Annotated in this window: 105 protein-coding genes and 1 pseudogene (2 of these 106 cut by a window edge); 39 read left to right on the top strand and 67 right to left on the bottom strand. The window is 48.0% G+C overall.

Annotated features, from left to right (window positions below):
* The 17 genes from MJZ25_00740 to MJZ25_00660 form a co-directional block, all read right to left on the bottom strand.
* A protein-coding gene (locus MJZ25_00740) for a carbohydrate-binding protein (protein ID MCQ2122694.1) crosses the window boundary here: on the bottom strand, positions 1–1,052 show its 5' portion. It extends 2,839 nt beyond the left edge of the window; 1,052 of the gene's 3,891 nt are visible here — the first part of the coding sequence; the start codon lies at positions 1,050–1,052; its stop codon lies beyond the left edge, outside the window.
* Positions 1,053–1,412: 360 nt separating this feature from the next.
* Entirely contained in the window at positions 1,413–4,022 is a 2,610-nt protein-coding gene (locus MJZ25_00735) for a carbohydrate-binding protein (protein ID MCQ2122693.1), read from the bottom strand.
* Between the two features lie 183 nt (positions 4,023–4,205).
* Entirely contained in the window at positions 4,206–6,335 is a 2,130-nt protein-coding gene (locus MJZ25_00730; GenBank protein ID MCQ2122692.1) for a family 43 glycosylhydrolase, read from the bottom strand.
* A gap of 243 nt (positions 6,336–6,578) precedes the next feature.
* Complete coding sequence (locus MJZ25_00725; protein ID MCQ2122691.1) at positions 6,579–8,909, bottom strand: family 43 glycosylhydrolase; 2,331 nt, start codon at positions 8,907–8,909, stop codon at positions 6,579–6,581.
* 429 nt (positions 8,910–9,338) lie between these two features.
* Entirely contained in the window at positions 9,339–11,309 is a 1,971-nt protein-coding gene (locus MJZ25_00720) for a carbohydrate-binding protein (protein ID MCQ2122690.1), read from the bottom strand.
* 272 nt (positions 11,310–11,581) lie between these two features.
* The gene (locus tag MJZ25_00715) at positions 11,582–13,192 is read right to left on the bottom strand and encodes a carbohydrate-binding protein (protein ID MCQ2122689.1); all 1,611 of its coding nucleotides are present in this window, start codon (positions 13,190–13,192) and stop codon (positions 11,582–11,584) included.
* Between the two features lie 153 nt (positions 13,193–13,345).
* Positions 13,346–14,974 (bottom strand): carbohydrate-binding protein, encoded by a 1,629-nt coding sequence (locus tag MJZ25_00710; protein ID MCQ2122688.1) that lies wholly within the window; start codon positions 14,972–14,974, stop codon positions 13,346–13,348.
* Between the two features lie 152 nt (positions 14,975–15,126).
* Positions 15,127–17,253: a carbohydrate-binding protein gene (locus MJZ25_00705; GenBank protein ID MCQ2122687.1), complete on the bottom strand. Its 2,127-nt coding sequence runs from the start codon at positions 17,251–17,253 to the stop codon at positions 15,127–15,129.
* Between the two features lie 297 nt (positions 17,254–17,550).
* Complete coding sequence (locus MJZ25_00700) at positions 17,551–19,809, bottom strand: carbohydrate-binding protein (GenBank protein ID MCQ2122686.1); 2,259 nt, start codon at positions 19,807–19,809, stop codon at positions 17,551–17,553.
* Between the two features lie 209 nt (positions 19,810–20,018).
* The gene (locus MJZ25_00695; GenBank protein ID MCQ2122685.1) at positions 20,019–21,281 is read right to left on the bottom strand and encodes a hypothetical protein; all 1,263 of its coding nucleotides are present in this window, start codon (positions 21,279–21,281) and stop codon (positions 20,019–20,021) included.
* Positions 21,278–22,141, bottom strand: coding sequence for a DUF4423 domain-containing protein (locus MJZ25_00690; protein MCQ2122684.1), 864 nt, complete (start codon positions 22,139–22,141; stop codon positions 21,278–21,280). The genes MJZ25_00695 and MJZ25_00690 overlap by 4 nt, the downstream gene beginning before the upstream one ends.
* A gap of 307 nt (positions 22,142–22,448) precedes the next feature.
* Positions 22,449–23,387, bottom strand: coding sequence for a LysR family transcriptional regulator (locus tag MJZ25_00685; protein MCQ2122683.1), 939 nt, complete (start codon positions 23,385–23,387; stop codon positions 22,449–22,451).
* A 144-nt stretch (positions 23,388–23,531) separates the two neighbouring features.
* The gene (mnmA, locus tag MJZ25_00680; GenBank protein ID MCQ2122682.1) at positions 23,532–24,656 is read right to left on the bottom strand and encodes a tRNA 2-thiouridine(34) synthase MnmA; all 1,125 of its coding nucleotides are present in this window, start codon (positions 24,654–24,656) and stop codon (positions 23,532–23,534) included.
* A gap of 37 nt (positions 24,657–24,693) precedes the next feature.
* Positions 24,694–25,116, bottom strand: coding sequence for a pyridoxal-phosphate dependent enzyme (locus MJZ25_00675; protein MCQ2122681.1), 423 nt, complete (start codon positions 25,114–25,116; stop codon positions 24,694–24,696).
* A 167-nt stretch (positions 25,117–25,283) separates the two neighbouring features.
* Positions 25,284–26,216: a cysteine synthase A gene (gene cysK, locus MJZ25_00670; GenBank protein ID MCQ2122680.1), complete on the bottom strand. Its 933-nt coding sequence runs from the start codon at positions 26,214–26,216 to the stop codon at positions 25,284–25,286.
* Between the two features lie 169 nt (positions 26,217–26,385).
* Entirely contained in the window at positions 26,386–27,666 is a 1,281-nt protein-coding gene (locus tag MJZ25_00665; GenBank protein ID MCQ2122679.1) for an O-acetylhomoserine aminocarboxypropyltransferase/cysteine synthase, read from the bottom strand.
* A 285-nt stretch (positions 27,667–27,951) separates the two neighbouring features.
* On the bottom strand, positions 27,952–28,509 hold the full coding sequence (locus MJZ25_00660; protein ID MCQ2122678.1) for a glutathione peroxidase: 558 nt from the start codon (positions 28,507–28,509) through the stop codon (positions 27,952–27,954).
* 172 nt (positions 28,510–28,681) lie between these two features.
* On the opposite strand from MJZ25_00660, the gene MJZ25_00655 reads away from it, so the two are divergent.
* Positions 28,682–29,242 carry a flavin reductase family protein gene (locus tag MJZ25_00655; GenBank protein MCQ2122677.1) on the top strand — a complete coding sequence of 187 codons (561 nt, stop codon included), beginning with the start codon at positions 28,682–28,684 and terminating at the stop codon, positions 29,240–29,242.
* A 30-nt stretch (positions 29,243–29,272) separates the two neighbouring features.
* Complete coding sequence (locus tag MJZ25_00650) at positions 29,273–30,151, top strand: LysR family transcriptional regulator (protein MCQ2122676.1); 879 nt, start codon at positions 29,273–29,275, stop codon at positions 30,149–30,151.
* Here MJZ25_00650 and MJZ25_00645 read toward each other — a convergent pair.
* The 3 genes from MJZ25_00645 to MJZ25_00635 form a co-directional block, all read right to left on the bottom strand.
* Positions 30,132–30,671 carry a hypothetical protein gene (locus tag MJZ25_00645; GenBank protein MCQ2122675.1) on the bottom strand — a complete coding sequence of 180 codons (540 nt, stop codon included), beginning with the start codon at positions 30,669–30,671 and terminating at the stop codon, positions 30,132–30,134. The genes MJZ25_00650 and MJZ25_00645 overlap by 20 nt on opposite strands.
* The gene (locus MJZ25_00640) at positions 30,668–31,216 is read right to left on the bottom strand and encodes a GNAT family N-acetyltransferase (GenBank protein ID MCQ2122674.1); all 549 of its coding nucleotides are present in this window, start codon (positions 31,214–31,216) and stop codon (positions 30,668–30,670) included. Before MJZ25_00640 ends, MJZ25_00645 begins: the two co-directional genes overlap by 4 nt.
* A 313-nt stretch (positions 31,217–31,529) precedes the next feature.
* Complete coding sequence (locus MJZ25_00635) at positions 31,530–32,693, bottom strand: RtcB family protein (GenBank protein ID MCQ2122673.1); 1,164 nt, start codon at positions 32,691–32,693, stop codon at positions 31,530–31,532.
* Positions 32,694–32,850: 157 nt separating this feature from the next.
* Here MJZ25_00635 and MJZ25_00630 point away from each other — a divergent pair, with 157 nt between their 5' ends.
* The gene (locus MJZ25_00630) at positions 32,851–33,480 is read left to right on the top strand and encodes a hypothetical protein (GenBank protein ID MCQ2122672.1); all 630 of its coding nucleotides are present in this window, start codon (positions 32,851–32,853) and stop codon (positions 33,478–33,480) included.
* Between the two features lie 245 nt (positions 33,481–33,725).
* On the opposite strand, the gene MJZ25_00625 is transcribed toward MJZ25_00630, so the two are convergent.
* The 3 genes from MJZ25_00625 to MJZ25_00615 form a co-directional block, all read right to left on the bottom strand.
* On the bottom strand, positions 33,726–34,544 hold the full coding sequence (locus MJZ25_00625; GenBank protein ID MCQ2122671.1) for a hypothetical protein: 819 nt from the start codon (positions 34,542–34,544) through the stop codon (positions 33,726–33,728).
* A gap of 73 nt (positions 34,545–34,617) precedes the next feature.
* Positions 34,618–34,878: a hypothetical protein gene (locus MJZ25_00620; protein MCQ2122670.1), complete on the bottom strand. Its 261-nt coding sequence runs from the start codon at positions 34,876–34,878 to the stop codon at positions 34,618–34,620.
* A 93-nt stretch (positions 34,879–34,971) separates the two neighbouring features.
* Positions 34,972–35,511, bottom strand: a complete 540-nt coding sequence (locus MJZ25_00615) for a hypothetical protein (protein MCQ2122669.1) — start codon at positions 35,509–35,511, stop codon at positions 34,972–34,974.
* A 204-nt stretch (positions 35,512–35,715) separates the two neighbouring features.
* Here MJZ25_00615 and MJZ25_00610 point away from each other — a divergent pair, with 204 nt between their 5' ends.
* Positions 35,716–36,696 carry an HNH endonuclease gene (locus MJZ25_00610; protein MCQ2122668.1) on the top strand — a complete coding sequence of 327 codons (981 nt, stop codon included), beginning with the start codon at positions 35,716–35,718 and terminating at the stop codon, positions 36,694–36,696.
* A 91-nt stretch (positions 36,697–36,787) separates the two neighbouring features.
* Here the strand turns inward: MJZ25_00610 and MJZ25_00605 are convergent, their stop codons facing one another.
* Positions 36,788–38,251 (bottom strand): phospholipase D family protein, encoded by a 1,464-nt coding sequence (locus tag MJZ25_00605; GenBank protein ID MCQ2122667.1) that lies wholly within the window; start codon positions 38,249–38,251, stop codon positions 36,788–36,790.
* A gap of 109 nt (positions 38,252–38,360) precedes the next feature.
* Positions 38,361–40,160 (bottom strand): N-6 DNA methylase, encoded by a 1,800-nt coding sequence (locus MJZ25_00600; GenBank protein MCQ2122666.1) that lies wholly within the window; start codon positions 40,158–40,160, stop codon positions 38,361–38,363.
* 156 nt (positions 40,161–40,316) lie between these two features.
* Between MJZ25_00600 and MJZ25_00595 the strand changes: the two genes are divergently transcribed.
* Both MJZ25_00595 and MJZ25_00590 read left to right on the top strand, forming a co-directional pair.
* On the top strand, positions 40,317–42,551 hold the full coding sequence (locus MJZ25_00595) for an ATP-binding protein (GenBank protein MCQ2122665.1): 2,235 nt from the start codon (positions 40,317–40,319) through the stop codon (positions 42,549–42,551).
* A 28-nt stretch (positions 42,552–42,579) separates the two neighbouring features.
* The gene (locus tag MJZ25_00590) at positions 42,580–43,101 is read left to right on the top strand and encodes a GIY-YIG nuclease family protein (protein ID MCQ2122664.1); all 522 of its coding nucleotides are present in this window, start codon (positions 42,580–42,582) and stop codon (positions 43,099–43,101) included.
* A gap of 334 nt (positions 43,102–43,435) precedes the next feature.
* Here the strand turns inward: MJZ25_00590 and MJZ25_00585 are convergent, their stop codons facing one another.
* Complete coding sequence (locus MJZ25_00585; GenBank protein MCQ2122663.1) at positions 43,436–44,377, bottom strand: aldo/keto reductase; 942 nt, start codon at positions 44,375–44,377, stop codon at positions 43,436–43,438.
* A gap of 108 nt (positions 44,378–44,485) precedes the next feature.
* On the bottom strand, positions 44,486–45,673 hold the full coding sequence (locus tag MJZ25_00580) for an alpha/beta hydrolase (GenBank protein MCQ2122662.1): 1,188 nt from the start codon (positions 45,671–45,673) through the stop codon (positions 44,486–44,488).
* Positions 45,674–45,831: 158 nt separating this feature from the next.
* Here MJZ25_00580 and MJZ25_00575 point away from each other — a divergent pair, with 158 nt between their 5' ends.
* From MJZ25_00575 to MJZ25_00565, 3 genes and pseudogenes are all read left to right on the top strand, one after another.
* Positions 45,832–46,356: a hypothetical protein gene (locus MJZ25_00575; GenBank protein ID MCQ2122661.1), complete on the top strand. Its 525-nt coding sequence runs from the start codon at positions 45,832–45,834 to the stop codon at positions 46,354–46,356.
* A gap of 31 nt (positions 46,357–46,387) precedes the next feature.
* Positions 46,388–46,924 (top strand): flavodoxin family protein, encoded by a 537-nt coding sequence (locus MJZ25_00570; GenBank protein ID MCQ2122660.1) that lies wholly within the window; start codon positions 46,388–46,390, stop codon positions 46,922–46,924.
* A gap of 386 nt (positions 46,925–47,310) precedes the next feature.
* Positions 47,311–47,487: pseudogene (locus MJZ25_00565) on the top strand (maltose O-acetyltransferase).
* A gap of 12 nt (positions 47,488–47,499) precedes the next feature.
* On the opposite strand, the gene MJZ25_00560 reads toward MJZ25_00565, so the two are convergent.
* The 5 genes from MJZ25_00560 to mgtA all read right to left on the bottom strand — a co-directional run bounded on the left by MJZ25_00560 (position 47,500) and on the right by mgtA (position 53,025).
* Complete coding sequence (locus MJZ25_00560) at positions 47,500–48,315, bottom strand: amidohydrolase (GenBank protein ID MCQ2122659.1); 816 nt, start codon at positions 48,313–48,315, stop codon at positions 47,500–47,502.
* 180 nt (positions 48,316–48,495) lie between these two features.
* Positions 48,496–49,497: a permease gene (locus tag MJZ25_00555; protein MCQ2122658.1), complete on the bottom strand. Its 1,002-nt coding sequence runs from the start codon at positions 49,495–49,497 to the stop codon at positions 48,496–48,498.
* 12 nt (positions 49,498–49,509) lie between these two features.
* Entirely contained in the window at positions 49,510–49,743 is a 234-nt protein-coding gene (locus MJZ25_00550) for a thioredoxin family protein (protein MCQ2122657.1), read from the bottom strand.
* 99 nt (positions 49,744–49,842) lie between these two features.
* The gene (locus tag MJZ25_00545; protein MCQ2122656.1) at positions 49,843–50,169 is read right to left on the bottom strand and encodes a metalloregulator ArsR/SmtB family transcription factor; all 327 of its coding nucleotides are present in this window, start codon (positions 50,167–50,169) and stop codon (positions 49,843–49,845) included.
* Positions 50,170–50,331: 162 nt separating this feature from the next.
* Positions 50,332–53,025: a magnesium-translocating P-type ATPase gene (gene mgtA / locus MJZ25_00540; GenBank protein ID MCQ2122655.1), complete on the bottom strand. Its 2,694-nt coding sequence runs from the start codon at positions 53,023–53,025 to the stop codon at positions 50,332–50,334.
* Between the two features lie 280 nt (positions 53,026–53,305).
* Between mgtA and MJZ25_00535 the strand changes: the two genes are divergently transcribed.
* The 7 genes from MJZ25_00535 (at position 53,306) to MJZ25_00505 (ending at position 58,556) form a co-directional block, all read left to right on the top strand.
* A complete protein-coding gene (locus tag MJZ25_00535; GenBank protein ID MCQ2122654.1) occupies positions 53,306–54,388 on the top strand; it encodes a DNA cytosine methyltransferase in 1,083 nt (360 codons plus the stop codon).
* Between the two features lie 2 nt (positions 54,389–54,390).
* Positions 54,391–55,497 carry a restriction endonuclease, SacI family gene (locus MJZ25_00530; protein ID MCQ2122653.1) on the top strand — a complete coding sequence of 369 codons (1,107 nt, stop codon included), beginning with the start codon at positions 54,391–54,393 and terminating at the stop codon, positions 55,495–55,497.
* Between the two features lie 135 nt (positions 55,498–55,632).
* A complete protein-coding gene (locus MJZ25_00525) occupies positions 55,633–56,328 on the top strand; it encodes a response regulator transcription factor (protein ID MCQ2122652.1) in 696 nt (231 codons plus the stop codon).
* Positions 56,318–57,541, top strand: coding sequence for a HAMP domain-containing histidine kinase (locus tag MJZ25_00520; protein MCQ2122651.1), 1,224 nt, complete (start codon positions 56,318–56,320; stop codon positions 57,539–57,541). Before MJZ25_00525 ends, MJZ25_00520 begins: the two co-directional genes overlap by 11 nt.
* A 117-nt stretch (positions 57,542–57,658) precedes the next feature.
* The gene (locus tag MJZ25_00515; protein MCQ2122650.1) at positions 57,659–57,874 is read left to right on the top strand and encodes a DUF3791 domain-containing protein; all 216 of its coding nucleotides are present in this window, start codon (positions 57,659–57,661) and stop codon (positions 57,872–57,874) included.
* Positions 57,871–58,347: a DUF3990 domain-containing protein gene (locus MJZ25_00510; GenBank protein MCQ2122649.1), complete on the top strand. Its 477-nt coding sequence runs from the start codon at positions 57,871–57,873 to the stop codon at positions 58,345–58,347. Before MJZ25_00515 ends, MJZ25_00510 begins: the two co-directional genes overlap by 4 nt.
* A gap of 2 nt (positions 58,348–58,349) precedes the next feature.
* On the top strand, positions 58,350–58,556 hold the full coding sequence (locus tag MJZ25_00505; GenBank protein ID MCQ2122648.1) for a hypothetical protein: 207 nt from the start codon (positions 58,350–58,352) through the stop codon (positions 58,554–58,556).
* Positions 58,557–58,587: 31 nt separating this feature from the next.
* On the opposite strand, the gene MJZ25_00500 is transcribed toward MJZ25_00505, so the two are convergent.
* Positions 58,588–59,475, bottom strand: a complete 888-nt coding sequence (locus MJZ25_00500) for a helix-turn-helix domain-containing protein (protein ID MCQ2122647.1) — start codon at positions 59,473–59,475, stop codon at positions 58,588–58,590.
* Positions 59,476–59,614: 139 nt separating this feature from the next.
* Here MJZ25_00500 and MJZ25_00495 point away from each other — a divergent pair, with 139 nt between their 5' ends.
* From MJZ25_00495 to MJZ25_00475, 5 genes are all read left to right on the top strand, one after another.
* Positions 59,615–60,685, top strand: a complete 1,071-nt coding sequence (locus MJZ25_00495) for a carboxymuconolactone decarboxylase family protein (GenBank protein ID MCQ2122646.1) — start codon at positions 59,615–59,617, stop codon at positions 60,683–60,685.
* 10 nt (positions 60,686–60,695) lie between these two features.
* Complete coding sequence (locus MJZ25_00490; GenBank protein ID MCQ2122645.1) at positions 60,696–61,415, top strand: hypothetical protein; 720 nt, start codon at positions 60,696–60,698, stop codon at positions 61,413–61,415.
* A 95-nt stretch (positions 61,416–61,510) separates the two neighbouring features.
* Positions 61,511–61,879, top strand: a complete 369-nt coding sequence (locus MJZ25_00485; GenBank protein ID MCQ2122644.1) for an antibiotic biosynthesis monooxygenase — start codon at positions 61,511–61,513, stop codon at positions 61,877–61,879.
* A gap of 129 nt (positions 61,880–62,008) precedes the next feature.
* Positions 62,009–63,397, top strand: coding sequence for an alpha-amylase family glycosyl hydrolase (locus tag MJZ25_00480; GenBank protein MCQ2122643.1), 1,389 nt, complete (start codon positions 62,009–62,011; stop codon positions 63,395–63,397).
* Positions 63,398–63,413: 16 nt separating this feature from the next.
* Entirely contained in the window at positions 63,414–63,980 is a 567-nt protein-coding gene (locus MJZ25_00475) for a TetR/AcrR family transcriptional regulator (protein MCQ2122642.1), read from the top strand.
* 17 nt (positions 63,981–63,997) lie between these two features.
* Here the strand turns inward: MJZ25_00475 and MJZ25_00470 are convergent, their stop codons facing one another.
* Together MJZ25_00470 and MJZ25_00465 are read right to left on the bottom strand one after the other, a co-directional pair.
* Positions 63,998–64,216, bottom strand: a complete 219-nt coding sequence (locus MJZ25_00470; GenBank protein MCQ2122641.1) for a helix-turn-helix domain-containing protein — start codon at positions 64,214–64,216, stop codon at positions 63,998–64,000.
* A gap of 128 nt (positions 64,217–64,344) precedes the next feature.
* Complete coding sequence (locus MJZ25_00465; GenBank protein MCQ2122640.1) at positions 64,345–65,820, bottom strand: PLP-dependent aminotransferase family protein; 1,476 nt, start codon at positions 65,818–65,820, stop codon at positions 64,345–64,347.
* Positions 65,821–65,937: 117 nt separating this feature from the next.
* Between MJZ25_00465 and pdxS the strand changes: the two genes are divergently transcribed.
* From pdxS to MJZ25_00450, 3 genes are read left to right on the top strand one after another with little or no spacing between them, the layout of a single operon-like run.
* A complete protein-coding gene (pdxS, locus tag MJZ25_00460; GenBank protein MCQ2122639.1) occupies positions 65,938–66,825 on the top strand; it encodes a pyridoxal 5'-phosphate synthase lyase subunit PdxS in 888 nt (295 codons plus the stop codon).
* Between the two features lie 24 nt (positions 66,826–66,849).
* Entirely contained in the window at positions 66,850–67,500 is a 651-nt protein-coding gene (gene pdxT / locus MJZ25_00455) for a pyridoxal 5'-phosphate synthase glutaminase subunit PdxT (protein MCQ2122638.1), read from the top strand.
* Positions 67,493–68,404, top strand: a complete 912-nt coding sequence (locus MJZ25_00450) for a tRNA 2-thiocytidine biosynthesis protein TtcA (GenBank protein ID MCQ2122637.1) — start codon at positions 67,493–67,495, stop codon at positions 68,402–68,404. Before pdxT ends, MJZ25_00450 begins: the two co-directional genes overlap by 8 nt.
* Here the strand turns inward: MJZ25_00450 and MJZ25_00445 are convergent.
* The 6 genes from MJZ25_00445 to MJZ25_00420 form a co-directional block, all read right to left on the bottom strand.
* Positions 68,401–68,661, bottom strand: a complete 261-nt coding sequence (locus MJZ25_00445) for a hypothetical protein (GenBank protein ID MCQ2122636.1) — start codon at positions 68,659–68,661, stop codon at positions 68,401–68,403. The two genes, MJZ25_00450 and MJZ25_00445, sit on opposite strands and share 4 nt — an antisense overlap.
* 10 nt (positions 68,662–68,671) lie before the next feature.
* Positions 68,672–68,869 (bottom strand): hypothetical protein, encoded by a 198-nt coding sequence (locus MJZ25_00440; GenBank protein ID MCQ2122635.1) that lies wholly within the window; start codon positions 68,867–68,869, stop codon positions 68,672–68,674.
* Between the two features lie 80 nt (positions 68,870–68,949).
* A complete protein-coding gene (gene cysK, locus MJZ25_00435) occupies positions 68,950–69,882 on the bottom strand; it encodes a cysteine synthase A (GenBank protein ID MCQ2122634.1) in 933 nt (310 codons plus the stop codon).
* A 169-nt stretch (positions 69,883–70,051) separates the two neighbouring features.
* Positions 70,052–71,332, bottom strand: a complete 1,281-nt coding sequence (locus tag MJZ25_00430; protein ID MCQ2122633.1) for an O-acetylhomoserine aminocarboxypropyltransferase/cysteine synthase — start codon at positions 71,330–71,332, stop codon at positions 70,052–70,054.
* Positions 71,333–71,829: 497 nt separating this feature from the next.
* A complete protein-coding gene (locus MJZ25_00425) occupies positions 71,830–72,288 on the bottom strand; it encodes an Rrf2 family transcriptional regulator (GenBank protein ID MCQ2122632.1) in 459 nt (152 codons plus the stop codon).
* Positions 72,289–72,382: 94 nt separating this feature from the next.
* A complete protein-coding gene (locus tag MJZ25_00420; GenBank protein MCQ2122631.1) occupies positions 72,383–73,627 on the bottom strand; it encodes an FKBP-type peptidyl-prolyl cis-trans isomerase in 1,245 nt (414 codons plus the stop codon).
* Positions 73,628–73,699: 72 nt separating this feature from the next.
* Between MJZ25_00420 and MJZ25_00415 the strand changes: the two genes are divergently transcribed.
* Together MJZ25_00415 and MJZ25_00410 are read left to right on the top strand one after the other, a co-directional pair.
* A complete protein-coding gene (locus MJZ25_00415) occupies positions 73,700–74,263 on the top strand; it encodes a hypothetical protein (protein ID MCQ2122630.1) in 564 nt (187 codons plus the stop codon).
* Positions 74,256–76,445: a PorV/PorQ family protein gene (locus tag MJZ25_00410; GenBank protein ID MCQ2122629.1), complete on the top strand. Its 2,190-nt coding sequence runs from the start codon at positions 74,256–74,258 to the stop codon at positions 76,443–76,445. Before MJZ25_00415 ends, MJZ25_00410 begins: the two co-directional genes overlap by 8 nt.
* 129 nt (positions 76,446–76,574) lie before the next feature.
* Here MJZ25_00410 and rsmG read toward each other — a convergent pair whose 3' ends face one another.
* Positions 76,575–77,375: a 16S rRNA (guanine(527)-N(7))-methyltransferase RsmG gene (rsmG, locus tag MJZ25_00405; protein MCQ2122628.1), complete on the bottom strand. Its 801-nt coding sequence runs from the start codon at positions 77,373–77,375 to the stop codon at positions 76,575–76,577.
* A gap of 84 nt (positions 77,376–77,459) precedes the next feature.
* On the opposite strand from rsmG, the gene MJZ25_00400 reads away from it, so the two are divergent.
* The 3 genes from MJZ25_00400 to MJZ25_00390 all read left to right on the top strand — a co-directional run bounded on the left by MJZ25_00400 (position 77,460) and on the right by MJZ25_00390 (position 80,162).
* Positions 77,460–78,872, top strand: a complete 1,413-nt coding sequence (locus MJZ25_00400; protein ID MCQ2122627.1) for a hypothetical protein — start codon at positions 77,460–77,462, stop codon at positions 78,870–78,872.
* A gap of 188 nt (positions 78,873–79,060) precedes the next feature.
* Positions 79,061–79,465, top strand: coding sequence for a hypothetical protein (locus tag MJZ25_00395; GenBank protein MCQ2122626.1), 405 nt, complete (start codon positions 79,061–79,063; stop codon positions 79,463–79,465).
* On the top strand, positions 79,458–80,162 hold the full coding sequence (locus tag MJZ25_00390; protein ID MCQ2122625.1) for an epoxyqueuosine reductase QueH: 705 nt from the start codon (positions 79,458–79,460) through the stop codon (positions 80,160–80,162). The genes MJZ25_00395 and MJZ25_00390 overlap by 8 nt, the downstream gene beginning before the upstream one ends.
* Here MJZ25_00390 and MJZ25_00385 read toward each other — a convergent pair.
* From MJZ25_00385 to MJZ25_00355, 7 genes are all read right to left on the bottom strand, one after another.
* Positions 80,159–80,494 carry a hypothetical protein gene (locus MJZ25_00385; GenBank protein ID MCQ2122624.1) on the bottom strand — a complete coding sequence of 112 codons (336 nt, stop codon included), beginning with the start codon at positions 80,492–80,494 and terminating at the stop codon, positions 80,159–80,161. The genes MJZ25_00390 and MJZ25_00385 overlap by 4 nt on opposite strands.
* Before the next feature lie 220 nt (positions 80,495–80,714).
* Positions 80,715–81,581 (bottom strand): TIGR02147 family protein, encoded by an 867-nt coding sequence (locus MJZ25_00380; protein ID MCQ2122623.1) that lies wholly within the window; start codon positions 81,579–81,581, stop codon positions 80,715–80,717.
* Positions 81,582–81,590: 9 nt separating this feature from the next.
* On the bottom strand, positions 81,591–82,337 hold the full coding sequence (locus MJZ25_00375) for a PorT family protein (protein ID MCQ2122622.1): 747 nt from the start codon (positions 82,335–82,337) through the stop codon (positions 81,591–81,593).
* 17 nt (positions 82,338–82,354) lie between these two features.
* Positions 82,355–83,107, bottom strand: coding sequence for a hypothetical protein (locus MJZ25_00370; protein ID MCQ2122621.1), 753 nt, complete (start codon positions 83,105–83,107; stop codon positions 82,355–82,357).
* Positions 83,108–83,364: 257 nt separating this feature from the next.
* Positions 83,365–84,003 carry a nitroreductase family protein gene (locus MJZ25_00365; protein ID MCQ2122620.1) on the bottom strand — a complete coding sequence of 213 codons (639 nt, stop codon included), beginning with the start codon at positions 84,001–84,003 and terminating at the stop codon, positions 83,365–83,367.
* A 25-nt stretch (positions 84,004–84,028) separates the two neighbouring features.
* On the bottom strand, positions 84,029–84,355 hold the full coding sequence (locus MJZ25_00360) for a branched-chain amino acid transporter permease (GenBank protein ID MCQ2122619.1): 327 nt from the start codon (positions 84,353–84,355) through the stop codon (positions 84,029–84,031).
* On the bottom strand, positions 84,352–85,062 hold the full coding sequence (locus MJZ25_00355) for an AzlC family ABC transporter permease (protein MCQ2122618.1): 711 nt from the start codon (positions 85,060–85,062) through the stop codon (positions 84,352–84,354). Before MJZ25_00355 ends, MJZ25_00360 begins: the two co-directional genes overlap by 4 nt.
* Before the next feature lie 98 nt (positions 85,063–85,160).
* Here MJZ25_00355 and MJZ25_00350 point away from each other — a divergent pair, with 98 nt between their 5' ends.
* The 4 genes from MJZ25_00350 to MJZ25_00335 all read left to right on the top strand — a co-directional run bounded on the left by MJZ25_00350 (position 85,161) and on the right by MJZ25_00335 (position 90,165).
* Positions 85,161–86,507 (top strand): MATE family efflux transporter, encoded by a 1,347-nt coding sequence (locus tag MJZ25_00350; protein ID MCQ2122617.1) that lies wholly within the window; start codon positions 85,161–85,163, stop codon positions 86,505–86,507.
* A 79-nt stretch (positions 86,508–86,586) separates the two neighbouring features.
* Complete coding sequence (locus MJZ25_00345) at positions 86,587–86,970, top strand: lysozyme inhibitor LprI family protein (protein ID MCQ2122616.1); 384 nt, start codon at positions 86,587–86,589, stop codon at positions 86,968–86,970.
* Positions 86,971–86,988: 18 nt separating this feature from the next.
* A complete protein-coding gene (locus MJZ25_00340; GenBank protein MCQ2122615.1) occupies positions 86,989–89,280 on the top strand; it encodes a YgiQ family radical SAM protein in 2,292 nt (763 codons plus the stop codon).
* Between the two features lie 12 nt (positions 89,281–89,292).
* Positions 89,293–90,165 carry a TIGR02147 family protein gene (locus MJZ25_00335; GenBank protein MCQ2122614.1) on the top strand — a complete coding sequence of 291 codons (873 nt, stop codon included), beginning with the start codon at positions 89,293–89,295 and terminating at the stop codon, positions 90,163–90,165.
* Positions 90,166–90,294: 129 nt separating this feature from the next.
* Here MJZ25_00335 and MJZ25_00330 read toward each other — a convergent pair whose 3' ends face one another.
* The 3 genes from MJZ25_00330 to MJZ25_00320 all read right to left on the bottom strand — a co-directional run bounded on the left by MJZ25_00330 (position 90,295) and on the right by MJZ25_00320 (position 92,892).
* Entirely contained in the window at positions 90,295–91,137 is an 843-nt protein-coding gene (locus tag MJZ25_00330) for a 50S ribosomal protein L11 methyltransferase (GenBank protein MCQ2122613.1), read from the bottom strand.
* A 112-nt stretch (positions 91,138–91,249) separates the two neighbouring features.
* Positions 91,250–92,113 (bottom strand): hypothetical protein, encoded by an 864-nt coding sequence (locus MJZ25_00325; GenBank protein ID MCQ2122612.1) that lies wholly within the window; start codon positions 92,111–92,113, stop codon positions 91,250–91,252.
* 500 nt (positions 92,114–92,613) lie between these two features.
* Positions 92,614–92,892: a hypothetical protein gene (locus MJZ25_00320; protein MCQ2122611.1), complete on the bottom strand. Its 279-nt coding sequence runs from the start codon at positions 92,890–92,892 to the stop codon at positions 92,614–92,616.
* Between the two features lie 401 nt (positions 92,893–93,293).
* Between MJZ25_00320 and MJZ25_00315 the strand changes: the two genes are divergently transcribed.
* Entirely contained in the window at positions 93,294–94,307 is a 1,014-nt protein-coding gene (locus MJZ25_00315; protein MCQ2122610.1) for a DUF4172 domain-containing protein, read from the top strand.
* Here the strand turns inward: MJZ25_00315 and MJZ25_00310 are convergent.
* Entirely contained in the window at positions 94,296–94,733 is a 438-nt protein-coding gene (locus MJZ25_00310; GenBank protein MCQ2122609.1) for a DUF1232 domain-containing protein, read from the bottom strand. The two genes, MJZ25_00315 and MJZ25_00310, sit on opposite strands and share 12 nt — an antisense overlap.
* 117 nt (positions 94,734–94,850) lie before the next feature.
* On the opposite strand from MJZ25_00310, the gene MJZ25_00305 reads away from it, so the two are divergent.
* A complete protein-coding gene (locus tag MJZ25_00305; protein MCQ2122608.1) occupies positions 94,851–95,741 on the top strand; it encodes a DUF58 domain-containing protein in 891 nt (296 codons plus the stop codon).
* 73 nt (positions 95,742–95,814) lie between these two features.
* Here MJZ25_00305 and MJZ25_00300 read toward each other — a convergent pair whose 3' ends face one another.
* A complete protein-coding gene (locus MJZ25_00300; GenBank protein ID MCQ2122607.1) occupies positions 95,815–96,657 on the bottom strand; it encodes a hypothetical protein in 843 nt (280 codons plus the stop codon).
* Between the two features lie 81 nt (positions 96,658–96,738).
* Positions 96,739–98,799 (bottom strand): TetM/TetW/TetO/TetS family tetracycline resistance ribosomal protection protein, encoded by a 2,061-nt coding sequence (locus MJZ25_00295; GenBank protein ID MCQ2122606.1) that lies wholly within the window; start codon positions 98,797–98,799, stop codon positions 96,739–96,741.
* A gap of 74 nt (positions 98,800–98,873) precedes the next feature.
* Here MJZ25_00295 and MJZ25_00290 point away from each other — a divergent pair, with 74 nt between their 5' ends.
* Complete coding sequence (locus MJZ25_00290) at positions 98,874–100,592, top strand: GGDEF domain-containing protein (protein ID MCQ2122605.1); 1,719 nt, start codon at positions 98,874–98,876, stop codon at positions 100,590–100,592.
* 98 nt (positions 100,593–100,690) lie between these two features.
* On the opposite strand, the gene MJZ25_00285 is transcribed toward MJZ25_00290, so the two are convergent.
* Together MJZ25_00285 and MJZ25_00280 are read right to left on the bottom strand one after the other, a co-directional pair.
* Positions 100,691–101,128, bottom strand: coding sequence for a hypothetical protein (locus MJZ25_00285; protein MCQ2122604.1), 438 nt, complete (start codon positions 101,126–101,128; stop codon positions 100,691–100,693).
* Positions 101,121–102,515: a DNA methylase gene (locus MJZ25_00280; protein MCQ2122603.1), complete on the bottom strand. Its 1,395-nt coding sequence runs from the start codon at positions 102,513–102,515 to the stop codon at positions 101,121–101,123. Before MJZ25_00280 ends, MJZ25_00285 begins: the two co-directional genes overlap by 8 nt.
* Positions 102,516–102,638: 123 nt before the next feature.
* Between MJZ25_00280 and MJZ25_00275 the strand changes: the two genes are divergently transcribed.
* The gene (locus MJZ25_00275; GenBank protein MCQ2122602.1) at positions 102,639–103,169 is read left to right on the top strand and encodes an outer membrane beta-barrel protein; all 531 of its coding nucleotides are present in this window, start codon (positions 102,639–102,641) and stop codon (positions 103,167–103,169) included.
* Positions 103,170–103,197: 28 nt separating this feature from the next.
* Here MJZ25_00275 and MJZ25_00270 read toward each other — a convergent pair whose 3' ends face one another.
* From MJZ25_00270 to MJZ25_00255, 4 genes are all read right to left on the bottom strand, one after another.
* Positions 103,198–104,196 (bottom strand): RlpA-like double-psi beta-barrel domain-containing protein, encoded by a 999-nt coding sequence (locus MJZ25_00270; GenBank protein ID MCQ2122601.1) that lies wholly within the window; start codon positions 104,194–104,196, stop codon positions 103,198–103,200.
* Between the two features lie 17 nt (positions 104,197–104,213).
* A complete protein-coding gene (locus MJZ25_00265; GenBank protein MCQ2122600.1) occupies positions 104,214–104,927 on the bottom strand; it encodes a hypothetical protein in 714 nt (237 codons plus the stop codon).
* Complete coding sequence (locus MJZ25_00260) at positions 104,927–105,670, bottom strand: tetratricopeptide repeat protein (GenBank protein ID MCQ2122599.1); 744 nt, start codon at positions 105,668–105,670, stop codon at positions 104,927–104,929. Before MJZ25_00260 ends, MJZ25_00265 begins: the two co-directional genes overlap by 1 nt.
* A gap of 102 nt (positions 105,671–105,772) precedes the next feature.
* Positions 105,773–106,972, bottom strand: coding sequence for a M18 family aminopeptidase (locus MJZ25_00255; protein MCQ2122598.1), 1,200 nt, complete (start codon positions 106,970–106,972; stop codon positions 105,773–105,775).
* Positions 106,973–107,094: 122 nt separating this feature from the next.
* Between MJZ25_00255 and MJZ25_00250 the strand changes: the two genes are divergently transcribed.
* The gene (locus MJZ25_00250) at positions 107,095–108,123 is read left to right on the top strand and encodes an MlaD family protein (GenBank protein MCQ2122597.1); all 1,029 of its coding nucleotides are present in this window, start codon (positions 107,095–107,097) and stop codon (positions 108,121–108,123) included.
* Positions 108,123–108,914, top strand: coding sequence for a hypothetical protein (locus MJZ25_00245; GenBank protein MCQ2122596.1), 792 nt, complete (start codon positions 108,123–108,125; stop codon positions 108,912–108,914). Before MJZ25_00250 ends, MJZ25_00245 begins: the two co-directional genes overlap by 1 nt.
* Before the next feature lie 77 nt (positions 108,915–108,991).
* On the opposite strand, the gene MJZ25_00240 is transcribed toward MJZ25_00245, so the two are convergent.
* From MJZ25_00240 to MJZ25_00215, 6 genes are all read right to left on the bottom strand, one after another.
* Positions 108,992–109,882: a hypothetical protein gene (locus tag MJZ25_00240; GenBank protein ID MCQ2122595.1), complete on the bottom strand. Its 891-nt coding sequence runs from the start codon at positions 109,880–109,882 to the stop codon at positions 108,992–108,994.
* 36 nt (positions 109,883–109,918) lie between these two features.
* Positions 109,919–110,812, bottom strand: coding sequence for an orotidine-5'-phosphate decarboxylase (gene pyrF / locus MJZ25_00235; GenBank protein MCQ2122594.1), 894 nt, complete (start codon positions 110,810–110,812; stop codon positions 109,919–109,921).
* Between the two features lie 18 nt (positions 110,813–110,830).
* Positions 110,831–112,096 (bottom strand): RNA methyltransferase, encoded by a 1,266-nt coding sequence (locus MJZ25_00230; GenBank protein ID MCQ2122593.1) that lies wholly within the window; start codon positions 112,094–112,096, stop codon positions 110,831–110,833.
* A gap of 11 nt (positions 112,097–112,107) precedes the next feature.
* Positions 112,108–113,979, bottom strand: a complete 1,872-nt coding sequence (dxs, locus tag MJZ25_00225; protein ID MCQ2122592.1) for a 1-deoxy-D-xylulose-5-phosphate synthase — start codon at positions 113,977–113,979, stop codon at positions 112,108–112,110.
* Positions 113,979–114,866 (bottom strand): polyprenyl synthetase family protein, encoded by an 888-nt coding sequence (locus MJZ25_00220; protein ID MCQ2122591.1) that lies wholly within the window; start codon positions 114,864–114,866, stop codon positions 113,979–113,981. The genes dxs and MJZ25_00220 overlap by 1 nt, the downstream gene beginning before the upstream one ends.
* A 90-nt stretch (positions 114,867–114,956) precedes the next feature.
* Positions 114,957–115,343, bottom strand: the 3' end of a protein-coding gene (locus MJZ25_00215) for a hypothetical protein (GenBank protein MCQ2122590.1). 1,317 nt of this gene lie beyond the right edge of the window; only the last 387 of its 1,704 coding nucleotides appear in the window; the start codon falls outside the window, past its right edge; its stop codon occupies positions 114,957–114,959.

The raw sequence follows: 115,343 nt of genomic DNA, 5'->3' as shown, positions 1-115,343 counted from the left end.
ATACGGTTACTTTCAACCTGTACAGTCTTGCCCGAGGCATCCTTCAAAGTAAGCACGAAGGTATAGAGGTTCGGAGTTTCGGAAGCCCACAGCTTAACGCCAGGAATCGTCTTGTTAAAGGTAACCTTAGTTTCTGCGCCTGCAGCAATAGAGGAAATGGAAGCCTTGTCTGTAACAACAGCTGCACCCGTGGCATCGTATACGCCCATTTCAAGAGTGTAGGAACCGGAGGCAGAGCCATTGGTGTTCTTCACCCAGATGCTAGGATTCAAAGTACCGTCGGTGTAGTTGCTTGCCAAGGAAGCATTGACCTGGAAGTCCTGAATGTGAGTCTTGGGAGTGGCGTAGATGTACACATCACGCTGGATACCAGACAGTCGGATAAAGTCCTGGTCTTCCATCCATGAACCATCGCACCAGCGGAACACCTGCACAGAGATGTTGTTTTCACCGCTACGAAGCTTATCGGTAATATCGAATTCGTGGTCGGTAAAGGAGTTTTCGCTATAGCCCACAAACTTGCCGTTTACCCAAACATAGTAAGCGGATTCCACGCCTTCGAAGTGCAAGCGAATGCGCTTGCCATCCCAATTCTTGGGCACGGTAAAGTTACGGCGGTAATGGCCCACCGGGTTAAACTTTGTGGGCGCTGCAGGAGGGTTAATCCAGTCATTCTTGTTCCACGGATAAATCACGTTACTGTAAATGGGATGGTCGTAGCCATAAATCTGCCAGTTACCAGGAACCGGAATATCGTCCCACTTGGAAACGTCATAATTGTCGGCAAAGAAGTCGTTGTTACGCTGAGCCGGGGCATCCACATGGAAGAACTTCCAGGTGCCAGACAGACTCTGGTACCATTCAGAGGCACGACGATCCATCTTCAAGGCTTCTTCAAGCGTATTGTACGGCATGCTGGTCACATGAGGTGTGAGCACGTTAATACCAAAAGTCTTAGGATTTCCGTTCCACTCGTTAAAATTCTGAGCCAAGGCTCCAGTGGAAAGAGAAAGCGCCGCCGCAGCAGCAAATGCCAATTTATTCGTTTTCATAAAACCATCCTTCCGTTTTACACCCACTCTAAACTTATCTTTTTAAAGAAAAAAAAACACTATTTACACACACGTTCTATGGACAGATTGTCAATGCCACAACACTTTTTTCCAAGGGATAATTGACGGCTGATGGTCGAAAAATTTTCGACACAAAAAAGACACCCCGGGCGGGATTGCCCAGGGTGCCTTCGGGTGTGATGTAGGAAACTTTTATTCCTTAACGTTTACACGACAAAGTTACCAAAAGTTTAAACCAAAAGTTTTGTCTTTTCAACTATTCTCATGGATAACTTGTCAATGGCAAGGAATATAGGGCGAAAATTCCTCATTTTTGGCAGGAAATCCGCCCTTTAAAAACTATTTCATCACGTTGACGCGGAACATTTGATTACCGCGAGCAGCCTTCACAACGTACATACCGCTCTGCTTTACGAACTGACGGGTCTTGGCCATCACCTCATGAGAGTCGGCGTAAACGCTTCCGAGAAGAGCGCCGTTCATGTTGTATACACGATACTGCTGAGCGCCTTCGAAGAAGTTCACGTGATAAGCAGGCTTAATTGCAAGATCATCCTCAGTCAAGGCGAACTGAATCCAGTCAAGGTTGCCATAGGTACCGGTGATCTTCACGCGGAGAATGTGTTCACCCTTTTCGATCATGGCAGTCTTGCCATCAATTTCGGTATAGGTTACCCAGTCTTCACCCTGAGGAATCTTGACGGTATCGGTCACTGCGGACCCGTCAACGAACAGCATAAAGCTTGCCACATCAAGACCACTTGCGACACGGGCACGGAACATATATTCAGCAGAAGATTCTGCCTTAATAGAGTATTCCATCCATTCGCCCGGATTGGTGTAACCAATGGCGTAGCCCTTGCAATCAACAGTGTTCAAAGTATCGGCACATTCGAGGCCAACAACGTCAACACCGTCTTCACGGTATACCTTGCCCTGATTTTCAAGATCGTTATCAGAGTAAGCAACGCCACTGCCACCGTTATCATAATCTTCCAGCTCAATCTTGCCCGGCAAAGTCATTACAGACTTGAAGGGTTCCTGAGTCATGGCGCCAGTAAAATCAGCCATAGGAATTTCCTTGATTTCGCGAATGTACTGGAAAGACTTTTCGATGCCTGCATTATTCACAACGTCGGCGCTGTAGTAGTCGTTGGTCTGCTGAAGAGTATTTTGTCCAGCCTGGTTCTGGCCCACACCTGCGGGAGAATTCTTGAACACGTTTTCCTTCACAGTAAAGCCGCTGGAGCCTTCGTCCAAATAGATGGGCACATTCCAGTAGTCCGCCCACTTGGAAGTTCCATTGTCGTGAATGTAGTTGTGCTGGATTTCGCTGCCGGTGCCCTGGTTGGACAAGGTGTAGATCGGACCGGAGTCGCATAGCAAGCGGGCAATGTGATGGATGTTGTTCCAGTTGATGTGATTGTTGGTCATGGCAGTTTCCTTCTTGGTCCAGCCAAAGCCAACAGAAATTCCAGAGTAGTAGGTGTAGGAAACTTCGTTATGTTCAATGACAACGTAACGGGGGTAGCCAGCGCCAATACCTACGGCACCCTGATGTTCGTTGGTCACGTTTGTCACCAGATTGTTCTTGATGGTATCGCGGGTGCTGATCTCGTCCTTGTCAGAGGGGTTGTAACCTTCATGAATTTCGCTGAGGGAGTCGGGAGCAAACTTGCCCAGCATAATGCCAGCGGCACCCACTTCAAAGAAGGCGTTGCCCTGAATCAAGTCGTCGTTTGTTCCGCTAACAAAATCAAGGCCAGTAGCTGCAATCTGGGAGAAGACGCAACCCTGCACCAAAAAGTGATGGGCATTTTCTACACGGAAGGCGGCATCGGGGCGCCACAGCAAATACTTGTTACTGTTCAGCTTTTCCCAGTTTCCGCGACCCGGATCCGGCAAGACATCCACATTGAAGTTGGCTGCCTGCAAATCCAGGAAGCCTTCTTCGCTGGGGCGGGTGTAGTTGGAGTGGGCAAAGGTCAAGCCTTCGAAAGCCATGTAGCCCACCTTGGTCTTGGTATCCTTACCCAAGACACTGAACAAAGTATTGATGCGGGGAGCAACCACATTGGCGGAAGCCATGCTTTCACCAGAACGGGGCTTGTAATACAAAGTGTGGGTCTTTTCGTCCAGGTACCATTCCCCTTCCGCATCGATCAAGTCGTAGGAGTTTTCAAGATAGAAAGCCTGCTGCTTGGGCGGATTGCTCATGAAGGCGGTACCCAGCATGGGGTATGCGCGATGGAACAACTTGGTACGTTCCGGATCCTTGGGAATAAGCTTTGCGGTACCGCCGTTCACTTGGGCCTTTTCAAGGCGCAAAATGTTTTCGGACCAGGCGATCATCAAGTGGATTTCAACATCTTCGATATTCTTGATATTCTTGATGTAGTCGGCATTCACGTCAAAGGCGCGGCCGGTAGAGTCCACCTTGGTAAGGCGCACAAAGTCATGGTCAAAACCGCCAAGGCCCTTGTCGCTTGCAGCAATCACATTGGGGAAACAAGCGCGGACTGCCTTACGATTATTCACGTAAAGCTGACGGAAACGGCCATCGACACCTTCCGCCTTCCAGATGTTATTCTTTTCATCGTGCAAGGTCCAGCCGGTAATAGGCATACCGCCAGTAATCAAGGGGCGTTCATCACCAAAAGCCTTATAACGCACATAGTGGCCATTCTTACCGCCATCGGCTTCGGTAAACTTAATTGTATTTGCGAGAGCGTAGGTTCCTTCGCGGAGGTAGACCGTAATGTCATCGGTCATGGTGCCGTTAATAGCACGAACAGCCTTCTGGGCCTTTTCAATGGTCTTGAAAGGTGCAGCCTTGGTACCTTCGGCAGCGTCGTTACCCGACGGTGAAACGAAAAATTCAGTAGCAGCAAGGGAAGTTGAGGCGCAGCCCAACAATGCCATCAAACCAAAAATGAACTTCTTATTCATAGATCATCCTTTTTTTCTACACCCAATACAAAAATATTTCCAGAACAAATCAAAAAACACCCTCGCCAGTGCATTCCTATGGACGGATTGTCAACGGCGGCGACCCAAAAAGCAAAAAAGAACCCCCGCATTCGCGAGGGTTCAATAAGGAGTAGTGAGAATTTTTTCGTGCGACCGATTCGACTATCTGACAGTATTCACCATCATATTCTTGCCTGCGCTACGGAGCATGTACACGCCCTTGCCGAAGCCAGCCTGGGAGAGGGCTTCCTTGGCAGATTCGCCATTCAGCTGCACAGTGCCAAGTTTCTTGCCCAGCATATTGAACACGTCGAACGTCTGTGAAGAAACAACAAATTTTACTGATCCGCGCAATGCTTCCGTTTCACCGGACAAAGGCTTGTCATCGTCGGCATCCTTTCCCTTCACAAAGTTGAAGTAGTCTATATCAAACCAATCGGAAGTAGCAGTGATGCGCACAATATGCTTGCCAGCGGAGAACTTCACATTTGCACCAACTTTGGCATAGTCATCAAAATTCTGTGCGGTTTCATTTTCCTTCTTGGCGGCAGGAACATCAAATTTTTCGACAGCAACTTCACCGTCAATAGACACGCTGAAGTTGGAGCCACCATCGGAGGCGACTGCAGCAAACATGGTATAATCGCCAGCTTCTGCAACATCCACCGTGTATTCCAGCCATTCACCTTCCTGAATGTAGCCTACGACAACGCGGTCATCGGACTTCTTGTAAAGATCAACTGAAGGAGCGTCATCGGCACGCATGTCGCTATCGCCGTGGTTTTCAGCATCCTTGTCGCTGAAAGACTGATTTCCGCGGCCCTTGCCCGGCTTATCGAATTCTTCAGCCTGAATAATGCCAGGAATGGCAGCCGCCTTGCCGGAGAACGGTTCCTGTGGAACAGCCTGTGCTGTACTTTCCATATACCAGTAGTCAAATTTGAAGTTGCCGGACTTGAAAACAAAATACAGGTCAGCAACGCCTTCAGCGCCTGTTACAGGGAAAGAACTTTCCTGCCAATCAGAGCTTGCAGGAACATTGATGGTAGACATCAGCGGACCTGTTGCAGAACCGGAGTGAAGCTCAATGACACCGGATGCACCCTTGGTACAAACCACAATATTGTCTGCACCATCACCCATATCCACAGAACGGACCTTAGTCCAGGAACCAGAATTCATGTTGGTAAGGAATACGGTCTTGCCTTCAACATCCACATTCTTGATGATGGTGTAACCACCGGCCTTATCAACAGTAATTCCATCCATCCAAGCCTTGGTTTCTGCCTGAACCTTTTCGTAGGGGTCAAGATTCTTGATAGGCTTGGTAACACCTTCATCCGTCATACGGATAGTGGGAATGGTACCGTCGGCGCCCCAGGTGAATTCTTCAACAGCAGAAGTACGGGAATAGCCGCCTGCGCTGGGAACGCGACGCTGGTTATGATAGAAGAAGAAGCTACGGCCCTTGAAATCTACAATGCCGGAATGAACAGTAAAGGCAGAACCCGGTTCGGCGCTAGGCATAATCACGCCCTTGTATTCCCACGGTCCGGTGGGAGAATCACTCCAGGAGTAGTCAATGGATTCCGGAATGCCGCCGGCAGCGTAAATCATGTAATACTTCTTGCCGCGCTTGTGAATCCACGGACCTTCGGTATACTTGCCGTTAAAGGAAGCCATGTCGGTGACCTTTTCCTTACCGTCACATTCGATCATGTTGTCCTTAAGAGGGCAATAGTAAAGCTTGGGGTTACCCCAGTAGAGGTAAGCCTGGCCATCGTCATCGATCCATACGGTAGGGTCGATGTAGTCCCAGTTGGGGCCTGCCAAGTGCTTGCCATTCAGGGCGTCCTTAAAGGGGCCTTCCTTGTAATCAGACACAGCCACGTTAATGGCGCGGCCACCGCGGGTCGATTCCACGGTTACGTAGTAGTAATACTTGTAAACACCTTCCGCATTTTTACGGCGAATAACCTGAGCTGCCCAGTCACCATTCTTTTTGGCGCTGCCATTAAAGTCGCCCGCTTCGAGAATCAGGGTATTCATATCGGTCCAGTTCACCATATCGGTGGTGCAGGACACGCGCCAACCGTGCATGGTAAAGAAAGAACCGCCTTCATCGTTACCGGAATAAGAGCAAAGAGTATCGCCAAATACAACCGGAGCCGGGTCCGGAGAATAATAAGTCTGAATAAACGGATTATCGGCCATGGCGTTAGAAGCAAGGCCAAACATCGCGAGGCCACAGACAGAGGCAGCCAACTTTACAGATTTGAAACTTTTTTTCATGGAATCTCCCATTTATCCCATCAGTTTTTTTCAAAAATTATCTTAATAGGCTTCCAAATGCCCTACCCTAAAACAAATTCCCGTGGACAAGTTATCCATAGGAGACCTTCTTTTTTCTTCGTGAATTTCAACAAAAAAAGCCCTGCCGCAGGGATTTGCGACAAGGCTTATTGGAGGTATGAAATTTCTAGAAGCGGCGATTTCGAGGCGCGCCTCATTTTTTACGCTGCGCCAGCGTCTAAATTAACGGCTCTTTTCGACGCGTTCCAGGAAAGCACCCTTGGAGGTCTTCACCAGGTAAACGCCGGCCTTCATAGCAGAAGCCTTGTTCACGCGGTTTCCGCGAAGGTCGAAGTACTTTGCAGAAGCTTCCACATCAACCAAGCCCTTCACGCTCTGGCCAATTGCTTCAGGATCTTCCGGAGGCAAAATCGGAGCCGGATCCTCGGCATCCTTGCCTTCAGCAAAGTTGATGTAGTCCACGTCGAACCAGTCTGCAGTTGCAGTGAAGCGGAGCACGTGTACGCCAGCAGGCAGAACCACATTAGCTTTCACCTTGCTATAGTCATCAAAGTTCTGTTCTGCACCTTCTTCCTTCTTTGCAGCAGGAACAGCGATTTCTTCGGTAATATCCTTGCCATCGATAGAAAGGCTGAAGCTAGAGCCGCCATCAGAAGCCACTGCAGCAAACATAGTGTAGTCGCCTTCCTTTGCTACGTTGATGGTGTATTCCAACCATTCGCCCTTCTGGATATAGCCAACGACCACGCCGGTTGCCTTTGCATACAGGTCAACGCCAGTGCCATCGCGATACTTGCTATCACCGTGGTTGTCGGCATCGCTTTCAGAGTAGGAAGCAGCACCCTTGCCCTTACCCGGATCATCGAAGTCTTCAGCTTCAATCTGGCCAGGAATTGCCCACGGAGTCTGAGTTGCATTGTGTGCAGTCTGCGGAATCGGTTCTGCAGTAATGTCGTCCAGATAGATTTCGTCCTTTTCGTTCACGCCAATCTTGAACCAGTCAAAGTCAACGGAACCACCGGCAGTTTTTGTTGCCCAGTTGAAGAGGCCGAAACGGTTACCCACGAACATGTGCAAGTCGAAGCTCAAAGAAACGTTGGTACCAATCTTGTTCCAGGTGCTGCCATCTTCGCTGTAGTAGAAAGAAGCAGTACCCTTGTCGATAGGAATGTCAAAGTCAACGCGGAGGTAAACCTTGGAACCGGAAAGGTTCTGTGTTGCTTCACGCTTTTCACCATCCTTGGTGCCGCTGTACATTACAACCTTGTAGCCACCATTTTCCTTAGCGAGAGCAACCATACCCTTGTTGTCCTGCCATGCAGCGAGACCAGCAACGTCACCATCCTTCATGTTGGCGCCATCGACCAAGGTGCGGCCAACACACTTAGGGCCAAAGGTACGCTGAGTCAGCATATTCTTTACGTTGGTAATACGGCTGTCAACGCGGCCAGTGGTAATACGGAGCTTGCCATCGGTGAGTTTCCACTTGGAGTTATCCGGGTTGTGGTTCCACTGCCATTCCAACGGGAGTTCGTCACCGTCGAAGTCATCGGAAGTAACCATGCCATAGCCCGGTTCAACATCGTTGGGCAAATCCAAAGTTGCGGGAGCGCTTCTGGTGCCGCCAGCAGGTTCCGGCCAGCCATCCTTCCAGACGGTGGGAACCAAGTGAGAAATACGGCCGACAGGACCAGAATCGCGGAACAGGAGAGCATACCACTTGCCATCAGGAGTATCAAAGATACCACCCTGGGCAACGCCATTGCTCTGGAGGAAAATTCGTCCGGAGAAGCCATCCAAAAGGCTCTTGGAACGGTAAACAATTTCAGTACGGCAGGCGCCTGCAGGCCAGGAAATGGTGAACAAGTAATATTCGCCATTCACCTTTTCCATGTGAGAGCCTTCCTGCTGCACATAGTAATTGGTGGTACCGGTAACCTTGTTAACGCTAACGCCGCCAACCTTACCGCTGCGGCCACCAGCCTTAACGCCAGAAGCATCGTTGTTCAGCTGAACATAGCTGATCTGGTCGCCAGAACCATAGAAAACCCATGCAGTTCCATCGTCATCAAAGAACAAGGAAGGGTCATGATAGAAAGGCAACTGGATTTCACTCCAGGGACCGGCTTCAATATCCTTGGTCTTGTAAAGATGAGTCTTATTGGTGGTATAAGACGGAGTCAAAACGTAGTAGTAACCGTCACTTTCGCGATAACGGATGCTGGAGGCCCAGGAGCCCTTACCGTAGGCATCCTTGCCACCGTTGAGGTTCATGTTATCGTTATTGGTCAGGGTTTCGTACACATAGCCAACAGTGCGCCACTGGGCCAAATCGGTACTCTTGAAAATAGGAATACCCGGTGCATAATGCATGGTGGTAGTCACCATGTAGTAATTGTCTTCCACGCGGACAATAGACGGGTCCGGAGAATCAGACCAAATGACAGGATTTTTGACAGTTGCAGCGTCACTCATTCCAGGCAGAGCAAGAACTGCGGCAAAAGCCAGCAAGCCAACGGTCTGCTTGATGATTTTCAAATTTTCTTTTTTCATACCCATACCAATCCGTTTTTACGGTTTTACAGGTATAAAAATATTCCCAAATGGAAGATATTTTCAGGGTAGAAAAGGAGTTTCCATGGACAGTTTGTCCATAGGAAAAAAGCATTTAACGCAGATTAACCGTAAAGGAAACCCAGCACAACGGCAAGGCCACAGAAAATTGCGATATGCTTGATAACGGCGATGTTTTCTTTCGTTTTCATGATGGGCTTAAACTACAAAATGAAAATTTCAGAAACCATGAGTTTCATCACACTTTGTGGATATTTTTGTAAACAAACTCTTAAAAAACTGTTATAAAAATTACAGAAACCTTTTTGAAAATTTTCTGCCGCCGTCGCCCTATGCAAAAAAAGATAGCCCGATTTCTCGGACTACCTTTTTCGGGTTGTGATGTTATGTATGATTTAAAATTCGATCTTACTTTTCGGTGCGGATGATGTAAGTCTTCTTGCCAGGAATACGAACCAAATACACACCAGCCTTCTGCATCATCATGGACTTGCTTACGCGTTTGCCGTTCATGTTGAAATATTCAGCCATTGCGCTGTTCTGGATTCTGACAGCAAGGTCGCCCGTAAAGATAGAGGCCGGATTTTCAGGATCTTCAGGATCTTCCGGTTCAACCACAGGTTCTTCAATCTTGGAGGCATCCTTGAATTCCACCCAGTCGATATTCACGTAGCTGCCTACAATCTGCAGTTTCAGCACATGCTTGCCTGCAGTGAGGTTTGCCTTGCCCACTTCGATCACCTTGTAGTCGCTCCAGCCTTCGCCTGTTGCGGGTACAGTGTAGTCACCGGCAATTTCCTTGTCATCCATGAACAACTTGAATCCCTTGGTGTCGGCGGAAGTAGCAACATTTGCAGAAATTGCATATTCACCATCGGCAGCCACATTCACGGAGTACTTCAGCCATTCACCTTCCTGGGTGTAGCCAATCACATAGCTCTTGCAGCTTCCATCATTATTGCAGTCAACTCCTTCGATATCCACACCGTCATCGCGATAGGAACCGCTCTTGTTTTCCATATCCATATCGTAGTAGGAGAAACCCTGGCCAGCCTTGTCATAATTTTCTGCTTCCACCTTACCCGGGATTGCAATTTCACCCTTGTACGGTTCCAGCGGAACATTGATCGGAGTCAAGTAAACACGATAGGCGTAGTAGGCGTTTTCAATCTTCACCGGGATGGTGACGGACGGACCGTTCAAAGTCACTTCCTTCACAGAAAGGGTATCGGTCTTCGCAACAGCCTTGTCCTTGTTTTCCCATACCACGCGTTCAACGATGGCCTTCATCTTGCCGCCCAAGAAAGAGGGGACCTTTTCGAAGACAACGTCAATGTCACCTAAAGTGTTTCCTCCTAACACCAAACTTGCGTAATTCTGCTTTGCATCTACAGCGGCAAAACCATCAACGCCATCGCTCTTGTCGTTAGGCGGGGTTACCTTTGCCATGTAGCCAGACATGTCGCCATACCACTTGTACATATGCCAACCACCGCCACGCTGATTCTGTGCGGTCAAGAGGCTGCCCAAGCGACCCGGCAGCGGTACGAACCACCAGGAAATCATTGCACTTTCAACACCATGGCGTTCAAACTTTGCAAGGAACGGAACAGAAACGCCCGGGCATCCTTCCAGTTCATGCTTGCTGGAAGAGTATTCGTTAATGCTGATGGCGCGGGGAGAAATGCCAAGCTTCTTTTCGAGGGCGCGGAGATTTTCGATTGCACCCACCAAGCCTTCGGAGCCCCACTGATGCCAGCTAATTACATCGGGAACGCAGTTGTTCTGGACGCAATACTTCAGGAAGTTTTCCATTCTGGTGGAGTTGTAGAAAGAGTAGGAAGGTCCAATAATCTTTGCACCCGGATCCAGCTGACGAAGCAATTGATAAGTGGGTTTCCACAAATCAGCCTCGAAATTATTGGAGCCCTTCCAGGTATCGTTAGGTTCATTCCAGATTTCATAACCATCAAAATTCTGGGTAGCAGCGGACTTCTTGTCGTTCACAACAGAAGTCACTTCCTTCTTCCAATGATCCCAGTTCTGATACTTGTACGGCCAACCCGGCAAAATGTCTGCCAAACGAATCTGCACCTTTGCAGTAGTCTTTGCAAGGCGGGGAGAAATCAGGAAGGCGCCACCAATACCCTGCTGACGACCGGAACCGCTACGGGCCGGAGCCAGGAATACATTCGGCTTAAGGGGAGCAACATCAGCATCCACATTGCTGGGGAGGCTTTCAGTAAAGCCATAAAGAGAGCCGGAGCCCACATGAGTTACCGGGCGAATGCTATCGGTAAGGTCAACTTTCAAGGTAGTGGCAGCAAAAGCGCCAGTAGACATCGTGGCTACAGCAGCGGCAGCCAGAACAGATTTCATTTTGAAATTTTTAATCATCCCATCATTCCCGTTTTTGTGTCCCGCGCAAACACAGATGGCGCAGGCTCACAACTATAAATTACCTAAGTGGAAGAGGAATTTACACCCACCTAAAACAATTACTTTTGCGATTTTCTCAAAAACTACAATACCGAAAAAAGCATGGTTTTACAGCAGAAAATCCACATTATTCATAAAATTCCACCATTTTCAAAAAAAAGACAGCCCGCCGTAGCGAGCTGTCAGAGAGGATGTATTAAGATCTTTTCCGATTACTTTTCGGTACGCATCATGAAGGTCTTGCCACCAGGAATGTGAACCATATAGACGCCCAAATTCTTAGTGTCGGACTTGCTAATGCGATTGCCCTGCATGTCAAAGTACTGAGCCTTGGACATATCCTGGGAAGCATTCACAACGATCTTCTGGCAGATTGCATCTGGAGTAGTATCGTTGTTGGCAGCTTCAACCTTCTTGAATTCAACGTAGTCAATATCGACCCAGTCGTTGGTGATTTCAAGCTTCAGTTCGTGTTCGCCAGCAGCCAAGGTAGCCTTGCCACCGCTTACCATGGAATAGCCTTCGTCATCCCAGCCCAAGCCAGCATTGACAATTTCATCACCGATACGTTCATCGTCCATGTAGAGAACAAAGCCACCAGTCTTGTTGTCACCAGCAATAAGAGCAGAAATTTCATATTCACCGGCTTCTTCAACTTTCACGGTGTACTTGAGCCATTCACCCTTTCGGCAAGAGCCAACAGCCATACCCTTATTGGGCTGCTTCACGTCCACATCGTCCTTACGGTACTTGCCTTCGCTATTACCCTTGTCCAGGTCATAGTAAGCCTTGCCAGCACCACCCTTGTTGTAGTCTTCGGCCTGGATCTGGCCCGGAATGGTCATAGGTTCACCATAGTAAGGACCATATTCTTCAGGAGGAGCATCAGGAACGGTAGACTGAGTAGGATCAACCACGTTTACTGCCGGAGCGTTGGGGTCAATAGTTCTGTCGATAAGCTTCAGCATTTCGGAGCAATAGCGCTTACCCAGTTCAATCACACCGGAACGACCGAAGTGGTAGGGGTCCTTACCATTACCGGCAAGTCCCTGGGAAGAAGCCAAGCCGAACTTCTTAAACTTGGTCTTGAGCTGAGCAATGCCGGGATTCTTGCTACCGCAGCAAGCACCCTGTGCCTGGAGCATTTCACCAGCAACGAAGGGAACTTCGTTTTCATCCAAGTCCAGTTCATCGATAATGGTCTTATAGGAAGCATAAACACGGTTACGCCAGTTGTCATCTACACCATCGCTTTCACCCTGGTGGAAAAGGACACCCTTGATAACACCAACTTCCTTAGCCTTCTTGGCAAGTTCCAAAATACGGCCCATGGGGTTTCCACCGTAGTCACCGGCCCAACCCTTAAAGCTTCTGCCATCGCCATCAAAATAAGCGGCATACTGATCCAAAAGGAAGGCACGAATGCTGACGCCACCCACAGCCACCGGGATAATACCCACGGTTACGCCCGGCAGGGAGTCCACCATGGCGCGGCCAAAATAGTCTGCGGGAGAAAGCTGTTCAAATGCATGGAACATAGGCGGGATAGCCGGATACCATTCGCCAGTCTTAATGGATTGCGTGGTTTTTCCCGTACGATTGCCGGCATTTGCATTATGGGAAGCCAGCATGATAAAGTTCTTGGGGTCCTGAGCCTGATCGACAGAGGGGTCAATTTCGCCGTTACCAGCCATATTGGACTGACCGTAAGCGATATAAATGTGGAAATTCGGGTTCGGGGCGGCATTTGCACTAGCCGCAAACATGGACAGACCGAAAGTCATTGCTGCAGCAGCGCAGCCCAGTTTCTTAAACACACCCATTAAATGCTCCTTGAGTTCTTTACAAACTTAAAATTACCCCTTTTTGGGGGTAAAATCGACTATCCAGAGCAAGAACTTATGGACAATATATCAACGCAAAAAAGGCAAAAACCGCAGTTTTTGCCCTAATTTCGCAATTTTCGAGAATTTCGCTTACTTTTCGTTACGGATAACGAAGGTCTTTGCACCAGGAACACGAACCAGATAGACACCTTGCTTCTGGGCAGTGGCCTTGCTTACGCGATGGCCACGCATGTCAAAGTACTGGGCGTTATCCATGTTCAAAGCACCTGCTGCCATGAGAGAGGCCTTGATGCTTTCAGACGGTCCAACAGCAGAAGTGTCCTTTGCAGTGGTATCTGTCGGAGTGACCACCGTAGCGTCAACCTTCTTGAATTCCACGTAGTCGATATTCACCCAGTCCACTTCAATCTGGATCTTGAGATCGTAATCGCCAGCCTTCAGGGTTACCTTGCCACCGCTGATATCAGAATAGGTGTCATAATCCGGACCCTTTTCGGAAACCATGGTTTCACCAATCTTGTCGTTACCAAGATACACGGAAATAGCACCGGTGCCATTGTCACCAGCCAGACGGCCAATCATTTCGTATTCACCGTCTTCTTCCACGTGAACAGAATACTTCATCCATTCGCCCTTCTGGCAGTAACCCACAGCCATGCCCATGCCGGCCTTGTAAATGTCAACGCCGTCACCGCGGTATTCGTCGCCCTGATTTACCGCATCCATGTCGGAGTAAGCTACACCGGAACCGCCCTTGTTGTAGTCTTCAGCCTGAACCTTGCCAGGAATCTTGAAAACATCACCATAGGGGCCGTATTCTTCAGGAGGGATATTGCCTGCAGAGCCACCACCATAGAGCGGCACCACAACCTGGGGCGCATCCATGTCCACGGTCTTGTCAATAAGCTTCAGCATTTCGGTAGCATAGCGCTTGCCCATTTCCACATAACCATCATGGTCGAAGTGCAAACGGTCGCTCTGCATGCCCGTGCCCTGGGACTTTGCAACACCGAATTTTGCAAAGTACTTGGAGAGGCCATTCACGCGGGTGCTCATGCCATGGCAAGCGCCATTGTAAACCATTTCACCAGCGACAAAAGGCAGTTCTTCCTTAATGCCCAAATCGTTGCGCATGTCGTTATAAGTCTTCTGAACAATCTGTTCCCAGTTGCTCATGCCGCCATCAGTTTCGCCCTGATGGAAAATGAAACCCTTGATGACGCCCACTTCCTGAGCCTTCTTGGCCAAGCTGATAATAGCGGCGTAATCGTTACCCTGGGAATCGTAATCCTTAGCCCAGTTGGCAAGCCAGCTTTCAGAAGAGTTCACATAGCTCTGCCACTGAGCCTTGTCGAAAAGCTTGATGGAGGCGCCACCCACAGCCACCGGAATAATACCGATGGTTACGTTGGGCATTTCCTTCGCCATGGTTCTGCCAAAGTAGTCGGCAACAGAGAGGCCTTCCTGGCAATGGAACATGGGAGGAACCGCCTTGGACCACTGGCCCTTGGCAAGCTTGATGTTGGTGCCGCCCTTACGGGAGTTACAGTCGACACCGGAAATCATCACAAAGTTATCCATGGGGTCCTGGTCACCAGACTGAATAGGACCTGCGCCAGCCATATTGGATTGGCCGTATGCGATGTAAATGTGGAAATTGGGATTGGGCGCAGCCTGAGCGGGAGCAGCCAATAGAGACAAGCCAAAAGCTGTTCCTACTACAGCCATAGACTTGGAAAGATTTTTAATCACACCCATTATATCACTCCTTTAAGTGTTGCACGTATAAAACTACTCCATTTTCCCCAAAAAAATTGTTTCTTTTCTGTAAAAGCAGTAAAAAAGCGCCCCCGGAGGGGCGCTTCGACTCAATGAAAAACTAGAGAGAGAAATTCATTTTCCAGAAAAGATTACTTGGTAAGAGTCATGCGCATTACGCGGCCAGCAGACTTCACCATGTAAACACCGGAGCGGTCCACAATGGAAGTTGCCTTGGAGCGGAGTTCCACCTTGTCGCTTGCCTTGACGCTGCCGAGGAATTCACCGGAGAGGTCGTAGATTCCAAAGGTAGTGGGAGCGGTAATAGCCTGGAACTGAACTGCACCAATAACCTGGGGATTTTCGGGATCTTCCGGATCAACCGGAGTTTCGCCGTTACCAGTGGTATCCGGTTCCGGATCTGTAGCGTTAGCACCTTCCACGAAGGTGAAGTAGTCAACGTCCATCCAGTCGCCAGTGACCAGGAATTTCATGACATGCTTACCGGCAGTAAGCTTCACGTTGCTCTGGATCTTGCCAAATTCATTGAAGTCACCTTCAGTTGCAGTTACAGTCTTGGGAACCACGATAGTATCGGTAATAGCCTTGTTATCCATAAAGATCTGGAAACTTGCAGTACCATTGCTGGATGCGACGTAGGAGAACATGGTGTAGTCGCCATCCTTCTTCACGTCAACAGTGTATTCGTACCATTCGCCAGCCTGGTTGTAACCAATCACGTCGCCGAACTTCTTGGTGTAAATATCAACGCCAGCGGCATCTTCTGCACGATACTTGCTGTCACCGTGATTTTCAGAATCGTTTTCGTAGAAGGATGCGTTGCTGTTGCCGTTTTCATCCTTGCCTGCACCCGGAACGTCAAAGTCTTCAGCCTGAATCTTGCCCGGAATTGCCCAAGCAGTCTTGGTAGCGTTATGAGGTTCCTGCGGAATCACAACCTGGGGACCAACACCGACGAGAGTAACGATACAGTCCTTATTGGAGGAACCGGATTCCATCTTGATGGTTGCGGAACCATTCTTAACTTCGATTTCGCCTTCGTACTTGGCATTTTTGGATTCGCTGGTAGTGTACATGTGGAAGGTTTCAATGTCTGCACCCTTCACGTTCACAGTCACAGTCTTTGCATTCTTGAAATCGCGGTTTACGAGAACAACAATGGTAGAGTCGCCATCAGCGCTCTTGTAAGCAGATGCGTAAACTTCAGCTTCCGGTTTTGCAGTAGCACCCACGCGGATTGCACCCGGACGGATGAAACGAGCAAACTGGGACATGATGTAACCACGCTTGGAAATCTTGCCGATTTCATTGGACGGAATGGAAAGCTTGTTACCAAAGTCCTTTTCCATGATCAAACCGTAGCAACGACGGACATACCACCAAGTATACTGATTGAAGTTGCCCACAACCATTGCACGATGAATTTCGTAGCCCACGTCCATGGCGCGAACGGTATCCACCTTGTATGCGTTAGCCTGGTCGCCGGTACCCATCACGGTACGCCAGTAGTTACCGCTACCCTGGCTTTCTGTGTAGTGTTCGGTCATCCAGCGTTCCACCTTCTTCTGGTCAGCAAGAGAGTACTGGAACCAGGAATCAGCGGTCTTAGCATCACTGGCGTAGAAGTGGGCTCCGAGAATGTCCCAGTTCTTAAGGGCATTGGCGTCGTTCAGAACCTGGTCGTAAAGTTTCTTCTGGTAGGCAAAGGATTCGGTAGAAATCACCTTGGTGCCGTTCTTACGCATCTGATCGGCGTAACCCTTGGTGAAGTTATAAATTTCATCAGCAGACCAGCAAGCCCATTCGCCGCACCAGTCCGGTTCGTTACTGATAGAAATTGCATACAGAGGAACTCCCTGGTTCTTCATGTAAGCGGTGAAGTTGTTCAGATGATCCACATACTTCTGGTAGTTGCTGGATGCCATGTGCTGATTTGCACCAGCATAAGGAGAAGTCCAAGGAGTAGCGTACAGGATAAAATCATCACCGGCGTACTTCTTTGCATACTTTGCGGCCTGAACTTCCTTGCTGAAGTCGTTGGTATTGGCATAAACCGGAATACGAAGGGTATTCAAACCGATGGTACCATCACCAGTACCGAAAGCGATCTTGGCATCGGCTTCAGAAAGGCCAGCGCCACCCTGCCATGTATTGTGAACCATGCCGCCGAAACCGCGAATCACCTGGTGTTCTTCACTCAGGTCCACATTGACGGTAGAAGCGTTGGAAAGACCAAATGCGCCGGCGAGTGCGCACACAAATCCGAGTTTAGAAATTTTTTTCCCAAACATATATCCCTACTTTTTACAAGGGCACACCACATACCCTTCAAACCTAAAGATACCCTTATTACCGCCTCTTATTCCACATTGAAATACACCTTTCATGGATTAATTATCCATAAGCTTTTTTTGCACAAAATGGCATTTTTAGTCAAAATTCGCCACTTTTTGCAATTTTTGCAAAGAAAAGGAAACTTTTCTGTCAAAAAATAAAGGCACCCCGGAATACCGGGATGCCTTTTTGGATGTGTGTTTATGGAGATCTTTTATCGCTTAACGGATGGAGCGAACTCGAGCAGCCTTGCCACTGGCGCGGTTACGAATGAGGCTAATGCCCTGAACCTTGGCGGCTTCGGCAGAGTTCTGCCACATAGCACCAGCCTCTGCCATGGAGGTAGCCTTGAAGGATGCCAGCTTGTTACCCTTCAGGTCGAACACATCGTAGTTCATGTGTGCACCCTTTTCAAAGGCAACAGTAGTGCCAATTGCTTCAGTACCAATCTGGTGCGGATCCGGAGCATCTTCACCTTCCTCGAAGTTGATAAAGTCAATGTCGAACCAGTCGGCAGTTGCGGTGAAACGGAGGATATGTTCACCAGCTTCAAGCTTCACGTTGGCCTTGACCTTTGCGTAGTCGTCGAAGTTCTGTTCCTCAGAATCAGTCTTCTGGGCGGCAGGCACGGCGATATCTTCGGTGATGTCCTTACCATCGATAGAAAGCTTGAAGGAGGAACCACCATCAGAAGCGACAGCTGCGTACATGGTGTAAGTACCGGTCTTGGCAACATTCACGGTGTATTCAAGCCATTCATCCTTCTGGATGTAGCCTACGACAACGCGATCGCCAGACTTCTTGTACAAATCAACAGAAGGTGCGTCATCCTTGCGGTAGTCAGAATCACCGTGGTTTTCTGCATCGTTATCCTGGAAGGACTTGAGATCGCCGCCGCGGCCCACGCCCGGAACGTCAAAGTCTTCCATCTGGATTACGCCAGGAATTGCCCACGGGGTATTAGTTTCGTTATAAGCCTTCTGCGGTTCCGGAGGAGTAGTTCCGCTACCCTGGAAGCCCCATGCCTTGATAGCCATAGTAGAATCCTTGGAGCCCTTAAACACCAAGAACACGTAATCTACAATGCCCTTAAGGCCATCCATATCGCAGGAGGTTTCTGCAAAGCTGGTCTTGGAGCCAGTGTTCTTAAGAGTACAGGTGCCAGCCAAGGCGCCGGTAGCAGAACCGGTATGGATTTCAATCTTGTTGTCATCTGCAGCGCTGGCAGCTTCTACAGTAAAGCCCGTTGCAGCAGTGCCGAAGTCGACACCACTAACGCGGATCCAGGATTCCTTGGTAGAAAGCGGGAGCAAGAGAGAAGAAGCAACCTTACCCGGAGCCCAGTCGGAACGGCTACGGATGCCCTTCTGCTTGGAGCTGGTGAGAGCCGGATACCAATCATACGGATCAAAGTTTTCAATCTGTTCCGGACCTTCCTTAGTGAAGGTCAGGGAGTTCATGGAACCATCTGCAGCGTAGGTGAATTCATCAACGCTAACGCTACGGTGGTATGCTGCGTTCGGGTTGGGCATGCCATCTTCAGCCGGAATCTTTTCCAAGCCGTCGTAACCGTTAGCAATACGACGGTCATGGTAAGCAACGTACCAATGGCCCTTGAATTCAGCAACACCATGATGGTTGTTGTTATTGGCGTTGATATTCTGGCCACCAATGTTGGGGTTGCCCATGAAGATACCCTTATAAGTATAAGGACCTGTGGGGCTCTTGGACATACCGTAAGCAATACGCAAATCTGCAGTACTGTAGGACAGGTAGTAATTGTCCTTGTACTTATGGATATAGGAAGCTTCCATGGCCTTCGGACCACCAATCTTCAATTCCACCTTGGTATTGGGGTTGTAGCTCTTCATATCCTTGTCGAGCTTATAAATATTGAAGATGTTATTATCGTTGTCGCGAGCCGGACGCTGGTCACTGCTACCGCCACCGAAAGTGAAGTAGCCGTCGCCATTGTCATCAAAGAAGATTGCCGGGTCGAAGCACCAGCCAATATTGTCGCAGCCAGAGATGGCGCCGCCACCCCAACCAATCAAGCGCTTGCCGCCAGAAAGAGGGTTGGTCCACGGGCCGGCAAGACTGTCGGCACCAATCAAAACAATGCCGCCACCACCGCCATCGGGGAACACAATATAGAGTCGACCGTCATTAGGATTCTTGGCAATACCAGATGCCCAGATAGCGCCCACGCCATCAACCTTACGGGCGTCGTAAATAATACCGAAGTCAGTCCAGTTCTGCATGTCCTTGGTACGGAAACCATAGAGAGCCTTGATTTCGTAGCCGTTGGAATTGTACGGGGCCGGGTCATCAGAGTCGGTAATGACATAGAAGTATTCATCATCGGCAGCTGCAGCAGGGTCAGCCAGATAATGGTAGGTAGAAATCGGGTTGTATGCCAAGCCGAAGGTGGCAAGACCTGCGGCAAAGGTAGTCCCGATGACTTTCTTGAAAAGATTCATATTTACTCCTTAAGGCTTAAACACACCCGGCCTTATTCTATGCTCTAAAGATATCTTGAAAAAACCGCGTTTTCCCGCATAAACAAGCACTTTCTATGGACAAGTTATCCATAGGAAGGGTGGCTTTTCAAACCAGGAATGCAGGCCGCACAAGCAAAAAAAGCCCTCCCCGAAAGGGAGAGCTTTTAAAATTCGTCGGGAATCGGAGGCTAGTTCAGACCTTTGACGCCGAAGATTTCAACATCATCGATCCAGACGTCATAATCACCGGTATTTACACGGGCGGCAAAGATACCGAAGCTGTTGATATGATCCTTGACAGCATCCCAGCCCAGGTTACCACCGGTCTTGTTGGAATCGGTCGGCACCAGGTCCTTAGGCTTCACAACAATCTTTGTCCAGTCTTCAGTAATAGCCTTGTGAGCCCAAGCCTTGCCAGATTCGTATCCCGAAGCGCTGTCGGCATGGACATCGAAGGAGATGCTGACCCACATGGAGTCTCCATCAGGGTTTTTGCCCTTTGCATAGAGAACCACAGAATCCAAGCTGCTGAAATCATGGTACTTGGCAAAGTTGTGTCCCATCATAGTCCAGGTGTACAAGGAGTCGGAATGGCAATCCATATGGGCTACCAGGCCGTACTTACCGCCGCCTTCCACAGCGCTAAGTTTCATCTTGGAGAATCTGGAGTAAGAAGAGTACCAACCGTAGGTGCTATCCTCAAAGTCAGAAAGCATAATGTAGGGCAAGGTATCCTTCACGGTTTCCTTGCGATAACCGATCTGCACATCTTCCTTCGTTTCTTCGGACTTCACTACGACGCTGGTCACGCCAAATGCCTGGAAGCTTTCGTAGGTGTCAGCCTCGCCTTCCTCATTGATGTAATCGGAAGTGGAATAGGTAAAGCCAACTGCCTTGAAGCTACCGGCAGGCAGGTCTTCAAATTCAAAGTTACCGAACTCGTCAGTTTCAACAACGTAATCAAGACCGCGGATACCCACCTTCACAGAAGTCAGGCCTGCAGGCATAACCACCTGGCCCACCATGGAACCAGACTTGGCCAGGCCAACATCCAAAGAATCGCATTCCGAAGGAGTTACATCAAAGCGAGCAAAACCCTTGGATTTTTCGTTTTCAACTTCCACGGCATACTTGCCGGATTTCAGTTTGGGCACGTTCAACCGGCCCCGGTCGTCCGTCTTGCCGTTAAAGATTCCAGCAATGGAATCCTTAAAATCAGCTGCATCGACGCCATCAATATTGGAAGTTCCAGCCAGGTAATCTGCGGGACGCACCTTAACCAAGGAGCGTGCAGCCGGAGAACCGTCAGCCAGCTGGACACTCAGCGCTACGGAATTTTCCGTTTCAAACGTCGAAGACGCCTGGTCTCCCATGAAACCACAACCCACAAGGAACGCACTGACTGCGCCCATTGCAACTAATCCTTTATGACAACACACCCAACGCTTCATTTAGACTCCCTTGTTCCATCCTCCGTATCCTTGACGGAAGCCACCCCTCCCTTTCGGGCCACAGGATAGAACGCCATAGAAAGTTGCATAACACGATCAGGGCTCTTGGAACTGTCGACACGCTTCTGGACCAAACGGCGGAATTCACGAAGCATATCACCCAAGTCGTCGAAGCATGCCTGATCAACGGATAAGGTAAGAGTAGAAATATTTCTTTCGTCAACGGGGACGTTATCCAGAGAATCGCTGGCCAAAGAGAGCACTTGCTTCTGGAATTTACGTACTGCGACCTTCTTTTCGGGTCCGCCGGCGGTCAAATGGGCATCGGTCAGGGCCAGACGGCCAGAAGCCATCTTCTTGACGAGGCCAACTTCCATAAGAGTATCAATTGCTTCCTGGGCCTGGGCTTCGGAAATGGGCGGGCAGATGTCATGGGCGATCTGCTTGAGGTTCACAACCCCGCCATTAAGTTCCAAGTAGGCGCGAACAGCCGGAATCCACCAGTTTTCGAGCACCTTAAGTTCAGCAGCCTGCAGACTATGGCGGTCAACGTCGCGAAGGGACAACGCCTTGGCAATCAATTCTTCACGTTTACCCTTATCCTTAGTCACTGCAGCGGTGTAGAGCAGGTCGAAGTATTCTGCTTCACGGCCAGACAAAGCCAAAATTTCCTTGGCGGAGGCCAAGGCATGAGCAGGCAGATGCTGCTTCTTCTGCAGCACGCGATACAGGTAGCTGGAATCCAATCCCAGCTTGTCGCCCATCATACGATAACTGTAGAAAGGCATCTCAGCCTTCTTACGATCGTAGTACGACTTCAAGAAGTCGCGGTAATCTGCTATGTCAGAAAAAGTAACCATAATTATTTACCCAAATTTAACATTAATAAGATAGACTTTGGGTTAACAAAAAGAAACCATTTTGAAAAATCCCTATGGACGTTTTATCCAAGCCAACCGTGATAATGGTCACAAAATTGCCGTTTTTAGGCAAAATTCGTCATTTTCGAGGGTTTTAGGCCTTGGATAAAGTTGTCAAAAAAAACATTACAAAGTGTTCCTGAAACCGAGAACACCCTTACTTTATGTGCAAAAACCGTGTAAACTCAGCTCAGCAAAAAAGCCGGTCAAAAACCGGCTTTTTCTATCAAGAAATTCGCAAAAACCTCTATTTCTTGTGCTCCGAGGTGTAAACCTGCAGGTATTTTTCCATTTCCTGGATGTAGAATCGGCAAATAGTGCTGAGCATGAAGTTTTTCTTCACGATATAGCCAATTTCCATGGTGCGGTCGTCTTCACCCTTGGCGTCCTTGAAAGGCACGGCCACATAGTCGGAACCGTTGATTTCTTCGCTGATAATGCCAGAACAAAGGGTATAACCATTGAGGCCCACCATCAAATTCAGCATGGTGGCACGGTCATTGGCCTTGATGGTCTTATGATATTCGTTGGTACTGAGGATTTCTTCGGCAAAATAGTAGCTGCCGCTTTCGCTCTGTTCAAAGGAAAGGCAGGGATACTGGGAAAGGTCATCCAAGTTCACCGACTTCTTCTTGGCTAGCGGATGATCCTTCCACATATAGGCGTAAGCATGACAATCAATAAGCTTGTGGAATTCCAGGTCATGTTCCTTCAGCAAATAAGTAATGTACTTGCGGTTGAAATCGCTCAAGTACAAAATACCGATTTCACTCTTAAGGGCAGCCACATCATCAATGACTTCCTTGGTCTTGGTCTCGCGAATGGCAAATTCGTAATCATCGATATTATAACGCTTCACCAGGTCCACAAAGGACTTCACCGCAAAAGAATAGTGCTGAGTGGAAACAGCAAACTTCTTCTTTTTCTGTTCCGCCTTGTTGTAATTTTCAAGAACCGTTTCGTAATGATGGTAAAGCTGATTTGCCTGAGCAATAAATTCTTCACCTTCGGGAGTGAGGGTCACACCGCGGCTGGAACGATTGAAGATAACGATGCCGATTTCTTCTTCCAAGTCGTGAATAGCCGCAGTCAAGGAAGGCTGAGAAATGAACAAGGCTTCTGCCGCCTTATTGAAGGAGCCTACCTTGGCAATGCCGATGGCGTAACGTAATTGCTGAAGAGTCATGTTTTCTCCGCGGAACAATTTTTGCGCCCGTTTTACGGTATCGGCGCTTTCTATAGCAAATATAGTATAATAGTTTAAATTTTCCTATAGATATTGTAGGAAATAAAGGAGTTTTTTCCCTTTTTCGCTCATCTACTTCGAAAATTATTTCGTGATAATGCCAGAAGCCACAATTCCCTGGCCGGCGTACAGCACAAGAATCTGTCCCGGAGCAGAAGCAAATTGAGGTTCGTCAAAGTGAACACTGATGCGGCCCGAAGCTACGTCAAGTTCAGTAATGCGAGCTAAAGAACCCTTGTGGCCCAGGCGAATGTGAGCCGTGAGCGGTTGCTTCAGCAGAGGACTGTCAGAATCAACCATCAAGTTCAAATCTACGGCAGAAACCTCAGTGCAAGAAAGAACACTGCGAGGACCAAGAACCACCTGGTTCTTTTTTACGTCGATACTTACAACAAAGTAAGGTTCAGGAAGTCCACCGATGTTCAGGCCCTTTCGCTGACCGATGGTATAATGAATGATTCCACGATGCTTGCCCAGCACCTTGCCGTTCATGTCCACAAAGTCGCCGGGCACTTCGTCAGACTCATCAAAAAGCACGGTGTAGTCGCCGCATTCCAAAAAGTCCTGGCTCTCTTTCTTTGTAGCAAAATCCACCCAGCCGATTTCTGCAGCCAAAGCCTTCACATCGGTTTTCTTCATTCCGCCTAGGGGGAAAATCACTGTAGAAAGCTGTTCTGCAGTAAGGCGAGAAAGGAAATAAGTCTGATCCTTGGAATCGTCCAAGGCCGCATAAAGAAACGGTTCCTGCGGGTTCTTGAAATCCAGGCGAGCGTAATGCCCTGTGGCAAAGTAATCAAAGTCAACCCCCATGCGGCGGGTTGCAACTTGCAAAGCCCTGAACTTGATGTTCTGATTGCAGCGAACGCATGGGTTCGGGGTGCGGCCGGCACGGTATTCCGCACGGAAGTAATCCAGCACTTCGCGCTTGTACTCGTCGGTAACACTCACCACATAGTGGGGTATTCCCAGACGGTCTGCAACAGACTTCGCCTGGGCAATATTTTCTTCTTCACCGGGGCCATAGCAACCTTCGCGACCTTCCACATGGGGCATGTTCTTGATGGAGCCATCCCAAGTGGCCATAGTAACGCCAGCTACTTCGTAGCCCTGCTGTTTCAGCAAGTAAGCTGCCAAGGCGGAATCCACACCGCCAGAAAGGCCAACAATAACTTTCTTGCCTGCACCGATATTAGAAGAATTTATTTCCATACCAAAAAGATAGTAAAATAACTTTGCAGTCTCAACCTTATTCCGCAAACAATTCTGTGGAGAGATAACGGTCACCAATATCGGGCAGTAAAACCACAATATTCTTGTCCTTGTTTTCCGGACGCTTGGCCAGTTCCTTGGCGACCCAAAGAGCAGCGCCAGCGGAAATTCCCACCAGCACACCTTCATTCTTTCCAATTTCTCGACCGCAGGCAAATGCATCTTCAGCTTCAACGGCAATGATTTCATCAAGAATCTTGGTGTTCAAAATCTCGGGAACAAAGTTCGCACCGATACCCTGCAGTTTATGGGGGCCGGCAACGCCCTTGGTCAGCAACGGCGATGTAGCAGGCTCCACAGCCACAATCTTCACGTTGGGATTCTTGGACTTCAGATACTCCAGCTTTGCCAAAAGCTTGGCTTCCAAATTGTTTTTCTTTTCGATATTGCAAAGTTCCAAAAGAGGAGTTATACCCCAAATATTAAAAAAACGCCTGAAAGCAAATGATACTTTCAAGCGTTTTTCACTCAAATGTCATCCAACGTGTGGAATGAGCGGGCCCTTACGGCCTTAAAGCAGATTCTCTAGACTTGTTACGGAGACAAATCAAGCCCAGAGATTCCCAATTACTCAGCGAACAATGCGGTAGAAAGGTAGCGGTCGCCGGTATCCGGGAGCAGAGCCACGATGGTCTTGCCCTTGTTTTCCGGACGCTTTGCCAGTTCCTTGGCGGCCCAAAGGGCGGCACCAGAAGAGATGCCCACCAGCACGCCTTCCTTGTGGCCGATTTCGCGGCCGGCTTCGAATGCGGCTTCGTTTTCCACTGCGATGATTTCGTCATAGACCTTGGTGTTCAAGGTGTCAGGAACGAAACCTGCGCCAATGCCCTGGATCTTGTGAGCGCCAGCAACACCCTTGGAAAGTACCGGAGAGGAAGCGGGTTCAACAGCCACAACCTTCACGTTGGGGTTCTGGGACTTCAGATATTCGCCAACGCCCGTGACGGTACCACCGGTACCCACACCGGCAACAAAGATATCCACCTTACCGTCGGTGTCTTCCCAGATTTCCGGGCCGGTAGAGGCACGGTGAGTTGCCGGGTTTGCCGGGTTCACGAACTGGCCCGGGATAAAGCTGTTAGGAATTTCTGCAGCCAGTTCGTTGGCACGGGCGATAGCACCCTTCATGCCCTTGGCGCCTTCGGTAAGAACAAGTTCTGCACCGTAGGCCTTGATGATCTGGCGGCGTTCAACGCTCATGGTTTCGGGCATCACGATGATGATGCGGTAGCCGCGGGCTGCAGCAACGGAAGCAAGGCCAATGCCAGTGTTACCGGAGGTCGGTTCGATAATCACTGCACCGGGCTTCAGCTTGCCGGACTTTTCAGCGTCATCCAGAATGCCCTTGGCGATACGGTCCTTCACGGAGCCAGCGGGGTTGAAATATTCAAGCTTTGCCAGAACCTTCGCACCGAGATTGTTAGCGGCTTCGATGTGAGTAAGTTCCAGAAGAGGAGTGTGACCAATCAGCTGATCTGCAGAAGTATAAATCTTAGACATTTTGAAATTCCTTTATGTTTAGGTTTTAGACCGGGGCGTTGCCCCTGGTAGACGAAAGACGAGAGATTTAATTTGGCGCCAAAGGCGCTCTATATTAAACGGCTCCGCCGTCATTATTTTTCTTTCGTCTCTCGTCTGTAGTGAGCACAGCGAACGTTCTCTCGTCTATTTACACTTGTTCCAGTGCCTGAGCGAGGTCCGCAATAATGTCATCGATGTGTTCGGTACCGATGGAGAGGCGGATGGTGGACGGAGTGATATTCTGTTCCTTGAATTCTTCTTCGTTCAGTTCGGAATGAGTGGTGGTGTACGGATGAATCACCAGGCTCTTCACATCGGCAACGTTTGCCAAGAGGCTAAAGATCTTCAGGCTATCAATGAACTTCCAGGCTTCGGCCTGACCGCCCTTGATTTCAAAGGTAAAGATGGAGGCGCCACCCTTGGGGAAATACTTCTTGAAGTTTTCGTGATCCGGATGAGACGGCAGGCTGGGGTGGCTAACGGATGCAACCTTCGGGTGCTTGGAAAGGAATTCCACAACCTTCTTGGTATTTTCCACATGGCGTTCGATACGCAGGGACAAGGTTTCAGTACCCTGGATGAGAGCCCATGCAGCAAACGGGGAAATTGCAGCGCCCTGGTCGCGAAGGAGAATGGCGCGGATGTAGGTCACGAATGCGGCACCCGGAACAGCGTCGGCGAAGCTTACGCCGTGGTAGCTCACGTTGGGGTTAGCGATGGTGGGGAACTTGCCAGACTTCCAGTTGGTCTTACCGGATTCAATGATGATGCCGCCGAGAGTGGTACCGTGACCGCCGATGAACTTAGTAGCGGAATGAACAACAACGTCTGCGCCGTGTTCGATGGGGCGGAACAGATACGGAGTGCCGAAGGTGTTGTCGACGATAACGGCGAGGCCGTGCTTGTGACCGAGTTCAATAAGTGCGTCAATATCAGAAACATCAGAGTTGGGATTACCAAGAGTTTCCAGGTAAAGGATCTTGGTGTTTTCCTTGATGGCAGCTTCCACTTCAGCCAGGTTGTGAGTGTCAACGAAAGAAGTGCTGACGCCGAAAGGAGCCAAGGTGTGCTTCAGCAAGTTGTAGGAGCCACCGTAAATGGTCTTCTGGGCAACCACGTGATCGCCAGCCTGAGCGAGAGCTTCAATGGCATAAGTAATGGCAGCAGCACCGGATGCAACGGCGAGAGCTGCGGAACCACCTTCCAGGGCAGCGATACGCTGTTCGAAAACGCCCTGGGTGGAGTTGGTCAAGCGACCGTAAATGTTACCGGCATCGCGAAGGCCGAAACGGTCAGCGGCATGCTGGGAGTTGTGGAAAACGTAAGAGGTGGTTGCGTAAATAGGAACTGCGCGAGAATCGGTTGCGGGGTCTGCGGATTCCTGGCCAACGTGGAGCTGAAGAGTTTCAAAGTGAAGATTCTGAGACATGTGTTATTCCTCCGTACTGGAATGTTTGTCATTATTATTAAAACTTTCAGGTTTGTTTCCTACCATTTTTGTAGGTCTTTCAAACCAACGGCTATAATGTAAAACCATTTCCCCACCTTTCCAATAGGTTTAGTAGGAAAAAGTCATATTTTTTTCATTAAAGCGGCTTGCTATAGAAATTACCTATAGCAAGACAACGGAGAATTCTATAAAAGCCCCAATTTTAGCCAATCGGAGCCTTATATTCATACTAAAAATGATCTACACAACGTATTTTGAGAAATATTACTTGCTTAAAGCCTTCTGAATAGCCGGTTCCAAATCCTTGCCGGTAACCGCAGGTTCAAAACGGCCCAGCACTTCACCATCGGCACTTACCAGGAACTTAGTAAAGTTCCAGCGGATATCGTTATCCCCGGAGGACTGCTTGTTGGCCTTGGATGCCATGATGGTCACCAGACTCATCAGCGGATGCTTCAGGCTGAACTTCTTCACGCCAGTCTGAGCCTTAAGCCACTGATAAAGAGGAATAGCATTTTCGCCGTTCACATCAATCTTCTGGAAGCGGGGGAACTTGGTGCTAAAACGTAAAGTGCAGAATTCCTGAATTTCCTCGTCGGAGCCAGGCGCCTGGCTGCCGAACTGATTGCAGGGAAAGTCAAGAATTTCCAGACCCTGCGGGCCGTACTTATCGTAAAGTTCATCCAGGTCGTTGTACTGAGGCGTAAACCCGCACTTGGTAGCCGTATTCACAATCAGCAGCACCTTGCCCCTGAACTGAGAAAGAGAAACATCTTCACCCTTGTTATTCTTCACCGTAAATTGATAAATATCCTGGGACATAAGAACTCCTTTGTTTAAGCAGCCCTTCTTCGTTTATGCACAATATATAAAATATATCGTGCACGATACAATACTAAAAAGGAGCAATATCATTATTATGCAAGATATTCCATTTGCAAGAGCACTAAAAACTCACCTTTTATATATATTTTCCGAAAAAAAGGGAGTTTCTATGCGTAAAGATCTTGGCGTCAAGCCCTATTTGTATCCCCAGCCCGTTCTGGTTATCGGAACCTACAACGAAGATGGTTCCGCCAACGCCATGGTAGCCGCCTGGGGCAGCGTCAGTGACATGAACCAGATTGCCATCTACGTGGCCAATAGCCACAAAACCATGGACAATATCAAGGCTCGCAAGTTCTTTACCATTAGTATGGCTACCGAAAAAGACATTAAGGCTATCGATTACCTGGGAATCGCCAGCGGTCACAAAGTTGCAGATAAATTCGCCAAATCCGGTCTCACCGCCGTCAAAAGCGAACATGTGGACGCCCCGCTCATCGCAGAACTCCCCCTAACTCTGGAATGCAAGCTCATAAGCTATGCCGAGGAACCCGAACTTTTGCTAGGTGAAATCGTCAACGTCACCGCCGACGAATCCATCCTAGATGAAAACGGTAAAGTGGACGTAAAAAAGCTGAACCCCATCTGCTACGACACCGCCAATCACGGCTACTACTCCATTGGAGACCGCATCGGTAACGCCTTCAGCGACGGAAAATCCATAAAGTAACTACCCCTCCCTTGAAGGTTATTTCACTCCATGGAACTTCGAACCCTCAAATACTTCTTAGCCGTCGCCCAGGAAGAAAGCATTTCCAAGGCGGCAAGCGACGTACTGTTCGTCACCCAGCCAACACTTTCCCGCCAAATGCAGGAACTGGAAGAAGAGCTGGGCGTAAAGCTGTTTGAGCGTTCCAACAAGAAGACCATCCTTACCGAAGACGGCATTCTCTTCCGCAAGAGAGCCGAAGAAATCGTAGCCCTTGCAGAACGCACCGCAAACGAATTCAAGGTCGCAAGCCAACAGGAACTGACCGGCGACATTTTCGTGGGCGGCGGGGAAACCGACGGCATGCGAGTCATCGCCAAAGTCTTCAAGAAATTCAACGAAAAACATCCTCAAGTCCGCCTGAACCTGTTCAGCGGAAACGCCGCAGATGTTACCGAAAAACTGGACCAGGGCTTACTGGATTTCGGCATTCTCATCGAGCCTGTAAACAAGCAAAAGTACGATTACCTTGCCCTGCAAAGCAAAGACACCTGGGGGCTCCTCGTTCGCAGAGATTCGGAACTTGCAGAACGCAAATTTATAAGGCCCGCAGACCTAACAAAAATTCCGCTGATTGTTTCTAGGCAGTCCTTCAGGAGCAACGAATTTTCCGGCTGGCTGGGCCGCATTCCCCTGAATGTCATCGCCACATACAACTTGCTCTTTAACGCCTCCCTCATGGTAAAGGAAGGCGTAGGCTGTGCCCTTGGCCTAGACAAAATCATCAGCACTTCTGAAGATAGCGAGCTGAAGTTCATCCCGCTGCGACCCGCCCGAGAAGTGGGCCTGGTGGCCGTCTATAAAAAGAACGCCGCCTTCAGTAAGCCGGCAGCGCTCTTCCTGGAAATGCTCAAGCAGGAACTGGAATAAATTCTAGTAATTCATGTAATCTCTGTTCCCAGTTTGCATTCTTCAAGTTTATCACAGGGATACCCTTGCGGCTGGCAAGTTCGATGGCGAAGCCTGTGCCCCCTGTTTTTATGGAACGGGTCTCATGACTTTCACACCCATCGCGGGTATAACACAGCACAAAGTCCACCGGAGTATTCTGGTCAGCTCCAAAAATTTGAAACACTTCGCGGGCGTAAAGGTCCAGTTTTCGACCCAACAGAATTTCTTCGGGCAGCTTGTGTGCCCTAGCGACGGCACGTGTCTCGTCGGTTGCATCCTTCGCCGTAAAGATTTGCTTGTGGGCAGGATCCAAAACGCCGCTCTCGAAGGCGGCATCGCAGCCCTTGGCCCCGCCACTATACAGCGTGTATCCCAGCTTCTCCAGCTCCACGGCCAGGTGGCGCAACACCTTTTGAATCGGCAGGCCGTAACATCCGTCAACAGCCCCAGTCAAATCACGATTGCCAATGCCGGCATAACATTTAGTCTTAGTCGTCATAATTCCTTACTTTCCTTTTTCCAGACATCCAGTACCATGGATTCCACCTCCAAACCTTCTTCGTCGTAAAAAGGTTTGCAATCTCTTCCGAGATAAAAGCGAACCGCTTCTGGCAAGGGATGGAGGGTCAAGAGTCGAACTCCAGCGAAAGAATGTTTGCGAATACCCTCCAAAAGTAATTCAAACGCCCTTTTTCCGATACCTTTCTTTTGAAGATCCAACCTTACACCAAATGCAGAAAGCATGACTGCAGGAAACGCTTCGTTATAGCCTGAACCTTGTAACGAATCCGGCGTATCCTCGTATGTATCAAAGGTTATGCTCGAATTTGCGATGCTAGCAAGTGCAAGAATGTCGTCTTCCCGTCCGTTTTCTACAAACTTGTAGGTCCTGAAAAAATGGTCTTCATCCTCACAGGGCGCTACATTGCAAAAGAACGAATCTAGAGAAACGGGGTCGTCATCTTGCGTTGGATCCAAGGGGGGATAACAAAAACATCCTTTTTCTGAAATGCGTAAAAAATCTTCCCTTTGGCAGGGAAGCATTACAATTGAATCTAGGTTCATGGATTACTTGGACGCAGGCTTTGCGGAACGATCCTGAGATTCCTGGGGATTTTTCCCCTCAGACAGATATTTCAGGAATTCGTTCACCTGAGACCGGCGAATCACCACAGGTTTCATATTGAGAGCCATTGCCATTTCCTTTCGCTAAATGTGAATGTATCAACTTTAGGACGAAACTAAACAGGTCTACGTCCGGCAACGCACTCAGTGGTGGTGCAATCCAATATATAAAATATTACCTGAACAATCAAGGGCCGCAAAGTTGACCTGTTCTATTCATGTTTTTCTTTGTTCACCTTTCCTTCATCTTTTCTTTTCGCCTTTTGATGAACGAGGCGTCTTCGGCGCACTTGAAGTTGTAAACGGGCTTCAGGTGATCAACGACTGCGGCGGTACTCTGGATGAGCGACTTGATTTCGTCGCCGTTCTTGTAGGCCATGGGAGATTCGTCGATGGTTGAAACGTTTACGCAGCTGGTCCAGATGCCTTCCATGGTGCTCTTGTATTCCTTCATGGAAAGCGTTTCGCGAGCCGCGGTGCGTGAAAGAACTCTGCCTGCGCCGTGGGGGCCACTGTTGTTCCATTCTGCGTTACCCTTGCCAACGCAAATCAGCGAACCGTCTCGCATGTTCAGCGGAATCAGAACCTTCTCATCGGCATTGCAGCTGATCGCGCCCTTGCGAATGATGTTGTCGTTTCCGATGTAGTTGTGGAGCGTTTCAAAGGAACTTTCTTCTTTCCAGCGCATGCCCACCATAATCGTCTTCGCCATAATCTTTCGGGACCAATGGGCAAAACGCCTGCACACATTGGCGCACTTCAGGTATTCCTCGGCGTCCTTGCCGTCGATGTACGAGAGTGTCTTCAGAACGCCTTCACCGTAGCAATGCTTTTCATTGGCGATACTCTGGAAATGAACTGCCAATTTGTTTCCGAAGTTTCGGGAACCGCTGTGGATAATCAGATAGGTTCCGGTTTCGCCCTTCTCGATGGAAATAAAATGATTGCCGCCGCCCAGGGATCCGATTTTCTTCAAGTGGGTAACGTAATTGTCTTTCAGGATGTCTGTGGAAATACGACGGACATCTTCGTACAAGTCTTCAGGAACTTCTTCACTGACGGCGTCACGCCCGTCAAAGCCGCAGGGCACGTGCCCGCGGATGACCTTGTCAAGTTTTTCGTAATCGTTCAGGAGTGGCGATTCTTCCAACTTCACCACGTACATTCCGCAACTCTGATCCACGCCGATGATGTTCGGGATGATTTCTCCATAGTGCGGCATATCCGATGTAAAGCCGATGACGCAGCCCGCGCCTGCGTGACAATCGGGCATCACCTTGATGCTGCAATCCCTGAAAATGGGATGGTCGCAAACACGCTTCACCTGTTCAATAGTTTCAGGCTCAATAGTGTTTGCAAAAATGCTTGCCCCGGTGAACTTGCCTTCTATTTGCATATTCTACCTCATAGAACATATCGGCGGAAAAATGAAACTCGTCAAACTTATTGCTATCACCGGATAATATAATTAATAGTAAATGTCATATTTTGACAATATAAAATTTCTACATTTTTGTGGTCGGAAGAATCCCACCTTATGTATCCCCTAGCTCATGAACAAATCCTTTGACAAAATTCTCTCTTTCGAAGTTGACGATGCAAGCGTCGACTACGGTTTTGTATTTGGAGATTCTCAAAAGATTCTCTTCATCAAGGCCGGAGCACATGGCTCCATGAACGGCTACCACGATAAATACCTGAGCATCGCATTAAACGCCAGGGAAAAATATGGCATTACGGTTGTTTGCGGCTCCAATCCGGAATGCGGCATAAACCAGGCAACTCACGCAATGCAAGTATTAGAAACTGTCATTGAAAACTTTGATCAAGCCGAAATCTATTTCATGGGATTTTCAAAGGGGGCATCCCAGGGTTGCATGGACTGGACAAAAATTCCGCAAGTGAAGCGGCTGTTATTAATCAATCCGCCCCTCATGATAAACACGCCCAAACTTTGCGCCGCCACGAAAAGATTTGCAGGCGAAAAAATGACATTCGTGTTCGGCAGCGAAGATCCGTCCATCGGAACGGTCGATCTGTTCAAGCTATACGAACGAGAAAATGTCAAAGTAGAAGTTGTCCCCGGTCAGGACCACTTCTTTTCCAAGAATGGTTTCAATCTATTTGAGCTGGCTGAACGGGAACTTTTCTACGACCACCGCTGTCAGAAGGAATCAGGGTAAACCACCTGAGCCTCAAGTAAGTTTGATGCCAGACAATTCTTTATAATTTCTGTGCAAGCAATTCTTTCGGTAAAGAACGCAAATTCCTTAGTTGTACAAAAAACCTACTACAAATATGAATAATTGTAGTAGGTTAATTAATAGTCATCTTCAATGACAAAATACATACGAAGGTGAAGAATTACCACCAGAGGCAACCATTAAGAAATACTTAATAGTTCAAAGCGAAAGGGAAAAATACCCCATTATTCAGGGAACTCAATATCCTGTTGCGTGGGTAAACGAGATTTACTCTGCGAAGATTCCTTTTTTAGAGGAGCTTTCTTCAAAATCGTTCTCAGCCATTCAATGGCCAAAGGCTGGCTATTGTTTTCTACTAAGCAAAGCATGTTATAAACAGCCTTGCAACTAGGACATATCGTATGGAATAACGACCTTGCCGACTTGGCTGTTCGAGCGGACGGGAACATATATACACCATATGCCAATGGACTAAGATTAATTTTATCCATGAAACTCGTATCAAAGATCTCATTGATGTCCTGACGACAAATTTCGCAGGCAGTCCCGGTTTCCTTTTGCACGCTATATCCAATTAAAGCGGGACAATTCTTATAGTAAATTTTTTGAGTTGCGGAAGGAGCTTCTTTATACAGGGTCTCGACCCAAAGCCATTCCAACTTCTCCGCATTAGAATCGCTCAATTCTATTTCATCACGAAACTCATCCCATTTGATTTTTGGAAGTTTCTTTTTCAGTTCGGAATTCTCAAGGATCGATTTTTTAGGATCGACAATGTAATCGGGCCGTAAATCTATAAACCTTTTATCGTTATTGTCGTAGTCAGCCCAGGAAGCAGCCTCGCCACTCATTATAACATCAGCTTTGCCATTCTCTTGGCGTACTAAAAAGAATCTATCCCCATTTTCAAACGAGGTGTTTTTGGAGATTCCCCACTTAAGGACGTACTCATCTGATTCCCCGTATTCTTTAAACGCCTTTTTTAAGTCGTTTGCTCTGAAATTTGATTTTTTCGGGTTCCAACTCAAAACATAAGTACTCATAAAATCTCCTGTAACTTATTTGCTCTCTCTAAATTTACCATCAAATGAAAAAAAAAGCCGATAAAAGCAATTTTTACTGCTTCTTTTTCTTGGATTTTAGTGCAGAATTCAAATAATTCGGATATTGCAAGACCCATCTCTCTTTGCTGATCTCATAGTAATTTAGCGTGACGCCGGCAACGCCATGATCGTTAATGGAAATGCCACCATGCTCATAAGTTAAATAGAACCCTTTACGCGGATCCGTTGGTGGAACTTTCTCGTCCCACTTCAACGAGTAGCCAAGGCGACATTCCAAATCCTCTTTCAAACGATCCAGGCTGCTAGTGTCCAAATCGTGGTCAAATATCTTCAATTTTGAAATCGGAATTCGCCGGATTCCAGGTAAGGATAACAACTTTCATAAAGACTCCTACGAGTTATCGGTTTAAATTGATTCGTCTTCATCGTCGTCTTCATAAAGTTCTTCTAGTTCAATGCCGAGGTTAGAAGCCTGTTCCACATCGCACATGGGGATTTCGAAATCGCCGATGGTCTTGTCAATCCACTCTTTGGAAATATGCTCAAATTCCATGTCGCAACAACAGACCAGGTAAATCAGCGCCCGGATGGCCTCGCGGTATTCGCCGCCAACGGCATCGTCGCAATAAAAGACTTCGTAACTATCTCCGCGACAAACACCATGCTTTTCAAATAATTTGGTAAAGTATTTGCTGCCCGCTTCCTCCAGTTCGTCTTCGGAAAGACGGCTTGCTTCATCCGAATTTTTCATGCCACTATTCAAGACTTTTTCAAAAATACTTCTCGTGGTCCTGTAGATTCTCGGAGTGTCATCCAAGTCCACAATTGTAAAGTAAAGGGTTTTGCCCTTTTCCGTAAGAACCGAAATTTCGGCATTGAAAGCTTCTGGATCAAACCCGTATTCAGAAACCTCTCGACGTATACTCTTGAGAATACATTTTGACATGCCGCCCCCATTTTTCGTGACTGGCTCACAGGTAAATATAGATTGGGAAAAGTGTCAAAAGATGACATTATTATAACTTTTACGAGACGTTATCAAACAGCATCGAAATATCATTGAACAAGAGCTTTTGAAGTGTTTCTGGTCAACGACATTTAATCTTTTCTTGAAAAAAGTTTATATTAATTGAAAATAAAGGAGATCATTATGTCCGCAAAAGAACTTAACGAGGCGCTCAAAAAATTTGTAAAAATGTATGAGGACGAATTACTAGAAGTTGGATGCACAAAATACCCTTTCAATTCTTTTGGCGAAGGTGAAGACGGCGACAAGTATCAGTTTGTTGAATTGGACTGCATAAAAATAAAGGGAAAAGAATATCCCGTGGAATTGTGGGTTGACTCTTGCAAGCCAAAAGAAGAAGGCGGGATAAGATATTGTTTTGCTGTTGACTTCACTGAAAAAATGAAATCTGAAGATTTTTTGAGATATGCGACAGATAGATCTATTCCCGTTTGTTTATTTAGCACAGAAATTGAAACATACAAAATCGATAATTTCAATACTTTGATTGCTGAATATACAACCGAAAATGAAAACGGAAATGTTTGTCGAAGGGTTGCCTTGTGCTTGGAAAATGAAGAAATAAAGAAACTGAGTGTTGGAAAAAATAATTGGGGATACCTTTCGTACTATTTTGATATAAAAAAAGATGGTGCAATTTGTGCTATAAAGAATTTTTTTGAAACATTCCTTCCGTCTCTTGATGAGACCATTTTGGATGACACGACTCGAAAAGCTGTTATTGATGCTCGAGTTGGTCATGGAAAATACAAAGATGATTTAATGAAAAAATGGGATAACGCTTGTGCCGTCTCTAGTTGCACAACAAAGGGCGTTTTAATTGCAAGTCATGCAAAACCATGGAAGAAATGCGATACCGCTAAAGACAGAATTTCTCCAGATAATGGATTGATTCTTACGGCTAATTTTGACGCTCTTTTTGATAAGGGATTAATAACTTTTGAAGATAACGGAACAATCAAAATTTCTAAAAAGGTGAAGAAAAAAGATTGGGAAATCCTTGGATTATCAAAAGATTTAAAACTAAGAAAAAAGCTTAACGCTAATCAGAAACGATTCATGTCCTATCATAGGAAAAATGTGTGGCAAGATAGGGAAAAATAATCCGCTAACTCAAAAACGCAGCCCTTTAGAGCTGCGTTTTTGTTTTTGACATCAGTTATTCAACAGTTCATCAAAAAGTAAAAAGAGCGCTCTATTTTTTTTCTTCCTCTATCAAAAAACTCGCATTACTGAAAGCCTCAAGAATTTGTGTTTGAGTCAGTTTGCTGGCGAGATAGTCAGGCATTGTCTCTTTTATTTTGCCGTCAATGACTGAACATATTTTTTTTACAACCTTGTCTTTTACAGATAAATAGTATTTTATGGAATCGTAAAGAGAGCTTTCAAATTCTTCTGTAGACAAGGGATCTTCCGTCCATACATCAGGAACATTTACTACTGAAACACCTCGACACAAACGTTGTTGATAATCCTTATATCTTTTATTACTAGGATTTATCTTATTTGTAATTCCTTTGATCCAATCACTCACATCTTTTTGAATGGACGTACTTGGTTCTCTGTCGTATATCCAGTTGTCATTTTCGTTATGTGGCGAGTATTCTCCATTTATGCCAATCGAATTTTTAAAATACTGTTTTCTATCTTCCTTTATTTTTTCCATCAAATTCATGAAAGAATCAACTAATTTTTCCTTATTAGTATTGACTTTAGAATAAAGATCATTTAGCTTATTCTTTTTTTGATTAGCGAATTTTCCAATATCAATTTCAACAGCGGAGGATTTGTATCCGTTTGGCACCCAAAAACCAAAACAGGTTTCTATAGCGTAATTTTTCCAATTTTTTCGTCCACGAGAAACATTTTTTTCGTAAAATTTCGTTTCAATCCCTGCAATTTGAAGAAGATATTCCAGTGATACAGAACCCGATGTTTTTATGTCAAGGGGAATGTCATCATTTTTCTTTCTTTTCGCGTTCAAGTAACTCAAATACTCGTCTGGCAGATGCAAATCAAATCTGAACGAAGCTTGTTCTTTTAACTCGTTATACAACGATCCGTTTAACAGTTGACTTCGTACTGAGAAAATCTTCTTTTTTTCAGTGCTATTGGGGATCTTTGAACAATCTAACGCTCCTATATAACTTTCCAATTTATTTTTCAAAGCTTCTTCAGTAGGATGACTTGGCTTTTTTGACCAACAATAAGATAATGCTATTTCCTCGTTTTTTTCAAAAGCTCGGCTTGTAAAATTGATAGATCCTAAAACAACTTGACAATGTGTAGTTGATTCGCTTAATATGAATTTAGAGTGAAATAATGCCGAACAATTTACTAAGTAAATTCCACTATTCTTATCAAATCTTTGTTTGATCATTCTTGCAAGTTCATTAAGACGTGTTTTTTCTTTTGAAGAAGAGTAATAACGACTAGAGTCAGCATCAAGATATATTGCAATATGCCCTCGACCACGACAATCACGCTCTTTGCCAAACCAAGATATAGCTTTGTTTATAAGAGCTGCATCTGTATATGCGGACACTATTATGAGTTTTTGAAGTTTTCCAGAAGCTTCAATTGTTCTTTTCCCCAAATATCCTACCTTAGTAGGCTTTTTATTGTCCTTAAAGCATTTGCCCGTAGATAAGAATTTCATCTTTGTTCACTCCCTTCAATAGGATTCTTCTGTTTTTTAACTTTACTTTTCCAATTTAAATCAATTCAAGCAATTGTGCGTAAACAAATTCTTTTTTTTATTCTCCCTCTCACCCCATCTCCTCATCCAACTCCACAGAGGCCTTACTCAAGGCCTCTTCTAGTTGCTGGCGGATTTTCTTGACTTGGGCTTGAGTGGCGTTGTGTTTTTTGACGAATGCTTTTTGCTTGTCCAGCGAGGGTAACGGAATCACAATATTCAGGAATGCCTTTTGGTCGATGGTCTGCACATTGCCACCCACCATACTGTTCTTGATGAGTGACTGGCCGCGAGAACTTTCCAAGAATAGCTTCACATATTCCGAATCCGCAACGGTTCCGTCCACATTGATAATGAAGAGGTTGTTGTTCACAAGAATCCGATCTGGTGCGGTATCCTGAGAATCATTAGGGATTACAGCCAATCGGCAAGGGAACCCATTCTTTGTCATCACGATGTTTTGAGGCTTTGCACAGTACAGGTTTAAATTGACTCTCCGTTTCAGAAGGTACGGGTCAATGAAGGGCAAGTTCTGCGCGACTTCGCCATTGACAATGTTGCTAGGAACCATATAGCGGAAACCTACACTTTTTTTGCACAAGGCTTCGTCCAATTCTTCTGATGAAATCATGGCGCCGCGTTTCAGTTGGCAGAAATTACCCAGCACTCTTGTTGCATAGCCTTTTTTGGGGGGCATGTTCTCGACGTTTGTGCCGATGGCGTTTTTTTCAGCCTCAAATCGGCTTGCAATCAGGCAATAATTTGCTTTCTTCAAATCCTCCGCAGTAGTGGGTTCTGTATTTTTGTAAAGATCCATGATGCGGTCGATCATCACTTCATTAAGGACAGTTTCTCTACGGCCGATAATTCCCTCGCTGCGGGCATCAATCAGCTTTACTCCTTTGGAACAGGGCTTGAATACTATCATGCACAAATCAGCGGCAGTCCCTGGTAAAATTTTGGGAGGCAGTTCGATGACAGCATCAATCAGGTCCTTTTTTACAAAAGTCTCTCGTACGATAGCGTCGTTTTGTTTCCAGGCACTACCTGCTCCCATCACGGTTACGGCCATTCCTGGGAACCCCATCATGATGCAGGCAAGGCCGTTATACATCCAATCCGCGGAATAAATGTCCTGAGAAAGTCCCAGTTGCCTTTTCAGTTCCCATGCGAATTTTGTGGCGTTATCACCCAGAGCCTTTGCGCGGGCGGCAAACGGATAGTTGGCAAATATCTTGCGTGGATTCTTATAGACGCGATACGCCCGGCCCAGTCGGCCTCCTTTGTCAAATCCCGGAAGGTGCCACTTGAAAGCATCGTCTGAAATTATCTTCTCAAAATTTCTGACGCCAGAAACATACAGTCGTAAAAGGGAAATGAGGTGAGCGTAGGAATCCTTTTCGATTCCGCAAAGTTCAACGTCACGTTTCACACTTGCCTGGGTAAGAAAATTGCCGCATCCGCTACCGATATCAATGACGCAATCATTAGACTTTACATCCAACAAAGCAATCGCCAAATCCGAAACAGATTTCGGTGTTGCTGGCGCAGAAACTGATTTACTGTAATTTTCTCCAATGAAATGAATGGCGTTCTCGTAATCTTCGCAGAAGTATTCCGAGAACGAGTCTTGGAACTCCTGCCAGACTGGGGCAATATTAAAGTTCTTTGCTGCTGCAACGACATCCTGCGGGGCGTCCTTGGGCGGTTCAAAGGCGTCGTATGGCAAAAGGAACCTGTTGTAGTTGCGATTTTCACGCAGCATAAAGGCCATGAATGCCGCCGCAAAATAGGTCTCGTTGCCGGAAGAAATCTTTTTTGCCGCATTCTGAAGGTCGCGAACCAACTTTTTGACGTCCTTTTGTCCCATTTTTGCCTCTTTTTTCTCTAAAAAACGATTTATAATGTCAGATTATGACAGAAAATTTACTTATATTTAAAATTAGGTAAAGCAATACCTAAAATATAGATAATGGATTGAAATTTTCCCAGTAAAAATTTCAAATAGGCAAAAAAGAGGTCCAAAATGAAGAAGGAATATTTCAAGCAGGTTGCCGATACCATCAGGAAGGGTGGTCTCAAAGGTACTGATTACAGAAGCCTCTACATGGTGAAGGGCTTTGAATATTGGGCTCGTCGGCTCAAGTATGGTCCTGCTATGTCTATACACGAGCCCTTGGAAATTTTGCCGGATCAGGGCGCCAAATCCATCGCCCGCCTCATATTGAAAGAAGTGGATCAAGAGCGTAAAAAATTGAGTAAAGACGAACGGGATAGTTTCGCGCGCTACTATGATGAACTGAAGGACGCCTTGGTCTCCATGAACATGGATGACTTATGCCGTTACAGTCAAAATGTATTTGAAGACTTGAGGGCCTCCCGCAAAAAGTTCATATACGATTCCATTGTGGAACTGTACCTGAAAATTGTCCAAAAGGGTGTCGCTCCAAGAGACCCTTTTGTCAAGCGTTTCAATAAAATCAAGAAGGCCTTTGACCTGACGGATTTGGAAGGAGAATTGCTTCTTTACCTTTGGACTAAAGACAAGTCCATTCTCAATGATATCCGTGGAACTTGTGACAAGAACGAACAAGAAACGTCTCTCATTTTTATCAAGAAGCTTTTCCCGGAATATGGCAAGGAATTGGAACAGGCTATCGCCCCAACGTCCACCATGATGCGCATGAAAATTCTGATCAATGACCATTATGACAATCTGACGTTGAGTGGCAGGATTCAGAATTTTTTAGATGGTCGCGAAGGGGAAAATATCGAGGATTGTTACTACAGAGTCTATAAGGGCGACTGTGTTGAATACGCTCAGCTGAAGAGAGACCGCAAAGAAGTCGACATCATGTTTGAAATGCTCAAGCATGCAAAGCCAGGTGAGGGAATGAACGTTTTCCTGTACGGTGTGGAAGGAACCGGCAAAACTGAGCTGGCAAAGTCTATTGCCCGCGAGCTGAATCGCCCTCTCATTCTCACCAATTTTAGCACGCGAGGTTCTCATCGTGGAAACAACAGCGACTCGGGTATTTTTGAACGAATGGAAAGCGTCCTGTTTGCCGCGTACAAGTTTCGGAACGATAAGGTAATCCTCTTGGTAGATGAAGCCGATTACATCTTGAACTTTTGCGAGAAGGGTGCGCTGAATTTCTTTCTTGAGCAGATCAAGGTTCCGGTTATTTGGATCAGCAATGAAATAAGAGGTATCGAAGACAGTACCCTTAGACGATTTGATTTCTCCATTTGTTTTGAAAGACTGGATGCTGAACGGCGTGTTGAAATCTGGGAATCCGTAATCAAAAAGCATGACGCTCAAGAGCTTTTGAGCCACGAGGAAATGGTCAGTATTTCCAAGGAAATTCCAATTACTGCGGGCGGTGTTACTCAGGCAATTTGCTTTGCGAAGGAACTTCGAAAATCGGGTTCCGAGCTGAATGCAACAGAGATTATTCGCCAGATGGCCACGGCTCAGGCAAATCTTATCGGCATTCCGTTGGAATACGGAAAGCGAGACTCCGCAAGCCATGCGCCCAGATATTCCAAGGACGTTCTGAACATTGACGGAAATCAAGATGAGATCTGGAAAGTGATTCGTGCCTTTGATGTGAAATGGACGACGCTCAAGGAATGTGATTCTGCAGAATCCTTGAACATGTTGTTCTATGGTCCGCCGGGTACCGGCAAGACGGAATACGCCAAGTACATCGCCAGGGAGCTGAACCGTAAACTTCTCGTCAAGAGAGTCAGTGATTTGGAAAGCATGTTTGTTGGGGAAACTGAGAAAAATATCCGCAAAATGTTCCGCGAGGCGGAACAAAAGAAGGCTGTTCTTTTCTTAGACGAAGCAGACAGCCTGCTGAGAAATCGTGAAAGCGCTCTGCAATCCTTTGAAGTGTCAAGGGTGAACGAACTCTTGACTCAGATGGAAAATTTCAAGGGAGTTTTTATCGCCGCCACCAACTTTAATGATGTGCTGGATAATGCCTGCCGCCGCCGTTTTGCCATGAAGTTGAAATTCAACTACATGAAGCCGAAAGGAATCGCTGAAGTATGGAACTGCTTCTTCCCGAACCTGGAATGCCCTAGACGAATTCAGGAACAAACCATGCTCGCCCCTGGTGATTTCAACGCCGTCTACGGAACCTTGAAATACATGGATCCTACGACATTGACATCTGACCGTGTAGCCGCAGCTTTGCTAGAGGAAGTGGCGCAAAAACCGGGTTCTACTGCAAATCGGAAAATGGGATTTTAGAACATTCAACTTAAACAGGAGTATCCTTATGGAAATACTGAACTACGGACTTTTCTGGCGCAGAGACGAAGTCGTCTGGACACCTGGTACAGGCAACAAGTTCGAGCTTCTCGGAAGACGAGGCGCAACAAGGAATACGCTCAAAGTTGCCGACTTTCAATTTCAGCAGGGTATCTACATTCTCTATGGACCTTATGGCCCGTACTACGTAGGACTCGCCAATGCCGAAAGCGAATTTCGCGGACTAGGTAAAAGGCTCAAGGAACACACCTACGACGAACACAAGGACAACTGGGATCGTTTTTCCTGGTTCGGTTTCAAGAAGGTCTGTTCCACAAAAGCGAACAAGGAGGGTATTATCAATGTGCAGACCAATATCGCAAAAGTCAAGCAGGGCGATACAAATGAATCCATCAAGGATGTGGAGGCCCTGCTTATCAGGGCGATGGGATGTTCTGCCAATCTCCTGGAAATGAAGTTCACCATTGATGAAAGGTGGGAGCAGGTGACGCTGGACAAGCGAGAATACTACGTCAATAAATTAAAATAAGATAATCGCCACCCATAAGGGTGGCGTTTTTGTATTCTGATTATCCTTAAAAATCCCCACATTTTTCCACTGAATCAGGAAAATGTCCACTATCACCCACTTACTGATTGGTTATTGAAAATAAATTATCCACTTTACGCCACTTTTGGATGAATCAGCCCAAAGCAATCAACTCCATTTGCATTTCGAGATTTCTATGGGTCAACTTACGACTTCGTAATTACTCTAGGCTTTTCATGTCGCATTTACCCTCTATAAAAAGAACGCTGCCTTCAGTAAGCCGGCAGCGCTCTTCCTAGAAATGTTGAAGCAGGAACTGGAATAAATAACAAGATCACCAGTTTTCAAATCGGCGACCCGTATCCATTCCGCCAATCTTCTTCATTTCTTCAGTAGTCAATTCAAAGTCAAAAAGGTTGAAATTCTCTTCCAGATATTTCAAGGAATCGATTCCCGGAATGGTGATGTAGCCAGCCTGAATATGCCAGCGCAAATCCACCTGAGCCGCGGTCTTTCCGTGTGCTTTTGCGATTTCTTTCAGCGTAGAATTGCCAAGAATTTTCTGGGTATTCCCGCGACCGCCGAGTGGATAGTAGGATTCCACAACGGTACCGTACTTGGCTACATATTTCTGGAATTCCGTATTCTGGTACAGCGGATGATTTTCGTTCTGCACAACAGCGGGCTTGATTTTTGCACCTGCGGTCACACGCTCAAATTCTTCCGCCGTATAGTAATTGGAAATTCCAATGGATCGAATTTTCCCTGCGGCAACGCCGTGTTCCAAAGCCTTATAGACGCCGTCGTCATTGGGCCCCGACTGATGCACTAGCATCAAGTCGATGTAACCCAGGCCCAATGTTTCATTGGATTCGTCAATAGCCTTTTCCGGATTGCGGTAATAGCCAGGCATCACCTTGGTAGTCACGAAAACATCTTCGCGCTTTACAAGGCCATCCTTAATAGCACGGCGAACACCTTCCCCAACGCCCTTCTCGTTGCCGTAATATTCCGCCGTATCAAAAAGACGATAGCCCATCTTGATTGCTTCATAAACAGCATCCGATGCAAAGGAATTGCTCATAGTCCAGGTTCCAAGACCAAGAACCGGCATAGAGTAGCCACTATTCAACTTGATTGTATTTGCAACGGTCACAGATTCACCTCCGCTGACCTGAGTTTCATTTTCCGCAGTTTTTGCAGCAACACTTTCGCTGGAGCAACCCAGCAAAAACGTCACCGACGCCACAAGAAAACTTGAAAGGAGGTTTTTCATATTCATAATTTAACACCTAGAGTTAACTCAATGTCAAATCATTTTTTATAAAAAAAGAAGGTAGCGAACCACCTTCTTTCAGAATGCATTTTCGCAGCAACCCGCTAATTACTTCAAGTTAGTCTTGAAGAATTCGTCAAGCTTTGCGAAAGGAATCTTTTCCATGTTGTCGTAAAGATCCACGTGAGATGCGCCAGGAATCACCAAAAGTTCCTTGTTGGAAGGATTCGGATTTGCCTTGATGCCTGCAGCGGGATTGCCTTCAACCATGTACTTGTAAGCATCCTTGCCGAAGTAGAAGGAATGAGCCTTGTCGCCGTGCATCACGAGAACTGCGGAGCGAATTTCGTTGGTGTAACGGAGGAATCGGGCGTTGGCATAAGCCTGGGTGCCTGTTGCATTCCAACCATCGTTGGAGTTTCCAGAACGCTTGTGGTAACCACGAGGAGTCTTGTAATAAGCGTAGTAATCCTTCACGAAGTAGGGCGCATCATCCGGAAGCGGGTCCACAACGCCACCGGCACGAAGATAGGAACCTGCGGCGCGATCCTTTACGCGCTGGGCTGCGAGAGCCTTGCGGCCTTCGTAACGGGCTTCTTCATTGTCAGCAGAATCGAAGTAACCGTTGCCACCCACGCGGGTCATGTCGTACATGGTGCTTGCCACAGTTGCCTTGATGCGGGTGTCCGCGGCAGCGGCGTTCAGGGCGATACCACCCCAACCGCAAATACCGATAATGCCGATGCGTTCAGCATCCACATTTTCCTGAGCACCGAGAAAATCTACAGCGGCCATGAAATCTTCGGTGTTGATATCCGGAGAAGCCACGCGGCGGGGCATGCCGCTGCTTTCGCCAGTAAAGCTGGGGTCAAATGCGATGGTCAAGTAACCCTTTTCTGCCATGGTCTGTGCGTAGAGACCGCTGGACTGTTCCTTCACGGCGCCGAAGGGGCCAGAAACAGCGATGGCCGGGAACTTACCATTTACAGCAAGGCTTGCATCCTTCGGGATGTACATATCGGCAGCCAAGGTGATGCCGAAGTTATTGGTGAAGGTCACCTTCTTGTGATCCACCTTTTCGCTCTTGGGGAAAACCTTGTCCCATTCTTGAGTCAGTTCCAATTTTTCGTTCTGTGCCATAGCGGTCTCGTTTGCGGAGTAGTTGATAGTTGCGTTTGCAGCCTTTGCAGTCTGAGTTGCGTCACTCTTGTCGCAACAGGCGGTGAAAGCGGTTGCCACAGAGATTACTGCGGCAGCGGTAACAATTTTACCAAAGGAAGATTTCTTGAAATTCATTTTCAATCCTATGAAGATGTTTTTGCAAGGTACAATTTAGAACTGAAAATCACAATAAGCAAATACTTAATTTTTATACTTTGCTATGCTTTTTAGGCATAACAGTATATAAAATCAAAGTATTTGCTATTTCAACAAAACAACGCTATATTTGTGACATGAAAAATTTGTTGAATTTTATTTTTGCAGGCCTATTGCTTCTGCCTTTGTATGCCTGCGCCGATTCCGGGTCAAACGCGGAACAAGGTTCAAATGAAATCGCTGCTAAAACCAGTTCGTCCAACGCACAATCCGTTCAAGCCAGCAGTTCTTCGACGGTAAAAATTGAAATGAACAAAATCAAAATCACCATCGGCTCTCAAGAATTCATTGCCACCCTAGCAGACAACGCCACCGCGCAAAGTTTCAAGGAAAAACTTCCCCTAACAATTTCCATGACGGAACTTCACGGCAACGAATACTATGTCTATTTGGATTCCGGTTTCAAGACAACAAGCTTCGTTCCCGACACCATCAAGAAAGGCGACATCAAGGTTTATGGTTCCGACTGCCTCGTCTTTTTCTACGAGACCTTCAGCAATCCAGGCTACAACTACAGCGACATCGGAATTTTTGAAAATCCAGACAGCTTAAAGGACGCCCTGAAATCCGGCGCCAAGAAAATCACAATCCAAAGTCTTTAATTCGCTCAGCATTTTTTATGGAGACACGCAAATGAAAAAAGTTCTTGTTATTTCTTCTAGCCTCCGCAAGGGAAGCAACTCCGACATTCTTGCAAAAGAGTTCGCCAAGGGCGCAAAGGACGCCGGTAACGATGTGGAATACATTTCCCTGCAAGGCAAGAATATCGCATTCTGTCGCGGTTGCCTCGCCTGCCAAAAGAAGGGCAAGTGCGTCATCAAGGACGACGCCAACGAAATCACCGAAAAGATGAAGAACGCCGAAGTCATCGTCTTCGCAACGCCCATCTATTACTACGAAATGTGCGGCCAGCTGAAGACCATGCTGGACCGCGCTAATTCCCTTTACATTAGCGAATACAAGTTCCGCGAAATCTACTTGCTGGCTACCGCCGCCGAAAATGAAAAGACCACCCCAAAGAACGCTATAAACGGAATCAAAGGCTGGATTGCCTGTTTCGACAACGTCAAGCTGAAGGGAACTGTTTTCGCCAGCGCCTCCGAACCCAAGGAAACCGCAAGCAACAAGGTCGCTCTCGCCGAAGCCTACAAGAAGGGATCTAAGGTCTAATGACTCTGGAAGAATTCAAGAAGGTCATGGTCTCCGGCGCGCGAATCATCGCAGGAAGTGAAACCCATTTGCTTATGCACGAAATGTCCCAGCGGGCCTTGAAAATCACTGCGGAAATTAACACAGGCTATCACGAGCCTGCCGAAATCCGCAAGCTGTTTTCGGAGCTGATCGGCGAGCCTGTCGATGAATCTTTCGGGCTGTTCCCGCCCTTCAATACGGACTGCGGCAGAAACATCAAAATCGGCAAACGGGTATTCATTAACGCCGGCTGCAAATTCCAGGATCAAGGTGGCATCACCATCGACGACGGTGCCCTCATCGGTCACAACGTCGTTCTCGCCACATTGAATCACGCCCCCGAACCGGAACATCGCGGAGATATGTACCCCAAACCCATCCACATCGGTAAAAACGTGTGGATCGGTTCCAACGCAACCATTCTCCCGGGCGTTACCATCGGTGACGGAGCCATTGTTGCGGCAGGCGCCGTAGTAAACAAAAACGTCGCCCCCAAAACCGTGGTAGGCGGCGTTCCTGCGAAAGTGATTAAGACAATATAACGTTATTGAGATTTACTCCCCAAACAAACTCTGAGCATTTTTGTACAGGACCTGTTCTACATTTTGAGGAACAATTTCTTGCAGGTTTTTCTTTAGAATAGACAAGTTCTTTATCAGAACCGGTTCTGCGACGTAGGGATAATCCGTTCCATAAAGCAGATGGTCGGGGGTGGTAATTGTCAAAAGTTCACGAATGGTTTCTGGAGTTGCAGCCCCTGCCAAATCGTAGTAGAAAGCTTCCAAATTCTTGGCAATATCAACGCCCTTCAAATACCCAACGTTATTCATGACGGGCATCAGGCTTTGCATGCGAGGCACGGCCAGCGGCAAGAAAGAACCGCAGTGGGGCACCACGATTTTCAACTTCGGGAACCGAACCGTAATGTTGTGGCCCACCATATTCAACACCGCCCGAGAGGTTTCCGCCAGATATTCGTAGGAAGCCAGCGGCACAACAGAAGTCAATTCCTTATTTACGGCAGAAGGCTTGTGAGGGTGGGTAATGATAACCGCCCCACGTTCATTCAGCACCTTCATAAGTGGGTCAAGCGCGGGATCTCCCAAATAAAGCCCGCGGCTATTAGAGGCTAGCTTAACACCATCGGCGTGCAAGGTGTCAAGAGCATAAATGGCTTCGCGAATAGCTGCATCGACATCAGGCAATGGCAAGGTGGCACAGAAAAGGAATCGGCCTTTATGTATAGCCTTCACTTCAGCCATTTCCTCATTTATTTTGCGGATCAGCTGAGCGCTTTCAACGCTGTCACCAAACCAAGGTTGCGGCGCAGGCAATGTTAAAACGGAAGTCTGTATGCCGGCGGCATCCATAAACTTGATATGCTTTTCAAGACTCCACTGGGGAATGGGTATCGATGGGCTTCTGAGCGTAAGTCATATTTGCAAGAATAAAGATTGGCAGGATTTTCAGTAAAAGCTTTTTCATACCCTCCAATATAACACCTAGAGTTAACTCAAGGTCAAGGGGTAAGACGCAAAAAAAATTGCCGCTTATACTCCAACCCCATTAAACAACAGTCCAAGCACAATGATGCTCAGGGCAACTGTTCCGAAGAAAATCAGCAGAAGCTTTAGGGACATGACTTTCTTTAGCATCATGGCCTCAGGTAGAGAAAGCCCCACCACCGCCATCATGAAGGAGAGGGCTGTTCCAATGGCAACGCCCTTGGCCACCAGCACCTCGATAATGGGCACAACGCCGGCCGCATTGGAATACATGGGCACCGCCAAAATCACAGCCAGAGGAACGGCGTACCAATGCTCCGAAGAAAGAAAATTCTCAAAAAATCCTGTAGGCACGTAGCCATGCATGGCCGCACCAATGCCGATACCGATAATTACATAGAGGATTACGCCGCGGACAATGTTCAAGGATCCATGTGCGATGCTTGGGAGGCGCTGGAAGATGGTGGGACGCGGGGCTTCGCTAGGTTCGCCGTCGCCCAGGTTTGCGTCGGTACCCGCAGCCATTTGAGCGGACATTTCCTGAATCTGCCGTACCCACGGGCTCAACAACCGCTCCAATTTAAATTTGCCAAGGATTGCTCCTAAAACCGCCCCCATCAAAATTCCGCTGGTCACATAAATCACAGTCACCTTCCAGCCGAATGTTGCAGCAAGCATGGCCACAGCAACTTCATTGACCAAAGGCGAAGTGATCAGGAATGCAAATGTCACCCCCAGTGGTATTCCGCCTTTCACAAAGCCGATAAACAGCGGAATGCTGGAACAGGAACAAAAAGGAGTTACCGCCCCGAAAAGTGCAGCCAGCAAATACTGCAAACCAAACAGCTTATGAGTCGTCAAGAAATTGCGAAGTCGCTCCACCGGAAAATAGGCGTTCACAATTCCCATCAAGAAACTGATGGCAAAAAGCAACAGCACAATCTTTATGGAATCGTACACAAAAAAGTCAAGCGCGGCCCCTAAACGGGAAGCTGCATCCAGGCCACACAAGCCATAGATAAGCCAATCTGCAAACTGCTGGATCATATAAACCTTTGATTATTTACTCAGCACCTTGCGGATTTCGTCATCGTTGATTTTACCCTTGGCCACCACTTTTTCATCCACCACCAAGGCAGGGAGAGACATTACATTGTAGGGAATCATCTGAACGATATCGTCAATACGAGTAACGGTCGCCTCGATTTCCATTTCCTTGACGATTCGCTCTACGGAATCGGCGAAGGACTGGTTGCATTTGCATTCACTGACAAGAATCTTGATGTTTTTCATTTTGTTTCCTTTGCGAATTATTCCGCTTTTTATGTTCGTTATTCGTAGAACTACGAACAATAAGGTTAAAAATTTATCCCTGCCTTGCAGGGATTTTGACTACTTACAACAGGATTTCTTTTTACAAAGTTCCATATTGAAGAAATCCTTGAAAAGCGCCTTTGCCAACTTCCAGTTTTCACGATCAATGCAGTACTTAACCTTCGGCGCTTCAATCTCGCCCTGGATCAAGCCCGCGTCCTTCAGTTCCTTCAAATGCTGGCTGACAGTCGCCTTGGCAATAGGCAGTTCTTCGTGAATATCCCCAAAGTAGCAGGTATCCTGCTTCGCCAGGAATTGCACAATGGCAATCCTTGCGGGGTGAGCAAGAGCCTTGGCAATTCTCGCCAGTTTTTCGGTTTCTTCACAATACTTTTTTTCTGCCATATTCACCTCCGTTCGTAAATATACGAACATTCATTCCAAAAAACAAGAGGAGAACGACATTTCTGCCGTTCTTCCCTTTTTGCGACATCACTTGCGACGTTACTCGCAACATTTCTCGCGCCGTTACGCGCGATTTATGCTTTACGTTTTCAACATTCCAGCTTACAGCCACTTGCCGAAACGGCGGATGTACCAAGTCTTTATCAGCTGGGTCAGCACACAATAGCAGCCCAGAATGCCGAAGAGCCAGGGGAAATAGCTAAGGGGCAGCGGGACAAGGCCGATGTATGCGCCGAAGGGGCTGAAGGGAATGGCTACGCCTATGGCCATAATGACCATGGTCATGATCATCAGAGGCTTTGCGGCAGTGCTCTGGAAGAACGGGATGCGGCGGGTACGAATCATGTGGACAATGAGAGTCTGGGAGAGCAATCCTTCGATAAACCATCCGCTCTGGAAAAGAGTCTGGGCTTCGGGAGACTGACAGCCAAAAACATACCACATCAAAAGATAAGTCGCAATATCAAAAATACTGGAAATGGGGCCAATGAAAATCATGAATCTGGAGAGATCTGAACTATCCCATTTGCGGGGCTTCATCAAAAATTCCTTATCCATGCTGTCAAAGGGAATTGCCGTCTGGGAAATATCATAAAGCAAGTTCTGCACAATCAGATGAATGGAAAGCATGGGCAAGAACGGCAAGAACGCAGAGGCCGCCAACACCGAGAACATGTTCCCAAAATTCGAGGAAGCTGTCATCTTGATGTACTTCACGATATTGCCAAAAGTTTCGCGGCCAGAAAGCACACCCTGTTCAAGAACCATCAGGTCCTTTTCCAGCAAGATGATGTCCGCACTTTCCTTGGCAATATCCACTGCGGAATCCACAGAAATACCGATATCAGACTGGCGTAGTGCTGCGGCATCGTTGATGCCATCACCTAGGAAGCCCACGGTGTTGTCTGCGTCTTGCAATAGCTTTATAATTTCCGTTTTCTGGTGAGGCGTGAGCTTTGCAAAAACCTGATTGTAGTTGACGGCGAGAACCTTTTCTTCATCTGTCATCTTTTCAAATTCAGGCCCCGTAATGCAACGCAGTTCCTCGCGACCGTTTCCACCAGGAGTCTTCAGGCCGACCCGCTTTGCAATGGTACGCACAACCGCATCATTGTCGCCGCTCAGCACCTTCACTTCCACGCCACACTGGTTCAACTGTTCAATGGCTGCGGCTGCAGATTCCTTGGGAGGATCCAGGAAAGCCAGGTACCCGATAAGCACCATTTCCTGTTCATCGTCCACGGAGAATTCGCCGGCCTTTTCAACAAAGGACTTCTGTGCCACGGCAAGCACACGCATTCCATTATGGTTCATTTCATGAACAATGTTCATGGCCATGGTATGCATGTTACCCGTCATGGGAATAATCTGACCGTCCAGTTCGCAGTGGGAGCAAATGCTGATCATTTCTTCAACAGCGCCCTTGGTAATAATCTGGCGCTTGCCCTGCTTATCTTCCACCACCACAGACATCCTGCGGCGAGTAAAGTCAAAAGGAATTTCATCTACCTTCTGGTAATCTTCCACAAGAACATCCAAAGGCTTACCCAGCTCGTTAACATGCTCCACAATGGCCTTATCCATCAGGTTCTTAATACCCGTTGAAAAATAGCTGTTAAAGAAGGCGTGACGCAAAATGCGGCGGGCCTTGTCTTCCTTGCCATCGGCATTGATATAACGGACCAGCTCCACCTTGTCGCGGGTCAAAGTTCCCGTCTTGTCGGTGCACAGAATATTCATTGCACCGAAATTCTGGATAGCATTCAAGTCCTTTACAATCACCTTCTTCTTGGACATGCGAACAGCACCCTTGGCCAGGTTCGCCGTCACAATCATGGGCAGCATTTCGGGAGTCAGGCCCACCGCAATGGAAACTGCAAAAATAAACGCCTCAAACCAGTCGCCCTTTGTAATCCCGTTCACGAGGAATACAAAAGGAACCATCACCAGCATAAAGCGGATCAGCAAAAGCGAGACCTTCGAAATACCCTTATCAAAGGCAGTTTCAGCGCGATGACCCGCAATGGACTTTGCAATGGTCCCCAGGTATGTGGAATTTCCCGTAGCGAACACAATACCGATAGCAGTACCGCTCACCACATTGGAACCCATAAAGGCAAGGTTGTTCAAGTCGATTACAGAGCCGTTGCCTTCCTCGTTATCCGTATGGATGCGTAAGTCAGGCACCTTCTCGATACTATCACTTTCGCCGGTCAAGCTGGACTGGCTCACAAAAAAGTCCTTGGCACCAACAATGCGCAAGTCCGCAGGAATCATATCGCCTGCAGAAAGCCAAATCAGGTCACCGGGCACCAATTCCTCCACAGGAATTTCGCCACCACCCGGGCGCTCCGCATAACAGGTGTTGGTTACCATCTTCAAAAGCGCATCGCTACTGCGGCCAGCCTTCAGTTCCTGCACAAAGCGCAAGATGGCAGAGAACACCACCATCGTGGTAATGATGATGATCGTTGTCCAGTCCTGTTCTCCCGCCTCAGCCATCATCACGTCAAGAACAAAGGAAATAATCACCAGAACAGTCAAAATCCCGATGAACGGATTAATGAACGCAGAAATGAACAGTTTCGTCGGATTCGTACGCTTTTCATGCTCAATGACATTCTTGCCGTACTTCTTTTGACGGTGAGCCACCACTTCTTCGGAAAGCCCCTGCTTCGAAGCCTTCAACTTATCATAGACCTGTTCCAAGGAAATGTGGGAAACATAGCGGGCATATTCGCTATTGTACACAGCCCTCTTTGCAGGCGACTTGCGAAATCTGAAAAGTTTCTTCATCGTGTCCTACCTTTTTTGAATTTGTTTTTGGACACGGCAAAGATAGAGACACTTCCACGAAAATCCCCTTATAGAACAATTAGGTTTTTATTAGAAATTTTTCTAAGAGTTTTCTAATGAAATTCTAATTGAAATTGGGAGCAGTATAAGGCCGTTCCCCCCGGCGAAACAAGTGAAGAAGATGAACTTTTTTCACAATCTCATATTTTTATCGTATTAGCGACATTAATGCATTTTGAATGACATTTTTTGGCGTTTAGATTTATGTATATTTATATATATGAAAAAAAAGAGCGACCATAAACATATATTGACCGCCATTAGCTTGTTTTCTGGTGCAGGCGGATTGGATGTCGGTTTTGAATTAGCGGGCTTTAATTCTGTTTTTGCAAATGAGTTCGATCACGATGCAGCAGAGGCATGGCGTATAAATCGCCCTACACATTCTCATGTTATGGTTGAAGGTGATGTAAAAAATTATATCGCAGATCTTTCCAAATTTAAAGGCGTCGATGTCCTTTTTGGAGGTCCTCCCTGTCAAGGATTTTCTGTTGCCGGAAAAATGGACCCAAACGACGAACGCTCTAAAATGGTTTGGTATTTTCTGGATGCTGTTGAGAAAACTCATCCGAAAGTTTTTGTTATGGAGAATGTCGCCGCTTTGGGCATTTTGGATAAATGGGCAAAAGTTCGTAAAGGCATTGTTGAGCGAGGTGAAAAACTTGGGTACGACGTTTCCTTTAAAGTTCATCATACATCGGATTATGGAGTTCCAGAAAAAAGGGATCGTGTAATTTTCATTGGGGTCAAAAAAAATATCGGCAATGTTAATTGTTTCTATGAAAAATTAGAAGCACATAAAAAGAAACCTAAATCTGCACGAACCGTAATTTTATCGGCAGGTTTATACGGCAGTAAAGAAAATCCCCAAACCTGTACCGCAAACATATCTTTGGCAAAACATCCTGTTATGCGGCGTTCACCATATGCAGGGATGTTGGTCAATGGCGCCGGTCGCCCAATAGATCTTGATGATATTGCACCTACATTGCCGGCTTCTATGGGCGGAAATAAAACTCCGATTGTTGATGAACTTGCTTTGCATGATTCAAAACGCTCTAACTGGTTTGCTAATTATCATGCGGGATTGGTTGATGGTTCCGTATCTCCATTGTCATCAAAAATTCCAACAACAATTCGTCGGTTGACGGTAAAAGAATGCGCTGCAATTCAGACCTTTCCTGTTGGCTATAAATTTTGCGGAACAAAAACAAAACAGTATAAGCAAATAGGAAATGCGGTTCCCTGCCTTTTTGCAGAAGCTGTTGCAAAATCTGTACGAGACGCCTTTTGGGGATGGTAATCATGGCCATAGATATTGATAAATCGGCTGCGACGCGTTTACTTCACGAATCCTATAAAAGATGTTTGAATTCTCCTGTAAGAACATGCTTGATTAAGGACGCGATAGATTTTGTTTTGAATAGTGATAATTGCTTGACTTATCGTTACATTTTGTTAACGAACTTGCTGGCAAAAGCCATTGATTCAAGGATTGATATTTTATCGTTGCAAGCAGGAGATTCCTCTAATGGAGCCTTTGATGCAAGATCCCTTGCCTCAAAAGTGGTCTATCCATTTCAAAAAACGATTTTAGGAAATGTTCTGGATGGAGCGAATAACGACCCTTTAGTGAATAAGCCGGGTAGATATTTACGTTTAGATAAATCAAATGCTGCCGCTAAGGGGAAACCGATGGAAGTTCTTCACTTGTTATGCGATAACTTGGTTAGAGTTGAAAGCGAGGATACCGCTTGCAATTGTATAGACTACATCATCTCAGCATTGATAGATAAGAAAGTTGTTTTAGATGCTCAACAAGTAATTTTGGAGCAAGCATCAAATAAACTGAGCGTATTTCAGATTCGACATTTTCTGAATGATCTTCTTAATCAAGGTTTTGGTGGAGCTTCGCTTGTTTTAACCGCAACGGCACTTTATCATCTACTGTATATTGGTGACGAATTTCGCATCGAGCCTCACCCTGTAAATCAGTCAGGAACCTCAAAACGTCAGTTTAGTGATTTGGATGTTATTTGCAATGATTTACCTTTTATTGGAACGGAGCTAAAAGACAAGCCGTTTTCTGATTCAGATGTTGATAGAGCAGCCAGTACAGCACATAAAGCTGGAGCAAAATCACTGATCTTTGTTGCAGGACGGCAATCTACTTTCGCTTCACAACCTTCAACTTACTTTGACAAAGCTCGCGAAGATTATGAGAAAAAAGGAATGTATGTCGGGGTTGTTTCAATAGACTCTCTTATAGACATAGCTTTATCAAAAAATATGGAATTAAATGCGGGGCATATTGTAGGTGTTGTTCGCGAGACTGCTGAAAAAATTGGTGCACTTGAAGCTCAAATGTGGGTGTATCAGTATATGTCAAAATATATGGATGAATTGTTTTAGTAATTCGCGTTAGGCCGCAGCCCGTATGGGGTCGGACCGCCAGGGCAACGCCCACAGTATTTTTCTAATGAATTTCTAATTCCGCACAAATCGCGATTCAAAGGGAAATGTCCTATATTTTACGCGGTAGTTCCCATGCAGTCTATTTTAATAGTTGAAGACGATTTACGGTTAGCAAACCTGTTGCGTTCCGGCATCGAAGAAGCCGGATACAGCACTCTGCTTGCCTTTGACGGAGAAATGGCCTTAAGGCTCATCCAGAACGGGAACGTAGATCTTGTGGTCAGCGACATTATTCTGCCGGGAATAAGCGGTCTTGAACTTTGCAAAAAAATCCGGGGCGTACAGCCCGAAGTTGCAATTCTAATGCTTACCGCCCTGGGCACCACAGATGACAAACTGGAAGGTTTTGACGCCGGTGCCGATGATTACATGACAAAGCCCTTTGATTTCAGGGAATTGCTGGCAAGAATTGGAGTTCTTCTAAAAAGGCGGGGAACAAACGTTCAATCCACAAATGAAGCCGTCAACATTTTACAGTACGGTGATTTGAAATTAAACCTGGACAAACAGGAATGCTTTAGGGGCGAGAACTTGATAAAACTGACTCCTCGGGAATTTTCGCTTTTACGTTTCCTGATGGAAAATGCGGAACGCGTTGTGAGCCGTTCCGAAATCCAGCAGAAAGTCTGGAACATTGATTTTGATACCGGCACAAATTTTATTGACGTTTATATCAACTATCTACGCCGAAAAATCGATCACGATTTCAACACAAAACTGATTCACACTAAACCGGGTTTCGGATTTTTCTTAAGCCATGAACAATAAGCGTTTCTTACTGACACTAAAGTACTCCTTGTTCATGTCTGTGGTTCTTATCACGAGCCTTATCGTCATCTATTTTGTGAGCGAGCATTCCCGCCACAACGCATTCCGCAACACGCTGCGTTCCGAGGCCATTACCAAGGCAAACCTGTTTCTTGAAAACCGCGTGGATGCCGAAACCATGCAGCATATCTACCTGAACAACAGCCAGTTCATTAATGAGGTGGAAGTTGCTGTATATACCACAGATTTTGAAATGCTCTATCACGATGCGGCCCAGCACGACATCGTCAAGGAGTCCAGAGAAATTATTGACGAAATCAAGCGCCGCGGCGAAATGGATATTGATGTTGCCGGCGGATATCAGGCTGTGGGAATCTTATATAAGGATAGATTTGTGGTAACCGCAGCGGCCTTTGACGGCTACGGTCAAGAAAATATGCGTGCTCTACGGAACACCTTGATTTCCATATTCGTGGTATCCATATTGTTCATGTTCGCCATCGGATACTTGCTGGCTAATGTCACTATCCGTCCCATCGAACGAGCTCTCAATTCACAGAAGATGTTCGTGAGTAATGTTTCCCATGAGCTCCGCACACCGTTGGCCGCCATCATGGGGGAACTGGGGCTTGCCTTGCAAAAGGAACGCACTCCCGCCGATTATCAAGCCCGACTGGAGCGTGCTTTAGCCGATTCCCACAGAATGTCAGACACTATCATCGGGCTTTTAAATATGGCCCGCGCTGAATACAACGCTTCCCAAATCAAGATGGAATCCATCCGTATCGACGAATTGCTGATGGATGTGCGTGACGAATTGCTGCGGGCCAAGCCGGAATATAGCATCAACATTTCCTTTGCTAACGAACCTAGCGATGAATCGCAACTTTGCACAAACGCCAACCGCTATCTACTTAGTCTCGCCTTAAGAAACCTAATTGAAAACAACTGCAAGTATTCCCAGGATAAAACATCCAACATCAAGATACACCTTGATGAAGGCCTTACCGTTGACTTTAAAGATTCAGGTATCGGAATGAACGCCACCGAACAGAAAAATCTTTTTAAGCTGTTCTACCGAGGCTCCTCTCACAGTGAATCCGGGCACGGCATCGGCATGGCCCTTGTCCAGCGCATTCTCGTGCTGCACAAGGCGAGCATTGACGTTCTTTCCAAAGAAGGCCACGGCACCACATTTACGGTGAAGTTTTAAGACTTTGCAAATTTTTATTATGGCACTTCACTCGGTTTAATAACAACCAAGCGACAGCAAAAATATTCCCTTTAAAAAAATGTATATTAAGTAGTGCACGGTCCCATAGGTCATAAAATGAATAAAGAATCCTTTGAATTTACCATCTACATGATTCACGCTTGTGCTAACAAGTGGAATGAACAACCATCGGATGTGTACAGGAAGTTGAACGAATCTTCCTGCATCAAGGACCTCATTGTGCCATTCTTCGATGTTCTGCATACCCAAAGCACAGAATATGTAGTCAATGACATCGAAACCTTCTTGAAAAAGCAGGGAGTTGCGATATGATTGTTTACCATGGGTCCAACCAGATTGTACAAAAACCTGATGTTGAGCATTCTTTTCGAGCACTAGATTTCGGCAAGGGTTTTTACGTCACATCGGTAAAAGAACAAGCCATTAGGTGGGCCAAACGAAAGGCTTTACTTTTCCCAGAAACGGCGATTCTCAACACATACCAGATGAGCGATGATTTTTCCGGCTTAAAGTTTCTGGATTTTGGAGAGAGTCTTCAGGATTGGATAAAGTTTGTTTGTAATTGTCGTGATGGAGGAACAGAATTCCTTCAATATGACATTATCAAAGGCAAAGTGGCCGATGACAAAGTATTTCGTGTTGTTGACATGTTCCATTCTGGAGTCTGGGACATCGACAGGGCTATAAAGGAAATCAAAGCATATCCGACCTTTGATCAACTGTGTTTTGTTACCCAGAATGCCATAGAGAAAGTTCTCGTATTCCAATGTTCTAAAAAGGTGTAGTCATGAACGAAAATGTCTTGGAAAAACTTTATCAAGAACGCCTTGAAGAACGCATCATAAACCGTATTTCAGAAATCCAAAATATTTCCCTTGAACAGGCCATGGACATTTACTACAGCAGCAATCTTTCCAGGGAAATCAACCAGGGAACCTACGGCATCCAATACATGGATTATAAAATTTTGGCAGAGCTTATTTGCCGAAAATAGGTAAACTCCCGAAAGTTCGCCTCGGATAAATCTACTTCATAAATTCGCTTGGAGTCAGCCCCGTCACGTTCTTGAACAGTCTTGTAAAATGGTGTGGGTAGCTAAAGCCCAGCAGTTGTGCGGTCTCGCCGATGGAAAGGCCCTTCATCAAAAAATTCTTGCTCTGGTTAATGACGAAGGAATGGATGTAACCGATGGCGCTGCCGCCTGTTGCCTTGTGGACCAAATCGCCAAAATAGCGCGGAGAGTAGGCCAGTTCCCGGGCGCAGTAGGCCACCGAAGGTACTCCGTGAATTTTCTGTTTTTCGTCGCGGTAATATTTTTCCAGAAGCGTATGGAACCGTTTTAAAATATCGTTGTCGCCGTCGTTTCCGTTTGCACTTTGGCGCAAGTAAGCCCGCTTGCAATATTCAAGAATCAAGTGAAGGTACGACTGCACAATGCTCCTGAGAGGCGCGCCGTCTTCGTGCTGCTGCAACTCGGAACGCAACTGCGACGCCAGCTGAGTAATGGCCTGCCACTCCGCAGGATCAATCTGCAGGGAATCCGCAAAAAAGTAGGAGAAGAACTCGTAATCCTTCATCTGCTTTTCCAGGGACGAATCCTCCAAAAGTTCCGGCGACCAAAGCACCGCCCAGCCACTCAACGCGATGCCATTGCCGCCTTCCCTGGAACCGCCAAGCTGCCCTGGCGCCACCGCAATAATGGAAGAGCCGCTGGCCTGAATCGTCTTGGTGCCGTAAACCAGGGACTTGGGAAATTCCCGCTGGATGAACAGCCCATACACACCATAATTGTTCATGCTATGGGGAAAAGGCGCGAGCTCGTCAAAATGAATCACGCTGATGAGGGGGTGAATCTCCGGAGCGCTCACATGACGGGCAAAAACATTGGGATTATCGACTTTGAGAATTTTCATTCTATACCATTTTTTACGTCCTGAATATAGGAAAAAAGGTTATAAAATCAAATTTTTATATATAAAATCTGCGTTTTTGGTAGAAATTCATTTGTTTTGGGTAGTGAATTAAAACTAGTCTTTTGGTAAATTCATAACTATGAAAACTGCATTTTTTAAAACTTTCGTAAAATCCATGGGTGTGGCGGTCGCAATTTCTGCCGCATTCGCCACCACCACAAACGCACAGATTATGAAAAACGTTCTTACCATTCAGCAGCAGGACATGGCCATTATCGCCTGCCTGGAAGCCCAGGGCGACTTGGCAAAACTTAGCAAAGCCATCGACAAGGGTCTGGACGAAGGCCTCACCGTAAGCCAGGTGAAGGAAGCCCTTTCCCAGCTTTATGCCTACACCGGTTTCCCGCGCTCCCTGAATGCCCTCGGAACTTTGCAGAAGGTTCTGGATGAACGCAGGGCCGCCGGCAAGAAAACCGCCGAAGGCAAGGACGCTTCGCCACTGCCCAAGAATTACAACTCCCTGAAGGCCGGTACCGAAGTTCAGACGAAGTTGTTCGGCAAGGTGAACAACACATTCGCTCCTGCAACGGATTACTACCTGAAGGCGCATTTGTTCGGCGACATTTTCGCCCGCGACAACTTGACTATGCCGGAACGCGAACTGGTGACAGTTGCAGCCCTCAGCGGCATGGACGGAGTTCACCCCCAGCTGGCAGCACATAAGGCTGGCGCAAAGAAGGCTGGCCTTACGGATCAGCAGGTGGAAAGCATTACCATGACTTTGCAGGACGCCAAGTTGATTCCTGGCATGTACGGTGGAGATTCCCCGTGGCCTCGCGGTGTGCCTAACGTAAATTACGCAAAGTACTTTATCGGCAACAGTTACTTGGCCCCTATGGACGCAGAAAATGGCGGCCCCACCAACGTGACGTTTGAACCGGCCTGCCGCAACAACTGGCACATCCATCACAACCAGGTGCAGGTCTTGATTGCTGTTTCAGGCCGCGGCTGGTATGTGGAAGAAGGCAAGGAACCTCTTGAAATGACGCCGGGCACTGTGGTGGCCATTCCCGAAGGCAAAAAGCACTGGCACGGTGCCGCCAAGGATTCCTGGTTCCAGCACTTGACTTACCACACCCACGTTGGCGAAAACGCCAGCAACGAATGGTTGGAACCTGTAGTTGATGAAGTATATAACAAGCTTCCGTAATTGAGGCGGTATGAAAAAATTACTGTTCTTGTTGAGTGCGACGGTGGTGTTCCTCCTGAACGCCTGCGGCGACGACTCCAGCTCTAACGCAAAGGATGATGTCGCAGGTTCAAGTGAAGTCAAAAGCGTTGCAAGTTCTTCTAGCACAAATGAGGATCGCGTGGATTCTAGCGAGAGTGTCGCAGATTCTACAGAAGCAGACGTACCTGCCGTTGACTCTGCAGCTTCCGAAAAGATGCTAGTCGCTTACTACTCCTTCACCGGGAACAGCAAGGCTGTCGTAGAAACTTTGACTGGAATGATTTCTGCCGACGTGGTGGAAATTTCTCCTGTAGAAAAGGCAGATTTCGCAGCCAACAATTACGCCATCGGCGATGCCCTTATTGACGCCATCAATAAGAATCCCGATGACGAAAGCAGCTACCCCGCTATCACCGTCAGCACCGAAGTAAACTTCGCAAATTACAGCGAGGTGATCATCGTTGCGCCTCTCTGGTGGAGCCAAATGGCCGCTCCCATGCAAACCTATCTTTTCAAGAACAGCAAGGATCTTGCAAATAAAAAAGTAGGCCTTATTGTCAGTAGCCATTCCAGCGGAATCAGCGGAGTAGAAGCCGACGCCAAGCGCTTGCTTCCCGGCAGCAACTTCACCACAAGTCTTTCTATAAAGGCTGCAGATTTCTCTAGCCGCGAAACCAAAATCAAAAACTGGCTGAAAGCTGAATTTTAAAGTTATAATTTCAAATCGCCGCAGCGGCGGCACATTCAAAAATCATGAAAAAACTCTTATTTCTATTCGCACTTCTTCTAGCTACAGGAATGGCTATGGCAAAATCCAGTCAAGTTGCAAAACAGTCCATGGAAAGCGACCGCATCGTTCGCCTGTCCTACATCGAGATTCACCCGGAATATCACGACCAGTACATGGCCATGGCTCTTGAAGTCGGCGCCACCAGCATGCGTACGGAACCGGGCGTCATCTGCATGTACCCCATGGGCCTCAAACGCGACAAGAATGCCCTCTACATTCTTGAAATCTACGCCAGCCAGGATGCCTACAAAAAGCACATCGCTTCGGAACATTTCCAGAAGTACAAGCAAGGCACCCTCCACATGGTGAAGCACCTTGACTTGATTGACACCGACCCGCTAAACCCGCTAATGTCCATCAGCTCAGAAATTGCGAATAAGTAAGAACTAAAAAATGAGAGAGAAGGAAGGAGCGCGAAAGCGTTCCTTTTTTTTCGCCCCCTTGACAATATACCAATCGGTATACTAAATTTAATATACCGAACGGTATATAATGCTTTCAAGGAGGATTCCGTGAGACCAAACCACATTTACCATGTATTTCCGCTAGGCGCATTACGAGAGACTGAAGACGGCCGCGATTCCAAAGCAAACACGAACCGGGCGAAATACAGGAACATCCGCCAACTTACCGCCCTCATCCCCCACTTGCAAAGTCTGCGGGCTGATTCCATCCTGCTGGGTCCCGTTTTTAAAAGCGAAACCCACGGCTATGACGTAACAGACATGTACCAGGTGGATCCGCGAATGGGCAACAACGACGACCTAAAGAAAATGGTCAGTGATTTTCACGACGCCGGTTTCCAGGTGTTTTTCGACGCCGTCTGGAACCATTCCTCCAGACATCATTTCGCCTATAGGGACCTGCGGGAAAAAGGCCAAAATTCAACCTACGCAGGCTGGTATCGCAATCCGCGATTCAATACGCCCAACCTTTGCGGCGATTCCTTTACGGTGGATTGCTGGGCCGGTTTCCAGGAACTGCCGGCGTTCAATCTGCGAAATCCCGAAGTGGAAAGGGAGCTGATTCATTGTGCGGAATTCTGGATGGATGAATTCGGCATCGACGGAATCCGCATTGACGCTGCCGAGGATATGGACCGGGAATTTCTACGCCACTTAGCAACCGCCTGCCATCAAAAACGTGGGGATTTCTGGATGATGGGGGAAGTGGTCTTTGGAGACCCCAGGCGATGGCTTGAAGCGGGGCTGAATTCCGTCACCAATTACCAGACCTATAAATCCTGCTGGAGTTCCATCAACGACAAGAACATGTTTGAACTGGCCTACAACCTGAACCAGCTTTTTGATGACCGAGGCGGAAGCTGCAAGGGAGCAAGGCTTCAGCTGTTCAACGAGAACCACGACGTCAGCCGAATCTACAGCATCTTAAAAAACAAGGCAGACAATTTCGTTCAGCATCTGCTGTTTTACACCATGCCAGGAGTGCCCACTATTTATTACGGCGAGGAATTCGCCAGGAACGCAGTCAAAGGCGGAAGTGACGATTGGAACCTGAGACCAAGTTTCGACGAAATAGACCAGGGCATTCCCGCAGGGCAGGAAAACCTTTTGGTAGAAATCCGCAGGCTCGCCGCCATCCGCCTGGATTGCGACGCCTTGCGCGAAGGCGGCTATCAACAGGAATTCGTTCACTCCCAACAATTGGCCTTCTGGCGAACACACCAAAATGGCGATGCCCTTGTTCTTATAAATCTTCAAGACACACCCGTTCAATTTGAAATTGACTTGCGCAATCATTATGCGCGCACGCCTCAAATGAATTCCTTAGAAAATCTGCGAGACCTTCTTTCCAACGATTTCATCAAAATCAGCAACAGCAAAATTACCGTCGTAATTCCGCCCAAGTGGGGCCGCATCCTTGTACCTAGCGGTACATAAAAAGTATATTTGAATCATGACCACAAAAGAAGTTTTATTGCAGCAGGCCCTGATCCTTTTCCGCAAGGAAGGCTACGATGCTACCGGCGTGCAAAAAATCGCAGACGCCGCAGGAGTGGGCAAGCCCACGCTGTACCATTACTTCGGAAATAAGCGGGGCCTTCTGAACGCCCTCCTCAGTACTCATCTGGAAATTTTCTGGAAGGATTTCGAAACCGCAGTTGTGTACCAGCACGACATCGTGCGCTCCCTGGAATCCGTCGCCCGCGTGTACTTCGAATTCGCCAAGAATAATGCGGAATTCTACGCCTGGTTCTTGTGCATGAGCAACACCCCTACCGAAGGCGATATCCACGACGAAGTCCTCCCCCTCTGTGAAAAACAGTGGACTGCGCTCTCAGAGCTTTTCCTTGCAGCAAGCAAAGATCACGGCAACATGAAGGGTCGCCATCAGCGTTACGCCTACACATTCCTCGGCATCATCAACGCAAGCATCCAGGCCTATTTCAACAAGATGATCAAGTTGAACGACAGAGACGCCTTTGAAATCTGCCATCAGTTCATGCACGGCATCTTCTCGTAAAGTTTCAATTATAACCGTCAATCCCGCTGGGTGCGGAATGTTTTGGGCGACACGCCTACAATGCGCTTGAAGAATTTTCCAAAGAAGCTCATGTCGGGGAAGTTCAATTCCTCGGAAATAAAGGCATTGAACAGCACATCTTTTCTACCGGAAGGAGACTGCATCGTTGCCTCGTCTACCATAAAACCCACACATTCGCAGGCAAGATTATCTAGACTAAAAACTTCTTTTTTCAATAGTCATTATTTCCTCATTTGTAGAATAAATATCCGTAATATCGCAATTTTATGGTAAAAAATCCTTTATACACAGAAATTTAAGCCTCAGCAAAGAGAATCTAATCGCAGTCGGAAGACAAGCCTATTTAGGAGATAGACTTCACCACTTCGTACAGCTTTTCCATGGCCCTGGGCATTTGCCTTTCGGGCACGGCGGAGTAGTTCATAATGAACTGATGGGCAGAAGGTTCGGCCTGGGTGTAGTAATCCGATAGGGCCCCGATGACAACCCCCTTTTCCTTAGCGGCGCTGCAGAATTCTTCGTCGGAGAGGGCGGTGTTGATTTTCAGAATAAAGTGAAGGCCCGCATCTTCTTCGGAGATGGCGGCGAAATCGCGTAGCTTGGATTTGCGAATGGCGGAAAGCAGAGCGTCGCGACGATGGCGGTAAAAATTACGCATGCGGTTCACATGCTTTTCGAAATGGCCTTCGCCAATGTAGCGGGCAAGAGCCAACTGTTCAAAGTTGGAAACGGTGCAGGTATAGAAACTGAATTCCTTGTAGAATTTTTCCGCGAGGCTCCTGGGCAACACCATATAGCTTACGCGAACTGTTGACGCCAACGTCTTGGAGAAGGAATTGATGTACACCACCTTTTCCTGGACATCAATATTCTGCAGGGCGGGAATGGGCTTGCCCACCATGCGGAATTCGCTATCGTAATCGTCTTCCACAATGTAGCGGTTGCTGGATTTTGCCGCCCAGCTCAACAGTTCATAACGGCGACTCACCGGCGTCACGATACCCGTAGGGAAATGGTGGGACGGCGAAAGATGAACCACGTCGGTGCAGGTTTCTTCCAACTGGTCGATGCGCACACCCTGTTCGTCCAGAGGGATAAAGTTGCACACCACATTCAGTTTGCGATAGATTTTCGAAATCTTGCTGTAGCCCGGATCTTCCACGCCATACTTTTTATCAAAACCCAGCAACTGAACTAGTAAACTGTACAAATAATCCGTACCGGCGCCCACGATAATCTGGTCTGGAGAAACATCCAAATTGCGAGAGCCCTTCAGCATTTTGGCGATGGCCACACGGAGGGGCAAAACGCCTCCGTAGGGAGAACGTTCCAGCAGTTCATTTTGCTGTTCGCACAAAACCTTACGCATGATTTTCGCCCAGGTGGAGAAGGGGAATGCGGAAGTTTCAGACTGATTGCTGGTAAAGTCCGCAATAATTTTGCCGCGGGCGCGAGACTGATGTTTTTGAAAGTGAAGAGACAATTCGCCGGATGTAGAACTGCGGCGAGACTCTCGAGATTCAGGAAAATTTTGTTGCGATAACGACGCAGCAAGTCCAGAGTTTTTCAACTTCTCGGCAATATCCGCAACGAAAAAGCCCTTGCGGGGTTCAGAATAAATAAAGCCCTCGGTCAGCAACTGGGCATAGGCATTTTCCACAGTAATCACGCTGACACCAAGATGTTCCGCAAAGGGACGCTTCGTGGGCAATTTATCCCCCGCCGACAAAGTTCCCTGAAGAACGTCATTCTTGATGCACTTATACAAATAGTGGTACAAAGAATCGGAACCATTTTTTGTCATGTCGTAACTAAGCATAATCTGACCTTAAACTGACCTTAATCTGACCTTGTTATAAAAGTAGAAAATTGAATATTTAACAATGTCAATGAAAAGGGTAAATTAGGGTCCGAAAACAAACAAAAGGAGTCCATTATGACCGAAAAGTATATCGCAGACCGTTACGAACTGAACAAGAATCTTGCCCAAATGCTGAAAGGTGGCGTCATCATGGACGTGACCACTCCGGAACAGGCAAAGATTGCAGAAGCCGCAGGTGCCTGCGCCGTCATGGCCCTGGAACGCATTCCTGCCGACATCCGTGCTGCTGGTGGCGTTAGCCGCATGAGCGACCCCAAGATGATCAAGGGCATTCAGGACGCCGTATCCATCCCGGTCATGGCCAAGTGCCGTATCGGTCATTTTGCCGAAGCCCAGATTCTTCAGGCTATTGAAATTGACTACATCGACGAAAGCGAAGTGCTCTCTCCCGCCGATGACATTTTCCACATCAATAAGCGGGATTTCCAGGTGCCCTTCGTTTGCGGCGCTAAGGACTTGGGCGAAGCTCTCCGCCGTATTGAAGAAGGCGCTTCCATGATCCGTACCAAGGGTGAACCGGGTACTGGCGACATCGTGCAGGCTGTGCGCCACATGCGTTTGATGCAGCAGGAAATCGCTCGTCTCACCTCCATGCGTGAAGACGAACTCTACAACCGCGCCAAGGAACTCCAGGTTTCCTACGCCCTCGTGAAGTACGTTCATGACAACGGCAAGTTGCCGGTAGTGAACTTCGCCGCAGGTGGCGTGGCAACTCCCGCCGATGCAGCCCTCATGATGCAGCTGGGCGCTGAAGGCGTGTTCGTGGGTTCCGGCATCTTCAAATCCGGCAATCCTGAAAAACGCGCACAGGCAATCGTCCAGGCCGTCACCAACTACACTGACGCAAAGCTCATCGCAAAACTTTCCGAAGACCTTGGCGAAGCCATGGTGGGCATCAACGAGCAGGAAATCGCATTGCTCATGGCCGAACGCGGCAAGTAATTTTGCAGCCTTAAAGGAGGCTCAATGACTCAAACGAAAAAAGCCCCTGTCATCGGCGTCCTTGCCGTGCAGGGTGCATTTATTGAACACCGCAGAATTCTGGAAAGCCTTGGCGCAAAGACATTCGAAATCCGTCAGCTTTCTGATTTGAATCGCGATCCTTCGGAAACCAAGAGCGGGAAGTTTCCTTTCGATGGTCTCGTCCTTCCAGGCGGCGAAAGCACCGTCCAAGGCAAACTGCTGAAGGATTTGGAACTTTTCGAACCGCTGAAAAAGTTGATTCAGGACGGTCTCCCCGTCTTGGGAACATGCGCAGGCCTCATCCTTCTGGCACAGAAACTTTCCAACGATGGCAACGTCTATTTCGGCACACTGCCCGTCACCGTGCAGCGTAACGCCTACGGCCGCCAGCTGGGAAGTTTCTTCGCGGAACAGCCCTTCAAAGGAATCACGAACGCCACCGACGCCACCATCCCCATGACCTTCATCCGCGCCCCCGTGGTTTCAAGCGCCGGCGAAGGCGTGGAAGTCCTTGCGGAAGTTGATCATAAAATAGTCGCAGTCCGCTACAAGAACCAACTGGGAATCACCTTCCATCCGGAACTGAACGAAGACACGAGAATTCATCAGCACTTCCTGAAAATGATTTTTTCTAACTTTGCCATTGATGGCTGAGAAACAGAAAAGAGAACTTTCCTTTGTGCAGAAGGTGGAACGTAGCATTTCCACCACTTATCGCGAACGTCTCTGGACGCCCTTCATCACGGCCATCAAGAAATACAAGCTGATCGAAGAAGGAGACAAAATTGCGGTCTGCATTTCGGGCGGCAAGGATTCCATGCTGCTGGCCAAGCTGATGCAGATGCTTTTGCGCCACACGGATTTTCAGTTTGAAGTCAAGTACCTGGTAATGGATCCGGGCTACAACAAGGTGAATCGGGAAAAGATCGAGAGCAACGCCGCCCTGCTGGAAATTCCCATCACGGTTTTCGAGACCAACATTTTTGACGTTACCGAAAAGGTGGTCAAGTCTCCTTGCTATGTTTGCGCCAAGATGCGCCGCGGTCATCTGTACCACATGGCAAAGGATATGGGTTGCAACAAGATTGCCTTAGGCCACCACATGTCCGACGTCATCGAAACCACCGTCATGGCCATGTTCTACGGCGCGCAACTGCAGGGCATGATGCCCAAGCTTCGCAGCCAGAATTTTGACGGCATGGAACTGATTCGCCCCATGTACTGTATCAACGAGCAGGACATTGTCAACTGGACAAAATACAACTGCCTGGAATTCATCCAGTGCGCCTGCCGCATGACTTCACGCACTGCAGAGCAGGAAGCCTGCGCCATTGACAATGCCGGCGGCAACGGCAGTGGCAATTCCGCCAACGGAGACATCGTAAGCGTCAGCAAACGTAAAGAAACAAAGGAGTTGATCAAGCGCCTCAAGCGAATCAACCCCAATATCGAAAAGAATATTTTCAACAGCGTTCACGCCGTGTGCATCGAGACCTTTCCCGGCTACAAAGCCGGCGGCGAACAGCACAGTTTTCTGGAAGATTACGATAAATCCTAATTCAACACAATGCTTGCTGCGCAAAGCACCAACGACCCCGCCATTACTGCGTTCACTTGCTTTTGGTAATGGACAAAGAATCGTTGCAAGGCGGCTCCGGTAAAAAGCCACGCCAGATTGCAAACGGGTCCAATAAAGGGCAAGAGCAAAGCCAACAACAGAACAGAAAGTAAGCTGTGATTATAGGGCAGCAAAAATGTGGTCTGAACAGTCACGCAAAAGAACATAATCTTCACATAAAACTTTTGCGTATTCATTCAATGCGGTTCATACAAAGAAAGCTACGAATCCTGAAATCAGGGACACAATAGTAAAGCCTGTGAACAGCCCCACCCATTGCTTGAGAGCCACATTTTTTCCGCGGCTCAGCGCCAGCGAAAGGGAACTTAAATTTGCAGGACCTGGCGTAATACTTGCAATAAAACTGTAGAATAAAAACGTAGGCAGAATTTCTAAGGGTATCATAAAACCTCCTAAAAGGAAAGCGCCAGAAAGCTAATGGAACTTCCTGGCGCTTAATTCATTAACACAGATAGGACAAAAAACTATTCAGCGAACAGTGCGGTAGAGAGGTAGCGGTCGCCGGTATCCGGGAGCAAAGCCACGATGGTCTTCCCCTTGTTTTCCGGACGCTTAGCCAGTTCCTTGGCAGCCCAGAGAGCGGCACCAGAAGAGATACCTACCAGCACGCCTTCCTTGTGGCCGATTTCGCGACCGGCTTCGAATGCGGCTTCGTTTTCTACTGCGATGATTTCGTCGTAGACCTTGGTGTTCAAGGTGTCAGGAACGAAACCTGCGCCAATGCCCTGGATCTTGTGAGCGCCAGCAACACCCTTGGAAAGTACCGGAGAGGAAGCGGGTTCAACAGCCACAACCTTCACGTTGGGGTTCTGGGACTTCAGATATTCGCCAACGCCCGTGACGGTACCACCGGTACCCACACCGGCAACAAAGATATCCACCTTACCGTCGGTGTCTTCCCAGATTTCCGGGCCGGTAGAGGCACGGTGAGTTGCCGGGTTTGCCGGGTTCACGAACTGGCCCGGGATAAAGCTGTTAGGAATTTCTGCAGCCAGTTCGTTGGCACGGGCGATAGCACCCTTCATGCCCTTGGCGCCTTCGGTAAGAACAAGTTCTGCACCGTAGGCCTTGATGATCTGGCGGCGTTCAACGCTCATGGTTTCGGGCATCACGATGATGATGCGGTAGCCGCGGGCTGCAGCAACGGAAGCAAGGCCAATGCCAGTGTTACCGGAGGTCGGTTCGATAATCACTGCACCGGGCTTCAGCTTGCCGGACTTTTCAGCGTCATCCAGAATGCCCTTGGCGATACGGTCCTTCACGGAGCCAGCGGGGTTGAAATATTCAAGCTTTGCCAGAACCTTCGCACCGAGATTGTTAGCGGCTTCGATGTGAGTAAGTTCCAGAAGAGGAGTGTGACCAATCAGCTGATCTGCAGAAGTATAAATCTTAGACATTTTGAAATTCCTTTATGTTTAGGTTTTAGACCGGGGCGTTGCCCCTGGTAGACGAAAGACGAGAGATTTAATTTGGCGCCAAAGGCGCTCTATATTAAACGGCTCCGCCGTCATTATTTTTCTTTCGTCTCTCGTCTGTAGTGAGCACAGCGAACGTTCTCTCGTCTATTTACACTTGTTCCAGTGCCTGAGCGAGGTCCGCAATAATGTCATCGATGTGTTCGGTACCGATGGAGAGGCGGATGGTGGACGGAGTGATATTCTGTTCCTTGAATTCTTCTTCGTTCAGTTCGGAATGAGTGGTGGTGTACGGATGAATCACCAGGCTCTTCACATCGGCAACGTTTGCCAAGAGGCTAAAGATCTTCAGGCTATCAATGAACTTCCAGGCTTCGGCCTGACCGCCCTTGATTTCAAAGGTAAAGATGGAGGCGCCACCCTTGGGGAAATACTTCTTGAAGTTTTCGTGATCCGGATGAGACGGCAGGCTGGGGTGGCTAACGGATGCAACCTTCGGGTGCTTGGAAAGGAATTCCACAACCTTCTTGGTATTTTCCACATGGCGTTCGATACGCAGGGACAAGGTTTCAGTACCCTGGATGAGAGCCCATGCAGCAAACGGGGAAATTGCAGCGCCCTGGTCGCGAAGGAGAATGGCGCGGATGTAGGTCACGAATGCGGCACCCGGAACAGCGTCGGCGAAGCTTACGCCGTGGTAGCTCACGTTGGGGTTAGCGATGGTGGGGAACTTGCCAGACTTCCAGTTGGTCTTACCGGATTCAATGATGATGCCGCCGAGAGTGGTACCGTGACCGCCGATGAACTTAGTAGCGGAATGAACAACAACGTCTGCGCCGTGTTCGATGGGGCGGAACAGATACGGAGTGCCGAAGGTGTTGTCGACGATAACGGCGAGGCCGTGCTTGTGACCGAGTTCAATAAGTGCGTCAATATCAGAAACATCAGAGTTGGGATTACCAAGAGTTTCCAGGTAAAGGATCTTGGTGTTTTCCTTGATGGCAGCTTCCACTTCAGCCAGGTTGTGAGTGTCAACGAAAGAAGTGCTGACGCCGAAAGGAGCCAAGGTGTGCTTCAGCAAGTTGTAGGAGCCACCGTAAATGGTCTTCTGGGCAACCACGTGATCGCCAGCCTGAGCGAGAGCTTCAATGGCATAAGTAATGGCAGCAGCACCGGATGCAACGGCGAGAGCTGCGGAACCACCTTCCAGGGCAGCGATACGCTGTTCGAAAACGCCCTGGGTGGAGTTGGTCAAGCGACCGTAAATGTTACCGGCATCGCGAAGGCCGAAACGGTCAGCGGCATGCTGGGAGTTGTGGAAAACGTAAGAGGTGGTTGCGTAAATAGGAACTGCGCGAGAATCGGTTGCGGGGTCTGCGGATTCCTGGCCAACGTGGAGCTGAAGAGTTTCAAAGTGAAGATTCTGAGACATGATTTAATTCCTTTTTAGGTTCGAGGCTCGAGGTTCCAGGTTCGAGGCAATACCTCAAGTCTCCAAGTTTTTTTCGCGTTTTAGCCCGCCGGCTGTTTTGCGAGCGTTTTGCTCGGGGCTTTGGTTTAATGCGTTAGCCTCGCATTCGGAATCCGGCTCGACATCGCCGGTCATTTCTCAGATAAGTTTTAAAATCCATTTTTATTTCTCCGTACAAATTTTTCGGTCCGTCTTTCCTATAAGTTTTGTAGGTTTTCAAACCGACAGGTACAAGTTAAAAACAATTTCCTACTCATCCAATAGGTTTTGCAGGAAAACTATAACTTTTTTTTCACTTTTCTTTGTTTTCTATAGATTTTAACTATAACCAATCCTTAAGAAAGGCTATAATTCGTCCTTTTTCGCAAAAATTCGCAGGTTTAGTACAAATAAAAAAAGCCGGTTTTCACCAGCTTTTTAGAGATACGACGAGTGCAACGCCCCGAGTCGTTTAAATTCTAGAGCCCGCAGCTCCAGATTTTATCGTCGGGCATTTTGCCATCGGCGGCTTCAACACCACGCACAAACTGGTCCAGCTTAACTCCCTCTAGGTAACCGCGGATAATGCCGTCCAGTTCCTTCCACACCGGAAGCGTAATGCAAATGCCGGCGCGTTCGCACTTGTTCTCCTTGTCGTCCAGGCAGGCTACAGGCGCCACCGAGGTTTCCGTCAGGGAGAGAATATCCCACACGCTGCATTCCGAAGGTTCGCACTTAAGCTTGTAGCCACCGCCCTTGCCGCGGGCACCTTCCAAAAGCTTGCTGCGCACCAAAGTTCCCAGAATGCCTTCCAGGTACTTTTCAGAGATTTGCTGACGGGCTGACAGTTCCTGCAGTTTCACGTAATTGTCACGGCCATTCTTAGCCAGGTCAATCATCACACGCAAAGCATAACGGCCTTTAGTAGAAATTCGCATTTTGCGCCTCCACCATTAAAGATAAAAAGAAAAACGCCCAAACGAGCGTTTTTCCTTGAAAAACTATAGGATTTGTAGGCTTTCGATTCTAGAACTATTCGTTACCCAGATATTCCACGGCGAAGATCAAAGTAGAGCCTGCTGGAATCGGACCTGCGGCGCGGTTGCCGTAACCAATTCCCGGCGGAACGATCAAGATTCTCTTTTCACCCGGAAGCATACCCTGAACACCCAGTTCCCAACCGCGGATCACACGGCCACCACCCAGCGGGAAGCTGAATACCTGGCCACGGTCACGGGAGCTATCGAACTTGTAGCCATTGGTAAGCCATCCGGTATAATGGACCACAGCCTTGTCGCCCTTCTGGGCAGGTTCGCCTTCGCCCTGCTTGATTACAGCGTAGCGCAAGCCTTCGGAACCGTTTTCAAAAGTCAATGCGGTTGTATCCGGGAAGAAGTCCATGGCGGCAGCCACAGCTTCGTCAATTTCTGCAGAAACCAGTTCCACCTTGAAGATCAAGGTGGAGTTGGAGGGAATCATGGAGTAGGCTGTTGCGCCATAGCCCATGTTGGGAGAAACGCGGAACCAGCGAACGCCGCCTTCACGCATGCCTTCGAGGCCTACTTCCCAGCCCTTGATCATCTTGCCAGCGCCAAGCACAACCTGGAGGGGCTTGCCCATGTCCTTGGAGCTACCGAACTTACGGCCAGAAAGAAGCCAGCCGGTATAATGAGTCTTAAGCACGGAACCTACGGCGGCAGGCTTGCCGGAACCAACCTTTTCGTCGTAAATCTTGAGACCCTTGGCGGCATCCTTCCACTTGAGCCCTTCAACACTCTTGGGGAATACGTCCGGTTCCATGGGTTTTTCTGCGGCAACCAACTCCACTTCAAAGTAAAGATCGGAGTATGCAGGAATGCCTTCCAGGGAGTTTTCGCCATAAGCCATCTGGTAGGGCACATAAAGCTTGCGGATTTCGCCAACCTTCATGCCCATAAGGCCCTTTTCCCAACCCGGGATCACCATACCCACGCCGATAGTGAATTCCAGCGGTTCGCCATTTGCATAGGAGTCAGCAAAGGGACCGTTTTCAGCAGCTTCGGTAGATTCAGCGGTAGAGTCGGTTGCAGCAGAACCAGCCACGACAACAGAGTCATTTTTTGACACTTCTGTCAACTTGGTGCTATCCTGGTACAGGAATCCTTTGTAATGAACTTTAATCAATTGTCCTGCACGGATCGGGTCTCCAGAACCTTCCTTTACGGTTTCCATTTTGAAAGGAACGGCGAAACAGCTCACACTCATCAACAGAACAAGAAAAATCTTTAATTTAGACATAATATCTCCTGTCTCATAAAATAGAAAATGCTAGTTTTTTAGAGTACGGGTTTCACCCAAACGGAATTGAATATGCTATCAATCATCATTGTAATCGCAATTATTGTCCTGTCGATCATTCTCGCCGCCATCGGCGCCTACGTGGTTATCCACAGCTCCGATGAAAAAGACGAGCCGAAGAAGGTCATCGACGTGTCCGGCCAGTACGCTGTAGTGGTCCGCCCCGCCCGCGAATCTCTTGAAGCGGTCAAGCCCTCCGACGCATCTCTGCGTTCCTGGCTTGAAACTCAGGATCTGACTCCCGACCAGAGGGAAGCCCTGATCGCCCAGTGGCACCAGACCATGGAAGAAACTATTAGAACCATTGACGAAGGCGACCGCAACGGCACCGCCACCTACCGCATCGTCCTCGGTCCCAAAGGCAAGGAATACTGCAAGTTCGTCAACGAGGAAAACTTCATTACCCGCGAACAGATCCGCAACCATGCCGAGATCTTGCCGCCTTATGTTTTGGGTTGCGACTGCAAGCTCTTGCCGAAGCAGCCTTGGGAAAACCCAAGTAAATCCGGATGGAAGGCTGTCGTTCCGTCTCACGGAAGCAGCTACGACGTACCGGACTGGAGGCACCTTGCGTAAATCCCTACTTTCCGCCCTTTTGCTCGCACCTGCCCTGACGTTTGCAGCAGGTTCCGCTATTATCACACTTGAAATGCCCGTTGGCGCACGTCAGCTGGGTATGGGCGAAGCCGGTTCTGCCATGGCAGACGACGCTACCGCCATGTTCTACAATCCGGCAGGTCTCGCTTTCGGTCCCTTGGCCGACGAATGGCGCGTATCCTACTCCGCCGACGCCAAGAACGCACCTTATTTCACAAGCATGGCAGCCCGTTCCAAGAACGGTTTCTTCAGCAAGAGCGAACTTTGGGCCGGTACCGCAGAAGGTATCCAGAAATTTGACGGCGAACAGTGGATCAATTACCATTCCATCACTCTCCAGGGTAACGCCAAGGTCCGTGACGCAGTGAAGGTCTACGTCGGAACAGAACGCGGCTTGGACGAATATGTTCGCCAGGTGAAGGCATTCAACGAAATCAAGAACGCCGAAGACGAAAAGCACGTGGTGGAAGTGAAGATGCCCTGGAACCTGGTGGTCAAGGACACTATCACCGCCGTTCTTTATGAAAGCCGCACCGAAAAGCTCTGGGTAGGTACACCCAAGGCTCTTTATCGTTTCGACGGTAAGGGCTGGAAGAGCTACGAATCCGAACTGGGCAACCACAGAATTTCCGCCTTGGTAAGCCAGGGTGCATCCATCTGGATCGGTACCGACGATGGTTTGTTCGTCTACCGCAACGGCCAGTTCGAACAAAAAGGTAAGGTTCTCCCCAGCCAGAAGATTAACGCCCTCGCCTGGTCCGAAAGCCGCAAGGAACTTTTCGTTGCAGCCGACGGTGCAGGTATCGCACGTCTCGTCCCCAAGAAGTCTGTGAACGACAAGGACCGCTGGAGCCTGTTCACCGAAGAAGACGGCGTCATGGACCTTAAGCCCACCGCCTTGGCCATCGACAGCTCGGGTCACGTATGGGCAGCCCACGAAGGCGGCCTTAGCCACTTCAACCTCCGCAAGTGGGAACAGGTGCAGTTCGCAAATAACCACGTCAATGCAGTCTCCGTCGACCAGAAGGGCGGCATCTGGATTGCAACCGACAAGGGTGTCTGGCGCCATCTGCCGGATTATGCAACCGCCAGCGGCCGTAAGGCAGAACTTGAACGTGGCACTGCAGAACAGGAAGGCAGTGTCAAGAAGGACGATGAATGGATCCATTACCATTCCGGAAACGGCCTCTCTGTAAATAAGGTTTGGACAGTCCTTCCCCAGGGCAACGACGTCTGGTTCAGTACCGCTAATGGCATGGAACAGTTCAAGGACGCCGACTACCAGCTCACCGCCTTCTACGAAAAGCTTTTGCCGGTCTTGAATATTCCTGACCTGTACCACCTCTATGGCGGCATGACCATCCCGCTGAACGACTGGGGTACCTTGGGCGCATTCGTAAACTTCGTCAGCTTCGGTTCCACTGTGGCATCCGCAGATGTCGACGTGGATGACCTTGTAGCATACAACAGTTCTGAAATCGTGGGCGGCGTCAGCTACGGCACCCGTTTCCCCGGTGACTGGGGTCTCGGCCTCTCCATCAAGTTCTTCTACTCCGACCTGAGCTCTGGCGCAGGTGCCGGCGAAGAAGAAGCAACCACCTTCGGTTACGCATTTGATATCGGCGTTCTCAAGAAGAACTTGATTATCCCGAAGTTGAATTTCGCCGCAGCACTTTTGAACATCGGTCCTAGCGTCTACTACGTGGACAAGACCAACGAAGATCCGATTCCCTTGACCTGGCGTCTTGGCCTCGCCTACGAGATCTTCTCCTTGGCAGACTACAAGTTGACCGTTGCAGCAGACTATAACCGCGAAGTGGTCTATGACGACGAACGCGGTAATCCGGAACCGTTCTACATCGCCTGCTGGAAATCCTTGCTCAACCCGGAACGCGGTGGCGACGGTTTCTTTGAACAGTTGAAGAACTCTGTAATGCAGGGTGTGTTCAACGTGGGCTTGGAATTCATCTACTCCAACACCATCGCCCTTCGCGCAGGTTACCTGCACGACCAGACCGGCAAGCGTAACGAAGTTGACTTCGGCTTCGGCTTTATGCTCAGCGACATGCTTCAGTTCGACTTTGCCACCATCAAGGATGTGGGCGACAACGACGGCGTTCGCGACGGTCAGATGCGCTTCGGTATGCTGTTCAAGTTCTAGCCGAAGGCAAGAACTTGAATTATGAATTACAAATTACGAGATTTAACTAGGCGGCTTCGCCGCAAAAAAAAGCGGACCTTTCGGTCCGTTTTTTTTTCGTACATCGTAAATCGTAATTCGTAATTGGAATTACTCTTCTCGCTGGAAAATCACCAGGGCACGTTCCTGGGTGCTGTTAGGAATGGAATAGAAATGCTTTTCCAGCAGCTTGTAGCCGTAATCTTCCGGATGCAGGGTCTTCAATTCGTCAGCAGCGGCAGGACCCTTCATAAAGAATACGCGGCCTCCAACCTTCAGGGAATTCTGGAGGCGCGGGAAAGTCTTTTCCATCAGTTCGAAAGCTCGGCTAATCACGCCATCCACAGGAATGGTCATGCTGTGGCTTGTAACCTTGTGGCCGAACACGTCAATATCCTTCAAGCCCAGTTTTTCAATCACCATGTTCAAGAAATTGATACGATTGGGGCGAGGTTCACAAAGAGTCAGGTTGATCTTCGGGTTCACAATCTTCAGGGGGATTCCCGGGAAACCCGCGCCACTTCCCACGTCGATCATGCGGGCCGGCCACTTTTCAACGAATGCGTTAATCAAGGTACAGTCGGCATAGTGACGTTCCACCATAGTTTCAAAGGCGTTGAGGCGAGTCAAATCCTGGTCATCATTGTTGGCGCGGATCAGCTGGTGGTATTCCCAAATCTGCTTCAGGGTGTCTTCCTGAAGTTCTACTCCATAATAATGCAGAAGCTTATCAAGGCCCGCCAAAGACGGAGTCACGCGTTTGCCATTGAACAGAGGGAACTCTGTGCGGGGAGCCTTCATATGAGGCACAAAGGCGCTGCCTAAGGCGTCTGCACCACGGGCAGGCATACGAGAAGGAACTTTACCCCAGGAACCCTTATTGGGCTTTTTTGACCAGTTTGAATTTGCCATGACCCAAAATTAGAAATCCTAAAAAAAATTCAAAGATAGAGGGCCATTTCCAGCCAAAAGAACGTGTATAAAAAAGAGGCAAAAATGAAATTTTATCACGTTACACAATTCTACATACTCCTCCTTACCCAAAGTCTTTTTGCATCCATTCAAACTTTAACCGAATCCCAGGTTTTTGAATGGTGGGACGATGGGATCGTATCGGCGGAAGAGGCCCAGGAAATGTTAAACCTTCTGCAAGAGGACAACGCCCATGAAGCATGCGTCCTGGCAGAAATCTACGCATTGGAAAATTGCGAATCGGAAGTCACAAGATTTGAATCCGTAAAGGTTCAACATCCACGACGTCAATCACAGAAAAAAGAAAACCCTGAAAAATCCAAAATTTCAGAACAATTCAGCGGGCGTTTTACCTGGAAACTTCAAACAGATTCACTGGGAGAAATTGAAAAGTCCAACTTAAAACTTCAGCTGAACTTCTACCGTTTCAATCTCCGCCTGGGTTCTCAAAAACTTTTAACCTACAAGAATAAAAATACCGAAGCATACTTCGGTCAAATCTCCACCAAGGAATTTCACAGTCACATTCCTCTGGACACCTTGTGGGGAACGGCGTTATTTTTCCCTATAAAAAATTTCACCCTAGGCGCAGCTCTGGATACAGCAAAGAACTTTCAAGGGTCACTAAACTACGCAATCAGCAAATCAACTTCGGTCAAATCCGCTTATTGGTATTCACCTCAGCAACAATCAGTGGCGTTGCACGCAAAGTCCCCTTGGGGAGAAATTTCCGCCTGGCAAGTTGTCTCACCCGATGCAGATTTTTCACCTCTCATAAAACTGGAATTGCACAACAAGGAAAAACAAAATTTCCATGTCCTATCTTGGAAAACCGTAGCCTATATTCACGGAGATTCTGTGCCCACGCAATCCCATTTAAGCGCAACATTGCTCAAGTACAAATTCTGGGGTTCGCAAAATTTCAATTTCACCATTCCGAATTTTTGGAATGCTAAAGTTTCAGCAAGTACGAGAATAACTATTCCACTAGACGCCGATACGGCCAGTGCAAAAATTAAAATTGGGGGCGAATCCGGCCCCGAGCTTTTTCGAGGTTCCGTAAGCGCCTCCTGCCTGAAGGCGGAAAACGGTTGTACCCAAATGGACTTGAAGGCCAAAATAACATCAAAACCTTTTGGAAAGGACTTTATTGCAAACGCCAGCGTTCAGGAACAAATTGTTCGAAACAAGGAGGCGGCCCTCCCCCGCTGGGAAATCGCGACAACCTACCTGCCGACAGTCCAAAACTTCGCCAAGTTGGCCCTAGTTTTCCCAAAAGGGCGGCCCCGGCATCACATACAAATTCGCAATGAGGTCAATATATCCACCCAGACCTACCCCCAGATTCGGTGCAATTTGACCACCACCTTTGAAAAAAAAGAGGTTTCCCGGTTACACCCCGTACACGGCTATTTACAAATAAACCTAGGTTTTTAATCAAAAAACGGCATTTTTACGGGGGTCGCCGCCATACCACGTACACCTTGTTTACTCGAGTAACCAAGATTTATACGATTTTTAGGTCTAGGAAGCCCCCGAATATCTACTTTATAGGTACCCAAACACTCCCAGACGCCATTAGGTTACCTCCTTTACCTGATGGCGTCGTTTTTTATATTTGGACCATGCTTATTCCTGCAATTATTGGAGCCATTTCTTTTTTGCCCTCCGTGGCATTGAATATCGCCTTGGCTTTGGGCGCACCTCTGGGAATGTACGCCATGAACGGCCGCCATCGTGTGGTCCCCAAGGAAGTCCGCCGCGCATTCATCGTGCCTATTATTATGCAGTTTGTTTCCCTGTGGTTTCTACTGACCGCAGGCAACGTTTTGCCGGAAGCCGCAAGCCAGCTTTTGCCCCGCATCATCACTACGATTTTTGCATTCTTCTTTTCCCTCTATATGACCTTCTACATGGCAACGGTCTTGTTCAGCACCAGCCGCAAGGAAAAGATGGTCATGGGATTTTTCGCCATCGTCACTACCATTTGCTACTGGGCAACTGCATTCGGCACGCTGAACTATGACTGATCAAGTCAACGAAAAAAAAGACTGCGCTTACGCCAAACCGCCAAAGCATAATTACCAGCGGGACCTGGAATACATTATCCACGGTTTGCAGAAACGTGGCGAAGTGCCCCACCTGCTCCTCCACGCATGTTGCGCACCCTGTAGCAGTTACTGCATTGAGTACCTTTCCCAATTCTTCAAGATAACCGTATTCTACTACAACCCGAATATTTCTCCCGATGAAGAATACCGTCATCGCGTTGCGGAAATCAAGCGTTTCGTTGCCGAGTTCCCCACCAAGAATCCGGTGACCTTGATTGAGGGCGAATACGAACCCAAGAAGTTTTACGAAACGGTCCGCGGTCTAGAAAACGAACCCGAAGGTGGCAAGCGTTGCCGCAAATGTTTTGAGATGCGTCTGGCAGAAAGCGCCCGCATCGCCAAGGAACTCTGCGTCGATTTCGTCACCACCACCCTCACCATCAGCCCCATGAAGGACGCCCAAGTTCTTAACGAAGTGATGCAGGAACAGTGCGACGTCTATGGCGTCAAGCGCCTCCCCACCGACTTTAAAAAGAAAGGTGGATTCAAGCGATCCACCGAACTCTCCGAAGAGTATAAATTATACCGTCAGAATTTTTGCGGTTGCGTATTCTCTATGCGAGAAGCAAAAGAACGCGAAGCCCGAGCTGCCGCAACCAAGGCCGAAGATATTTAATCCCAACTTATCACAGCCTTACCAGCCTCTTCATCAAACAGCCAGTAAATGGAGCACTTTTGAGACTTGTCTCGGGAGCCATTGACGAAAACCTCACACTCGTCCCTAAAGAATGAAACGCATTCATCCGTTTCCTCGTCACAGGAACGGTCGCTACGTAAACTTCTAATCATCTCCACAGGTTTATGATTTTCATCCTCATAGGTCATCAACAGAACAGAGCCATCTCCGTTGTACGTAATCTCAACCGTATCTGACGAGAATACATAATCCATCCATTCGAAATGTTTGTCCATTACATGAATTCGATTGGAACCAAGTATAAATCTCATTGTGCCGTATGGAAGTGTATCCGCCACGGGAATCTTCTCAAAGTCCATGCTAAACTTATATGATACCGTATCAAGTAAAACCTTTGCGTAAGAAGAATTCCCCGTTCCACTAGTAGCACAACCAACTGCATTATCGGTTGTCCATCCTGAACAGCCTAAGAATACGCACGAGAATACTAGTGCAACCGATAACAGCAATTTTTTTATTGCAGCCATCCCGTTAATCATTGCCATCATCCTTTCCCTTCAAATCCCGACTCAGCGGAAACAGCTGCATACTCAAACGATATACACGATCATATTCCTTCACATCCAAAAGAATGTTCTCTATTCTTTTGTGAAAATCTGCAATTTCAGCAACAATGCGTTCATAGGCCTTTCGATCTAGTCCAACGGTCTTTCCGGACAAATGACGTTCCGACGGCGGAAACTCCTCCAAAGAATCCGACGCAATTCTTGCATATTTCTTTTGCAAGGCGCGCATGGCCACATTCAAAGCCGCCTTCTGATCAGGATTGAATTCCGGATTCAAACCCGAGTCTTCCTGCTGGTAGACAATTTCGCCCTTCTTGTTCACCGTCTTTTTCAAAAGTCCCATTTGGATCATCAAATCCAAGGAATAGCGAACATCCGCCGCCGGCACAGACGGGCACAAGACTCGTGCCATATCGATGGGTTTTGCGCCCGGCATAATCGGGGCCAACTCACGAAGGGCGGGATTTATCCAATTGCTGAAATAAGAATAGAATTCTCCACCAAGAATGCGGACCTTGTTGTCGGCAGCAAGCTTTTGCATCCTGACAAAGGCCTTTTGCTTTTGGACATCAGTGGTTCCATCACAAAACTCCACCATCCGGCAAAAGTATTCAATCTGGAATCCAGTCAATTCCATTGCGACGGCAACCTTTTCGGCACCAACTTGACTTAAGCGCGTCTTACCATCACACACCAGTTTCAAATAACCAGATGAAGCGAAACCCGCAAGCTTCGCAAATTCACGCCACGTAAAAGCCGAGGAACGTTTACGTTCCTCGTAAAAGTCGCGCATGAAACTGCGATAGTCTTGGTATTCAACAATGGATTTCACTTCACATTCCTAAAACCAGTAGCCCACTCCCAGTTGAACTTTCAACATCCTATAAAAAGTCGCCGAGTAGACTCTACGCTGCTCCGTGACTTCCGTTACGTCATCCCAGGAGTTGTAATACCAAACGGTTTTTGTAACATCCGTACAAACGCTGTGGGCCTCCACAAGATCATTCAATCGGTACATCAGTCGAAAGTCTACAAAGAATCCAGATGGAAAGACGTTGCCCATCGCAACAGCAATATTGGCGCCAAATTTGTTAGTATGGGAAGCCAAAGATTCCTTCTCACCCGATTCATATATGAATCTCCTTTCCGTACGGTGATCCATCAACACATCAAAAACTAAACCACCTTCGATAAAGCTTCCCGTAGGGGATCTGGCTTGTATAAACAACGGTATTTCCATGAACCAGAATTTGTCAATCTTCCAGGGATTTCCATTACCATCATCACAGGGATCGCAAGGACCTTCTGCCGGGCAGAAACATGCCTTGTTGGGATCTCCCGCATATCCTGAAAATTTTCGGTAATCTACACCAACTCCGGAATGAAGAAAAACAATATCATTAAAACGATAGGATAGGTCCAATGATATTCCATCACCAATAGCAACTTCAGATGAATAAATATTTGGACCATCTGTATGGATACGCATGCCACTCAAACTTCCTCGGGCACCGATATCAAAGTTTCCAAAGCCCGCCATTACGAAACTTGAAAACCACAGAATCAATACAGCAATAAGTCTCTGCATAAAAAGTCTCCTAACCCCTAAAACCAGTAACCTACGCCTAACTGTATCTTGAACAACTTATAGTAACAACCCCGAGGCCTTTCAACATTCATAATCACAGGATAAGAATGTCCTTCGCTATCAACTTTGACAAAGGCCTTTTCCTCAACATCAACCAAACTTTTCGCGCCAATAATATCAGTTACTTGAATAGCTGATCTCAAGTCCACTGAAAAACCGGATTTGAATTTGTAGCCCATTCCCAAAGCCAGGGCGACTCCAAAATCTTCAAATTCGGGAATATAGGCCTCGCTTTCATCTTCCTCATATTCGTATTCCGATTTCAGCGCGAATCTCATTTCAAGAATCGCACCACCTTCAACAAATAAGCCCATCGGGAAACGCCACTGCAATAAAAACGGGCGCTGGATATAGATCATTTCAAATCCATTGTAGCCATGAGCATCTTCTGTCTTACAAACACTATGGGTGTGCCCATTCTGCTCTGACGTCACACCACAAACTTCACGAGAGTCAAAGTACTCGTAGAAGAGACGATAATCAAATGCGGCAGCAGAATGAAAATGCAAGCCACCAATCAATCTGAAAGTCATGTCATAAGACAAGGTGGCATTGAATCCACTATTGGACGGGAAAATGTCCTTCTTCGAATCGGACACCACAGACGTGTAGCCTGCAGCAAAGCGGATTCCCTTATCCAGGAACCTCTCTCCAGCAAACGCTGAACCTGCAAATAGCAGCACCAGTAGAACTGCAAGTCGTTTTCGCATAAAAAGGCCTCCTAACCCCTAAACGCAAATTTTTCTCTTTCCCCATAACAAATTTAGCTTAATGTCAAAATTTTCGTATAGATTTATGAAACAAAAAATCCATTTTTCTTCGAAATTTAGCCCATTTTAAAACTTTTATGTATTTTTCAACATTTCTATGAAACATTTTGTTTCTTATAGGAAAAAGCCCCGCAAAATGCGAGGCCTCTGTTTTGCAACAATGGTTTATGGCAAACTAGCGCAGAAAACTCTGTGATTTATTTTTCGTAACCCACGGCGTGATTCAACAAAGGAATCTGCTTTTCGGAAAGGCCGAGAAGTTTCTGGAGGCCAGCCTTGTCCATAGAGGCACGGACACGGGTATCAATCTTTGCACCAGCGCAATAGATGCTGATATTTTCAGAAACAAGGCCAGCATCCGCAGCACCCATCAAAATACGGTCAGCTTCAGGGCCGCGATCGAACTTGGAAACATCAGTCACCAAGAGGATGATCACTGGAGTCTTCATGCGTTCCGTAAAGAGGGCGCGGTTGTCTCCCTCCACCACAAGATTCATGGCATGAGCCTTCGGGTCATACTTGTAGGCAGCCTGAGTGGTGAAAACATAAAGATCCACATCCTGCTTGTTCAGCGCAGAAGGTGCAGTGCGATGACCACTTTCCGAACGGTTGATGCCGTTAGCAGCCCACAGGATATTTCCAATTTCCTTATAGGAAACAACCTTCTCGGTAAAGCCCTGTGCCGACTTGCGATTCTGCAAAGCGAACATCACGTCAGCATTCAAGGACTTGGGAGGAGCATCAAACTTGATGGTCTTTGCAAGTTCCGGTTTTGCGGCGGCAAAAGCAAAAGTGCAGCAAGCCAGAGCGAGAGCGAGAATAGTTTTCAATTTCATAATGTTTTCCTTTTTTTCAAATATACTATACAAGAACGCGAATCAGCACCATGTAAAGTGCGGTTCCCACCGCCATGGAAAGGAACAACTGACGACGCCAAATGTGAACAAGAGCCGTAGCGGCGATTCCCGCAATTTCAGGAATGCCATGCACTCCTTCAAGCCAATTCACTTCCTTAAGGCAATAGACTACCAGCATTCCAAAAACTGCAAGGGGCAAGGCCTTGCCCAGGTACTGGATGTATTTTGGCGTAGGTTTTCCTGCAGGGAAAACAAGGAAAGGCAAGGCGCGGGTCATAAACGTAATCACCGCAAGAATTATGATGGTAATAATCTGCTGCTGGGAAGTCATTTGCGGACCTCCTCAAAATAACTAGGTTCCAGCTTTTTGCGGAACGCGGTCAGCATCAAAAGAATCCCAATCATGGCAGGAATCACGAAGTACTGGGACCCCACAACAAACAGGCTGACGGCAGTGCAGCCAATGCCAATCCACGCCGGACGCAGTTCCTTTTCCTTCAGGAACTGATCCATAAAGATGGCGGTAAACATAGCGGTTACAACAAACTCAAGACCATGAATATCGAACTTCAAGAATGAGCCAAACATGTAACCCATGAAGCCGCCTGTAATCCAATAGGAATAATCCAGGAAACTGACCAACAGCATTTCTGTTGCCGTAGCTTCACGAGCATTGTAGTTCACCGCGAAAGTTTCATCCGTAAGCCAGAAAATTAGGAGAGGCTTTCGCCAGCCCATGCCCTTGTAACGGTCCAGCATGGAAATTCCATAGAACAAATGGCGGGCACCCACCACAAGGGCCATACTTGCAGCAGCCAGGGGATTGAAACCTGCAGCAAGCATTCCAAGGCCAAGAAACTCTGCGGAGCCACTATAAATGAATAACGCCATGGACAGCGGATACCAATAGCTAAATCCCATGGATTCCGCCAATACCCCATAAGTAATGCCCAAAAACCAGTACCCCGTAAGCACCGGAAGAGATCGTTTGAAAGCGACCCTCAGGGAATTCTTAAATGAAGATTGGAAATTATTCATGGTAGATGGAATATAGAAAACTATATTTGTACAACTTATCAAAAATTATGGACCGCCTAGAACAACTACGAGATGGAAAGGCTCTCAGCCGAAGCCAAATGCTGCTTTTAATTGGGCAGCTCAGTCTTCCTGCAATTCTTGCGCAGATTTCCACCACCATCATGGAATACATTGATGCCTCCATGGTGGGGCACCTGGGTTCCAGCGAAGCGGCCTCCGTAGGCCTCGTAGCATCCAGCACGTGGCTGCTGGGCTGTTTATGCTATGCGGTGAACGCAGGTTTCACCGTACAGATTGCCCACGCCATCGGAGCCAAGCGCGACGTTCGGGCCCGTAACCTGGTGAAGGTGGGCCTTCTTTTCGGCCTGTGTTTCAGCGCATTGCTCATGGCCTTCGGCGTTTTCATGTCCGGAAAAATTCCTGGACTTCTGGGAGCCGACCCCAGCATCCATCAAAACGCCTCCATCTACTTTTTAATCATCGCCTTGGGCCTTCCGGCAATGCAGTTGAACGGCATGGCCGCAGGTATGTTGCAATGCAGCGGCAATATGAAATTGCCCAGCGCCTTGCAAGTCTGTTCCTGTTTCCTTGATGTGCTTCTGAACTTCTTCCTGATTTTCGAAACTCGGGACGTCAGCATCTTCGGTGCAACATTCACAATGCCTGGCGCAGGCCTCGGTGTTATGGGCGCTGCCCTCGGCACAACCATTACCGAAGTCATCATCATGTCACTGATGCTCTACTTCCTTTTGGTCAGGAGCAAAAGTTTGCACCTTCGCGCCAAGGAAAAAATCTGTTTTTCCATCAAGCAGATTAAGGAAGCCTTCAGAATTTCCTGGCCCGTCGGGTTGGAACAGTTGGTGATGTGCAGCGCCTACGTTATGTTCACCGCCATCGTTACGCCGCTGGGCGCAGCTGCCATTGCCGCAAACTCTTTTGCCATCACCATCGAAAGTTTATGCTATATGCCGGGCTATGGAATCGCCCACGCCGCTACCACATTGATTGGCCAGAGCATTGGGGCCAAGCGCTTTGACCTTACCCACAAAATGGGATTCATGACAACCGGCATGGGCATGACCATCATGGCAATACTAGCCGTATTCATGTTCATCTTCGCTCCGGAACTCATTGGCCTCTTTACACCTGACGAAGAAATCCGCAGATTGGGTACAGCGATTTTAAGAATTGAAGCTTTTGCGGAACCTTTCTATGCAGCCTCCATTGTTGCCAACGGTGTTTTCCGCGGCGCAGGCAGCACCTTCGTTCCCAGCATTATGAACCTTGTGAGCATGTGGGTGGTGCGCCTCCCCCTTGCTGCATTCCTCGTTACAAAATACGGTCTTCGTGGCGCATGGATGGCCATGTGCGCAGAACTCTGCTTCCGAGGCACCATCTACTTGGTACGACTTGCTAGAGGACGCTGGATTCCGAAACACAGCTAAGCAAAATACAACGTTCCAAGGAATTCTGTTTCCACAACTCTCAAAAAAAATTTTATTTTGGCAATAACCAAGGAAAATTATGAAAAAGCTTTTTATCGCCATGATTCTTTGTGCATTGTCTGTTTCCGCATTCGCTGCAGAATACAAGTGCGACAAATACACCGCATCCTACGACAGAACCTACTGCATGAGCAAGCTTTTCGTAGAATCCGATAATGAACTGAACGAAGTTTACAAGGAACTCCGCGAAAAGATCAACGAAGAAGGAAAAGTTGATCTCAAGAAAACCGAAGTTTCCTGGATTAAATACAGAAATTCCAAGTGCGAAGTTATGCCTGGCACTATTGATGTTCGCTGCAGCTACGAAGTCAACGTAGAAAGAACCAATTACCTTCGTGACCGTCTTCGCGAATGCAAGGTCGGTCAGTGCGATTACAAGGCCATCAAGTCTCAAAGCTGGTAATTCAATTTTTAAAGCCGCATGTACGATCCACGTTTTTTGCCGATTTGCAAAGAAGACCTCGACGAACTTGGTTGGGATTACGTTGATGTTATTGTCATCAGCGCCGATTGCTATGTGGACCACCCCAGTTTCGGCCACGCTGTAGTTGCACGACTTTTCGAACACGAAGGTTTGCGTGTTGCCATTTTGCCTCAGCCCAACTGGCGCGACGACTTGAGAGATTTTAAGAAGTTGGGTAAGCCCCGCCTGTTCTTTGCCATCAGTAGCGGCATGGACAGCATGGTGAACCACTACACTGCAGCAAAGCGTTTGCGCAGCGACGACGCCTTTACCGCAGGTAACAAGGCTGGCTTCCGTCCGGATTACGCCACCTACACTTACGCAAAAATCGTGAAGATGCTCTTCCCCGATGTTCCGCTTTTGATTGGCGGATTGGAAAGCAGCCTGCGTCGTGTAACCCATTACGATTACTGGAGCGACCGTCTAAAACCCAGCATCTTGGCAGAAACAGAAGCTGACATTCTGGTGTACGGCATGGGCGAAAAGCCCTTGAAGGAAATCGTACGTCTTTTGAAGAAGGGCGTTCCCTTCTCCAGCCTAAAGAATATTCCCCAGACCGCTGTTCTCGTGAACAAGGGCGAATTACCCACACCGGGTAAGCACAAGGATTTGGGCACCACTTGGGAAGACTTGCGCCTCCCCAGCCACGAAGAATGCGTGGCCGAAAAGAAGACCCAGATCCAGAGCTACAACAAAGTGGACATTGAATGCAACAAGATGTACCAGCGCCGCATTTTGCAGGATGTTGGTGACAAGACTGTTGTGATCAACCCGGCCTATCCGCCCATGGAATACGGCGAACTGGATGAAAGTTTTGAATATCCCTATGCACGCGCTCCTCACCCCCGTTACAAAAAGCGTGGTGACGTTCCTGCATTCGAGATGATCAAGTACAGCATCAACACCCACCGCGGATGTTTCGGCGGTTGCAGTTTCTGCGCCATTAACGCACAGCAGGGCAAGTTCATTGCCAGCCGTAGCCGCGAAAGCATTTTGCGTGAAGTAGAAATCGTCACCAACATGGAAGGTTTCGCAGGCACCATTACGGACTTGGGCGGACCCAGCGCCAACATGTACAAGATGCGTGGCAAGGACCGTTCCCGCTGCGCCAAGTGCGCACGTCCCAGTTGCTGTACCCCGAAAATTTGCGATAACATGAACACCAGCCATCGGGAACTGATTGAGCTGTACCGCGAAGTACGCAATCATCCAAAGGTAAAGCACCTGTTCATCGGAAGCGGTGTCCGTTACGACTTGCTGTTGCAAGAAACTAATGATGAAAACCTGCGCAAGGAACACGAAGAATACGCCCGCGAACTTATCGACTACCATGTCAGCGGCCGTTTGAAGGTGGCTCCGGAACACACCGTAGAAGAAGTGCTGAAGTTGATTCGTAAGCCCAGCTTTACGCTATTCCACAAATTCAAGGAATTCTTTGACGAGGAATGCAAGCGCATCGGCAAGAAGCAGCAGATCATCCCCTACTTCATCAGTAGCCATCCGGGATGTACCGAGGCCGACATGGCGGAACTGGCCCTAGAAACAAAGCAGTTGGGTTTCCAGTTGGAACAGGTTCAGGACTTTACGCCGACTCCCATGACTATTGCAACGGAAATGTTCTACGCCGAAATGAAACCGGATGGAACTCCGCTGTACGTGGCAAAGACTCCAGAACAGAAGAAGGCCCAGAAGCAGTTCTTCTTCTGGTATATTCCTGAAAACCGCCCGCAGATCCGCGCCACTTTGGAACGCTTGAAGCTGGGCAAGATTGGACGTCTGCTGCTCTCCCGTTCCGCAATCGCCGAAGGCAAGAACTTCAGCCCCAGCAAGGAACGCGAAGAGAATCCGGAATTCCGCGAACGCGATTTGCAGAAGCGTGCCGAACGTAGCGCCATTTCCATCGTTCCGCAGAAGTCAGGCGAAAAAGGCCGTTGGGAAAATTCCGCACGCCGCGAACGCCGTCAGGCTGAATTCGGCGACAAGACCTGGGTTCCGCGCCACGAACGCATCCAGGAACAGCGCGACGTACGAAATCAAGATCGCCGCGACGACAACCGCGATTTCCGACGCGATGATAATCGCCGTGGATTCCAGCAGGGTGGCAACAAGAGTTTCCATCGCGATGACCGCAACGGATTCGGCAGAGGCAACAACAATCAGGACCGTCGCGGCGGCGGCAACGGCAATGGTCGTGGCCCGCGCAACGACTCCCCTGTACAATTCAGCTCCAAGCGTCGTCCCGGCCGCTAACTTCATGAGCATATGAAGTCCGTCTTCGCCTACCAGGATTACCGCATCTTCCTTCAAGACTACTTTGACGAAATGAAGGCTCGCAAGCTTTTGTCTTGGCGCATCTTCGCCAAGCAAGCAGGATTTTCATCGCCGTCTTATTTGAAGCTTGTATGCCAAGGTAAGACCAACTTAAGTAGCGCAGGCATCAATCAAGTCGCAGTAGCTCTCGACCTCAAGAGCGTTGAACTAGATTACTTCAAAATCCTGGTAAACTTTAACCAGGCTAAAAATGCTGAAGAGAAACAAAAATATCTGATCCAGATGGGAAACCTTGCACAGAGTAAAAAAGTCAGGGTTCTCAACGAAATCATGTACGCCTTTTTCTCATCCTGGCTGAATCCCGTTGTGCGTGAAATGGCTCCACACATCACCAGCACCAAGCCTAGCGAAATCGCACGACGATTCGTTTCCGAAGTAAGTGCAGAGGATGTCAAGGCAACCCTTCAGTTCCTAACCAAGAACCATTTTCTTACCAAGACGTCCGATGGGCACTATGAGCAAGTGGACCGAGAACTAGCTTCTCAAAACAGAGATGTCACCGCAACGGTCCTGCGAACATTCCACCGCCAAATGAGTGAACTTGCAGTCGAATCATTGGAAAAGAGTGGTATCGACGAACATCACTTTTCAGAGCTTTTCGTAGACCTTTCCAAAGAAGGTTACCACAAAGTATTGAACGAAATTATGGAGTTTCGCAGAAAGGTCCAGAACATTGCGGCCCAGGATCAGGGACTAGATAGAATCTACAGCCTGAATTTGCAACTTTTCCCGCTGACACATAAAAACACCAGCAGCCCGAAGCAAAAGCAGTTGAGATCTGAAAAGACTAAAAAGAATGCTTAAGCATTCTTAGCGAGCACACTCCACCATTGATGTTCGCTACGCGAACATCTCAAATGCTAGCCTCGGTCATGCCCGATCAAGCTCGGTCGCGACACTCAGCTTACGCATTTGTCACCCTTAGAGGCTCATTCAGGAGTGTGCAAGCACACTCCACCATTCGCCGCTGGTTCTTTCCTGGGTTACGGAGAAGCCGGCTTCTTCAAACCACTTGATGATGTAGTCACGTTCCGTTGCCAGCTGACCAGAAATAATCAGTTCGCCGCCTTCTGCAAGCAAATCTTCAATATCATCACGGAGAGGCCACAATTCGCTGCGAATCATATTGCAGAGGATCACGTCGAACTTGGTGTTGTCCTTAAACGCATCCAGGAAACCCAGCACGCAGTCAGAACCGTCGAAACCGTTGCGCTCAAAGTTTTCTGCAATGCAGGGAATTGTCAGCGGATCAATTTCTGTACCCACCGCAAGTTTTGCGCCACGACGCTTTGCAAACATGGCCAAAATGCCAGTACCGGTACCGATATCAAGAACAGACTTATCCTTGAAATCCACAAATTCCATCAAGTGGGCGCAGCTGCTGGTAGTATCATGTTCGCCAGTGCCAAAGGCAGTCTTTGCTTCAAGTTCCAGCACCACCGTTTCTGCATCTTCCGGAGTGTATTCAACCCAAGGCGGACGCACCACCAGGTGGGGGCTCACGGAAACAGGCTGGGCGCGATCACGCCACCACTTGTCCCAATCCTTGGCAGGTTCTTCGGTCACAGTAAAATGATACTGGGGGAACTCGGACACAATACGGTCACGTTCTTCCTTGTCTCCTGTGTAAAAGCAAAAGTCTGTACGACCATCTTCCTTCGGGTCCAATTCCTCGAGAGTGGCAACACCAGCTTCAAAAAGCAGGTAGCTTGCAATTTCATATTCTTCTTCAGAGCAATAGCCCTGGGCCTTATACCATGTATCAATTTTCTGCATAGAATAAATTTAATAAATCCAATTCTCAAGCCTCGCGCAGGCTGCCTAAAATCGTTTGATAAATGGACCGCAAAAGAATTAAGAAAGAATGAAAGAAAAGCATCTAGCTTTTCTAATCCTTTATACAGCGAATAGACATATATTTTTCTTTATTTCCATCAGCATAACCGGCATCAAATAATTCTTCATTTACGATATACAGTATTATAGCATATTTTGCACGTTCACCAAATTTCGAGTCTTTGTCTAAGGTTGTCCAAAATCTAGATTGGTACTCATTGATAATGCCATTATTGGAATAACTTTCCTCATAAACAGGTATGGCAGAAAATCCCACATCATCTGTCGCCGGGGCTTCAGCAACCCATGCATTCATAGACTTAAGTTTCATGTTTGCTTCAAACCATATTCCCTTATCAAAATTATTGAGTAGCACGACAAACTCGTCTTTTTCCGGCACATGCCATCCATTAGGGCAAATTCCTTGATGAGGAACGACCTTGTCTTCATAGAAAAAAAGATTATTGTACGAAGCATCAAAATTCATTGCAGCGGCCCATGTATAAAGGCGACCATAAACTTCGCAGGAATCCTTTGCACACTTAGAGGCAACCTGATCATCGGCATTGCCACCAATAGTCGCCAAATTAAGATTTTCGGCAAACCATGTTTGATCGCCAATCACAACTGTTTTGTATCGCTGGCCATCACGTTCATCTACAATCTCATCATAAGCAATTGACGGATTCAGATATTTCCAATTAGGCTTTTCTCCCACATAGGGCACATAAGATTCTTTGTTTTCAGACACACCAGAAGAGGAAAGTACGTCATCAGCAACAGAAGATGAAGACACATTTTCAGTCCCTGAGCTGAGCGGAGAATCCTCCGGAGAAACAGGATCGTTTTCTAAACCATTTGAACATGCCGTCAACACAAACATTGTAAACGACAAAAACAATAAGAACTTTTGCATTTCTAAAACCTCCAAACCAAATATAAATTACAAGAAATATAAAAATCAAAAACCATTCATAAAGGCTTATGCAAGGAACTAAAAAAGACTAGTTGTGGTGTATAACAATCTTGTAAGCTGGATTGTGGATTGACAAAAAGAACTACAGAAATATCGGAGTGCCCCCCCCGAAAACACACCATTGAGACTACGTTTCTTTGATTTCCGTTTTTTATGAAGTTTACAAATTTTCATCATCAGCGTGCTGTTTCGGAGCATCGCACCAGAGACAGCGGGACATGTCACGTTCATAAAGTCTTCCACACGTCAAGCACGTGACTTTAGTCTCGGTGCCCTTCTTGAGACCAAACTTGCAAGGCTTCTCCAAATAGATTCCTTCCATTATCTTTACAACATCAGGAAAAACACATTCATCGACCCAATAGGTACGGTACCTTTTTTTGAAGTAGAAAATTCTACCACCAAAGCGGCCCCTTCCGCATCTTAAAAATTCATCTTTATTAAAAAGAAAAAAAATTGTTTTTCCAAACATAAAAAAAAACAAAACAGTCTTCTTTTCTTTCAATTTTGTAGGGATGAGCCCAAAAGAAATACATGAGTACGACAACCAAGCCTGAATACATAAGACAAAAAGGAGTTAAATCAAGGTCTATATTGACATCTTGATACGTATTCAAAGCTACTATCCAAAGAGAAATGTTTGAAAAAAACATCAACATTAAAAAAAGAAATTTAGCAGTATATAAAGCTTTTGCCTTATACGTCACACATTCGATCATTTAATCATCTCTTTGTTAATCTTGTTAGCTACACTTTTTTGAGACAAGTTTAAAATATACAAAAAACACCTAGTTCTTTCCAACTGATATTCCATTGGAGCAAGGTTATTTAAGAAGTCATTTGGTCTTTGTTTGATGATTTCCCAAATGATTTCCGATTCGAAGTGGGTTATTTTTCATGGTTGTTTCTTCGCTACCAAAGGTAGCATTTTAACGAAGGCATAATCGACATTTTTATGGTCATGAAAAGAGCCCAACCCCCAAAGAAAAATGGTCAGGAACCAACTGAAAAAACTTTCGTTTTCAATACGGAACCGCGATTTAGAAAAAGCCGATTAATTTTTAAAGGGATGCTAGGTCATTTTCCGCGGCAAAGTCATATTTTTGCTAGATTTTAAGCAATGCTTTACATCCACCAATATCCAGACTGGACCAGTTTCCGATATAATTTCCAGAGTGTCATGGACGCCCTGGGCCAAACCCGTCTGCAGGAAGGAAAGTTGTTGGGTATTTTTGACGTGGTCAATTCCGGGTCAGCCGATACAGAAACCTTGGCAACGGATATCTGGGCAAATTTCGCCATCGACAGCGAAACCGCATTTGCCAAACCGACAGATGATCTCAAGGGCCTTGAAAAAATCCAGTCCGAGATTTCCAAGAAAAACGACGCCACACCAAAAATCAAAAACATTCTCGGCGCGTTGCTCAACGCAAGCCAACCCCTAACTGCCGAAAGACTTTTTGCATGGCACGCCGCCGTGGGTCAGAACAAAGTAAAGCAATTCCGTACAAAGGATAGTGCCTGGGGAGTTTCCGCTGACCGCATCGAACATGAAATGAATCGATTCCTCCAGTGGTTCGAAACCTCAAAGACCGACGGAGCCGTCAAGGCTGCAATCGCACAGTTCTGGTTCCTGACCATCCGTCCTTTTGACGACGGCAACGGAATCATCGCACGAACTCTAAGCATCATGCTTCTAGCACGTAGCGAAGGCACATCTCACTGCCAGTATTCACTGAACAAGCAAATTCTTGAAGGCCGTCAACAATATTTTGATATTCTGGCCAAGGCCCAACAAGGCAACGGTGATTTGACCCAGTGGATTTTGTGGTTCCTGAACATACTTAAAAAATCCATCGAAGAGAGTCTACAAAACTACACGCAGGCGCTCCAAAATTTAAGATTCCTTCAGAAATTCAAGGAAACCGATTTTACCTCACGTGAACGGGAACTCATAAACGCCATCCGTTCTGGGAAATTGCCAAAGCCCTTTTCTGCAAAGGATGCCGCAGCCCTTACCGGTGTTAGCCACGATTCTGCGCTTCGCGATATCCAGTCCTTAATTCAAAAAGGAATTCTCAAAGCAGAGAACAAGGGCGGACGAAGCCAAAAATATTCCACCTTAATTCAATGACATTATAAGCAAGGCGATAAGAGCAGCAAAGCCGCCCAAGGCAATGCTTCCAATGACAATAAAAAGGACCAAGGCCCACTTGGTATACTTTACAAGTTTAACAATGCCAGCATTTTGATCCTTGGCAAACTGCTGATATACATTCAAAGCGGCCATCAATGTAAAGCCCACATCGTCTAGAAGACCGAAAACAGGGACTGCATCCGGAATAGCGTCTATGGGAGAAAGATCGTAGGCAACAGCCAGCATCGCGAGTGCAATGGAAAGAACTTTCCAAACCGGAGATGACTTCTGCAAATTCTTGGAACCGATCCCAGCCTGATAATCGTCGTAACCAGAATCACCCTCTGCATGACGTTTACGCTGATTTCGTTCCATATCCCTCATGTCATGCACTTCTACATCTTCATAAACTTTTTCGGACATTGCGCCCTCCACGATTCAACATACTCAATCTACTTTTTTTAAAGCGTCCAAAACAGCGATAGTTTGCTTTATTCAAACTTATTTTTGTATATTCTTGAACGTAATTGAGATTTTATAATGCTTGATAAAGAAGTTTTAAAGACCGTCAGCCGTATTGAACTGAGTGTCAGAGGCACGCTGGACACCGTGATGACCGGTGCCTACCATAGTTCCTTCAAGGGCAACGGTATGGAATTCAGCGAAGTCCGCGAATACATGCCCGGCGACGACGTGCGCACCATCGACTGGAACGTTACCGCACGTACCGGCACCCCTTACGTCAAGAAGTTCATCGAAGAACGCGAAATGACCATGCTTCTCATGGTCGATGCGTCCAGCAGCTCCGAATTCGGTAGCGGCACCCAGATGAAGGGCGAAGTCATGGCTACCCTTACCGCACTTCTGGCCTTTGCCGCCATCAAGAACAACGACAAGGTAGGCCTGCTGATCTATACCGACCAGGTGGAACTCTTTATTCCTCCCGAAAAAGGCCGCAAGCACGTACTGCGCCTAATCCGCGAAATTCTTTACTTCAAGCCGCAGCACCACGGCACCAACACCCAGGTGGCACTGGAATACGCCGGCAAGATCTTGAATCGCAAGGCCGTGGTCGTGGTCATGAGCGACTTCCTGGACGAAGGTTTTGAAAGCGCCTTCAAGATCCTCCGCAAGCGCCACGACGTGCTGGCCGTTTCCGTAGTAGACCCCCGCGAAATGGAATTGCCGCCTGCAGGCCTGGTGGAATTGGAAGATCCAGAAACTGGCGAAACCTTGCTGATCGATACCGGCGACGCCGCCTTCCGTGAAGCATTCGCCCGCGAAGCAAAACGTCAGGGCAAGCAGACCAAGGAACTGTTCCAGCGCATGTCTATCGACTTTGTTCGCATCGAGACTCACGACGACTTCAAGGAAACCGTGGCCCCGCTTATTGAACATTTCAGACGCCGCGCCAAGATGGCCCGCGCATAAATTCGCAAATTAACGCTGCAACATAAAAAAGACCTGCCCGAAAGCAGGTCTTTTGTTTTAGAGAGAAAAACTCCTACTGTTCCACATAGGAACCGATGGACATTACGTTGAACTCGCCTGTTGTTTCGCTGAGATCCTGGAAAAAGAATCGTACAGAAACCAGTTTCTTGGCGGCTTCTTCACCCGTCATTTTGGTAGATGCGGCGGACTTAAATTCATCCCACTTGAAGCACTTCATGACACCTTCAGAGGACTTGGGCAAGGTAACGGATGGACCGTCACCCGGAATATTCGGAGATTCACTGGTATCCGTACCCAACATGAGAATTGCATCTCGGGAGGCACTATAGGCAATGCAGACTCCGCCCCACGCAGAAGCATCGGCAGCACTATGTCCTACAGGGACATCCTTTTCATCATAAGCTTCACCAGCAACATTGAATGCGATACCAGTCACGGGATTACCGCTAATCAAGTTCTTTCCATGGAGTTCGAAGATCCCACAAAAACCGCCACACACTGCGAGCATGTTTTCATATTCATCTTCATCAGAATAGCAACATTCTGTGGTAGTGGGAAATTCAATCTTAGATTCCCCGCCATCTTCGTTGTTATTGAATGTAAACCAATAACCGGAGGTTTCACTTCCATTATCAAGGCCTGTTTCTACATATTGATCAGAATTAGCACCACACCAATGGGCCATTCTGTCTTCCGAAACACAGAGACTTTCCTGTTTAGAAGTACTGGAATTGGAGTCTGCTACAGAAGAACTAGAAAGCGTTTCATCTACGGAAGAACTGGAGAGAGTTTCATCCGCAGGGGAATTGGGAGCAGGATCTTCGGAACATGCACCCATAAATGCGGCAAGAGCTGTCACAGAAAACAGAGTGCCGAAGCGAGAATACAATTTCATGATAAACCTCCTAAAAAGACCGGCGGACCGGACTCAAAACCAAGAGGGAATATATATTATTTATTCGGTAAAGCAACCTTCTTACAAGGCCGCTTCCCTATAACCAAGAAGTTTCAGGCTATAAAGAGCTGTTCCCTTGCTAATGCTACGGACGCCTGTAGCATATCCGAAAATCTTGCGGAGGGGAATGTCAGCCTTCAAGAAATGGGTACGGCCATCGCCACCGATTTCCTTCACCTTGCCATCGCGGGCCTGAATATCGCCAGTAATGACGCCGGCGAAATTCACTGGGCATTCCAGGGAAAGTTCCATTATAGGTTCGTAGGCAGTTACATCAGAGGGTTTGAAAAGCTTTGTGACGGCATCGGCGCAGCACTTCTTGATCATAGGTGGCAGTGCGCCTTCGCTCCAGCTAAATTCCAGAACCTCAAAACGGACGCCAACCAAAGGACCCTTGCCCAACACGCCGATTTCTGCAGTTTCCAGAAGGGCGGAACGGACGCCTGCAAGAATTTCACGAGGCGCATTTTCCAGGAATTCTGCGGACAAGCGGATGTCATGATTCTGGGGAAGTTCCGCGGCGTTTTCCACCACGTCATTAACGATAGGACTTGCAGCCAACTTAATTGAAATCTTGTGAGGACCGAGCTGGAAGGAATTTTCCACAGGTTCAACGGCGTGGGTCAAGCGCTCCTGCCAGCGGACTTCCGGATCGCCGGCCTGCACTTCACAGCCGAATTCTCTGCGGAGGCGAGCCAGCAAAACATCCAGCTGGACTTCGCCCACCGTATGCAAGTACCAGAAGCCGCCATCTTCGTCATGCTGCACGCGGAAAGACGGATCCATACGGGAAAGGGTAGAAAGGCTCTTTTCCACGTGGGCGTAATCTTCGGTGCTGACGCATTCTACGCGAGTCTGAAGCAGAGGCTGGTAACGGTCACGAATGCTTGCGGGCTGTGGGGCAGTACCGCTTCGATTGCTTCGGCCTTCGGCCTCGCAATGACACGTTGAATCATCGGCCTCGCAATGACATTCGGATCCGGCGCTGTCCCCCGCGGCAGTGCCGTCGCGGAGAATAATTTGTCCTAACTCCGTTTCAAAAGGCGCACCCATGGCGTAAATATCGCCAGCACGAATTTCATCTACAGGAATAAGCAGGTTTGCCTTGAGGCGGGAGAATTCAAAACCCGCGGGCCATTCCTTACGTTCCATATCGCAATGGGCGCGGAACAAGGAAATTTCGCCAACACCTCTAAAGTGACGCAAGCGAATCACCTGCCCCATCTGGCCTTCATCAAAAGAAGGGACTTCCGGCAAGAAGAACGTCAACGCAGTCAAAAGGCTGCGGACACCAAAGCCGGCCATGGCCGAGCCTGCATAACATAGCGCATAGTTTTCGTCTGTAGCCAAGCCCTTCAAGCCACGGAGCAAATCCTTGGGCGGAACCGCCTTGCCTTCCAGGGCCATTTCCAGAACTTCATCATCGAAGTTGCTGGCAAATTCGCAAGCTTCCTTGTAGTGCTTCGCCAGCTGTTCGTCGCTTTCCGCGGAACCATTCGTCACGCCAGCAGAATCCACCACTTCCTCGCCGTTCTCATCATGAACCAGGCGACTCTTGCTCAGCACATCCAAAACACTGGACATTTGACCATTCTTATATTCGGGAATGGTCATCAGCACCGGGCGCACCCCAAGAACCTCTTCAATATTGATCAAGGTTTCATCCAGGGAGTAGTCGGGATTGTCCAACTTGTTTATGAACAAAATAGTGCGGACTCCTGCCTCACGCAATTTTTTAAAAGCGGTCACGGTCTGGGTTTCCACACCGCTGGCAGCACTGACCACAAGTACGGCACCTTCCACGGCGGTCAAGGCCATATCCACTTCGGCACCAAAATCCACATGGCCCGGAGTATCGATAAAATTAAACCAGGTGTTCTTCCATTCGAAATGAGCCACACCGCTTTCAATAGTGATGCCTCGCTCCTTTTCTTCCGGGAGGTAGTCCATGGTTGCCAGCCCTTCCTCCACTTTTCCGGGGCGACGAACCTCCCCTGCCGCGAACAAAATGCGTTCGGACAAAGTGGTCTTACCGGCATCGACGTGGGCCAGGATAGCAATATTTCGAATGGACTGGGACATATATCAAACTTTGTTAATATAAAATTAGAAAACTCTTACATACGAACAATGAAAATTCATTTATATTTAATAGTATGTTACTGAGTTCAGAGATTTCCAAAGCTATTTTCGGGATGGCAAAGACCTTTTACAAAACCCTAAAGGTCAATCTGACAGCCAACTCCTATCAAATTGTCAAAACCAATGATCGTGAACTTAACGACAAGGAAATCCAACTGGATTCATTCTCCAGCTGGATAGAATCTTTTGCAAACAGCGGAAACGTCCACGAGAATGACCGCAACGTTTTCAAGAACCGTCTTTCCATTGGATCTCTGACTCAGCACCTCAAGAACGAAGATTCGTTCCGAATCCAGTACCGCCGCAAGGTCAAGGATTCCTACCGCTGGGTATCCCTAGAAATTATCAAGACCGACTCTTTCTCTGAAGACAACCAGGTTGTCTGGCTTTTTGTTCGTGACATCCACAGCAACTACGTTCACGAAATGGAAATTCAGCGTGAACTGGAACATTACTGCAAGTTTGACACCCTGACCGGCCTCAACAACTATTATTCCTACCAGTTGCTTTGCAAGAACTACGCCGCAATCGAAGAAAAAACTTCCATCGGTTTAATTTTCGCAGACCTCAACGGTTTGAAGCTTATCAACGACACCCGCGGTCACGGCGCTGGAAACGAATTCCTGCAGACCTTCGCACGCAAATTGCTGGAACATTTCTCCAGCGAACATATTTACCGAATCAGCGGTGATGAATTCCTGATTGTGATCCCCAACTGCAAGGAAAGTGAATTCACCTTCTCCGCAAAAAAATTCGAAACCTTCCTGAACCAGGAAACCGTTCCCCAGGCTTCCCTGGGCTACTGCTGGATGGCCCATCCTGTGCATATTGAGGACGTTAGCCGCGAAGCCGAAATCCACATGTACCAGAGCAAGGAAGCCTTCTATGGAAAGCATCCTGAATATAAGCGTGGAATTGCAGAACTGAACTACAAGCGCGAAATGGACGCCATCCTTAAAACGCTGGCCAACTCCTACGACGCAATCATCACCATCGATCTTATCCGCGACACCTTCTGGATCCTGAAGCAGGGCGCCGGCGTAACCTTCGGAAAGAACGCCGAAACCTATACGAAGATGACGGAAAACTTTATGATTGCCGTCGACGACGAATATAAGGAAATGGTGACCACAGTCAATTCCATTGACAATCTCCGCAACGACCTTCGCAAGAAAAGTTCCGTCACCATTGAATTCAAAATGGTGGATGGCCGTTGGGTACGCACCATGTTCAAGGCCATCGAGACTTTGAATGGGGAGCCAACCAAGATTCTTTTGATTACAGAACACCTGGATCACGACCGAGTCCTGGAATTGGAAAAGACCAAGGACTTGATGCTGGAACACCAGATTATCGAAGGCCTCAGCAAGGGCTTTACCCTTATCTGCCAAATCGACGTCCCCACCAAGAACATCTTGGTTTACAAGAATATCGCCCTCAAGGACAGCATTCCTACCGCCATCAGAAACTTGTCTTACGACGCCGTAGTTACCTGGTTCACAAACAAATTCGTTGTGGAAGAAGACCGCGAACGTACTGCCAACGCACTCCGTTTGGAAGCAGTCACCACCAAGTTGGAAAACCGCGACGTGACTACAGTGCTATTCCGCACCACTCCGGAATTCCACGACACCGTAAGCGTCAGCTACAGCATGTTCTATTTCTACAAGCTGGCTTCCAACCCCAACAAGTTGGTGCTGGCAACAAAGAACGTCACCAATTCCATGGGGTAAACTTCGAATTACGAAGTATGAAGTACGAATTATGAGATTTGTCGGATAAGAACTTTATCGCTGGTAGGGCCGTCTTTTAAATAGGGCCGATTACCTTTTTACGCAAATACGATATGTTTAATATTTGCAAGGGCGATGACTTTATCCACAATTTGAATTGTCTGTTCATTAGTATCCAGCTTCGCCACAACGCCTTCAAGATCCTGGTAGGTACCCACACCTGCCGCAAGAACCTTGTCCTGAACAAAGTAACTTAATTTAGCAATGGGATGTTCCCCGTGCTCCAAACGTTCTGCCAAGGTGGACAAGGCTTCATCCAATTCCATACGGGAATCTTCCATCAGTTCGTCCTGGCGTACCGTCAAGTTTCTTTCGGCAGCATCGTTAATGGCATCGTTATGCCCACGAAGTGCAGCGAAAGGTGAAAAAATTTTCGCACGATTCTCAATGGACATCCGCGGATGCTTAATGAGAAAATTCCAATCATTTCGCGGATAGGGCAAATTGATAATGTCGTCGTAATTAAAGCTAGGCACGATGACCTCCAATTTGCCCGTTGCGTTCTACAGTGGTTGCGCCTTCCTGCAAATCCATCCCCTTGATAATGGCGTTCTTGCCAAAGCGTTTCTTGATAAGTAGTTCCGCCTTCAAGCGTTTTTTTTCTTTTTCTTCTTTCTGGACATCGGTGAAAATATCCGGCTGATCATAGCTTGCGTCCAGCACCTCGTTGGCAGTCAAGTTCAATCGTTTGATGGTCAAATTTGGATTGACGATTCTGTCGTACAACTTCATCACCGCATCGGCAATGTATGTTAACGACGATGTGTAACGGCCAAGGTTTGCAGTGCCGTGAGCGGGCTTAGGCAAGGTCCTTCCGTAAACATCCATCACTGTTTCTCCGTGATAAATACCCTTGTCAATATTTTCACGATCATAGCCTAGATGAAGAGTCAATCCGTTTGTCACAAGATTTTTGTCAATCAAATCAATGGTCAGGGAATCCACCATTTCACGGACAACAATGCGAGCCTTGTTAAAATCGTAGGCATGCTGTAAAACTTGTCCACCACCAATGCTGTTGGATTTGGGCTTGTACTTCTTGATTTCCGCAATGGTACAAGGCTCGTAACCCCAAGCGTGGTCTATCAGAATTTCAGCATTAACGCCAAACATTTTATACAAGTCGTCAGGGCGCTTTACACTAACTCGGGCAAGGTCACCCATAGTGAGAATTCCACGACCATCATTCAAACGGCAATTGGCCAGACGTTCAGCAATGCCTCGGCCCACTTGCCAAAAACTGGTCAGGGGACGATGACTCCACAGTTCCCTGCGGTAAGTCATCTCGTCAAGTTCCGCAATACGCACGCCGTCTTTATCAGGAGTCACATGTTTCGCCATCACATCCATGGCAATTTTGCAAAGGTAAAGATTGGAGCCTATGCCTGCAGTAGCCGTAATACCTGTGGTTTCAAAAACATCCTGGATCATGGTCTTCGCCAGTTCGCGAGGCGTTTTCTTGTACAAGGACAAATAGCGTGTCACGTCGATAAAACATTCATCGATGGAATACACATGAATGTCGTCATGGCTTACATACTTTAGATAGACGTTATAAACCTTGGTGGAAAATTCCACGTACTTCGCCATCTGTGGCGGAGCAATAGTGAAAAGGATTTCCTCGCCGGTACGCTGTTTGATTTCTCGAATTTTTTGATTCACTTCAAAAAGACGGGCGCGACCTGGAATTCCGTAAGCTTTTAGGCTTGGGGTTACCGCTAGGCAAATGGTCTTTTCGGAGCGGCTTTCATCGGCCACTACCAAATTAGTGGTAAGCGGATCAAGACCGCGAAGAATGCACTCCACGGAAGCAAAGAACGACTTCAAGTCAATAGCAACGAATGTTCGATTTTCGCGACCCACAGGAACAATATAGACATTTTTTAGTGACACCCTATGGCAAAAAAAATCCCTATTTCGTTCTTTTAATTTGCTTTGTAATTAGACTTTTTATAGATTAAGAATAGGTTTAAGGAGGACTACTGTATGAGAAAAATTCTCATTCTTTTATGCATTGGCTTTGCTCTAAGTTCCGCTGCAGAAGACAAGCACAAATGGATTCTGGACGTAGGTGCGAACTTTGCCACCTATGCCTCATTGTTCAGCTCCGATGAAGAGGACGGAAGCAGCAATTTCACAGGCGTCAATTTCGGGGCCCGATACCAATTAGCCAAAATGGTTGAAGTCGGCATTGCTACTGGATACGAATATTATTCTTCAGCGAACGACCCCGCAGAGGGTTCACATGGCAGTGTCATCGACAACCACCTGATTCATATTGCAGCCGAAGGCAAGTTTGATTGGATCACATTCTTCGATCACCTTCAGCTATATTCCCGTCTCGGTGCAGGCGTCACCTTGAACTACCATAACAATTCTAGATACGATACAGAAGTCGAGCCCGTTTTGCAGGGAACCCTTGCCGGTATTGAGTACATCAATACAGTGGGTTGCTATGTAGAATTTGGCGCCGGGTATCGCGGATTTTTCTCTGGCGGTTTAAGCGTCAGGTTCTAAAACAAAAGCGTCCGTTAGGACGCCTTTTTTATTCACGGTAATCGTAAAGGTAGTAGTTGGTCATTTCCTTGGTGAGGGCTACGCCAGAAATATTCCACACATCAGGCGTTCCGCTGCGGTATTCCACCTGGATTTTCACGTCAGAATTGGACTGCAAAATTTCCTGGGGAACTTCCCAGAAGTTTTCTGCACCGGTAAACAGGGAAAGTTCAGAACCATCAATGGAAATGCTGGTCACAGCGTCTTTCGGATTGCGAATCTGGATGACACTCCAGTAGGCGCTGGCACCTTCCTTCACCCAGATGCTGGTGGAATCGTCCCACACACCTTCAACGCCTTCGCAAGAGACGAATTCCCATTCGCCGTAGTAGCGGCCCACCGTATTGCCCATGATATCGCTGGCCGGCGCGCCGCCCAAGTCCACACCGCAGCTTTCATCGGGGCAACGGTCCATAATGCGCACTGTGACACGCTTCCAGCCATCAGGCGTCTTCGCCTTTACGCGAACGCAGCCTCCGCAGGCAAGGCCCCCGTTCCAGGGCCCTTTATCGTCCCCGCTGGAAACGTTGACGTGGATTGCGGCGTAATAGTGAATGTCCGTCTTGCCATAATTGCAGGCGCCTCCGGAACTGGCTTCCTTCTCGGTAATGCTTCCGTAGGTTGTAATGGATCCTTCGCCACCGCGGTCCGTGAGCACCGGGTCTTTCGCAGTAAAGCTGTCACAATTTTCGCACTCGCCGTCGGTATCGTCAAAATACCACAGGTCAGATTCAGAAACCGCCGCGGAACCGGACGAAATCACAACATCATTAGAGCTAGATGATTCCAAAAGAGAGGAAGAGCTGGATAGCACTTTCGCGGAAGAACTTGACGCTTCTATAGCAGAGCTGGACTGTACTTTTTCAGAAGAGCTTAAAATCTCGTCAATGGAACTGGATGAGCTTTCCACATTGGGAGCGTTCACTTCATCAGAACCGCAGCCCGCCACCAGAGCAGACACAGCACTTGCAATTCCTAACCACCGCATCAATTTCATAGGTAAACTTACCAGTCGCGAGCAGGTCTTGCTTGACCGCGAACAGGTTTCCAGGGCTTGCGTTCGCCGTTCTGTTCGTCAAAGTCCTTCAACAGCTGGGCTGCATCGGCAGGGTCCATCTGGCCTTCCGGAACTTCCGGCGGCATTTCAGGCTGTTCGCCCTGACTGTCGCTAGAATTCTGTTCAGGCTGCTGAGGCTGATTCTGTTCACCTTCGCCGACTTGGCTGCTGGAACTTTCTGCAGAGCTAGACTGTCCGCCATTATTCTGATCCTGATTCTGTTGATCTTCACTCTGGCTGGAACTGGACTGTTCACCGTTCTGGTTCTGGTCCTGCTGATCTTGATTCTGCTGATCCTTGTTTTGATCTTGGTTCTGGTCCTGGTTTTGGTCCTGATTCTGATCGTTGTTCTTAGGATCCTTCTTCTGATTTTCGTTCTTCTGTTCGTCCTTGGCTTCCTTGATACGGTCCAAGAGCATCTGAAGTTTCTGATCGTTGGGATAATACTGCAGGCCTTCATTACAAGTAATTTCTGCAGTAGGCAAACGGTTTTCGATGTACTGGAATGCAGCATCGCTGTAGTAGGCGCTAGCAGACTTTGGAGCGGCAAATGCCGCGACTGCGCACAACAAGACACAAGCCATCACGTGCTTTAGATTGCCACGACCATTCTGGCCTCGCAATGACATCTTAAACCTGGAACCTCGAGCCTCGAACCTCATTAGATTACCTCCAGGTCGTTATCGGTGTTGCTTGCATCAATCTTTGCCTTAGGCTTGCGGCCGGCCTTGATTTCGATGACATCGTCAATGCGCTGTACGTAGGCATTCAGCTGACCAGCAGTTTCATCTTCAGCAATGACGTTTTCCAAAAGCTGCTTGGCTTCGGCATACTTGCCATCCTTGCTGAGCTGGAGCGCGCGGGCCAAAGCTTCCTTGGCCTTTTCACTCAGAGGCGGCTGCTTTTGGTCATTATCCTGATCCTGGTTCTGGTCCTGATTTTCCTTTTGCTTGTCCAGTTCTTCCTTGAGCTTACGCTGAACAATTTCCACATTCTTCTTGGCATTTTCAAAGCTATTGTCCAAGTCAATGGCTTTCTTCAAATAGGCAATGGATTCACGCCATGCAGCAATACGGGCGCTAGGTTCGCTAGCTTTTTCGCCAATACGGAAATGAGTGTTGGCCAAGTTGTAGGCGGACTTTGCAGCAAGCTTTACATCGGGCATGCGCACAGCGCTTTCCAATTCCTTCTTGGCTTCTTCGTAATTGCCCAACTTATACTGACAAGTACCGATGTTGTAGAACAGTAACGGATCGGCAGGTTCGGCCTCGCGGGCCTTCATATACTTTTCAAGAGCACCGGCATAGTCGCCAGCGGCAAACAACTTGTTGCCATCATTGATGGGTCGTGCAAAAACCGACACGGCTCCCAAAAACAAGGCAAATAACAAAACATTCAAACGCATTAAATAGCTCCTGGACGGCTTTCAATATACAAAACCCGCAATTCAAAAATTACTGATTTTGCACATTTTCCAGCAATTCAACCTGATTACGCAGGATTTTCACTACTTATAGAATGTAGACACCAACTGGATCATATCCTTATGGTCATCTACAGCAATCATTTCTCGGATGCTGTGCATGCTGAGCATGGGTTCGCCAATGTCCACCGTGGGAATTCCAAGGTTAGCAGAAATGGTGGGACCCACCGTGCTTCCGCAAGGCATGTCGTTTCGGGTAATGAAAGTCTGACTCTTCACACCAGCCTTTTCACACAACAGCTTGAACTGCGCAGAAGACATCACATCACTTGCATAACGCTTCTGTGAATTTGTCTTCAATACCACACCGCCACCGAGAATCGGAGCGTGGTTAGCTTCGTGCTTCTGCGGAAAATTGGGATGTTCAGCGTGAGCCATGTCAATGGACAAGGCAAGGGAATCTGCAAGAGCCTGAGAGAAGGGTGCTTCAATCTTGGCTTCATTCCAAAGAACTTCAAGAGTGGATTCCATGAAGTTGCCTGCAGCACCTTCGCGAGTGTTGCTACCCACTTCTTCGTTATTGAAGAATGCGGCTACAACAAAATCATTTTCCAAAGCCTCTGCAGAAAGCATGGCTTCTGCGATGGCGTGGCAACTGCTCAAGTTGTCGAGACGACCAGAATAAATCCATTCATCGTCCATGCCGCCAACATTTGCGGCCTGAGCGTCAAACAGCTGAACATCAAAATCGAGAAGACGTTCACCAGAGCCAAGTTCAGCCTGGAGAGTTTCTACAAATTTCCTAGAGTAACCGGAGCCAGACCACAGAACATCAAGATCCGTCTGGGGATTTACTTTCAAACCATCCTGGTTCACACCACGATTCAAGTGAATTGCCAGCTGGGGAATACGGAACAACTTAGTTCCACGGACAAGCTTTGTTGCCACCTTCCCTTCTTTTTCAAAAGCTAGCAGGCCGGCATAACCAAGGTCGCGGTCCAGCCAGCTGGTGAACAGCGGGCTCCCGTAAATTTCAGAATGAAGAGTTTTTACACCAGCACAGCCCTTGTCCGGATTCGGGGCAATCTTCAGGGCTGGGAAATCCGTATGAGCCAGCGCAATGCGGAACTTAGATTGGGCACAAGCCTTCTTCGGCTTGCGGACAGCAATTAAGGCGCCACCTCTTTCCATCAAGGTTATTCCCTCCACAGAAAGAGCTTTCTTTAGAAATTCAACCGTATGGTACGGAGTTACAGCCTGGTTCAAAAACTCAAAAAAATCCATAAATTACCCGGATAAGATCTTTTTCTTTAAAATAGCAACTTGACCACTGTTTTTAGACCTTTTTTTTCATATAAATGTAGCGGTTTCGCTATTCGTAAAAATTTATTTATATATTTCTTACCATGGCATTTAAACCTTTAAAGCGAATCAATTGGATGGAAATATCCGGCGTTATGGTCGGTGTTTTCTTCACTACCGCTGTAATGATTTTTGCCATTGTCCTTTATGCCAAGTTATTCTCCACCGGTATGATCGGCGTGGAAGAATATACTCTTCACAGTACATTTGAAAAAGCTTTCGGCCTTAGACCTGGTACCCGTGTCCAGATTAGCGGTGTGGACGTAGGTCAGATTTCCAACGTGGAAATCGAAGGCGATGGCGTCAACATGGAATTCATCATCCGCAAGCAGTACCAACCCTGGATTACAGACAGCGCCACAGTATTCGCCATCCGTGACCAGAACTTGATTTCTGCTCGTGTCATCAATATCGACGTTCGCCGTGGCAAAGGTCGTATTCTTGAGGACGGAGACTACCTGCCTCCCGGCCAGGCACAGGACATTGAAACAGTACTTGAAACTGCCAACGAACTTTTGGGTCGTGTGAACTCCCTTGTGGATGGTATCGACACCCTTCTCGTCATGGCCATGGATACTGGAACCACCGTGGGTGCCCTCTTCGGAAGCCGCTTGCTTTACGACAACTTGAACAGGCAGTTGTCCAGACTAAACGACATTACCTACTCCGGCAAGAAGGTCCTCTTCCAGGCTTCCGGATTGTTGGATACTTTGACATACACTGTCCCGGCGCTTATGGGCAAGGTGGACGGAATCACCACCGACGTCACCAGCTTAATGAGCGACCTGAAGCCCCTTCCCCAGAAGGTGGACGGACTTATGGGTAACGTGGACTCCCTCATGGGTAACGTAGGCACCATGGTGGGCAATGTCGACAAGACTCTCGGCAAGGCAGACGACCTGCTTGGTGAAGTTGGAAAGCTTACTACCGGTATCGCCGACTTCATGGAAACTACCGAAGCTACATTGCAGAATGCAGACGACTTGATGGCTGGCATCGAGAACATGTGGATCATCAAGAGATCCATTCCTAGCAAGGATACAGTGCCCTTCATGGTGGAGACCTTATGGTAATGCGTTCACCTAAGCATTGGATCCGTTCTGCAGCTGTCGCCATGGTCATGGCTATGGCAGCTACCGGTGTTGCTTCCGCTTCTGAATCAGGCATCCTTTCCGCACGCGCACAGCGCTCCTTTGACAACGGCAAGTTCGCCAAGGGATACGGTCAGCTGGAACGCGCCCTCCTTGCCAGCCGCAAGGAAGCCAACCTGTACGCCGAAGGCAGAATCCTCATCGGCATGGCACAGATTAGAACTTTAAGTTTGGACTACGCTTTGGCAGACTCCCTCCTCTCCGTCGTGCGCACTGAAGAACTGGATAAGAATTCCAAGGTTCAGTTCGCCAAGGCCAAGGTGGCATTGGATGTGGCTCAGGCAAATTACAGGGACGCAGTCAACCTCTGCAAGGCCATCAAGGAAGACGTACTGAAAAAGGCTGACGAAACAACCCAGGCAGCATTCTATGGCGAATGCGCTGTGGCATTGGCTTCCGTCAACCAGACCAGCAGTGCAAAGGAATTCCTGGAAATGGCAGCCAAGCGCTCCGACAAGAAGGGCGGTTTCTACATCTATACTACAGCCCGCGTCGCTGATCATCAGGGCAAGAGCGAAGCAGACTCCCTCTACCGCGAAGCCGAGAAGAAAGCTATCCAAGGAAACAAGCCTTACCTGACTGCGACAATTCTTTACTACCGTTCACAACTTAGAAGCACTTCTGCCGAAGATAAAAAGGATTTGAAGATTCGCTGCCAGAACGCATTTGAACTTATGGGGCTCCCAAACAACGCCAAGCGTTGCGCAGAATAAAAACTTCACGGACGCACTTCAAAAAAGAAAAGGCTCGCCAATGAGGCGGGCCCTTTTAAATTTCTCGGCAATGAAACTTACTCAGCTGTAGCGCTGCTCGCTGCAACAGTGTCAGCCATTGCCGTATTGGTAGAATCCTTGGCGGTTTCCTCGGCAGCCTTGGCTGCTTCTTCGGCGGCCTTGGCAGCGGCTTCCTCGTCAAACCTCTTTTTCATCTGAAGGAGTTCGTTGTATACTGCAGCCGGATGAATCTTGCCTTCAATCATACCATCGACCAGGAACTTTATCTTCTGATAATTTTCGTTCTTGTTGTAATCATCAATCAGTCCCTTATGGCCAATCAGCTTCAGGATCTTGGCATAGAAACCTGCCCTGAAGGTTTTGAACTGAGGCTGCATCACGTCGTTCAGGATGGTTTCCAAGGCAACTTCAGTCTGCATGGAATCCAGTTCGAAACTACGGTAGATCGTACGGATATGTTCAGGAATGGTTGTGTCCGGACTATCGAAATACTTGCGCATCACGTTAGCCGCCTCGGTCTTGTTAGGATAGGGACCGCGAGCCAAACGCAAGGCGTAGTACAAGGACAGGCGCCAGTTATCGGGATAAACCCTGGAAGCCCTGCGCAACACGGAAAAATCCGACGTATCCGGAGCATTCACCGGAGTCACGCCGCCCACGAAATAATAGGGCGTATAGAACAAGGAATCCAGACTGGTAGAAAGTTCTGCCACATGACCCAGGTAACCGTATTCACGGCCATACAAGTAACTTTCACCAAGTTCCGTAAGGCCCTTGATCCAGAAAAGGCCCGCTACGGCAGCATCGTGGCCTGCAGCGACGTAACGAACAGAGGAAGCCTTCGGCAAGAAGGATTCATCAAAGTTCGTGCTAGGCAGCGGCTTCGCAAAATGGAAAGCCGCAGCAATCACAGCAACTGCAAAAATGAGGATAGCCAAGTAGCGCATCGCGAACCTAGTTCAAGTCCCGAGGGTTACGGTACCTTAAATCTGGCAGGCTTCAGCCAGGCGTTCCAGAGCGTCAACGCATTCGGTTGCGAAGTTCTCGGGATTGCCGCTGCGCTGGTAAGCAAAGTTCAGACCGCTGGAACTGTTCAGCACGTGGAACTGACGCTTGCCACCACCGTTCTTGATTGCAGTAAGCACAGTCTTTGCATCGCCGCCCTGACCACCCGGAACACCAGGAATGGAAACACCCGGAATCAGGAAAGGAATCTCGTGCTGATGGGCAACGCAGTAGGCGGTGATCTTTTCAAGTTCTTCAGGATGGGTTGCGCCCACCACTGCGCCGAAGAAACCCTTGTCGCCGTCCCATTCAAAGATTTTGTCAGCAACGGAGTAGAAGGCTTCGTTTACGTCGCGGGGATCGTCGCTGCCGATGACCTGCATGTCCTGGAAATCGTGGGCGCCCTTGTTGCTGGTGCGGAGAAGAACGTATGCACCGTTTTCAGAATTTTCGCGAACGAAAGGATTCACGGAATCGGAACCCATCCAGGGAGAAACGGTCACCACGTCGGCCTTGTAAACGTCGAATGCAGCCACTGCATAGGCGGCGCTGGACTTGCCGATGTCGCCGCGCTTGGCGTCGAGAATCACCGGGATTCCTGCGCTACGGTAGTCAGCAATGAGCTGCTGCAAGGTGAGCATAGCCTGCACGCTAACGCATTCGTAGTATGCACTGTTGGGCTTCACCACAGCAGGCATCACGTTACGCTTGATGCAACATTCCAAAATTTCGGAATAGAAACGCTTGATCTTGTCTTCGGCAGAACCTGCAGAAACGCAAGGATCGATGAGCTTCATCACCGGGTCCATGCCCATGCAAACCGGGTTGCCGCACTTGGCGACACGCTGTTCTAGACGTTCATGAAAATTCATTCTAAACCTCTCGCAACCTTACTTGAGTTCGTCCTGGATCTGAGCAGCTTCGTAGGAAAGAATACCGTGAGCCACAGAGACGTTCAAGGATTCAAGATCACTGCTCATCGGAATCTTGACGGTTTCGTCAGCGAGTTCGATGAAGTACGGATTGGTGCCTGCACCTTCGTTACCCACGAGGAAAGCCATCTTGCGGAGCTTGTGCTTCGGGATTTCGCGGAGGCTCTGCTTACCGTGCAAGTCGGTAGCGATGATGGTGTAACCCTTGCTGCGGAGGAAGTTGATCTGGTCGATGAGATCAACGTCAAATTCGAAAGGCACGCGGAGGAAAGTACCCGAGGAACCACGGACAACCTTGGGGTTGAAGGGGCTGACGGTACCGCGACCGAGAATCATACCATCGGAACCGAAGCCGAGGCTGGTGCGGAAAAGGGTACCAAGGTTACCCGGATCCTGCACAGCGTCAACGAGAGTGAGGACGCTGCGGCTGGATTCGTAAACAGGCTTGGTGCTTGCAATGCGAGCAACAGCAATAATGCCCTGAGTGGTAACGGTAGAAGCGAGCTGCTTCATCTGAGCCTCAGACAGAACACTGATCTTGATTTCAGCTTCGTTGATAGCTTCGATCAAAGCTTCGTCGTTGAAACCTTCAACCATGTAGACAGAGCTGACCAATTCACGATGGTGCTTGACCAATTCTTCAACAACATGGACGCCTTCACCGAGGAAACGGCCTTCACGTTCACGACCCTTTTCGGTGGTGAGAGCGAGGAGCTTCTTGAACCAAGGCGGATTGGAAACCACGTCTTCGCTGGATTCAACCTGAGCAACGCGTGCTTCGAGAGCGGCTTCGTCCAGAACTTCTTCAACAGCTTCAGTCTGCTGTTCTTCAGGACGCTGACGATAGATCGGAGCACCTGCCTGAGCAAATTCGCGACGGGGACGACGGTCGTCACCGAAGTGGCCACGGCGTTCGCTGCGGTTGAACGGACGGTCGCCACGGGGACGGCGTTCACGATCGAAAGGACGATCTCCACCACGACGGTCGTCTCGGTCACCACGGAACGGACGATCACCATCACGGCGCGGACGGTCACCGAACTTGCGATCGCCACGGCGTTCATCACGGTCACCACGGAAGGAGGGACGGTCGCCAAAAGACTTGCGTTCGCCACGGTTGTCATCATCGCGGCGGGGATTACGACGGTCGGTAGCTTCGCTAACGCCGAACTTACGATTGAGAGTGGATCTCACGGTACGCTTTTCGTTATTTTCTTCGCTCATATTTTTTCCAATTATTGGATTTTATCCATGATCTGTTTGGCGACGGATTCTCCGTCAATTTTCAAGAGTTTATAGAGGGCAGAAATTTCGCCCTGTTCCACAAAGTTGTCCGGAAGTCCGAAGCGGATCAAACGCTTGTCCGTATATCCGAAGTCCAGGAGCATTTCGCCGATAGCGGAACCGTAACCGCCCACCAGCGTATTGTCTTCCAAAGTGACAATCACCTTGTGGTTTTCGAAGAGACCGCGGTAGCATTCCTGGTCAAGAGGCTTTACGATACGGGCATCCACGAGGGTCGGGTTGTATCCGTTTTCGCGCAAGACCTTTGCAGTCTTCTTCAGTTCATTTGTCATGAAGCCTGCGCCAAGAAGCAGGATATCCTTACCCTGTTCCAAGACCTTCGGCAGACAGCCGTCAAAGTTGTCTGTTGCAGGTTCCAGTTCTTCAGCCAAGGCTGTTCCACGAGGATAGCGGATAGCCACAACACCCGGCATATCAATGGATGCTGTCAGCATGTCACGCAGTTCGTTTTCGTTGGACGGAGCCAGGATGGTAATGCCCGGAATCGTACGCAGGAAAGACAAGTCGAACGCACCATGATGTGTGGGGCCGTCTGCGCCTACGAGGCCAGCACGGTCCAGCACCAGAACAACGTGGAGATTCTGCAGAGCAATGTCGTGCATAATCTGGTCGTAGGCGCGTTGCATAAAGGAGGAGTAAATTGCCACCACCGGAACAACGCCATCGCACGCAAGACCTGCAGCAAAGGTTACAGCGTGTTCTTCGGCGATACCCACGTCAATGACGCGGTCGGGCATTTCCTTCGCCATAATATCGAGACCGCAGCCCGTAGGCATTGCGGCAGTAATACCGATGATGCGGTTGTCCTTCTTGGCAAGTTCCAGCATGGTCTTACCGAACACGCTGGTCAAGGAAGGATTCTTGCTACCCGGCACCAGCGGAAGACCGCTTTCCGGATCGAAGGGATTACAACCGTGGAACTTGGTGGGGTTCTTCACCGCAGCGTCGAGACCGCGGCCCTTCTCAGTAAGAACGTGGACCAGGCAGGGGCCCGGCTGAGACTTTACACGTTCAAGAATCATCACCAGTTCATTAATGTCATGGCCATCGATAGGGCCAAAGTAACGGACACCCAGATCTTCGAAGAACTGTCCCGGCTTGACTGCAGTCTTTGCAGCACTTTCAACCTGGAGGAACAGATCACGGAAGCGGGATCCAAGTACGCCCGGAAGACGCTTCATCAAGCGGTCCAGGTCCATACGCATCTTGTTGTACACCGGGTCGGAAATGACGCGGTTCAAGTACTTGCTGAAGCCACCTACGTTGGGAGCAATACTCATCTTGTTGTCGTTCAAGATGATGGTCATGTTCTGCTTGGAAATGCCAGCGTTGTTCAAGGCTTCGTAAGCCATACCGCCGGTCATGGAACCATCACCAATTACGGCAACGACGTTGTTACGACGGTTGAAGTGGTTACGTGCAACAGCAAAACCGAGGGCTGCAGAAATAGACGTAGTGGCATGGCCTGCGCCAAAGCAGTCGTATTCACTTTCGTGACGCTTCAAGAATCCGGAAATACCATCCTGCTGACGGAGGGAGCCAAAGCGATCAAAACGGCCTGTCAGGAGCTTATGGACATAAGCCTGGTGACCCACATCCCAGACAATCTTGTCGTCCGGTGTATTGTACACGTAGTGCAATGCAAGGGTAAGTTCCACCACGCCAAGGCTGGAAGCAAGATGACCGCCATGCTTAGACACTTGACCAATGATGGTCTCGCGAATCTGGCTGGCCAGCTTGTTCAGCTCTTCGACAGAGCAGTGTTTGATGTCCTTTGGGGACTTTATATCTTTAAGATCCATTACTTAACTCGAGTAATGATGAATGCGGCAATAGAACGAAGAATCTCGGTATCCTGCTTCAGGGTATCCAAAGCCTTGATGGATTCTTCATACAGTTCACGGGCACGGACACGGGACTGTTCCAAGCCAACCAGAGCCGGATAAGTAGCCTTACCCTTCTCGATGTCGGAACCGGCATCCTTACCAAGTTCTTCAGTAGTGGAAACGATATCCAGGATATCATCCACAATCTGGAAGGCAAGACCGATGGAGCGACCGTAATCGCGGATAGCCTTGATTTCTTCTTCGGAAGCGTTAGCCAAGCGGGCGCCAACTTCCAGGGAAGCTTCAATAAGAGCTGCAGTCTTGTGATAGTGGATGTAGTCCACAATTTCCAAATCCACCTGCTTGCCTTCGCATTCGATATCGGTCATTTCGCCACCAATCATACCGAAGGTGCCCAGCAGGTGAGCCAAAATTTCAATTGCCTTTGCATTGCCGGTCTTACCCATCATTTCGAAGGCGAGAATGCAAAGAGCATCACCAGCCATCACTGCAGTGGCTTCGCCGAACTGCTTATGGGAAGTGGGCTTGCCACGACGAAAATCATCATCGTCGATGCAGGGCAGGTCATCGTGAATCAGCGAGAACGTGTGGAGCATTTCCAGCGCGCTCATAGCGTAGCGAACAGATTCGCCCTTGCCGCCAAACATATCGAATGCAGCGCGAACCAAGGCCGGGCGCAAACGCTTGCCGCCAGCGAACATGGAATAGCGCATAGCCTCGTGAAGGCGACACGGTCTATCCTTTTCGGACGGGAGAAATTCATCAAAAGCCTTTTCCGCTTCCTTGGAAATGCGGGAAAGGTAATCAAGGGCTACAGCCGCTTCTTTTTCAAGAGATTCCATATAGACCAAAGATACTTAAAAAAGAGCCCCTAATAAAGGGGCTCAAAGCTTATAATACCCTTATAAGGGCTCTAAAAACGGGATTTTCGATTAGAACAGGGCGCCGTAGATTTTCACGTCGTCAATGAAGATTTCATTACCGGCAGCAAAGAAGAAATGAATCTGCTTCACCTGATCCTTGACGCTGTCCCAGGCATCGGAGCAAGACCACTTTTCAGCACTGGTCACGCAAAGTTCGGAGGGTTTTACCACAATTCGACCCCAGTCACTGCCGACCTTCTTCCAACCAGAAGCCGCCTTCACGCCCTTGGAATAGGATTCCCAGTTTTCAAGAGCCAAACGGACTTCACCATTTCCCTTAGCGTAGAATTCGATGGAGTCGATTGCAGCGAAGTTCTTAACTACTTCCAACTTACCGCCCAGCAGAGCCCAAGCATAAGGATTGTCAGCCAGTTCATAGTAAGCATGGAACACGTT

This window comes from Fibrobacter sp. (assembly GCA_024399065.1).
In the GTDB taxonomy this organism is placed as follows: Bacteria; Fibrobacterota; Fibrobacteria; order Fibrobacterales; family Fibrobacteraceae; genus Fibrobacter.
Note: the sequence above shows the minus strand (reverse complement) of the source record. Positions and strands in the feature narration are given on the sequence as shown.

What these genes read in the sequence shown, in the direction of transcription:
- MJZ25_00735 (MCQ2122693.1), bottom strand. Translation starts at nt 4,022, where the DNA reads ATGAATAAGAAGTTCATTTTTGGTTTGATGGCATTGTTGGGCTGCGCC.
- MJZ25_00730 (MCQ2122692.1), bottom strand. Translation starts at nt 6,335, where the DNA reads ATGAAAAAAAGTTTCAAATCTGTAAAGTTGGCTGCCTCTGTCTGTGGC.
- MJZ25_00725 (MCQ2122691.1), bottom strand. Translation starts at nt 8,909, where the DNA reads ATGAAAAAAGAAAATTTGAAAATCATCAAGCAGACCGTTGGCTTGCTG.
- MJZ25_00720 (MCQ2122690.1), bottom strand. Translation starts at nt 11,309, where the DNA reads ATGAAATCTGTTCTGGCTGCCGCTGCTGTAGCCACGATGTCTACTGGC.
- MJZ25_00715 (MCQ2122689.1), bottom strand. Translation starts at nt 13,192, where the DNA reads ATGGGTGTGTTTAAGAAACTGGGCTGCGCTGCTGCAGCAATGACTTTC.
- MJZ25_00710 (MCQ2122688.1), bottom strand. Translation starts at nt 14,974, where the DNA reads ATGGGTGTGATTAAAAATCTTTCCAAGTCTATGGCTGTAGTAGGAACA.
- MJZ25_00700 (MCQ2122686.1), bottom strand. Translation starts at nt 19,809, where the DNA reads ATGAATCTTTTCAAGAAAGTCATCGGGACTACCTTTGCCGCAGGTCTT.
- MJZ25_00695 (MCQ2122685.1), bottom strand. Translation starts at nt 21,281, where the DNA reads ATGAAGCGTTGGGTGTGTTGTCATAAAGGATTAGTTGCAATGGGCGCA.
- MJZ25_00690 (MCQ2122684.1), bottom strand. Translation starts at nt 22,141, where the DNA reads ATGGTTACTTTTTCTGACATAGCAGATTACCGCGACTTCTTGAAGTCG.
- MJZ25_00685 (MCQ2122683.1), bottom strand. Translation starts at nt 23,387, where the DNA reads ATGACTCTTCAGCAATTACGTTACGCCATCGGCATTGCCAAGGTAGGC.
- mnmA (MCQ2122682.1), bottom strand. Translation starts at nt 24,656, where the DNA reads ATGGAAATAAATTCTTCTAATATCGGTGCAGGCAAGAAAGTTATTGTT.
- cysK (MCQ2122680.1), bottom strand. Translation starts at nt 26,216, where the DNA reads ATGTCTAAGATTTATACTTCTGCAGATCAGCTGATTGGTCACACTCCT.
- MJZ25_00665 (MCQ2122679.1), bottom strand. Translation starts at nt 27,666, where the DNA reads ATGTCTCAGAATCTTCACTTTGAAACTCTTCAGCTCCACGTTGGCCAG.
- MJZ25_00660 (MCQ2122678.1), bottom strand. Translation starts at nt 28,509, where the DNA reads ATGTCCCAGGATATTTATCAATTTACGGTGAAGAATAACAAGGGTGAA.
- MJZ25_00655 (MCQ2122677.1), top strand. Translation starts at nt 28,682, where the DNA reads ATGCGTAAAGATCTTGGCGTCAAGCCCTATTTGTATCCCCAGCCCGTT.
- MJZ25_00650 (MCQ2122676.1), top strand. Translation starts at nt 29,273, where the DNA reads ATGGAACTTCGAACCCTCAAATACTTCTTAGCCGTCGCCCAGGAAGAA.
- MJZ25_00645 (MCQ2122675.1), bottom strand. Translation starts at nt 30,671, where the DNA reads ATGACGACTAAGACTAAATGTTATGCCGGCATTGGCAATCGTGATTTG.
- MJZ25_00640 (MCQ2122674.1), bottom strand. Translation starts at nt 31,216, where the DNA reads ATGCTTCCCTGCCAAAGGGAAGATTTTTTACGCATTTCAGAAAAAGGA.
- MJZ25_00635 (MCQ2122673.1), bottom strand. Translation starts at nt 32,693, where the DNA reads ATGCAAATAGAAGGCAAGTTCACCGGGGCAAGCATTTTTGCAAACACT.
- MJZ25_00630 (MCQ2122672.1), top strand. Translation starts at nt 32,851, where the DNA reads ATGAACAAATCCTTTGACAAAATTCTCTCTTTCGAAGTTGACGATGCA.
- MJZ25_00625 (MCQ2122671.1), bottom strand. Translation starts at nt 34,544, where the DNA reads ATGAGTACTTATGTTTTGAGTTGGAACCCGAAAAAATCAAATTTCAGA.
- MJZ25_00615 (MCQ2122669.1), bottom strand. Translation starts at nt 35,511, where the DNA reads ATGTCAAAATGTATTCTCAAGAGTATACGTCGAGAGGTTTCTGAATAC.
- MJZ25_00610 (MCQ2122668.1), top strand. Translation starts at nt 35,716, where the DNA reads ATGTCCGCAAAAGAACTTAACGAGGCGCTCAAAAAATTTGTAAAAATG.
- MJZ25_00605 (MCQ2122667.1), bottom strand. Translation starts at nt 38,251, where the DNA reads ATGAAATTCTTATCTACGGGCAAATGCTTTAAGGACAATAAAAAGCCT.
- MJZ25_00600 (MCQ2122666.1), bottom strand. Translation starts at nt 40,160, where the DNA reads ATGGGACAAAAGGACGTCAAAAAGTTGGTTCGCGACCTTCAGAATGCG.
- MJZ25_00595 (MCQ2122665.1), top strand. Translation starts at nt 40,317, where the DNA reads ATGAAGAAGGAATATTTCAAGCAGGTTGCCGATACCATCAGGAAGGGT.
- MJZ25_00590 (MCQ2122664.1), top strand. Translation starts at nt 42,580, where the DNA reads ATGGAAATACTGAACTACGGACTTTTCTGGCGCAGAGACGAAGTCGTC.
- MJZ25_00585 (MCQ2122663.1), bottom strand. Translation starts at nt 44,377, where the DNA reads ATGAAAAACCTCCTTTCAAGTTTTCTTGTGGCGTCGGTGACGTTTTTG.
- MJZ25_00580 (MCQ2122662.1), bottom strand. Translation starts at nt 45,673, where the DNA reads ATGAATTTCAAGAAATCTTCCTTTGGTAAAATTGTTACCGCTGCCGCA.
- MJZ25_00575 (MCQ2122661.1), top strand. Translation starts at nt 45,832, where the DNA reads ATGAAAAATTTGTTGAATTTTATTTTTGCAGGCCTATTGCTTCTGCCT.
- MJZ25_00570 (MCQ2122660.1), top strand. Translation starts at nt 46,388, where the DNA reads ATGAAAAAAGTTCTTGTTATTTCTTCTAGCCTCCGCAAGGGAAGCAAC.
- MJZ25_00560 (MCQ2122659.1), bottom strand. Translation starts at nt 48,315, where the DNA reads ATGGATGCCGCCGGCATACAGACTTCCGTTTTAACATTGCCTGCGCCG.
- MJZ25_00555 (MCQ2122658.1), bottom strand. Translation starts at nt 49,497, where the DNA reads ATGATCCAGCAGTTTGCAGATTGGCTTATCTATGGCTTGTGTGGCCTG.
- MJZ25_00550 (MCQ2122657.1), bottom strand. Translation starts at nt 49,743, where the DNA reads ATGAAAAACATCAAGATTCTTGTCAGTGAATGCAAATGCAACCAGTCC.
- MJZ25_00545 (MCQ2122656.1), bottom strand. Translation starts at nt 50,169, where the DNA reads ATGGCAGAAAAAAAGTATTGTGAAGAAACCGAAAAACTGGCGAGAATT.
- mgtA (MCQ2122655.1), bottom strand. Translation starts at nt 53,025, where the DNA reads ATGAAGAAACTTTTCAGATTTCGCAAGTCGCCTGCAAAGAGGGCTGTG.
- MJZ25_00535 (MCQ2122654.1), top strand. Translation starts at nt 53,306, where the DNA reads ATGAAAAAAAAGAGCGACCATAAACATATATTGACCGCCATTAGCTTG.
- MJZ25_00530 (MCQ2122653.1), top strand. Translation starts at nt 54,391, where the DNA reads ATGGCCATAGATATTGATAAATCGGCTGCGACGCGTTTACTTCACGAA.
- MJZ25_00525 (MCQ2122652.1), top strand. Translation starts at nt 55,633, where the DNA reads ATGCAGTCTATTTTAATAGTTGAAGACGATTTACGGTTAGCAAACCTG.
- MJZ25_00520 (MCQ2122651.1), top strand. Translation starts at nt 56,318, where the DNA reads ATGAACAATAAGCGTTTCTTACTGACACTAAAGTACTCCTTGTTCATG.
- MJZ25_00515 (MCQ2122650.1), top strand. Translation starts at nt 57,659, where the DNA reads ATGAATAAAGAATCCTTTGAATTTACCATCTACATGATTCACGCTTGT.
- MJZ25_00510 (MCQ2122649.1), top strand. Translation starts at nt 57,871, where the DNA reads ATGATTGTTTACCATGGGTCCAACCAGATTGTACAAAAACCTGATGTT.
- MJZ25_00505 (MCQ2122648.1), top strand. Translation starts at nt 58,350, where the DNA reads ATGAACGAAAATGTCTTGGAAAAACTTTATCAAGAACGCCTTGAAGAA.
- MJZ25_00500 (MCQ2122647.1), bottom strand. Translation starts at nt 59,475, where the DNA reads ATGAAAATTCTCAAAGTCGATAATCCCAATGTTTTTGCCCGTCATGTG.
- MJZ25_00495 (MCQ2122646.1), top strand. Translation starts at nt 59,615, where the DNA reads ATGAAAACTGCATTTTTTAAAACTTTCGTAAAATCCATGGGTGTGGCG.
- MJZ25_00490 (MCQ2122645.1), top strand. Translation starts at nt 60,696, where the DNA reads ATGAAAAAATTACTGTTCTTGTTGAGTGCGACGGTGGTGTTCCTCCTG.
- MJZ25_00485 (MCQ2122644.1), top strand. Translation starts at nt 61,511, where the DNA reads ATGGCAAAATCCAGTCAAGTTGCAAAACAGTCCATGGAAAGCGACCGC.
- MJZ25_00475 (MCQ2122642.1), top strand. Translation starts at nt 63,414, where the DNA reads ATGACCACAAAAGAAGTTTTATTGCAGCAGGCCCTGATCCTTTTCCGC.
- MJZ25_00465 (MCQ2122640.1), bottom strand. Translation starts at nt 65,820, where the DNA reads ATGCTTAGTTACGACATGACAAAAAATGGTTCCGATTCTTTGTACCAC.
- pdxS (MCQ2122639.1), top strand. Translation starts at nt 65,938, where the DNA reads ATGACCGAAAAGTATATCGCAGACCGTTACGAACTGAACAAGAATCTT.
- pdxT (MCQ2122638.1), top strand. Translation starts at nt 66,850, where the DNA reads ATGACTCAAACGAAAAAAGCCCCTGTCATCGGCGTCCTTGCCGTGCAG.
- MJZ25_00450 (MCQ2122637.1), top strand. Translation starts at nt 67,493, where the DNA reads ATGGCTGAGAAACAGAAAAGAGAACTTTCCTTTGTGCAGAAGGTGGAA.
- MJZ25_00445 (MCQ2122636.1), bottom strand. Translation starts at nt 68,661, where the DNA reads ATGAATACGCAAAAGTTTTATGTGAAGATTATGTTCTTTTGCGTGACT.
- MJZ25_00440 (MCQ2122635.1), bottom strand. Translation starts at nt 68,869, where the DNA reads ATGATACCCTTAGAAATTCTGCCTACGTTTTTATTCTACAGTTTTATT.
- cysK (MCQ2122634.1), bottom strand. Translation starts at nt 69,882, where the DNA reads ATGTCTAAGATTTATACTTCTGCAGATCAGCTGATTGGTCACACTCCT.
- MJZ25_00430 (MCQ2122633.1), bottom strand. Translation starts at nt 71,332, where the DNA reads ATGTCTCAGAATCTTCACTTTGAAACTCTTCAGCTCCACGTTGGCCAG.
- MJZ25_00425 (MCQ2122632.1), bottom strand. Translation starts at nt 72,288, where the DNA reads ATGCGAATTTCTACTAAAGGCCGTTATGCTTTGCGTGTGATGATTGAC.
- MJZ25_00420 (MCQ2122631.1), bottom strand. Translation starts at nt 73,627, where the DNA reads ATGTCTAAATTAAAGATTTTTCTTGTTCTGTTGATGAGTGTGAGCTGT.
- MJZ25_00415 (MCQ2122630.1), top strand. Translation starts at nt 73,700, where the DNA reads ATGCTATCAATCATCATTGTAATCGCAATTATTGTCCTGTCGATCATT.
- rsmG (MCQ2122628.1), bottom strand. Translation starts at nt 77,375, where the DNA reads ATGGCAAATTCAAACTGGTCAAAAAAGCCCAATAAGGGTTCCTGGGGT.
- MJZ25_00400 (MCQ2122627.1), top strand. Translation starts at nt 77,460, where the DNA reads ATGAAATTTTATCACGTTACACAATTCTACATACTCCTCCTTACCCAA.
- MJZ25_00395 (MCQ2122626.1), top strand. Translation starts at nt 79,061, where the DNA reads ATGCTTATTCCTGCAATTATTGGAGCCATTTCTTTTTTGCCCTCCGTG.
- MJZ25_00390 (MCQ2122625.1), top strand. Translation starts at nt 79,458, where the DNA reads ATGACTGATCAAGTCAACGAAAAAAAAGACTGCGCTTACGCCAAACCG.
- MJZ25_00385 (MCQ2122624.1), bottom strand. Translation starts at nt 80,494, where the DNA reads ATGAGATTTATACTTGGTTCCAATCGAATTCATGTAATGGACAAACAT.
- MJZ25_00375 (MCQ2122622.1), bottom strand. Translation starts at nt 82,337, where the DNA reads ATGCAGAGACTTATTGCTGTATTGATTCTGTGGTTTTCAAGTTTCGTA.
- MJZ25_00370 (MCQ2122621.1), bottom strand. Translation starts at nt 83,107, where the DNA reads ATGCGAAAACGACTTGCAGTTCTACTGGTGCTGCTATTTGCAGGTTCA.
- MJZ25_00365 (MCQ2122620.1), bottom strand. Translation starts at nt 84,003, where the DNA reads ATGAAATTGAAAACTATTCTCGCTCTCGCTCTGGCTTGCTGCACTTTT.
- MJZ25_00360 (MCQ2122619.1), bottom strand. Translation starts at nt 84,355, where the DNA reads ATGACTTCCCAGCAGCAGATTATTACCATCATAATTCTTGCGGTGATT.
- MJZ25_00355 (MCQ2122618.1), bottom strand. Translation starts at nt 85,062, where the DNA reads ATGAATAATTTCCAATCTTCATTTAAGAATTCCCTGAGGGTCGCTTTC.
- MJZ25_00350 (MCQ2122617.1), top strand. Translation starts at nt 85,161, where the DNA reads ATGCTGCTTTTAATTGGGCAGCTCAGTCTTCCTGCAATTCTTGCGCAG.
- MJZ25_00345 (MCQ2122616.1), top strand. Translation starts at nt 86,587, where the DNA reads ATGAAAAAGCTTTTTATCGCCATGATTCTTTGTGCATTGTCTGTTTCC.
- MJZ25_00340 (MCQ2122615.1), top strand. Translation starts at nt 86,989, where the DNA reads ATGTACGATCCACGTTTTTTGCCGATTTGCAAAGAAGACCTCGACGAA.
- MJZ25_00335 (MCQ2122614.1), top strand. Translation starts at nt 89,293, where the DNA reads ATGAAGTCCGTCTTCGCCTACCAGGATTACCGCATCTTCCTTCAAGAC.
- MJZ25_00330 (MCQ2122613.1), bottom strand. Translation starts at nt 91,137, where the DNA reads ATGCAGAAAATTGATACATGGTATAAGGCCCAGGGCTATTGCTCTGAA.
- MJZ25_00325 (MCQ2122612.1), bottom strand. Translation starts at nt 92,113, where the DNA reads ATGCAAAAGTTCTTATTGTTTTTGTCGTTTACAATGTTTGTGTTGACG.
- MJZ25_00320 (MCQ2122611.1), bottom strand. Translation starts at nt 92,892, where the DNA reads ATGATCGAATGTGTGACGTATAAGGCAAAAGCTTTATATACTGCTAAA.
- MJZ25_00315 (MCQ2122610.1), top strand. Translation starts at nt 93,294, where the DNA reads ATGCTTTACATCCACCAATATCCAGACTGGACCAGTTTCCGATATAAT.
- MJZ25_00310 (MCQ2122609.1), bottom strand. Translation starts at nt 94,733, where the DNA reads ATGTCCGAAAAAGTTTATGAAGATGTAGAAGTGCATGACATGAGGGAT.
- MJZ25_00305 (MCQ2122608.1), top strand. Translation starts at nt 94,851, where the DNA reads ATGCTTGATAAAGAAGTTTTAAAGACCGTCAGCCGTATTGAACTGAGT.
- MJZ25_00300 (MCQ2122607.1), bottom strand. Translation starts at nt 96,657, where the DNA reads ATGAAATTGTATTCTCGCTTCGGCACTCTGTTTTCTGTGACAGCTCTT.
- MJZ25_00295 (MCQ2122606.1), bottom strand. Translation starts at nt 98,799, where the DNA reads ATGTCCCAGTCCATTCGAAATATTGCTATCCTGGCCCACGTCGATGCC.
- MJZ25_00290 (MCQ2122605.1), top strand. Translation starts at nt 98,874, where the DNA reads ATGTTACTGAGTTCAGAGATTTCCAAAGCTATTTTCGGGATGGCAAAG.
- MJZ25_00275 (MCQ2122602.1), top strand. Translation starts at nt 102,639, where the DNA reads ATGAGAAAAATTCTCATTCTTTTATGCATTGGCTTTGCTCTAAGTTCC.
- MJZ25_00270 (MCQ2122601.1), bottom strand. Translation starts at nt 104,196, where the DNA reads ATGCGGTGGTTAGGAATTGCAAGTGCTGTGTCTGCTCTGGTGGCGGGC.
- MJZ25_00265 (MCQ2122600.1), bottom strand. Translation starts at nt 104,927, where the DNA reads ATGAGGTTCGAGGCTCGAGGTTCCAGGTTTAAGATGTCATTGCGAGGC.
- MJZ25_00260 (MCQ2122599.1), bottom strand. Translation starts at nt 105,670, where the DNA reads ATGCGTTTGAATGTTTTGTTATTTGCCTTGTTTTTGGGAGCCGTGTCG.
- MJZ25_00255 (MCQ2122598.1), bottom strand. Translation starts at nt 106,972, where the DNA reads ATGGATTTTTTTGAGTTTTTGAACCAGGCTGTAACTCCGTACCATACG.
- MJZ25_00250 (MCQ2122597.1), top strand. Translation starts at nt 107,095, where the DNA reads ATGGCATTTAAACCTTTAAAGCGAATCAATTGGATGGAAATATCCGGC.
- MJZ25_00245 (MCQ2122596.1), top strand. Translation starts at nt 108,123, where the DNA reads ATGCGTTCACCTAAGCATTGGATCCGTTCTGCAGCTGTCGCCATGGTC.
- MJZ25_00240 (MCQ2122595.1), bottom strand. Translation starts at nt 109,882, where the DNA reads ATGCGCTACTTGGCTATCCTCATTTTTGCAGTTGCTGTGATTGCTGCG.
- pyrF (MCQ2122594.1), bottom strand. Translation starts at nt 110,812, where the DNA reads ATGAATTTTCATGAACGTCTAGAACAGCGTGTCGCCAAGTGCGGCAAC.
- MJZ25_00230 (MCQ2122593.1), bottom strand. Translation starts at nt 112,096, where the DNA reads ATGAGCGAAGAAAATAACGAAAAGCGTACCGTGAGATCCACTCTCAAT.
- dxs (MCQ2122592.1), bottom strand. Translation starts at nt 113,979, where the DNA reads ATGGATCTTAAAGATATAAAGTCCCCAAAGGACATCAAACACTGCTCT.
- MJZ25_00220 (MCQ2122591.1), bottom strand. Translation starts at nt 114,866, where the DNA reads ATGGAATCTCTTGAAAAAGAAGCGGCTGTAGCCCTTGATTACCTTTCC.